The 114138-nt window shown below is 72.9% G+C and carries 105 protein-coding genes, 1 pseudogene and 1 riboswitch (2 of these 107 running past the window's edge); of the genes and pseudogenes, 74 read left to right on the forward strand and 32 right to left on the reverse strand.

The features are described 5' to 3' along the window. On the forward strand, window positions 1-5 hold the final stretch of the coding sequence (locus ACZ45Q_RS10155) for a C40 family peptidase (protein WP_468257696.1). Its footprint begins 1012 nt before the window's first position; only the last 5 of its 1017 coding nucleotides appear in the window; its start codon lies beyond the left edge, outside the window; the stop codon is at window positions 3-5. Window positions 6-111: 106 nt separating this feature from the next. After that, the gene (locus ACZ45Q_RS10160; protein WP_468257698.1) at window positions 112-1302 is read left to right on the forward strand and encodes a hypothetical protein; all 1191 of its coding nucleotides are present in this window, start codon (window positions 112-114) and stop codon (window positions 1300-1302) included. Between the two features lie 50 nt (window positions 1303-1352). On the opposite strand, the gene ACZ45Q_RS10165 is transcribed toward ACZ45Q_RS10160, so the two are convergent. Then, window positions 1353-2591, reverse strand: coding sequence for a glycosyltransferase 87 family protein (locus tag ACZ45Q_RS10165; RefSeq protein ID WP_468257701.1), 1239 nt, complete (start codon window positions 2589-2591; stop codon window positions 1353-1355). A gap of 120 nt (window positions 2592-2711) precedes the next feature. Here ACZ45Q_RS10165 and ACZ45Q_RS10170 point away from each other — a divergent pair, with 120 nt between their 5' ends. After that, the gene (locus ACZ45Q_RS10170) at window positions 2712-3854 is read left to right on the forward strand and encodes a glycosyltransferase family 4 protein (RefSeq protein WP_468257703.1); all 1143 of its coding nucleotides are present in this window, start codon (window positions 2712-2714) and stop codon (window positions 3852-3854) included. A gap of 102 nt (window positions 3855-3956) precedes the next feature. On the opposite strand, the gene ACZ45Q_RS10175 is transcribed toward ACZ45Q_RS10170, so the two are convergent. Continuing rightward, window positions 3957-5753, reverse strand: a complete 1797-nt coding sequence (locus ACZ45Q_RS10175; protein WP_468257706.1) for an AMP-dependent synthetase/ligase — start codon at window positions 5751-5753, stop codon at window positions 3957-3959. Between the two features lie 297 nt (window positions 5754-6050). Between ACZ45Q_RS10175 and ACZ45Q_RS10180 the strand changes: the two genes are divergently transcribed. The 6 genes from ACZ45Q_RS10180 to ACZ45Q_RS10205 all read left to right on the forward strand — a co-directional run bounded on the left by ACZ45Q_RS10180 (window position 6051) and on the right by ACZ45Q_RS10205 (window position 11551). Continuing rightward, on the forward strand, window positions 6051-6848 hold the full coding sequence (locus ACZ45Q_RS10180) for a metallophosphoesterase family protein (RefSeq protein ID WP_468257709.1): 798 nt from the start codon (window positions 6051-6053) through the stop codon (window positions 6846-6848). A 163-nt stretch (window positions 6849-7011) separates the two neighbouring features. Beyond that, window positions 7012-7452 carry an SRPBCC family protein gene (locus ACZ45Q_RS10185; RefSeq protein WP_468257712.1) on the forward strand — a complete coding sequence of 147 codons (441 nt, stop codon included), beginning with the start codon at window positions 7012-7014 and terminating at the stop codon, window positions 7450-7452. 292 nt (window positions 7453-7744) lie between these two features. Beyond that, entirely contained in the window at window positions 7745-8926 is a 1182-nt protein-coding gene (locus tag ACZ45Q_RS10190) for an ArsA family ATPase (protein WP_468257715.1), read from the forward strand. Window positions 8927-9041: 115 nt separating this feature from the next. Next, window positions 9042-9614, forward strand: coding sequence for a DUF5304 domain-containing protein (locus ACZ45Q_RS10195; protein WP_468257717.1), 573 nt, complete (start codon window positions 9042-9044; stop codon window positions 9612-9614). Window positions 9615-9681: 67 nt separating this feature from the next. After that, window positions 9682-10635: an ROK family glucokinase gene (locus ACZ45Q_RS10200; RefSeq protein WP_468257719.1), complete on the forward strand. Its 954-nt coding sequence runs from the start codon at window positions 9682-9684 to the stop codon at window positions 10633-10635. A gap of 148 nt (window positions 10636-10783) precedes the next feature. Further along, complete coding sequence (locus tag ACZ45Q_RS10205; protein ID WP_468257721.1) at window positions 10784-11551, forward strand: endonuclease/exonuclease/phosphatase family protein; 768 nt, start codon at window positions 10784-10786, stop codon at window positions 11549-11551. A 6-nt stretch (window positions 11552-11557) separates the two neighbouring features. On the opposite strand, the gene ACZ45Q_RS10210 is transcribed toward ACZ45Q_RS10205, so the two are convergent. Beyond that, a complete protein-coding gene (locus tag ACZ45Q_RS10210) occupies window positions 11558-12187 on the reverse strand; it encodes a hypothetical protein (RefSeq protein WP_468257723.1) in 630 nt (209 codons plus the stop codon). Continuing rightward, on the reverse strand, window positions 12180-12983 hold the full coding sequence (locus ACZ45Q_RS10215) for an alpha/beta hydrolase (protein WP_468257724.1): 804 nt from the start codon (window positions 12981-12983) through the stop codon (window positions 12180-12182). The genes ACZ45Q_RS10210 and ACZ45Q_RS10215 overlap by 8 nt, the downstream gene beginning before the upstream one ends. Before the next feature lie 164 nt (window positions 12984-13147). On the opposite strand from ACZ45Q_RS10215, the gene ACZ45Q_RS10220 reads away from it, so the two are divergent. The 4 genes from ACZ45Q_RS10220 to ACZ45Q_RS10235 all read left to right on the forward strand — a co-directional run bounded on the left by ACZ45Q_RS10220 (window position 13148) and on the right by ACZ45Q_RS10235 (window position 16975). Beyond that, entirely contained in the window at window positions 13148-13939 is a 792-nt protein-coding gene (locus tag ACZ45Q_RS10220) for a lysophospholipid acyltransferase family protein (RefSeq protein ID WP_468258574.1), read from the forward strand. Window positions 13940-13973: 34 nt separating this feature from the next. Next, window positions 13974-15209, forward strand: a complete 1236-nt coding sequence (gene macS, locus ACZ45Q_RS10225) for a MacS family sensor histidine kinase (RefSeq protein ID WP_468257726.1) — start codon at window positions 13974-13976, stop codon at window positions 15207-15209. Then, a complete protein-coding gene (locus tag ACZ45Q_RS10230; protein WP_468257729.1) occupies window positions 15202-15879 on the forward strand; it encodes a response regulator in 678 nt (225 codons plus the stop codon). Before macS ends, ACZ45Q_RS10230 begins: the two co-directional genes overlap by 8 nt. 100 nt (window positions 15880-15979) lie before the next feature. After that, entirely contained in the window at window positions 15980-16975 is a 996-nt protein-coding gene (locus tag ACZ45Q_RS10235) for a 2-hydroxyacid dehydrogenase (RefSeq protein WP_468257731.1), read from the forward strand. Here the strand turns inward: ACZ45Q_RS10235 and ACZ45Q_RS10240 are convergent. Both ACZ45Q_RS10240 and ACZ45Q_RS10245 read right to left on the reverse strand, forming a co-directional pair. Then, on the reverse strand, window positions 16927-18807 hold the full coding sequence (locus ACZ45Q_RS10240; RefSeq protein WP_468257734.1) for an anthranilate synthase family protein: 1881 nt from the start codon (window positions 18805-18807) through the stop codon (window positions 16927-16929). The two genes, ACZ45Q_RS10235 and ACZ45Q_RS10240, sit on opposite strands and share 49 nt — an antisense overlap. Window positions 18808-18902: 95 nt before the next feature. Further along, window positions 18903-18965: a trp operon leader peptide gene (locus tag ACZ45Q_RS10245; protein WP_468258577.1), complete on the reverse strand. Its 63-nt coding sequence runs from the start codon at window positions 18963-18965 to the stop codon at window positions 18903-18905. A gap of 387 nt (window positions 18966-19352) precedes the next feature. Here ACZ45Q_RS10245 and ACZ45Q_RS10250 point away from each other — a divergent pair, with 387 nt between their 5' ends. Both ACZ45Q_RS10250 and ACZ45Q_RS10255 read left to right on the forward strand, forming a co-directional pair. After that, window positions 19353-20705, forward strand: coding sequence for a class II 3-deoxy-7-phosphoheptulonate synthase (locus ACZ45Q_RS10250; protein WP_468257736.1), 1353 nt, complete (start codon window positions 19353-19355; stop codon window positions 20703-20705). 168 nt (window positions 20706-20873) lie between these two features. Further along, complete coding sequence (locus ACZ45Q_RS10255; protein WP_468257739.1) at window positions 20874-21128, forward strand: (2Fe-2S)-binding protein; 255 nt, start codon at window positions 20874-20876, stop codon at window positions 21126-21128. A gap of 49 nt (window positions 21129-21177) precedes the next feature. Here the strand turns inward: ACZ45Q_RS10255 and bfr are convergent, their stop codons facing one another. After that, window positions 21178-21681: a bacterioferritin gene (gene bfr, locus ACZ45Q_RS10260; protein ID WP_468257741.1), complete on the reverse strand. Its 504-nt coding sequence runs from the start codon at window positions 21679-21681 to the stop codon at window positions 21178-21180. A 190-nt stretch (window positions 21682-21871) separates the two neighbouring features. On the opposite strand from bfr, the gene ACZ45Q_RS10265 reads away from it, so the two are divergent. Continuing rightward, window positions 21872-22519, forward strand: a complete 648-nt coding sequence (locus ACZ45Q_RS10265) for a sulfite oxidase-like oxidoreductase (RefSeq protein ID WP_468257744.1) — start codon at window positions 21872-21874, stop codon at window positions 22517-22519. Between the two features lie 7 nt (window positions 22520-22526). Here the strand turns inward: ACZ45Q_RS10265 and ACZ45Q_RS10270 are convergent, their stop codons facing one another. From ACZ45Q_RS10270 to thiO, 5 genes are all read right to left on the reverse strand, one after another. Continuing rightward, on the reverse strand, window positions 22527-23405 hold the full coding sequence (locus tag ACZ45Q_RS10270; protein WP_468257746.1) for a deoxyribonuclease IV: 879 nt from the start codon (window positions 23403-23405) through the stop codon (window positions 22527-22529). A gap of 182 nt (window positions 23406-23587) precedes the next feature. Beyond that, complete coding sequence (gene pknB, locus ACZ45Q_RS10275) at window positions 23588-25537, reverse strand: Stk1 family PASTA domain-containing Ser/Thr kinase (protein WP_468257749.1); 1950 nt, start codon at window positions 25535-25537, stop codon at window positions 23588-23590. A 118-nt stretch (window positions 25538-25655) separates the two neighbouring features. Next, on the reverse strand, window positions 25656-26450 hold the full coding sequence (locus tag ACZ45Q_RS10280; RefSeq protein ID WP_468257751.1) for a thiazole synthase: 795 nt from the start codon (window positions 26448-26450) through the stop codon (window positions 25656-25658). 3 nt (window positions 26451-26453) lie between these two features. After that, window positions 26454-26681 (reverse strand): sulfur carrier protein ThiS, encoded by a 228-nt coding sequence (gene thiS, locus ACZ45Q_RS10285; protein WP_468257754.1) that lies wholly within the window; start codon window positions 26679-26681, stop codon window positions 26454-26456. Continuing rightward, window positions 26678-27871 (reverse strand): glycine oxidase ThiO, encoded by a 1194-nt coding sequence (thiO, locus tag ACZ45Q_RS10290; RefSeq protein ID WP_468257756.1) that lies wholly within the window; start codon window positions 27869-27871, stop codon window positions 26678-26680. Before thiO ends, thiS begins: the two co-directional genes overlap by 4 nt. Beyond that, a riboswitch (TPP riboswitch) is annotated at window positions 27869-27980 on the reverse strand. Its footprint overlaps the gene before it by 3 nt. Before the next feature lie 52 nt (window positions 27981-28032). Between thiO and ACZ45Q_RS10295 the strand changes: the two genes are divergently transcribed. The 6 genes from ACZ45Q_RS10295 to ACZ45Q_RS10320 all read left to right on the forward strand — a co-directional run bounded on the left by ACZ45Q_RS10295 (window position 28033) and on the right by ACZ45Q_RS10320 (window position 33167). Beyond that, window positions 28033-28383: an avidin-fold protein gene (locus ACZ45Q_RS10295; RefSeq protein ID WP_468257759.1), complete on the forward strand. Its 351-nt coding sequence runs from the start codon at window positions 28033-28035 to the stop codon at window positions 28381-28383. 32 nt (window positions 28384-28415) lie between these two features. After that, entirely contained in the window at window positions 28416-29666 is a 1251-nt protein-coding gene (locus ACZ45Q_RS10300) for an NAD(P)/FAD-dependent oxidoreductase (RefSeq protein WP_468257762.1), read from the forward strand. 115 nt (window positions 29667-29781) lie between these two features. Beyond that, a complete protein-coding gene (locus tag ACZ45Q_RS10305) occupies window positions 29782-30147 on the forward strand; it encodes an Rv2175c family DNA-binding protein (RefSeq protein ID WP_468257765.1) in 366 nt (121 codons plus the stop codon). Between the two features lie 286 nt (window positions 30148-30433). After that, the gene (thiE, locus tag ACZ45Q_RS10310) at window positions 30434-31090 is read left to right on the forward strand and encodes a thiamine phosphate synthase (protein WP_468257768.1); all 657 of its coding nucleotides are present in this window, start codon (window positions 30434-30436) and stop codon (window positions 31088-31090) included. A gap of 146 nt (window positions 31091-31236) precedes the next feature. Further along, window positions 31237-32160, forward strand: a complete 924-nt coding sequence (gene metF / locus ACZ45Q_RS10315) for a methylenetetrahydrofolate reductase [NAD(P)H] (RefSeq protein ID WP_468257771.1) — start codon at window positions 31237-31239, stop codon at window positions 32158-32160. Window positions 32161-32216: 56 nt separating this feature from the next. After that, window positions 32217-33167, forward strand: coding sequence for an SCO2102 family sporulation regulator (locus ACZ45Q_RS10320; protein WP_468257774.1), 951 nt, complete (start codon window positions 32217-32219; stop codon window positions 33165-33167). Between the two features lie 53 nt (window positions 33168-33220). Here ACZ45Q_RS10320 and ACZ45Q_RS10325 read toward each other — a convergent pair whose 3' ends face one another. The 4 genes from ACZ45Q_RS10325 to ACZ45Q_RS10340 all read right to left on the reverse strand — a co-directional run bounded on the left by ACZ45Q_RS10325 (window position 33221) and on the right by ACZ45Q_RS10340 (window position 38878). Continuing rightward, on the reverse strand, window positions 33221-34729 hold the full coding sequence (locus tag ACZ45Q_RS10325; protein WP_468257777.1) for a phytoene desaturase family protein: 1509 nt from the start codon (window positions 34727-34729) through the stop codon (window positions 33221-33223). 441 nt (window positions 34730-35170) lie between these two features. Next, window positions 35171-35803: a TetR/AcrR family transcriptional regulator gene (locus tag ACZ45Q_RS10330; RefSeq protein WP_468257780.1), complete on the reverse strand. Its 633-nt coding sequence runs from the start codon at window positions 35801-35803 to the stop codon at window positions 35171-35173. A 47-nt stretch (window positions 35804-35850) separates the two neighbouring features. After that, the gene (locus ACZ45Q_RS10335) at window positions 35851-37935 is read right to left on the reverse strand and encodes a YhgE/Pip family protein (RefSeq protein ID WP_468257782.1); all 2085 of its coding nucleotides are present in this window, start codon (window positions 37933-37935) and stop codon (window positions 35851-35853) included. Next, the gene (locus tag ACZ45Q_RS10340) at window positions 37907-38878 is read right to left on the reverse strand and encodes an ATP-binding cassette domain-containing protein (protein ID WP_468257785.1); all 972 of its coding nucleotides are present in this window, start codon (window positions 38876-38878) and stop codon (window positions 37907-37909) included. Before ACZ45Q_RS10340 ends, ACZ45Q_RS10335 begins: the two co-directional genes overlap by 29 nt. Before the next feature lie 403 nt (window positions 38879-39281). Between ACZ45Q_RS10340 and ACZ45Q_RS10345 the strand changes: the two genes are divergently transcribed. The 10 genes and pseudogenes from ACZ45Q_RS10345 (at window position 39282) to ACZ45Q_RS10390 (ending at window position 48280) form a co-directional block, all read left to right on the forward strand. After that, the gene (locus tag ACZ45Q_RS10345) at window positions 39282-39911 is read left to right on the forward strand and encodes an RNA polymerase sigma factor (RefSeq protein ID WP_389614124.1); all 630 of its coding nucleotides are present in this window, start codon (window positions 39282-39284) and stop codon (window positions 39909-39911) included. Between the two features lie 98 nt (window positions 39912-40009). Then, window positions 40010-40234, forward strand: a complete 225-nt coding sequence (locus ACZ45Q_RS10350; protein WP_389614122.1) for a hypothetical protein — start codon at window positions 40010-40012, stop codon at window positions 40232-40234. A 147-nt stretch (window positions 40235-40381) separates the two neighbouring features. Then, window positions 40382-40651, forward strand: coding sequence for a hypothetical protein (locus tag ACZ45Q_RS10355; RefSeq protein WP_468257789.1), 270 nt, complete (start codon window positions 40382-40384; stop codon window positions 40649-40651). A 292-nt stretch (window positions 40652-40943) separates the two neighbouring features. Next, window positions 40944-41639 (forward strand): TnsA-like heteromeric transposase endonuclease subunit, encoded by a 696-nt coding sequence (locus ACZ45Q_RS10360; protein WP_468257792.1) that lies wholly within the window; start codon window positions 40944-40946, stop codon window positions 41637-41639. A gap of 8 nt (window positions 41640-41647) precedes the next feature. Further along, window positions 41648-43681 (forward strand): transposase, encoded by a 2034-nt coding sequence (locus ACZ45Q_RS10365; protein WP_468257794.1) that lies wholly within the window; start codon window positions 41648-41650, stop codon window positions 43679-43681. Then, window positions 43678-44736 carry a TniB family NTP-binding protein gene (locus ACZ45Q_RS10370; RefSeq protein WP_468257796.1) on the forward strand — a complete coding sequence of 353 codons (1059 nt, stop codon included), beginning with the start codon at window positions 43678-43680 and terminating at the stop codon, window positions 44734-44736. The genes ACZ45Q_RS10365 and ACZ45Q_RS10370 overlap by 4 nt, the downstream gene beginning before the upstream one ends. Next, window positions 44733-45710, forward strand: a complete 978-nt coding sequence (locus ACZ45Q_RS10375) for a TniQ family protein (RefSeq protein WP_468257799.1) — start codon at window positions 44733-44735, stop codon at window positions 45708-45710. The genes ACZ45Q_RS10370 and ACZ45Q_RS10375 overlap by 4 nt, the downstream gene beginning before the upstream one ends. Window positions 45711-45866: 156 nt before the next feature. Beyond that, a pseudogene (locus tag ACZ45Q_RS10380) lies at window positions 45867-46397 on the forward strand (SAV_6107 family HEPN domain-containing protein); the annotation flags it as partial. Between the two features lie 359 nt (window positions 46398-46756). Continuing rightward, window positions 46757-47584, forward strand: a complete 828-nt coding sequence (locus ACZ45Q_RS10385; RefSeq protein ID WP_468257802.1) for a methyltransferase — start codon at window positions 46757-46759, stop codon at window positions 47582-47584. Between the two features lie 294 nt (window positions 47585-47878). Continuing rightward, window positions 47879-48280 carry a DUF3040 domain-containing protein gene (locus ACZ45Q_RS10390; RefSeq protein ID WP_468257804.1) on the forward strand — a complete coding sequence of 134 codons (402 nt, stop codon included), beginning with the start codon at window positions 47879-47881 and terminating at the stop codon, window positions 48278-48280. 467 nt (window positions 48281-48747) lie between these two features. Here the strand turns inward: ACZ45Q_RS10390 and ACZ45Q_RS10395 are convergent, their stop codons facing one another. From ACZ45Q_RS10395 to ACZ45Q_RS10410, 4 genes are all read right to left on the reverse strand, one after another. After that, window positions 48748-51138 (reverse strand): transglutaminase TgpA family protein, encoded by a 2391-nt coding sequence (locus ACZ45Q_RS10395; RefSeq protein WP_468257807.1) that lies wholly within the window; start codon window positions 51136-51138, stop codon window positions 48748-48750. Beyond that, window positions 51138-52517, reverse strand: coding sequence for a DUF58 domain-containing protein (locus ACZ45Q_RS10400; protein ID WP_468257810.1), 1380 nt, complete (start codon window positions 52515-52517; stop codon window positions 51138-51140). Before ACZ45Q_RS10400 ends, ACZ45Q_RS10395 begins: the two co-directional genes overlap by 1 nt. Then, window positions 52517-53557, reverse strand: coding sequence for an AAA family ATPase (locus ACZ45Q_RS10405; RefSeq protein WP_468257812.1), 1041 nt, complete (start codon window positions 53555-53557; stop codon window positions 52517-52519). Before ACZ45Q_RS10405 ends, ACZ45Q_RS10400 begins: the two co-directional genes overlap by 1 nt. A 280-nt stretch (window positions 53558-53837) precedes the next feature. Further along, window positions 53838-54386 carry a beta-class carbonic anhydrase gene (locus tag ACZ45Q_RS10410; protein WP_468257814.1) on the reverse strand — a complete coding sequence of 183 codons (549 nt, stop codon included), beginning with the start codon at window positions 54384-54386 and terminating at the stop codon, window positions 53838-53840. Window positions 54387-54908: 522 nt separating this feature from the next. Between ACZ45Q_RS10410 and rsmH the strand changes: the two genes are divergently transcribed. From rsmH to ACZ45Q_RS10490, 16 genes are all read left to right on the forward strand, one after another. Beyond that, complete coding sequence (gene rsmH, locus ACZ45Q_RS10415; protein ID WP_468257816.1) at window positions 54909-55865, forward strand: 16S rRNA (cytosine(1402)-N(4))-methyltransferase RsmH; 957 nt, start codon at window positions 54909-54911, stop codon at window positions 55863-55865. A 370-nt stretch (window positions 55866-56235) separates the two neighbouring features. Next, window positions 56236-56787 (forward strand): cell division protein FtsL, encoded by a 552-nt coding sequence (gene ftsL / locus ACZ45Q_RS10420; RefSeq protein WP_468257819.1) that lies wholly within the window; start codon window positions 56236-56238, stop codon window positions 56785-56787. Window positions 56788-56792: 5 nt separating this feature from the next. Next, a complete protein-coding gene (locus ACZ45Q_RS10425; protein WP_468258580.1) occupies window positions 56793-58760 on the forward strand; it encodes a peptidoglycan D,D-transpeptidase FtsI family protein in 1968 nt (655 codons plus the stop codon). A gap of 186 nt (window positions 58761-58946) precedes the next feature. Then, complete coding sequence (locus ACZ45Q_RS10430; RefSeq protein ID WP_468257821.1) at window positions 58947-60470, forward strand: UDP-N-acetylmuramoyl-L-alanyl-D-glutamate--2,6-diaminopimelate ligase; 1524 nt, start codon at window positions 58947-58949, stop codon at window positions 60468-60470. 51 nt (window positions 60471-60521) lie between these two features. Then, window positions 60522-61937: a UDP-N-acetylmuramoyl-tripeptide--D-alanyl-D-alanine ligase gene (locus ACZ45Q_RS10435; protein WP_468257824.1), complete on the forward strand. Its 1416-nt coding sequence runs from the start codon at window positions 60522-60524 to the stop codon at window positions 61935-61937. Beyond that, on the forward strand, window positions 61937-63028 hold the full coding sequence (gene mraY / locus ACZ45Q_RS10440) for a phospho-N-acetylmuramoyl-pentapeptide-transferase (RefSeq protein ID WP_468258583.1): 1092 nt from the start codon (window positions 61937-61939) through the stop codon (window positions 63026-63028). Before ACZ45Q_RS10435 ends, mraY begins: the two co-directional genes overlap by 1 nt. Further along, entirely contained in the window at window positions 63010-64464 is a 1455-nt protein-coding gene (murD, locus tag ACZ45Q_RS10445; RefSeq protein ID WP_468257827.1) for a UDP-N-acetylmuramoyl-L-alanine--D-glutamate ligase, read from the forward strand. Before mraY ends, murD begins: the two co-directional genes overlap by 19 nt. Window positions 64465-64534: 70 nt before the next feature. Then, on the forward strand, window positions 64535-65896 hold the full coding sequence (gene ftsW, locus ACZ45Q_RS10450) for a putative lipid II flippase FtsW (RefSeq protein WP_468257830.1): 1362 nt from the start codon (window positions 64535-64537) through the stop codon (window positions 65894-65896). Between the two features lie 6 nt (window positions 65897-65902). Beyond that, on the forward strand, window positions 65903-67000 hold the full coding sequence (gene murG / locus ACZ45Q_RS10455) for an undecaprenyldiphospho-muramoylpentapeptide beta-N-acetylglucosaminyltransferase (protein ID WP_468257833.1): 1098 nt from the start codon (window positions 65903-65905) through the stop codon (window positions 66998-67000). A gap of 25 nt (window positions 67001-67025) precedes the next feature. Then, window positions 67026-67823, forward strand: coding sequence for a cell division protein FtsQ (gene ftsQ, locus ACZ45Q_RS10460; RefSeq protein WP_468257836.1), 798 nt, complete (start codon window positions 67026-67028; stop codon window positions 67821-67823). 287 nt (window positions 67824-68110) lie between these two features. Next, a complete protein-coding gene (gene ftsZ / locus ACZ45Q_RS10465) occupies window positions 68111-69316 on the forward strand; it encodes a cell division protein FtsZ (RefSeq protein ID WP_468257839.1) in 1206 nt (401 codons plus the stop codon). After that, a complete protein-coding gene (gene pgeF, locus ACZ45Q_RS10470) occupies window positions 69313-70041 on the forward strand; it encodes a peptidoglycan editing factor PgeF (protein WP_468257842.1) in 729 nt (242 codons plus the stop codon). The genes ftsZ and pgeF overlap by 4 nt, the downstream gene beginning before the upstream one ends. 6 nt (window positions 70042-70047) lie before the next feature. Then, a complete protein-coding gene (locus tag ACZ45Q_RS10475; protein WP_468257844.1) occupies window positions 70048-70767 on the forward strand; it encodes a YggS family pyridoxal phosphate-dependent enzyme in 720 nt (239 codons plus the stop codon). 129 nt (window positions 70768-70896) lie between these two features. After that, the gene (locus tag ACZ45Q_RS10480; RefSeq protein ID WP_468257847.1) at window positions 70897-71547 is read left to right on the forward strand and encodes a cell division protein SepF; all 651 of its coding nucleotides are present in this window, start codon (window positions 70897-70899) and stop codon (window positions 71545-71547) included. Window positions 71548-71583: 36 nt separating this feature from the next. Beyond that, on the forward strand, window positions 71584-71868 hold the full coding sequence (locus ACZ45Q_RS10485) for a YggT family protein (RefSeq protein WP_468257850.1): 285 nt from the start codon (window positions 71584-71586) through the stop codon (window positions 71866-71868). Window positions 71869-71923: 55 nt separating this feature from the next. Then, entirely contained in the window at window positions 71924-73087 is a 1164-nt protein-coding gene (locus ACZ45Q_RS10490; protein ID WP_468257853.1) for a DivIVA domain-containing protein, read from the forward strand. Between the two features lie 216 nt (window positions 73088-73303). Here the strand turns inward: ACZ45Q_RS10490 and ileS are convergent, their stop codons facing one another. Continuing rightward, on the reverse strand, window positions 73304-76450 hold the full coding sequence (ileS, locus tag ACZ45Q_RS10495) for an isoleucine--tRNA ligase (RefSeq protein ID WP_468257856.1): 3147 nt from the start codon (window positions 76448-76450) through the stop codon (window positions 73304-73306). Window positions 76451-77022: 572 nt separating this feature from the next. Between ileS and ACZ45Q_RS10500 the strand changes: the two genes are divergently transcribed. From ACZ45Q_RS10500 to ACZ45Q_RS10520, 5 genes are all read left to right on the forward strand, one after another. Beyond that, window positions 77023-78009 carry a TraR/DksA family transcriptional regulator gene (locus ACZ45Q_RS10500; RefSeq protein WP_468257859.1) on the forward strand — a complete coding sequence of 329 codons (987 nt, stop codon included), beginning with the start codon at window positions 77023-77025 and terminating at the stop codon, window positions 78007-78009. Window positions 78010-78106: 97 nt separating this feature from the next. Further along, on the forward strand, window positions 78107-78826 hold the full coding sequence (gene lspA / locus ACZ45Q_RS10505; RefSeq protein WP_468257862.1) for a signal peptidase II: 720 nt from the start codon (window positions 78107-78109) through the stop codon (window positions 78824-78826). 48 nt (window positions 78827-78874) lie between these two features. Next, on the forward strand, window positions 78875-79819 hold the full coding sequence (locus ACZ45Q_RS10510; RefSeq protein ID WP_468257865.1) for an RluA family pseudouridine synthase: 945 nt from the start codon (window positions 78875-78877) through the stop codon (window positions 79817-79819). Beyond that, entirely contained in the window at window positions 79816-80289 is a 474-nt protein-coding gene (locus ACZ45Q_RS10515) for a GNAT family N-acetyltransferase (protein WP_468257867.1), read from the forward strand. Before ACZ45Q_RS10510 ends, ACZ45Q_RS10515 begins: the two co-directional genes overlap by 4 nt. Before the next feature lie 126 nt (window positions 80290-80415). Continuing rightward, a complete protein-coding gene (locus ACZ45Q_RS10520; protein WP_468257870.1) occupies window positions 80416-82002 on the forward strand; it encodes a Na+/H+ antiporter in 1587 nt (528 codons plus the stop codon). A 40-nt stretch (window positions 82003-82042) separates the two neighbouring features. Here the strand turns inward: ACZ45Q_RS10520 and ACZ45Q_RS10525 are convergent, their stop codons facing one another. Continuing rightward, entirely contained in the window at window positions 82043-83164 is a 1122-nt protein-coding gene (locus ACZ45Q_RS10525; RefSeq protein ID WP_468257873.1) for a mechanosensitive ion channel family protein, read from the reverse strand. Window positions 83165-83268: 104 nt separating this feature from the next. Between ACZ45Q_RS10525 and ACZ45Q_RS10530 the strand changes: the two genes are divergently transcribed. Then, on the forward strand, window positions 83269-83847 hold the full coding sequence (locus ACZ45Q_RS10530; protein ID WP_468257876.1) for a dienelactone hydrolase family protein: 579 nt from the start codon (window positions 83269-83271) through the stop codon (window positions 83845-83847). A 36-nt stretch (window positions 83848-83883) separates the two neighbouring features. On the opposite strand, the gene ACZ45Q_RS10535 is transcribed toward ACZ45Q_RS10530, so the two are convergent. From ACZ45Q_RS10535 to ACZ45Q_RS10550, 4 genes are all read right to left on the reverse strand, one after another. Further along, window positions 83884-85554: an alkaline phosphatase D family protein gene (locus tag ACZ45Q_RS10535; RefSeq protein ID WP_468257879.1), complete on the reverse strand. Its 1671-nt coding sequence runs from the start codon at window positions 85552-85554 to the stop codon at window positions 83884-83886. Window positions 85555-85669: 115 nt separating this feature from the next. Continuing rightward, on the reverse strand, window positions 85670-86470 hold the full coding sequence (locus ACZ45Q_RS10540; RefSeq protein ID WP_468257882.1) for a DsbA family protein: 801 nt from the start codon (window positions 86468-86470) through the stop codon (window positions 85670-85672). Between the two features lie 99 nt (window positions 86471-86569). Continuing rightward, window positions 86570-87274, reverse strand: a complete 705-nt coding sequence (locus ACZ45Q_RS10545; protein ID WP_468257885.1) for a hypothetical protein — start codon at window positions 87272-87274, stop codon at window positions 86570-86572. A gap of 67 nt (window positions 87275-87341) precedes the next feature. After that, window positions 87342-88667, reverse strand: coding sequence for a DUF2252 domain-containing protein (locus ACZ45Q_RS10550; protein ID WP_468257888.1), 1326 nt, complete (start codon window positions 88665-88667; stop codon window positions 87342-87344). A gap of 224 nt (window positions 88668-88891) precedes the next feature. Between ACZ45Q_RS10550 and dnaE the strand changes: the two genes are divergently transcribed. Then, the gene (gene dnaE / locus ACZ45Q_RS10555; protein WP_468257891.1) at window positions 88892-92431 is read left to right on the forward strand and encodes a DNA polymerase III subunit alpha; all 3540 of its coding nucleotides are present in this window, start codon (window positions 88892-88894) and stop codon (window positions 92429-92431) included. 100 nt (window positions 92432-92531) lie between these two features. Here dnaE and ACZ45Q_RS10560 read toward each other — a convergent pair whose 3' ends face one another. Then, complete coding sequence (locus ACZ45Q_RS10560; RefSeq protein WP_468257894.1) at window positions 92532-92693, reverse strand: hypothetical protein; 162 nt, start codon at window positions 92691-92693, stop codon at window positions 92532-92534. 235 nt (window positions 92694-92928) lie between these two features. On the opposite strand from ACZ45Q_RS10560, the gene ACZ45Q_RS10565 reads away from it, so the two are divergent. The 4 genes from ACZ45Q_RS10565 to ACZ45Q_RS10580 all read left to right on the forward strand — a co-directional run bounded on the left by ACZ45Q_RS10565 (window position 92929) and on the right by ACZ45Q_RS10580 (window position 97072). Beyond that, window positions 92929-94143: an NYN domain-containing protein gene (locus ACZ45Q_RS10565; RefSeq protein WP_468257897.1), complete on the forward strand. Its 1215-nt coding sequence runs from the start codon at window positions 92929-92931 to the stop codon at window positions 94141-94143. Between the two features lie 142 nt (window positions 94144-94285). Beyond that, a complete protein-coding gene (locus ACZ45Q_RS10570) occupies window positions 94286-95260 on the forward strand; it encodes an ABC transporter ATP-binding protein (protein ID WP_468258585.1) in 975 nt (324 codons plus the stop codon). A gap of 224 nt (window positions 95261-95484) precedes the next feature. Continuing rightward, complete coding sequence (locus ACZ45Q_RS10575; RefSeq protein ID WP_468257899.1) at window positions 95485-96306, forward strand: ABC transporter permease; 822 nt, start codon at window positions 95485-95487, stop codon at window positions 96304-96306. Window positions 96307-96340: 34 nt separating this feature from the next. Beyond that, complete coding sequence (locus ACZ45Q_RS10580) at window positions 96341-97072, forward strand: AAA family ATPase (RefSeq protein WP_468257902.1); 732 nt, start codon at window positions 96341-96343, stop codon at window positions 97070-97072. A 209-nt stretch (window positions 97073-97281) separates the two neighbouring features. On the opposite strand, the gene ybaK is transcribed toward ACZ45Q_RS10580, so the two are convergent. The 4 genes from ybaK to ACZ45Q_RS10600 all read right to left on the reverse strand — a co-directional run bounded on the left by ybaK (window position 97282) and on the right by ACZ45Q_RS10600 (window position 101743). After that, on the reverse strand, window positions 97282-97779 hold the full coding sequence (gene ybaK, locus ACZ45Q_RS10585) for a Cys-tRNA(Pro) deacylase (protein WP_468257904.1): 498 nt from the start codon (window positions 97777-97779) through the stop codon (window positions 97282-97284). Window positions 97780-97817: 38 nt separating this feature from the next. Then, window positions 97818-98558: an LON peptidase substrate-binding domain-containing protein gene (locus ACZ45Q_RS10590; RefSeq protein WP_468257907.1), complete on the reverse strand. Its 741-nt coding sequence runs from the start codon at window positions 98556-98558 to the stop codon at window positions 97818-97820. Window positions 98559-98569: 11 nt separating this feature from the next. After that, complete coding sequence (locus ACZ45Q_RS10595; RefSeq protein WP_468257910.1) at window positions 98570-99577, reverse strand: hypothetical protein; 1008 nt, start codon at window positions 99575-99577, stop codon at window positions 98570-98572. Window positions 99578-100165: 588 nt separating this feature from the next. After that, window positions 100166-101743 carry an oxidoreductase gene (locus ACZ45Q_RS10600; protein ID WP_468257913.1) on the reverse strand — a complete coding sequence of 526 codons (1578 nt, stop codon included), beginning with the start codon at window positions 101741-101743 and terminating at the stop codon, window positions 100166-100168. Window positions 101744-101922: 179 nt separating this feature from the next. Between ACZ45Q_RS10600 and hisD the strand changes: the two genes are divergently transcribed. From hisD to ACZ45Q_RS10645, 9 genes are all read left to right on the forward strand, one after another. Continuing rightward, the gene (gene hisD, locus ACZ45Q_RS10605) at window positions 101923-103248 is read left to right on the forward strand and encodes a histidinol dehydrogenase (RefSeq protein ID WP_468257916.1); all 1326 of its coding nucleotides are present in this window, start codon (window positions 101923-101925) and stop codon (window positions 103246-103248) included. Beyond that, entirely contained in the window at window positions 103245-104357 is a 1113-nt protein-coding gene (locus ACZ45Q_RS10610; protein WP_468257919.1) for a histidinol-phosphate transaminase, read from the forward strand. The genes hisD and ACZ45Q_RS10610 overlap by 4 nt, the downstream gene beginning before the upstream one ends. Continuing rightward, the gene (gene hisB / locus ACZ45Q_RS10615; RefSeq protein WP_019328035.1) at window positions 104354-104947 is read left to right on the forward strand and encodes an imidazoleglycerol-phosphate dehydratase HisB; all 594 of its coding nucleotides are present in this window, start codon (window positions 104354-104356) and stop codon (window positions 104945-104947) included. Before ACZ45Q_RS10610 ends, hisB begins: the two co-directional genes overlap by 4 nt. A 4-nt stretch (window positions 104948-104951) precedes the next feature. Further along, window positions 104952-105116 (forward strand): hypothetical protein, encoded by a 165-nt coding sequence (locus ACZ45Q_RS10620; protein ID WP_468257922.1) that lies wholly within the window; start codon window positions 104952-104954, stop codon window positions 105114-105116. Then, window positions 105107-105751, forward strand: a complete 645-nt coding sequence (hisH, locus tag ACZ45Q_RS10625; RefSeq protein ID WP_468257925.1) for an imidazole glycerol phosphate synthase subunit HisH — start codon at window positions 105107-105109, stop codon at window positions 105749-105751. The genes ACZ45Q_RS10620 and hisH overlap by 10 nt, the downstream gene beginning before the upstream one ends. Window positions 105752-105753: 2 nt before the next feature. Further along, entirely contained in the window at window positions 105754-106479 is a 726-nt protein-coding gene (gene priA / locus ACZ45Q_RS10630; RefSeq protein ID WP_468257928.1) for a bifunctional 1-(5-phosphoribosyl)-5-((5-phosphoribosylamino)methylideneamino)imidazole-4-carboxamide isomerase/phosphoribosylanthranilate isomerase PriA, read from the forward strand. Then, window positions 106476-106880, forward strand: a complete 405-nt coding sequence (locus ACZ45Q_RS10635; RefSeq protein WP_468257931.1) for a Rid family hydrolase — start codon at window positions 106476-106478, stop codon at window positions 106878-106880. The genes priA and ACZ45Q_RS10635 overlap by 4 nt, the downstream gene beginning before the upstream one ends. Window positions 106881-106884: 4 nt before the next feature. Continuing rightward, window positions 106885-107640 carry an imidazole glycerol phosphate synthase subunit HisF gene (gene hisF / locus ACZ45Q_RS10640; protein WP_468257933.1) on the forward strand — a complete coding sequence of 252 codons (756 nt, stop codon included), beginning with the start codon at window positions 106885-106887 and terminating at the stop codon, window positions 107638-107640. 350 nt (window positions 107641-107990) lie between these two features. After that, window positions 107991-109343, forward strand: coding sequence for an MFS transporter (locus ACZ45Q_RS10645; RefSeq protein WP_468257935.1), 1353 nt, complete (start codon window positions 107991-107993; stop codon window positions 109341-109343). 84 nt (window positions 109344-109427) lie between these two features. On the opposite strand, the gene ACZ45Q_RS10650 is transcribed toward ACZ45Q_RS10645, so the two are convergent. Continuing rightward, on the reverse strand, window positions 109428-110063 hold the full coding sequence (locus tag ACZ45Q_RS10650; protein ID WP_468257938.1) for a TIGR03085 family metal-binding protein: 636 nt from the start codon (window positions 110061-110063) through the stop codon (window positions 109428-109430). 82 nt (window positions 110064-110145) lie between these two features. Here ACZ45Q_RS10650 and hisI point away from each other — a divergent pair, with 82 nt between their 5' ends. From hisI to trpC, 6 genes are all read left to right on the forward strand, one after another. Beyond that, entirely contained in the window at window positions 110146-110544 is a 399-nt protein-coding gene (gene hisI, locus ACZ45Q_RS10655) for a phosphoribosyl-AMP cyclohydrolase (protein ID WP_468257940.1), read from the forward strand. 20 nt (window positions 110545-110564) lie between these two features. Continuing rightward, window positions 110565-112064 (forward strand): anthranilate synthase component I, encoded by a 1500-nt coding sequence (locus ACZ45Q_RS10660; protein WP_468258587.1) that lies wholly within the window; start codon window positions 110565-110567, stop codon window positions 112062-112064. A 61-nt stretch (window positions 112065-112125) separates the two neighbouring features. Further along, on the forward strand, window positions 112126-112767 hold the full coding sequence (locus ACZ45Q_RS10665; protein ID WP_468257943.1) for a TIGR02234 family membrane protein: 642 nt from the start codon (window positions 112126-112128) through the stop codon (window positions 112765-112767). 165 nt (window positions 112768-112932) lie between these two features. Further along, window positions 112933-113184, forward strand: a complete 252-nt coding sequence (locus ACZ45Q_RS10670; RefSeq protein ID WP_468257946.1) for an HGxxPAAW family protein — start codon at window positions 112933-112935, stop codon at window positions 113182-113184. Between the two features lie 97 nt (window positions 113185-113281). After that, window positions 113282-113764 carry a DUF2752 domain-containing protein gene (locus ACZ45Q_RS10675; RefSeq protein ID WP_468257948.1) on the forward strand — a complete coding sequence of 161 codons (483 nt, stop codon included), beginning with the start codon at window positions 113282-113284 and terminating at the stop codon, window positions 113762-113764. Window positions 113765-113882: 118 nt separating this feature from the next. Then, window positions 113883-114138: the start of an indole-3-glycerol phosphate synthase TrpC gene (gene trpC, locus ACZ45Q_RS10680; RefSeq protein WP_468257951.1), read on the forward strand. Its footprint extends 554 nt past the window's final position; only the first 256 of its 810 coding nucleotides appear in the window; its start codon is at window positions 113883-113885; its stop codon lies off the right edge, out of view.

Consider the following 114138-nt stretch of genomic DNA (forward strand, 5'->3'; position numbering starts at 1 on the left):
TCTGACCGGCCGCCCGGCGCCGCGGTGACCGCCCGCCGGCCCGCCGCTCGGCGGCAACCGGCGGGCGACGCCCTCTGACCGCCGCGGCCCGGCGCCCGTACGATCGGGGAGATGGCTGGTCGAAGGCGGGTGTCGGGGTCCTCGGTGATCGCGCTGTGCCTGCTGCTCGTCTCCCTCGTCGCCTGCGGCGGCCGGCCCCCGGCCGACACCCTCGCCGCCGAGGTGCAGCGGCTCCTCGACCGACGGGCCGCCGCCGTCCTCGACCGCGACGCCGAGGTCTACGCCGCCACCGGCACCCGCTCCGGTCTCGAACGGTTGCGCGGCGTGCCGCTGGCGGAGTGGTCGTACGACGTGCGGGACACCGACCGCGCCGGCGACTCGGCCACCGCCGACGTCGAGCTGCGCTACCGCCTCACCGGCCACGACCCGGGCCCGGTCACCGCCACCCGCACCGTGGAGCTGAGCCGGGACCGCGACGGGCGCTGGCGGGTCGACTCCGACCGCCCCGCCCGGGAGTCCGGCCAGCAGCCCTGGGACCAGGGCCGGGTCGGCGTGGTCCGGGGCGAGCACAGCCTGGTCCTCGGCGTCGGCCAGTCCACCGAGACCCTGCGCCGCTTCGCGGACCTGGCCGACCGGGCCGTCCCGGCGGTGTCGGACGCCTGGGACGAGGACTGGTCCCGGCGCGTGGTGGTGCTGGTGCCCGCGTCCCTGGAGGGAATGGCCGGACTGCTCGGCTCGCCCGCCTCCTCCTACCGCGGGATCGCCGCGGTCACCACCGGCGAGACGGGCGGCGGCCCCGACGCCCCCGCCGACCGCGTCATCGTCAACCCCGACGCCTACGGCCTGCTCGGCACCCTCGGCAAGCAGGTCGTGCTGACCCACGAGGCCACCCATGTCGCCACCCGGGCCCACACCAGCCCCGCCACACCGCTGTGGCTGTCCGAGGGCTACGCCGACTGGGTCGGCTACCGCGGCACCGGCCGCACCCCGGGGCAGGTGGCGCCCGAGCTGTCCCGGGCGGTGACCGACGGCCGGGTGCCCGACGGACTGCCGACGGACGAGGAGTTCGGCTTCACCGGCGACGCCGCCGACCTGGCGCGGGCCTACGAGGCCGGCTGGACGGCGTGCCGGCTGATCGCCGACCGCTGGGGCGAGGACCGCCTGGCCGACTTCTACCGTGCCGTCGGCGCGCACGAGAAACGGGACGGCGCGGTCGAGGACGCGATGGCCCGGGTGCTGGGCACGACCCCGGAGGAGTTCACCGCCGAGTGGCAGGACCACCTGCCGACCCTGTTCGACTGAGCCCGGCCGCCGCCGGGCTCAGGAGGAGAAGCCCCGTCCGCAGCCAGGGGTCAGGAGGACACCGGTGCGCCGCTGGGGCGGGCGGCGGGCGAGGGCACCGCGGCCGGCTCCGCCCGGCGCGAGACCGTCGCCCGCCACAGCAGGCAGGACGCGGTGACCGTGGCCGCGACCAGCAGGCCGTTGCGGACGAACATCAGGGTGAGGCCGAGGGCGTCGCTGGCGACCACGTGGCCGAACCAGACCGGGAACTCCAGCACCGTCACCAGGCTCGCCGCCAGCACCAGGGCGACCGGCACCCGCATCCGGCTCGTCCGGAAGCACAGGCAGACCGCGGCCAGACCGACCAGCCACACCATGTACTGCGGGCTGATGACCCGGCTGGTGGTCGTGAACATCAGCACCGCCACGAACGCCGCGTCCGCGGCCGTGTGCGCCTCGAACCGGGTGGCCGCCAGCCGCCACAGCAGCAGCCCGCCCATCGCCATGCCGGTGAGGGCGAGGGCGGCGGTGCTCACCACGTCCACGTACGGGCCGAGGAACTCCACCGAACCGTAGTTGAGGAGCACCTGCCCCTCCCAGCCGTACTGCCGGGCGACGTGGAAGACCAGCGCGCCCAGCGACTCCACCTCGGTGCCCCGGTCGCGCTGGAACGTCAGGAACGCGAACGCCCCCGGCATGGCCAGCGCGAACGCCCCGGCCACCACCACGCCGGTGACCGCGGCCGCGGCCCACGCGGCGCGGGCGCGAATGCCGATCAGCAGCAGCGCCGGCCACACCTTCAGCAGCGCGCCGAACGCCACCAGCGCCCCGGCCAGCCGGGGGTGCCGGGCGGCGGCGAGCAGCGCGGCCACCGCGACCGCCGTGACCATCACGTCGTACCGGGCGTACACCGTGGGCCCCAGCAGCGGCAGGCCCGCCATCCACACCCAGGCGCCGGCCGGCGTCCTGCCGGTCCGGGTGCCGGCGCGCGCCAGCAGGCCGAGGACGACCAGGTCGGCGGCGCAGGCCAGGACGAAGAAGGCGGTCGGGTAGTCCAGGAAGGGCAGCAGCCCGGGGGAGAGGATCGCGAGGGCGGCGGCGGGCGGGTACTGCCAGGTGACGTCGTCCAGCGGGAACGTTCCTGTGCGCAGGACCTCGTACCAGCCCTGGTAGATCACCGACACGTCGCTGGTGACGTCCGGGCCCGGGAAGACGTACACCTTGAGGACGAACAGCAGCAGCATCAGCCTCGTCGCGGCCCAGGCCGCCGCGAGCCATGCCAGGGACCGCCCCGCGCCCGTCGTCTTCACGTGGTCCCCTGCCCGCTCGCCTGCCGTTCGATGGCCCCATGATGTCCCGAACAGCTGTGTGTGTGCCACACGCATGGGCGAGAGCCGTGCTGAACGGGGGTTTCGGTAGGGTCGGCGGCGATGCACAAGACCCTGATCGTGACGAACGACTTCCCGCCCCGGCCCGGCGGCATCCAGGCCTTCCTGCACAACATGGCGCTGCGCCTGGACCCCGACCGGCTGGTCGTCTACGCCTCCACCTGGAAGCGGACCCGGGAGGGCGTCGCGGCCACCGCCGCCTTCGACGCCGAGCAGCCCTTCACCGTCGTACGGGACCGTACGACGATGCTGCTGCCGACGCCGGGGGCGACCCGGCGGGCGGCCGGGCTGCTGCGGGAGCACGGGTGCACGTCGGTGTGGTTCGGGGCGGCGGCGCCGCTCGGGCTGATGGCGCCCGCGCTGCGCAGGGCCGGCGCCGAGCGGCTCGTGGCCACCACCCACGGCCACGAGGCCGGCTGGGCCCAGCTGCCCGCGGCCCGGCAGCTGCTGCGCCGGATCGGACGGTCCACGGACACCCTCACCTACCTCGGCGAGTACACGCGGTCCCGGATCGCGGGCGCGCTCACCGCCGAGGCCGCGGCACGCATGGTGCAGCTGCCGCCCGGCGTCGACGAGAAGACCTTCCACCCCGGCAGCGGCGGCGACGAGGTGCGCGCCCGGCTGGGGCTGACCGAGCGGCCGGTGGTCGTGTGCGTCTCGCGGCTGGTGCCGCGCAAGGGCCAGGACACGCTGATCCGGGCCATGCCGCGCATCCTGGCCGCCGAGCCCGACACGGTACTGCTGATCGTCGGCGGCGGCCCCTACGAGAAGGACCTGCGCCGTCTCGCGGACGAGACCGGCGTCGCCGCCTCCGTCCGCTTCACCGGGTCCGTGCCCTGGTCCGAGCTGCCCGCGCACTACGGCGCCGGGGACGTGTTCGCGATGCCGTGCCGCACCCGCCGCGGCGGCCTGGACGTCGAGGGCCTCGGCATCGTCTACCTGGAGGCGTCCGCGACCGGCCTGCCCGTCGTCGCCGGCGACTCCGGCGGGGCCCCCGACGCCGTGCTCGACGGCGAGACCGGCTGGGTGGTCCGGGGCGGCTCGGCCGAGGAGAGCGCCGACCGCATCGTCACCCTCCTCGGCGACGCGGACCTGCGCCGCCGCATGGGGGAGCGGGGCCGCGCCTGGGTCGAGGAGAAATGGCGCTGGGACCTACTGGCGGAACACCTGAAAACCCTGCTGTAGAAGCGCCCGGAAAGGGGCGCGGGGGAACGGCGTGGGCAACCACGACGATCCCGCACTCGCCCACGGCGATCAGGGGGCATCCCGGAGGGCGCCCCCGTCACCCTACTTCGCGTAGATCGCCTCGATCTCGTCCGCGTAGTCCCTCGCCACCACACCCCGCTTCAACTTCAGCGACGGCGTCAGATGCCCCGACTCCTCCGTGAACTGCGCGGACAGGACACGGAACTTGCGTACGGACTCCGCCTTGGACACCGCCGCGTTGCCGTCGTCGACCGCCGACTGGATCGCGGCGAGCAGATCGGGGTCCTCCCGCAGGGACGCCGCCGTGGAGCCGGCCGGCTTGCCGTGCTCGGCGCACCAGCGGCCGAGGAACTCCTCGTCGATGGTGATCAGCGCGCCCACGAACGGCCGCCCGTCGCCGACCACCATGCACTCGGCGACCAGCGCGTGCGCCCGGATGCGGTCCTCGATCACGGCCGGTGCGACGTTCTTCCCGCCCGCGGTGACCAGGATCTCCTTCTTGCGGCCGGTGATCCGCAGATAGCCGTCCTCGTCCAGGGTGCCGATGTCGCCGGTGTGGAACCAGCCGTCGGCCAGCGCCTCGGCGGTCGCGGCCGGGTTGTTCCAGTACTCCTTGAACAGGTGCTCGCCGTGCAGCAGCACCTCGCCGTCGTCGGCGATCCGCACCACCGAGCCCGGCAGCGGCTGGCCCACCGTGCCGATCTTCTGCCGGTCCCACGGGTTGAAGGCGGTGGCCGCGCAGGACTCCGTCAGGCCGTAGCCCTCCAGGACGGTGAAGCCGATGCCGCGGAAGAAGTGGCCGAGCCGCTCGCCGAGCGGGGCACCGCCGGAGATGGCGTACTCGCCGCGCCCGCCGAGGACCGCGCGCAGCTTGCTGTAGACCAGCTTGTCGAAGACCTTGTGCTTGATCCGCAGCCCGACGGACGGCCCGGACGGCGTGTCCAGCGCCTTGCTGTAGGCGATCGCCGTGTCCGCCGCCTTGTCGAAGATCTTGCCCTTGCCGTCCGCCTGGGCCTTGGCGCGGGCGGAGTTGTACACCTTCTCGAAGACCCGGGGGACGCCGAGGATCAGCGTCGGCCGGAAGGAGGCCAGCTCGTCGGTGAGGTTCTTGATGTCCGGGACCGTGCCCAGCTTGATCGGTGCCACCATCGGCGCGATCTGCACCATGCGCCCGAAGACGTGCGCCAGGGGCAGGAACAGCAGCACGCTGCACTCGCCGGTGCGGAACAGCGGACGCAGCCGCTCCACCACGTTGCCGCACTCCGCGAAGAAGCTGCGGTGGGTGAGGACACAGCCCTTGGGCCGGCCGGTGGTGCCGGAGGTGTAGACGATGGTCGCCGGGTCGTCGGCCTTGGCGATCGAGCTGCGCTCCTCCACGGCCTCGTCCGTGACGTCCTGGCCGAGCCGGCCCAGCTCCGCCACGGCGCCGGCGTCGATCTGCCAGACGTTCTTCAGGGCGGGCAGCCGCTCGCGCACCGACTCCACCGCGGCGGCGTGCCCGGCCGACTCCACGACGCAGGCCGTGGCGCCCGAGTCGCTCAGGATCCACTGCACCTGCTCGGCGGAGCTGGTCTCGTACACCGGGACGGTGATCCCGCCCGCGCACCAGATCGCGAAGTCCAGCAGCGTCCACTCGTAGCGGGTGCGCGACATCAGGCCCACCCGGTCGCCGGGCTGCACACCCGACGCGATCAGGCCCTTGGCCGCCGCGTGCACCTCGGCGAGGAACTCCCGGGCGGTCACGTCCTGCCAGGCGCCGCCGGCCTTGCGGGCGATCACGGCGACATCCGGATGCTGCGCGGCGTTTCTGCGGACGATGTCGGTCAGATTGCCGTCCGCAGGGACCTCGTACAAAGCCGGAAGGCTGAACTCGCGCAAGACTGCTGCTCCTCATAGGGCGCCGGCGCCACGACGTTGTGTGATGCGACGGTGCGGTCCAAGGCTCGGGCAAGTGCTCGGGGGTTTCAGCTGTTGAAAACCAGAGCACGTCTGGACTGCCCGGACGTTACCCGCCGGTATGGCTTTTCCGACAGGGGGTCCCCGCGAGATGTTCGCTGCGTCACACGCTGGTGTTTCCTTCGCGCAGAGTAGTCGACGCGTCAACCGACCAGCCAGTAACCGCAGGTCGGACCGCCACTGTTCACAAGGGCCGCGCTCTTCCTACCCTTGATCGTCATGACACCCGTACCGGCCGGAAGCCCGACGACACGCGTCCACGTGGTCAGCGACGTGCACGGCAACGCCCGTGACCTCGCCCGGGCCGGCGAGGGCGCCGACGCCCTGGTCTGCCTGGGGGACCTCGTCCTCTTCCTCGACTACGCCGACCACTCCCGCGGCATCTTCCCCGACCTGTTCGGCACCGAGAACGCCCACCGCATCGTCGAACTGCGCACCGCGCGGCGCTTCGAGGAGGCCCGGGATTTCGGGGCCCGGCTGTGGGCCGGCATCGACGGGGACCGGCGCACGGTGATCGAGAAGGCGGTGCGCAGGCAGTACGCGGAGCTGTTCGCCGCGTTCCCCACACCGACGTACGCCACCTACGGCAACGTCGACATGCCGCTCCTGTGGAAGGAGTACGCCGGTCCCGGCACCACGGTGCTCGACGGCGAGCGCGTGGAGATCGGCGGCCGGGTCTTCGGCTTCGTCGGCGGCGGACTGCGCACCCCGATGCGGACGCCCTACGAGATCGGCGACGAGGAGTACGCCGCGAAGATCGAGGCCGTCGGTGAGGTGGACGTGCTGTGCACGCACATCCCGCCGGAGGTGCCCGAACTCGTCTACGACACCGTGGCGCGGCGCTTCGAGCGGGGGAGCCGGGCGCTGCTCGACGCCATCCGCCGCACCCGGCCCCGGTACGCGCTCTTCGGGCATGTGCACCAGCCGCTGGTCCGGCGGATGCGCATCGGCATGACCGAGTGCGTGAACGTCGGGCACTTCGCGTCCACCGGCAGGCCGTGGGTCATGGAGTGGTGAGCGGGCCGCCTTCTCGGAGCGGGCCGCGTCATCGGGGCGGGCCGCGGCCGAAGCCGCGCAGGTGGGGGTGACGGCGCCCGCCTCCGTGCGCGGTAGCCTTCACGCTGCACCCACGTGCGCACGCAACCTCTCATACCGGCCCGCATCTGGAGGAGCCACGGCGATGGCGGAACACACCAGCTCGAGCATCACGATCGAGGCGCCACCGGCCGACGTCATGGAGGTGATCGCCGACTTCGCCCGTTACCCGGACTGGACGGGTGAGGTGAAGGAGGCCGAGGTGCTCGCGACCGACGCCCAGGGCCGCGCCGAGCAGGTCCGGCTGGTCATGGACGCCGGGGCGATCAAGGACGACCAGACGCTCGCCTACACCTGGAACGGCGAGCACGAGGTGTCCTGGACGCTGGTGAAGTCCCAGATGCTGCGCGCCCTCGACGGCACGTACCTCCTCGAGCCGGCGGGCTCCGGCACCGAGGTCACCTACCGGCTCACCGTCGACGTCAAGATCCCGATGCTCGGCATGATCAAGCGCAAGGCCGAGAAGGTCATCATCGACCGCGCCCTCGCGGGCCTGAAGCAGCGCGTGGAGTCGGGCCCGAAGTAGCCCCGCCCGGTCGCCTACGACCGCCGCCCCCCCCACGAACCCGCCGCAGCCGCGGGCACCCGTTCCACCGGAAGCGGCCCCGCCCCGGCTGCCGGCAGCGGGTGCTGCCGGAGCCAGTCGCCCTGGCTGCGGGCAGTCGTGCCGCAGGGCGGCACGGGCGGGCGCAGGGGCACCGACAACGCGGGGCAGGGCAGCGTTACGGTCGCTCGGCCCGGGGCAACACGCACCCCACGCCCGCTGCACCGACGTACTCCACGTTTGCCCGCCGCGCGCGAAGGTACCGTTCAGCCTCATGCGCACCATCCTGATCACGGGCCCCGGCGGCAGCGGTCGTTCCACCGTCGCCGCCGCCACCGCGCTCGCCGCCGCCCGTGCGGGCACCCGCACCCTGCTCCTCGGCGCCGACCGCGACGACACCCTCGGCGCCGTCCTCGGCACCCCCACCGGACCGGCCCCGGCCCGCGTCGAGGACCACCTCACCGTCTGGCGCCCCGACCCCGCCCAGGGCTTCCGGGACGGCCTCGCCGCACTTCAGGACCGCGCCACCTGGGCCCTCGACCTGCTCGGCGCCGCCCGCCTCGACCCCGAGGAGCTGACCCCGCTGCCCGGCGCCGAGGAACTCGCCCTGCTGCGCGCCCTGCGCGAGGCCGCCCTCGCCGAGGGCCCGGAGCTGCACGAACTCCTCGTCGTCGACCTCCCGGCCACGCCGCGCGCCCTCGCCCTGCTCGCGCTGCCCGGGGAACTGCGCCGCTATCTGCGCCGCCTGCTCCCGCCGGAACGCCAGGCCGCCCGTGCCCTGCGCCCCGTCCTCGGCCGCCTCGCCGGTGTGCCCATGCCCGCCGAGTCGCTGTACGAGAACGCCGCCCGCTGGGACCTGGAACTGGCCGCCGCCGAGGCTGTCGTCGCCGACCGGGACACCGTCGTCCGGCTGGTCGCCGAGCCCGGCCCGGCCGGCGCCGACGCCGTCCGCACCGCCGCCCTCGGCCTGGCCCTGCGCGGCCTGCGGCTGGACCTGCTCGTCGCCAACCGGGTGCTGCCCGAGGACGCCCCCGCCGACAGCTGGCTGGCCGGCCCCGTCGCCCAGCAGCGCAAGATCATGGAGGAGTGGGGGGAGTCGTACGACGTCCGCCCGGTCGCACACCTCGGCCGGGACCCGCGCGGCACGGACGACCTCGCCGCCCTCGCCGCGCCCGGCGCCGGCCCGGACGCGCCCCCCGTCGAGTGGCCCGTCACCGACCGGCTCGCCGACGACGGCGTGCTGGTGTGGCACATCCCGCTGCCCGGCGCCGCACGGGACGAGCTGGACCTCGTCCGGCGCGGCGACGAACTGGTCGTCTCCGCCGGGCCGTTCCGCCGGATCGTCCCCCTGCCGTCCGCGCTGCGCCGCTGCACGGTCGACGGCGCCGCCCTGCGCGAGGGCGAGCTGCGCGTCCGCTTCGCGCCCGACCCGCGGCTGTGGCCCCGGAAGGGCTGAGTCCGCCATGCGCCCCCCGGATGTCCCCTCACCCCGGTACGCCCCTCGGAGCCGGTGAACCCGCCAGGCCCGTTCGGGTAACGTCGGAGGGACGAACCGTAGTCAGGAGTCCGTCATGAGCGAAGAGCTCCCCCCGTCCGACGCCGCCCGCGACGACGCCGCGGACCGGGCCGACGCGACCGACCCGACCGGCACCGCCGACGAGAAGCGGGCCACCGACGCCGACGCGCGGGCGGCCGACGCCGACGCGTGGGCGACCGCGTGCGCCGAGGATCTTCAGGCCGAGAAGGCCCGCCGCCGCGCGGAGCACGGCCCGCCCGCCGGATCGGCCGCCGAGGAGCTGCGCCGGCTCGTCGACACCGTCGCCGACAAGCTCTCCGGCCTCCAGTCCCCGCTGTTCGGCGCGGTCGCCGGGCCCGCGGCCCAGCAGGTGGTCCGCCAGGTCGTCCAGCAGGCCAAGGCCGCCGTCGAACCGGTCATCGAGCGCAACCCCGACGTCTTCGACCACCTCGCGGCGGCCGGGAACGAACTGCTCGCCGCCTACCGCTCCGCCGTGCAGAACCAGGAGCGGCGCTGGACCGCGGGCGCCACCGGCGACACCGGCCCCCGCGACCCGCGCGACCTGGACGCGGACCGGGACGACGGCGACGAGGGCACCGGCCCGGGACAGCGCATCGACTTGGACTGACGGCCCCTCCCGGCAGGGCCTCGGGTACGGTTGGCCGTAGCGGGGCTCGACCGAAACTGAGGGATTCATGGGACTCACCATCGGCGTCGACATCGGCGGCACGAAGATCGCGGCCGGCGTGGTCGACGAGGAAGGCAACATCCTCTCGACCCACAAGGTGCCGACCCCGGGCACGCCCGAGGGCATCGTGGATGCCATCGCCTCCGCGGTGGAGGGCGCACGCGTGGGGCACGAGATCGTCGGCGTGGGCATCGGTGCCGCCGGATACGTCAACCGCCAGCGCTCGACGGTCTACTTCGCGCCGAACATCGACTGGCGCCAGGAGCCGCTCAAGGAGAAGGTCGAGGCCCGCGTCGGCCTCCCGGTCGTCGTGGAGAACGACGCCAACGCCGCGGCCTGGGGCGAGTACAAGTTCGGCGGCGGCAAGGGCCACCGCAACGTCATCTGCATCACCCTCGGCACCGGCCTCGGCGGCGGCATCATCATCGGCAACAAGCTCCGCCGCGGCCACTTCGGCGTGGCCGCCGAATTCGGCCACATCCGGATGGTGCCGGACGGGCTGCTGTGCGGCTGCGGCTCGCAGGGCTGCTGGGAGCAGTACGCCTCCGGCCGCGCCCTCGTGCGGTACGCGAAGCAGCGCGCCAACGCCACCCCGGAGCAGGCCGAGGTCCTCCTCGGCCTCGGCGACGGCACCCCCGACGGCATCGAGGGCAAGCACATCTCCATGGCCGCCCGGCAGGGCTGCCCGGTCGCCGTCGACTCCTACCGCGAGCTGGCCCGCTGGGTCGGCGCGGGCCTGGCCGACCTGGCCTCCCTCTTCGACCCGTCCGCCTTCATCGTCGGCGGGGGCCTGTCCGACGAGGGCGAACTGGTCCTGGGTCCGATCCGCAAGTCCTACAAGCGCTGGCTCGTCGGCGGCAACTGGCGCCCGGTCGCCGAGGTCCGCGCCGCCGAACTGGGCAACAAGGCGGGCCTGGTGGGCGCGGCCGACCTGGCGAGGGAACCCGACCCGATCATGTAGCGCCCCCTTCTCGAGAAGCGGCGCCCGCACGCCGGTCAGGGGCGCGGGGAACTGCGCGACAAGCCACACGCAACGGTACGTCGCACACGCACCTCGCGCCCCGAGCCATCCGGCGCCGACGACGCCGAGCCCCGCGTAAATTGACCGCATGGCAACGTCCCCTCCGGCGCTCCCCACCTCCCGCACCGACCCCGACGGTTCCGCGGTCGTCCGCCTCCTGAGCTACAACATCCGCTCGATGCGCGACGACACCGCCGCCCTCGCCCGGGTCGTCAAGGCCTGCGCCCCCGACCTGGTCCTCGTCCAGGAAGCCCCCCGCTTCTTCCGCTGGCGCAAGAAGCTCGCGCGCCTGGCCCGCGCCGCCGACCTGGTGATCCTCTCCGGCGGTGCCACCGCCGCCGGCCCCGCGCTGCTCTGCTCGCTGCGCGCCACCGTGGAGCGCACCGAGGACGTCCTGCTCCCGCTCACCCCCGGACTGCACCGCCGCGGCTTCGCCACCGCCGTCGTCCGCTTCGGCGGGGCCCGGCTCGGCGTCCTGTCCTGCCATCTGTCGCTTCAGAAGGACGAGCGGTACGAGCAGGGCGGCATGCTCCTGGACCGGCTCGCCGCCCTGGACGTGGACCACGCCGTCGCGGGCGGCGACCTGAACGAACACCCCGAGGGGCCCACCTTCCGCCGGCTCGCCGCCGGCCTCCAGGACTGCCGGACCACCGCACCCTGGGGCGGCGAGGCCACCTCCACCCCGGCCGACCCGCGCCGGCGCATCGACGCGCTCTTCGCCACCAAGGGCATCCAGGTACTGGGCTGCGGGGTGCCGCACGGACTGCCGGGCGTCACCGAGGACGACCTGCGTGCGGCCACGGACCACCTCCCGGTGCTGGCCGCGCTCAGGGTGCCGGCCGACCAGCTGGGGTGATCCCGGTCAGACCACGGCCCCCCGGCCGGGGTCGTCCTCGTCCTCGTCGTCGTCCCGCATCCGCATCACCAGCGTGGCGAAGCCGCCGAGGAAGCCGCCGATGCTCAGCGTCGCCAGCCACCAGGTCATGTGCCAGCCCAGCAGCACGGCGAGCAGCAGCAGAACCGGCCCGCCGAGCACGCCCAGCCAGGCGAACTTGGCGGTCGCGTCCGCCTCGGGCAGCGGCGGCGGCTCCGGTGGCACGAAGTGCCCCTCGTCGTCCGCGTCGAAGTCGTCGTCGGACGGCTCGGGCGGGCTGTGGTCGCGCGGGCCCGCCCCGACACCGGGCGCGAACGCGACGGAGCTGCCCAGCGGCCGGGCCGGGGCGGCGGGGCGCTCCTCGTCGGCGTCGGGCCCGTCGTTGGTCCCCGCCTCCAGCAGGGCCAGGTCCTCCACCGACTTGAACGGCTTGGCGCCCGGCGGGTCCGGCGGCTCCTCCCCGTACCCGGCGACGATCGCCGCCCAGGCGGCGTCCTCGTCGACGGGGACGGCGGCCTGATCCTCAGGCGCCCGCCCGTCCCGGTCGGCGTGCTCCTCGCGCTCCTCCCGCCGGCCCCGCTCCTCACGGTCCTCTCGGTCGGCGTCGTGCTCAGCCACCTGCGGTCGTCCCTTCCATGCCGAGGCCGGGCTCCGGCTCCTTGACGAGACCGGGCGCGAGCCGGGCGACGAACGCCGCGCTCTCCTGGAAGATCCGGTCCGCGTCGTAGTCCAACGTCGCCACGTGGTAGCTCTGTTCCAGCAGGATCTCCGTCACGTCCGTCGAGGAGACCCGGGAGAGGATCCGCGCCGAGTCGGCGGGCGGCACCACATGGTCCTGCGGGCTGCGCAGGAGCAGCAGCGGCTGCGTGACCTGCGGCAGCTCCCTGTCGACCAGGTGGAAGAAGGCCCGCAGCGAGTGCGCCGCGTGCAGCGGGACCTTGTCGTAGCCCAGCTCCGTCGTGGACGGCCGGGCGATGTCGCTGGCGATGCCGCGCGTCGTGCGCAGCAGGTGGCGGACGACCGGCAGGGCGTGCTGGGCCACGCCGTGCATCCGGTTCGCCGGGTTGACGACCATCACCCCGCTCACCGCGTCCCCGTGCCGGGCCGCCAGCCGCAGGGCCAGGGCACCGCCCATGGACAGCCCGGCCACGAACACGCGCGTGCAGCGCTCGCGCAGGAGGCGCAGCTCGCGGTCCACCTCCGCGTACCAGTCGGGCCAGCCGGTGAGCTGCATGTCCTCCCAGCGCGTGCCGTGCCCGGGCAGCAGCGGCAGGGAGACGGTCAGACCGCGCTCGGCGAGATGCTCCGCCCAGGGGCGCAGCGACTGGGGGGAGCCGGTGAAGCCGTGGCAGAGGAGGACGCCGGCCTCCCCGCCCTCGTGGCGGAACGGCTCGGCTCCGGGCAGGACCGGCACGTCTCGGTCTCCTGTTCGTGAAAGGGACTGGCACGAAGGGATCGCAGGTACTTCACCGTACGCGACCGCACTGACACCGGCCAGGCCCGCAGGCGCCTTTGCCGGTGCACCGGGATAAGGTCTGTCCGACAGACACAGGAGGCACTCGGTTGTTGTACGGCGCGATGAAGGTCACCGTCGGGGGCTCGCTCAAGCTTGCCTTCCGGCCCTGGGTGGAGGGCCTGGAGAACGTCCCCGACCACGGCCCGGCGATCCTGGCCAGCAACCACCTGTCGTTCTCCGACTCGTTCTTCCTGCCGGCGGTCCTCGACCGCAAGGTCACCTTCATCGCCAAGGCGGAGTACTTCAACACCCCCGGCGTGAAGGGCCGGCTGACCGCGGCGTTCTTCAAGGGCGTCGGCCAGCTCCCGGTGGACCGCTCCGGCGCGCGCGGCGCGGGCGAGGCCGCCATCAAGAGCGGCATAGAAGTCCTGGAGCGCGGTGAGCTGTTCGGCATCTATCCGGAGGGCACCCGCTCGCCCGACGGGCGGCTGTACCGGGGCAAGCCGGGCGGCCTCGCGCGCGTGGCGCTCGCCACCGGGGCGCCCGTCGTTCCGGTCGCCATGATCGACACCGAGAAGATCCAGCCGCCCGGCAAGGTCGTGCCGAAGCTGATGCGGCCGGGCATCCGGATCGGCAAGCCCCTGGACTTCAGCCGCTACCAGGGCATGGAGCACGACCGCTTCGTGCTCCGCGCGGTGACCGACGAGGTCATGTACGAGATCATGAAGCTCTCCGGCCAGGAGTACGTCGACATGTACGCGACCGCCATGAAGCGGCAGCTCGCGGAGGCGGCCAAGGCCGAGAAGGAGGCCGGCAAGGCGGCGAAGGCCGCGCTCGCCCGCGCCGAGAAGGAACAGGCCGACAAGGAACAGGCCGACAAGGAGCGGGCCGACAAGGAGCGGGACGGGAAGTAGCCGCAGCGGGCCGGTACCGGCCGGGGTGGGGGAGATGGCCAAGCGCGAGCGAGTCATGAGGATGTCCGTCGAGCAGCCGCTGTGGCGCGCGCTCACGGCGTACCGCGTGCTCACCCTGCTGTACGCGGTCGGCCTGTTCGGCACCGCCCACGACGAGTTCACCCGCCCGTGGCTCGCCGTCGCCTACTTCGCCGTGCTGGCCGTGTGGACCCTGGCCACCCTCCCCAAGGTCGCCAACGCCGCCGCCTGCACCAAGCGCTTCCTCGCCGCCGACCTGACCGTCGCGCTCACCGGCATCCTGCTCACCCCCCTCGCCGACGCCCCGGAACGGATCGCGGACGGCGGCCCGACCATGCCGTCGATATGGACCGCCGGCTCCGTCCTCGCCTTCGCGATCAAGGGCGGCTGGCGCTGGGCGGCCCTCGCCTCGACGCTCGTCGCCGTCGCCAACCTGATCGAACGCGGCGGCCCCGCCCGCGACACCGTGCACAACGTGATCCTCGTCTGGGTCGCCTCCATCGCCATCGGCTACGTCGTCGAGGTCGCCCGCGCCTCCGAGCGCACCCTCGCCCGCGCCCTGGAGATCGAGGCGGCGACGCGGGAACGGGAGCGGCTCGCGCGGGACATCCACGACAGCGTCCTCCAGGTGCTGGCCATGGTGCAGCGGCGCGGCGCCGTCCTCGGCGGCGAGGCGGCCGAGCTGGGCCGGCTCGCGGGCGAGCAGGAGGTGGCCCTGCGCACCCTGGTCTCCGGCGGCATGGTGCCCGTCTCCCGGGTGTCGGAGGACCTGGCGGAGGGCGCCGTCGTACGGGCGGTGGACGAATCGGAGACGGACGCCCCGGCGGGCCCCGTCGATCTGCGCACCCTGCTCGCCCCCCACGCCGGCTCCCGGGTCACCTTCGCCGAGCCCGGCGCGCCGGTGCCGCTGGCCCCGGACACCGCCCGGGAGATCGCCGCCGCCGTCGGCGCCGCCCTGGACAACGTCCGCAGGCACGCCGGAGAGCACGCGCGCGCGTGGGTCCTGCTCGAGGACGAGCCCGACGAGGTGATCGTCACCGTCCGCGACGACGGCCCCGGCATCCCCGAGGGCCGGCTCGCCGAGGCCGAGGGCGAGGGCCGGCTCGGCGTGGCCCTGTCGATCCGGGGCCGGCTGCGCGACCTCGGCGGCACGGCCGAACTGGTCTCGGTGCCGGGGCAGGGCACCGAGGTCGAGCTGAGAGCACCGAAGGACCGCAGTACCGCACGGGGGAGGGCGACAGCCGATGAGTGAACGACAGGACCCGATCAAGGTCATGGTGGTCGACGACCACCCCATGTGGCGCGACGCCGTCGCCCGGGACCTCGCCGAGTCCGGCTTCGACGTGGTCGCCACCGCGGGCGACGGCGACCAGGCCGTGCGCCGGGCCCGGGCCACCTCGCCCGACGTCCTCGTGCTCGACCTCAACCTGCCCGGCAAGCCCGGCGTGCAGGTCTGCAAGGAGGTCGTCGGCGCCGGTTCGGCGGTGCGCGTCCTGGTGCTGTCGGCGAGCGGTGAGCACGCCGACGTCCTGGAGGCCGTGAAGTCCGGCGCCACCGGCTATCTGCTGAAGTCGGCCTCGACGGAGGAACTCCAGGACGCGGTGCGCCGCACGGCCGCGGGCGACCCGGTCTTCACGCCCGGCCTGGCCGGTCTGGTCCTCGGCGAGTACCGCCGCCTCGCCTCCGAGCCGGCCCCCTCCCAGGAGACCGGCAAGCCGGACGCGCCGCGGCTGACCGACCGGGAGACCGAGGTGCTGCGCCTGGTCGCCAAGGGCCTGAGCTACAAGCAGATCGCCGAACGCCTGGTCATCTCCCACCGCACGGTGCAGAACCACGTCCAGAACACGCTGGGCAAGCTCCAATTGCACAACCGCGTGGAGCTGGTCCGCTACGCGATAGAGCGCGGCCTCGACGACGCCTAGCCGCGCGGAGCCGGGCGTGCGCCGGACGATCGCCGTATATTCGCCCGTGCGGGACGGCAACGGACGAAACCGGTGAACCGGAACAACCCCGGAGGGCCCCTTGGAGATCCTGGCTTTCGGTGTGCAGGCCGACGAGAAGCCCCTGATCGAGCAGGCCTTCCGGGACCGGGGCCCGGTCCGCTGCCTGGACGTCTTCCTCACCGAGGACACCGCCCCCATCGCCGCCGGGCACGAGATCGTCTCCACGTCCGTCAACGCCGACCTCGGCGCGTCCGTCCTGGAGATCCTCGCGGCCGGTGGCACCCGGATGGTCGCCCAGCGCTCCACCGGTTTCAACAACATCGACCTGACCACGGCCGAGCGCCTCGGCATGACCATCGCGCGGGTGTCGTACTACTCGCCCCACTCCGTCGCCGAGTTCGCCTGGGCCCTCGCCATGGCCGTCAACCGCCGCATCGTGCGCGCCTTCACCCGCACCCGCGACTTCGACTTCCGGCTCCAGGGACTGATGGGCCGGGACATGCACGGGCGCACCGCCGGCGTCCTCGGCACCGGCAAGATCGGCGAGGCCTTCACCCGGATCGCCCACGGCTTCGGCATGCGGCTGCTCGGCTGGGACGCCGCCGAGAACCCGGCCTGCCTGGAGCTGGGCATGACGTACGTGCCCAAGGAGCGGCTGCTCGCCGAGTCCGACCTGGTCACCCTGCACGTACCGCTGATGCCGGAGACCCGGCACCTGGTGGACGCCGACGCCCTGAAGGCCATGAGGGACGACGCCATCCTGATCAACTCCAGCCGCGGAGGGCTGATCGACTCCGCGGCCCTGGTCACTGAGCTGCGCGCGGGCCGCTTCACCGGCGTGGGCCTGGACGTGTACGAGGCGGAGGCGGGCCTGTTCTTCCTCGACAAGTCCCTGGAACCCATCGCGGACGACACCCTGGCCCGCCTCGTCACCTTCCCGAACGTCCTGGTCACCTCGCACCAGGCCTACTACACCGAGGACGCCGTCCGGCAGATCGTCGGCACCACCGCGCGCAACGTCGACGACTACCGGGCCGGGCGCCGCTCGGAGAACGTGCTCGTGCCGCGCAGCTGACCGACCAGCTCCCGCACCACGGCCGCGCCGTTCAGCGTCAGCACCGACTCCGGGTGGAACTGCACGCCGGCGAAGCCGGGCCCGCGCAGCGCGTGCATCTCACCGTCGGCGGCGCGGCTCACCTCGATGCCGTGCGCGGCCAGCTCCTCGGCGGCGTCGTCGTCGCAGTGCGCGACGAAGCTGTTGTAGAAGCCGACCGTCTCCGGCCGCCCGAACAGGCCGATCTCCACCTGCGCCCCCTGGTACGGCACCTGCTTGCGGACGATGTCCAGCCCCAGTTCGGCCGCGATCAGCTCATGGCCGAGGCAGACACCGAGGACGCCGTGCCGGTGGTCCCGGACCACCTGCGTGGTCAGGGAGCGCAGGAAGCGCATCTTCGGGTCGGCGAGGTCCGCCGGATCACCGGGGCCGGGACCGAGCACCACCGGTCCCTCGTGCCCGAGCACCTCCTCGCGCAGGCCCGGCTCGTCGTAGCGCCGTACGGTCACCTCCAGGCCGCCGGCCCGCAGCACGTGCGCGAGCATCGACGTGAAGGTGTCCTCGCCGTCGACGACCAGGGCGTGCCCGGTCAGCTCCGCGGACGCCTCCTGCATCCGCAGCCAGAACGGGGCCAGCGAGGCCCGGCGCCCGTCCAGCGCGGCCCGCACCCGGGGATCGTCGGAGAGCCCGGGGCGGCCCTGTCCCGCACGCGGCGGTGCGGGCCGTACGCCGAGCGCCGCGAGGACGCCCGCCGCCTTCGCGTGGGTCTCGGCGACCTCGCCCGCCGGGTCCGAGCCGCGCACCAGCGTGGCCCCGACCGGTACCCGCAGCCGCCCGGCCGCGTCGATGTCGGCGGTCCGGATGAGGATGGGGGAGTCGAGGACCTGCGCACCGCCCGGGTCCCGGCCCAGCAGCGCCAGCGCGCCCGCGTAGTAGCCGCGCCCGCCGGCCTCGTGACGCCCGATCACCCGGCAGGCGTTCTGCACGGGCGAGCCGGTGACGGTGGCCGCGAACATGGTCTCCTTCAGCACCTCCCGCGCGTCCAGCGTGGACCTGCCCCGCAGCTCGTACTCCGTGTGCGCGAGGTGGGCCATCTCCTTCAGCCGGGGTCCGACGACCACCCCGCCCATGTCGCCGACGGTGCACATCATCTTCAGTTCCTCGTCGACGACCATCGACAGCTCCTCGATCTCCTTGCCGTCGGCGAGGAAGCCGAGCAGATGCTCGGGGGTGGGGCCACCGGCGGGGTAGCGGTAGGTCCCGCTGATCGGGTTCATCACCACCGTCCCGCCGGACATCCGCACGTGCACCTCCGGGCTGGCGCCGACCAGCGTCCGGTCCCCGGTGTGCACCACGAACGTCCAGTACGCGCCCCGCTCGCCCTCCAGCAGCCGGCGGAACAGCGCGAGCGCGTCGGCCCGGCCGAAGTCCGGGATCCGGCCCTCGTACGTCCGCCGGATCACGAAGTTGGCGCCCTCGCCCCGCCCGATCTCCTCGCGCAGCACCCGCCCGACGATCCCGGCGTACTCCTCGTCGCCGACGTCGAACCCGCCGCCCTCGACCCGCACCTCGTGCGCGGGGAGCTGTGCGAGGGCCTCGGCGAGCGGGAGGTCGTGGCGCTCCTCGGGGGTCAGCACCAGCAGCGGCGTGCCGTCGTCGCGGACGTCGAAGCCGCGCTCGCGGATCTGGCGGAAGGGAACGAGCGCGAGGCCCTCGTCGGGCAGATCGGCGAGGCGGTCGCGGTCGGCGACGGGGCCGACGAGGACCTCCACCGTGTCGTGGTCGAGGCCCGGGGTGCGGCGGTGCAGCAGGGCGAACGGACGGGGATCGTCCAGCAGGCCGAGCAGGTTCATGGTCCGTGGCTCCTTCTCGGGGGAGAGGAGCGGGCCGCCGGACACACCGAAGGCCGCCCCTCGGGCGGCCTTCGCGATGTCGTGGGTACGCGCAGTCAGTGGGCCGCCGGATGAGCGGTCCACCACCAGTCCTGGTTCCGGGTCGGGTGCGCGAACATGCCTTGACCCTAGCGCATCAGCAGCAGATCGAGGCTGCGGTCGAGGTGACGCGTCAGTTCGGCGCCCACCGGGAGGGTGGCGGGGACGGCGTGGGCGAGCTGGGTGTGGCCCAGGCAGACGCTGTAGGCGAGCAGCCCGGTCGGGGCGGCACGGCACGGTCGTCGAGGTACTGTCCGACGACGCCGAGCCGGCCGCCACCGGCTCTCTCGCCCGCCCCACCCGCCGCGGCCGGTACGTCCGGCTGCTCCAGCGCCTGCCCTGGGACCGCCCGTCCGCGGTCGACGTCCCCGCCTCGCCCTCGCGGCGTCCCGGGCGGGAGAGCGAGCCTCGTCTCACTTGGTGAGCGGCGGAATGGACGGCGCATCCGACCCCGTAATGTGGAAGCCGTGACCGTGAACGCTAAGACCAGCGCGAGTGCTGGCAACACCTGGCGAGACCTGCCCGCGGCGCAGCAGCCCGAGTACCCCGACACCGAGGCTCTGCGCGCAGTGATCGCGGACCTCGAGTCGTATCCGCCGCTCGTCTTCGCGGGCGAGTGCGACCAGCTGCGCGCCCGGATGGCGGCCGTCGCCAAGGGAGAGGCGTTCCTCCTCCAGGGCGGCGACTGCGCCGAGGCCTTCGACGCGGTGTCCGCGGACCACATCCGCAACAAGCTCAAGACGCTGCTCCAGATGGGCGCCGTGCTCACGTACGCCGCCTCCGTGCCCGTGGTGAAGGTCGGCCGCATCGCCGGCCAGTACTCCAAGCCGCGCTCCAAGCCGACCGAGACCCGCGACGGCGTGACCCTGCCGACCTACCGCGGCGACTCCGTCAACGGCTTCGACTTCACCGAAGAGGCCCGCGTCCCGGACCCCGAGCGGCTCAAGCGCATGTACCACGCCTCGGCGTCCACGCTGAACCTGGTGCGCGCCTTCACCACCGGCGGCTACGCCGACCTGCGCCAGGTGCACGCCTGGAACCAGGACTTCGTGAAGTCCTCGCCGTCCGGCCAGCGCTACGAGCAGCTGGCGCGCGAGATCGACCAGGCGCTCAACTTCATGCACGCCTGCGGGGCCGACCCGGAGGAGTTCAAGACCGTCGAGTTCTACTCCTCGCACGAGGCGCTGCTGCTCGACTACGAGTCGGCGCTGACCCGCGTGGACTCCCGCACCGGGCAGCTGTACGACGTCTCCGGGCACATGGTGTGGATCGGTGAGCGCACCCGGCAGCTCGACCACGCGCACATCGAGTTCGCCTCGCGGATCCGCAACCCGATCGGCATCAAGCTCGGCCCGACCACGACGGCCGAGGAGGCGCTCCAGTACATCGACCGCCTCGACCCCGAGCGGGAGCCGGGCCGGCTGACCTTCATCGTCCGGATGGGCGCGGACAAGATCCGCGACCGGCTGCCGGAGCTGGTGGAGAAGGTGACGGCCTCGGGCGCGACGGTGGCCTGGGTGACCGACCCGATGCACGGCAACACCTTCGAGGCCGCCTCGGGTCACAAGACCCGTCGCTTCGACGACGTGCTGGACGAGGTCAAGGGCTTCTTCGAGGTCCACAAGGCGCTCGGCACCCACCCGGGCGGCATCCACGTGGAGCTGACCGGCGACGACGTCACCGAGTGCGTCGGCGGCGGCGACGAGATCTTCGTCGACGACCTGCACCAGCGCTACGAGACGGCCTGCGACCCTCGGCTGAACCGCAGCCAGTCGCTGGACCTGGCGTTCCTGGTCGCGGAGATGTACCGGGACCAGTGACGGCGCGCCCGTGGGACGGGCGACAGCGTGCCCATGACATGGGCGGGGAATGGGGCGCGGGTCACACAGGATCCGCGCCCCCTCCACTTTTGTGGCCCCGGCGGGATGGGTAAGGTTAGGTTTGCCTCACCGATAAGTCGGGCCTCCGGTCATCGGTACGGCACGACCATGTACCCCGCTCGGGAGGTGAACCGCGTGTTCGTCTGCAGCTGCTTCGGTGTCACCGAGGAACAGGTGAAGAGCCACGCGGAAGCCGGTGCCTGCACGCCCCGGCAGATCGCCTCCGCCTGCAAGGCGGGCACCGACTGCGGCGGCTGCGTCCGGCGCATCCAGGCGCTGCTCGGCCGTGGCGCCTGCCCCCGCCGGCAGCTGATCGACAGCGGTGAGCCCGCGCTCGCGGCAGAGGTGCCCGAGGCGGCCTAGCGCGCCCCCGGAACCGCGGCCGGGCCGTGGCCGCCCGGAGAGAGGCCGCCTACACGGAGTCCGGCCCCGAGGAGTCCGGCTGGGACTGCTCGATCACCGTCGACAGGTACAGCGACTCGCCCAGCTTCTCGATCAGGTCGAGCTGGGTCTCCAGGTAGTCGATGTGGTGCTCCTCGTCGGCGAGGATCGCCTCGAAGATGTTGGCCGACGTGATGTCGTTCTTGCTCCGCATCACCGCGATGCCCCGGCGCAGCCGGTCGATCGCCTCGACCTCGATCTCCCGGTCCGCCTGGAACATCTCGGTCACCGTCTGCCCCACTCGCACATGGAACAGCCGCTGGTAGTTGGGCAGGCCGTCCAGCAGCAGGATGCGGTCCGTGAGCACCTCCGCGTGCCGCATCTCGTCGAAGGACTCCGCGCGCGTGTACTTGGCGAGCTTGGTCCAGCCCTTGTGGTCCTGCAGTTTCGAGTGCAGGAAGTACTGGTTGATCGCGGTCAGCTCGGCGGTCAGCTGCTCGTTGAGGAATTCGATGACCTCGGGGTCGCCCTGCATCGCATGGGCTCCTTCCGCACGGGAACTGGCAGGATGCGCCGCATGATTGCACCGGCAGCGAAGATCGTCCAGTAAGTCTTGACTTAGTAAGTAAGTACAGGCTTAGTCTTAAATGTCGGAGTTGCGGTTTTTGCCGGACATCGACTTGGCCAGTTCGGGAGCATCGCCACCGGTCTGTCAGGATGGAGACATGGGTCAGCCGGTGGGACGCGAGCAGGGAGAAGGCGGTACAGGAGGAGCGGTACGGCCCGGGCTCCCGCCGGGACAGCGGCTCCAGCGCGGCTGGCCCGTGACGCACTACGGGCCGGTACCCAAGTTCCGCCCGGAGCGCTGGGAGTTCCGGGTCTTCGGCGCCACCGCCGACGGTGAGAAGCACAGCTGGAACCACGAGGAGTTCACGGCCCTGCCGTACACCACCGTAGTGGCCGACCTGCACTGCGTCACCAAGTTCAGCATGCTCGGCTCGGAGTGGGGCGGCATTCCCGCCACCACCGTCCTCGGCCTCGCCCCGCCGGCTCCCGCGGTCACCCATGTGATGGTGTGGGCCGAGTACGGATTCAGCTCCAACCTCCGGCTGTCCGACTTCGCCGCCGAGCACACACTCTTCGCCACCCACAAGGACGGCGAACTGCTCACGGCCGAGCACGGCTTCCCGCTGCGCCTGATCGTGCCGCACCTGTACGCCTGGAAGGGCCCCAAGTGGGTCCGCGGCGTCGAGTACATGACCGCCGACCGCCGCGGCTTCTGGGAGGAGCGCGGCTACCACAACATCGGCGACCCGTGGCGGGAGCAGCGCTACTCCTACCAGGAGGAGCCCGGCGACGGCCCGGAGCTGTAGCCCGGTCTCAGCCGTCCCGGAGCTTCTTCAGCCGCTCCACGTCCGCCGCGTGCCCCTCCTTGCCGCCCGGTGTCTCGATGACCAGCGGCACGCCCTCGGTCGCCGGGTGCGTCATCAGCTCCCGGAACGGGTCCTCGCCGATGTGCCCGGCGCCGATGTTGGCGTGCCGGTCCTTGTGGGCCCCGGCCACGTCCTTGGAGTCGTTGGCGTGGATCAGCTTCAGCCGGCCCTCACCGACCGTCTCCACGAGCAGGTCCAGCGTCCGGTGCATGCCGTGCGGTCCGGCCAGGTCGTGCCCGGCGGCGAAGACATGGCAGGTGTCCAGGCACACGCCCAGCTTCGGATGGGCGTCCAGCGCCTCGAAGTACGGCCCGAAGTCCCAGGTGCGCGAGCACAGCGACGCGCCCTGCCCGGCGGTCGACTCCAGCAGCAGGTACGGGTCGTCGTCGTGGGTCAGTTCCTCCAGCAGCGGCAGCAGGTGCTCGCGCACCTGCTTCAGCGCCACGTCCCGCGCCCGGCCGCCGGTCGCGCTGCCGGTGTGCACCACGACGCCGAGCGCGCCGATGGCCCGGCCGCGCCGCAGCGAGTGCCGCAGCGACTGAACCGACCGCTCCACGGTCGCCTCGGTGTGCGAGCCGAAGTTGATCAGGTACGGGGCGTGGACGTACGCGGGCAGCGACCGGGCCGCGCACGCCTCGCGGAACGCCTCGTCCTGCCGTGGGTTGCCCGCCGGGGTGGCCCAGCCACGCGGGTTGGCGACGAAGACCTGCACGGCCTCCGCCTCCAGGTCACGGGCGTAGGACAGCCCCACGGAGTGCAGGCCGCCGGCCACGGGGACGTGGGCGCCGACGGGGTTGCGGACGGCGCCGGAGTGTTGCGTGTTCACCCGTTCAGGGTGCCATGCGGACGCCCTCGTCCCGTCGGCGGACCGGCACCCCGGGGACCGGCCCCGCGGGTACCGGCCCCGTCGGCGGACCGGCCCTGCGCGGCCGGGCCCGGGAAGGGCGGGCGGCGTCCGCGGGACGTCGCCCGGTGGCGTGCGGGCCGTGGCCGGGGTGGGTGGTGGCGTCAGCGGATGGTGATCGTGACGGTGGAGCCCTTCGGGGCCGTGTCGCCGCCCTCGACGGACTGCTCCTTGACGGTGTCGCCGAACAGCCCGAGCAGCCCGCGGTCCTCCTCGACCCGGAACCCGGCCTCCTGCAGCTCCCGCCGGGCGTCGTCGACGCTGTCGCCGACCACGTCCGGGACCTCGATCATCTCGGGGCCCTTGGAGAGGGTCAGCGTCACCGTGTCGCCCTCGGCGGCCCGGCTGCCGCTGCCGGGTGTCTGCCGGGCGACGCGGCCCGCGTCGTGCTCGGAGTGGACCCGCTCGGTCGCGGTCTTCACCTCGAGGCCGGCCTCCTCCAGCTCGGCCCTGGCCTCGTCCGCGTCGTCGCCGGTGACGTCCGGCACGTCGACCGGGCTGCCCTTGCTGACCGTGAGCGTGACGGCCGAGCCGGCGCGCACCTTGGTGCCCTTGGCCGGGCCGGTGGAGATCACCATGCCCCGGCGCACGTCCTCGCTGAACTCCCGCGTGACCATCCCGGGCTCCAGGCCCTGCTCCTTCAGCAGGGACCGCGCCTCCTCCAGCCGGTAGCCGTCGACGTCGGGGACCCGCACGGTCTCGGGGCCCTTGGAGATGGTCAGCGACACCGAGTCGTGGCTGCGGATGCGGGCGCCCGCCTTCGGGTCGGTGCTGATCACCGTGCCCCGCTCCACGGTGTCGCTGTAGGCCTCCCGCACCCGGCCGACGTCGAGCCCGGCCTCCTCCAGCCGGTCCCTGGCCTGCGCCTCGGTCTTCTCCAGCAGCGGCGGGACCTTGGTGAACTGCCCGGAGTTGATGTACCAGACGCCCGCGCCGACGCCGAGCACCATCAGCACGGCCACGACGACCGCCATGGGCCCTCGGCGCAGGGCGGTCCGGCGCCGGGGCGGCAGGGGCGGCGGGGACCGGAACCGGCTGGTGCGCTGAACCCCGTCGGTGCCGGCCCCACCGCCTCCGCCGTCGGGGCCGTCCCCGTCGACCGGCAGCGGCCGGGGGAGGGTCAGCGCGCGCGGGATCACACTCGTGCGGTCCTCGGCGTTGTCGTGCTCGGCGGTCAGCGCCTGCGGCGGCACCGCGTCGAGCTCCTCGTCGCCGAGCCGGGCCCGCGCCTCGCGGACCCGGGCGAGCAGCGCCACCGCGTCGTGCGGGCGGATCTCGGCGTTCCGTGCGGTCGCGGAGGCGACCAGCTCGTCCAGTTCGTACGCCATGCCGGGCACGGCGGCCGAGGGCGGCGGGACGTCCTCGTGGAGGTGCTGGTAGAGCACCTGGGCGGGGGAGTCCCCGGCGTGCGGCTTGCCGCCGGTCAGCATCTCGTACAGCACGACGCCGCACGCGTACACGTCGACCCGCGGGTCGGCGGTGCCGTGCTCGATCTGCTCCGGCGCGAGGTAGGAGACGGTGCCGAGGACCGAGCCGGTGGTGTGGGTGACGGTGTCCACGGCGCGGACCAGGCCGAAATCGGCGACCTTGACCCGGCCGTCGTCGCCGATCAGGACGTTCTCCGGTTTCATGTCCCGGTGGACGAACCCCGCGCGGTGCGCCGCGCCGAGCGCGGCGAGGACCGGTTCCAGGACGTCCAGCGCGGCCCGGGGCTGGAGCGCCCCGCGCTCGCGCAGCAGGTCGCGCAGGGTGCAGCCGGAGACGTACTCCATGGCCAGGTAGACGTACGCCCCGTCGGTGCCCTGGTCGAAGACCTGCACGACGTTGGGGTGCGCGAGCCGGGCCACCGACTTCGCCTCACGGATGAACCGCTCGACGAACGACGCGTCGGCCGCGAGCGTCGGGTGCATCACCTTCAGCGCGAGCACGCGGTCCAGGCGGGTGTCCACGGCCCGGTAGACCGTGGCCATCCCGCCGACCGCGATCCGCGCGTCGACGCGGTACCGGCCGTCGAGCACCTGCCCGACCAGAGGGTCCTGAAGGGTCGTGTCCACGCAGGTGAGTGTACGAGCCACCACGGACACCCGGCGGCCCGAAAGCCTTCACCCCCCGCTACTGAAGCGCACCTGTGACGCTTCCCACGCACGACGGGAAAACCCGGGCGACGCCGGATCAGAACGCGGGGCGCTCGGGGTCCAGCACCGCCAGCCCCTCCCCGGGAGACGACGCCGTCGCGAAGTGCCGCCGGGGGATCCGCCCCGCCAGCCGGGCCAGCCGCCCCGCCTCCACGGCACTGCGCATGGCGGCGGCCATCAGCACCGGCTCCTGAGCCCGGGTGACCGCCGAGGCCAGCATCACCCCGGCACACCCCAGCTCCATGGCCAGTGCCGCGTCCGACGCCGTCCCGGCCCCCGCGTCCAGGATCACCGGCACGCGCGCGTGCTCCACGATCAGCTGGAAGTTGTGGGGGTTGCGGATCCCGAGCCCGGACCCGATCGGCGACCCCAGCGGCATGATCGCCGCGCAGCCGACGTCCTCCAGCTTCCGCGCCAGCACAGGATCGTCATTGGTGTACGGCAGCACCGTGAAGCCGTCGTCGACCAGCGTCTCCGCGGCCTCCAGCAGTTCGATCGGGTCCGGCAACAGCGTCCGCTCGTCGGCGATGACCTCCAGCTTGACCATGTCGGTGCCGAGCGCCTCCCGCGCGAGCCGGGCGGTGAGCACCGCCTCCCCGGCGGTGTAGCAGCCCGCGGTGTTCGGCAGCACCCGGATGCCGAGCCTGTCCAGCACCGACAGCACGGACCCGTGCACGGACGGGTCCACCCGCCGCATGGCCACCGTGGTCAGCTCCGTACCGGAGGCCACCAGCGACCGCTCCAGCACGTCGAGGCTGGGGGCCCCGCCCGTGCCCATGATCAGGCGGGACGTGAAGGACGTACCGCCGAGGACGAAGGGATCGTCGGCCATGGGTCAGCCTCCTTGGACGGCGGTGAGGACTTCGACGCGGTCGCCCTCGGCCAGCGCGGTGGACGACCACCGCGCGCGCGGGACGACGGTTTCGTTCAGGGCGGCGGCCACACCGGACGGCGCCTCGGTGAGGGTCCCCACCAGGGCGTCGAGCGTGGTTCCGGGAGCCACCTGACGCGGCTGCCCGTTGAGCGAGACGGTGACCGGAGTCTGTGCGACCTGGGTGTTCATGCGGACTGCTCCGTGAGGGCGGGGGCGGCGTCGAAGCGCCGAGGCGAGAAGGGGCGGGCGTCCTGCGGGAGGTCGCCCGTGGTCAGGGCGTGCGCCATGACGTCACCGGTGACGGGCGTCAGCAGCACGCCGTTGCGGTAGTGGCCGGTGGCCAGCAGCAGGCCGTCCAGGGCGCTCGGGCCGAGGATCGGCGCGTTGTCCGGGGAGCCGGGCCGCAGCCCCGCCCGGACCTCCGTGAAGGGCAGCTCGGTGAGTCCCGGCACCAGCTCGTGGGCGTCGCGCAGCAGCTCGTACACGCCCCCCGCGGTGACCGTGGTGTCCCAGCCCATCTCCTCGCTGGTCGCGCCGATCACCAGTTCGCCGTTCTCGCGGGGCACCAGGTAGACGTGGTTGCCGCGGACCACGGCGCGCACCGTCCGGCTCAGCAGCGGCGCCGGGTGCTGCGGCATGGACAGCCGCACCACCTGCCCCTTCACGGGCCGCACCGGTGGGCGGACGTCGTCCGGGACCCCCGCCAGCCGCCCGCTGAGGCTGCCCGCGGCCAGCACGGTCCGCCCGGCCGCCAGCCGGGTGCCGTCGGCCGTGACGACACCGGTGGCCCGGTCCCCGGCGACCGTGAGCCGCTCGGCCCGCACCCGGTGGAGGACCACGCCCGCCCGCTCGCAGGCGGTCACCAGCGCGTGGGCCAGGCGCCGGGGGTCGATCTGATGGTCGCCGTCCACCCGGAGCCCGCCGCGCACGCCCGGCGCGAGCATCGGCTCCAGGCGCCGGCAGTCACGCCCCGACAGCCACTCCGACTCCAGACCGCACTGCCCCTGGAAGGCGTGCAGTTCCCGCAGGTGGGCGCGGTCGTCGGCGTCCAGCGCGACGGCCAGGGTGCCGCAGCGGCGGTAGCCGAGGGCCTGCCCGGAGGCCTCGGCCAGCTCGGCAGCGAACTGCGGATAGCGGCGGGCCGAGGCGAGGTTCAGCGCGAGCAGGGTCTGCTCGCCGTAGTGCAGCTCCGTGACGGCGGCCAGCATCCCCGCCGCGACCTGGGCGGCCCCGCCGCCCGGTTCGGGGTCCACCACGGCCGTGGTGAGCCCGCGCTGCGCGGCCCGCCACGCCGTGACCAGGCCGATGATCCCGCCCCCGACGACGAGGACGTCCGAGGTGCCCGTGCTGCTCGTGGGCGGCGTACCTGTGGGCGACATGGGCGTCCAGCCCCTCCCTTCGCCGGCATGACCCGGATCAGGTTCGTACGGTCGGAGGCCGCCAGCCTCCCTCTCAGCCCGGTGCGTCCGGGCTCCCGCGAGTGCCTTACGTTGGCCACCCTAACGGTTCGTTCACCGCCTCTGTAAGGGAGCATCCGCCCGTGGCACGCCCGCTCGACGGTCTCGTCCTCGCCCCCGTCGCCGACCAGGCACCCGGCCAGGTCGGTACCGGCACCCGCTTCACCTACCACGAGAAGGACGGCGTCGTCTGGGCCGAGTACGCCGGCGGCGACGTCGTACGCGGCCATCTGGTGGGCACGCGGGAGGGCGACCGGCTCGACTTCCGCTACGTGCAGCTCAGGACCGACGGCAGCACGGCGTCCGGGCACTGCGTGTCGACCGTCGTCGACCTGCCGGACGGGAGGGTGCGGCTGGAGGAGAGCTGGGAATGGGAGTCGGGGCCGGGGCGCGGCACCAGCGTTGTGGAGCAGGTCACGGCGCACGGCCGCTGACTGACAAACCGTCAGGTGTCTAAGGTGATCAGGTGAGCGAGCAGACGCGGGAACGGGGACGGGAACAGGGCGCGCCGCCCGGCCACGTGGTCGTGGTCGGCGCGGGCATGGCCGGTGTGCAGACGGCGGTGGCCCTGCGCGAACAGGGGTTCACCGGCACGGTGACGCTGATCGGCGCGGAACCCCACCAGCCGTACGACCGGCCGCCGCTGTCCAAGGCGGTGCTGCTCGGCACGGCCGAGGGCTCCGCCTTCGACGTCGACTTCGAGGCGCTCGGCATCGAGCTGCGGCTCGGCTGCGAGGCACGGGACCTGCGCCCCGGAGCGCACGTCCTGGACACCTCCGCGGGCCCCGTCCCGTACGACGTCCTCGTGCTGGCGACCGGTGCCGAACCGGTCCGGCTGCCCGGCATCGAGGGCGTGCCCGGCGTGCACCTGCTGCGCACCCTGGACGACGCCGAGCGGCTGCGCCCGGTGCTCGTCCGGCAGCACGACATCGTGGTCGTCGGCGCCGGCTGGATCGGCGCCGAGTTCGCCACCGCGGCGCGCGAGGCGGGCTGCGCCGTGACCGTCGTGGAGGCCGCCGACCGGCCGCTCGCCGGCGCGCTGCCCGCCGAGGTCGCCGCCCCGATGACCGCCTGGTACGCCGACGCCGGCGTCGATCTGCGCACCCACGCGCGCGTGGAGCGCGTGGAGCCCGGCGCCGTGGTCCTCGACGACGGCACGCGCGTACCGGCCGGCGCGGTCGTCGTCGGCATCGGCGCCCGGCCCGCCACCGCCTGGCTCGCCGGCAGCGCCGTCGAGCGGGGCACGCACGGCGAGGTCCTCGCCGACGACCGGCTGCGCACCTCCGTGCCCGACGTCTACGCGGTCGGCGACTGCGCCTCCTTCCCCTCCGGCCGCTACGGCGAGCGGCTGCTCGTGCACCACTGGGACAACGCCCTCCAGGGGCCGCGGACGGTGGCCGCCAACATCCTGGGCGCGGCCACCGGCCGGGCGCCCGCGCTCTACGATCCGGTGCCGTACTTCTGGTCCGAGCAGTTCGGGCGCTTCGTCCAGTACGCCGGCCACCACGCGTCGGCCGACACCACGCTGTGGCGCGGCGACCCGTCCGGCCCGGCCTGGACCGTCTGCTGGCTGCGCGAGGGCCGCCTGGTGGCCCTGCTGGCCGTGGGCCGGCCCAGGGACCTCGCGCAGGGCCGGCGGCTGATCGAGTCCGGTGCGCGGATGGACCCGCGGCTGCTCGCGGACCCGGCGAGGCCGCTGAAGTCGGCGACGGCGTAGGGGCCTGGCGCGCGCGGGTCGTCCGTGGGGCGGCCCCGGGCGGGCTCCTCACCCGTCCGCCCGACCCGGACGGGTCCGGCTTCCGACTGTCAGTGGCAGATGGCAGGCTTGAGACGTGACCGAGATTGACGCAAAGACCGATGCTCTCGTCCCCGCCTGGCTCACCCTCCCCGACATCGCCGAGATGCTCGGCGTCGAGGTGACCCGCGTGCGGCAGCTGGTCAAGGAGGGCCAGCTCATCGCCGTACGCCGGGGGGAGAACAGGGCGCTGCACGTCCCCGCGGACTTCATCGACGGAGACAAGGTCGTCAAGGGCCTGTCCGGAACGCTGACGCTGCTGCGGGACGACGGCTTCACGGTCGAGGAGATGCTCGAGTGGCTCTTCACGCCCGACCCGTCCCTGCCCGGCACCCCCGCGCAGGCACTGCGCGAGAACCGCGGCACGGAGGTGAAGCGCCGGGCGCAGGCCCTCGCCGTCTGACCCGCCGCACCGACGGCGTACGGGGCCACGGCCGACCGTGGCCACGGCGACCGCGGCCACGGCCGGGCACGGCCACGGTGAGCCGTGGCCCCGTACGCCACGGACAGAGACACCGACACCGACACCGACACCGACACCGACACCGACACCGACCGGTACCCTCCGATCCGCTGACGAGGGCGGCCGGATCTCCGGACCGCCACCGACACCGACCGGGGGCACACCGGTCCGCCACCGGCGCCGGCCGGCTCGCCCGGCCCGCCACGACAACGGGGGACACCCACGCATGGCCGACACCGCAGTCACCGCCCGCGCCCGGCTCGCCGACGCCCGGCTCTACCTGTGCACGGACGCCCGCAAGCGCCAGGGCGACCTGCCCGAGTTCCTGGACGCGGTGCTGGCCGGCGGCGTGGACGTCGTGCAGCTGCGCGACAAGGGCATGGAGGCGGCCGAGGAGCTGGCCCACCTGGAGGTCTTCGCCGAGGCGTGCGCCCGGCACGGCAAACTCCTCGCCGTCAACGACCGCGCGGACGTCGCCCACGCCACCCGCGCCGACGTGCTGCACCTGGGCCAGGGCGACCTGCCCGTCCCCGCCGCGCGCGCCATCCTCGGCGAGGACGTCCTGATCGGCCGCTCGACCCACGCCGAGCCCGAGGCCGCCGCGGCAGCCGCGCAGGACGGCGTGGACTACTTCTGCACCGGCCCGTGCTGGCCGACCCCCACCAAGCCCGGCCGCCACGCGCCCGGCCTTGACCTGGTGCGGTACACGGCCGCGCTGGGCACGGACCGGCCCTGGTTCGCCATCGGCGGCATCGACCTGGGCAACCTCGACCAGGTCCTGGACGCCGGGGCCCGCCGGGCCGTCGTGGTCCGGGCGATCACCGAGGCGGACGACCCGGGAGCGGCGGCGGCCGAGTTCGCCAAGCGGCTGCGCCAGGTCTGAGCCGCGCCGGCCGCCGGGGTCCGCCGGCAGCGTCCAGCCGCCGGGGGTCCGCCGGCCGTGTCCAAGGGATGGACAGAAAATCGACAATCCGGACGAAATACCTGCGTCCGGTTGGGGGACCGACGACCCCTGGCTAACCTGCCCGTATGGCCCTCGGAACCGCATCCACCAGGACCGATCGCGCACGCACGATTCGCGACATCCTGGCCACCGGCAAGACGACGTACTCGTTCGAGTTCTCCGCGCCGAAGACGCCCAAGGGCGAGAAGAACCTGTGGAGCGCGCTGAGGAGGGTCGAGGCGGTGGCGCCGGACTTCGTCTCCGTCACCTACGGCGCCGGCGGCTCCACCCGCGCCGGCACGGTCAAGGAGACCCAGCAGATCGTCGCCGACACGACGCTGACCCCGGTCGCCCACCTCACGGCCGTCGACCACTCCGTCGCCGAGCTGCGCAACATCATCGGCCAGTACGCCGACGCGGGAATCCGCAACATGCTCGCCGTGCGCGGCGACCCGCCCGGCGACCCGATGGGCGAGTGGGTCCCGCACCCGCAGGGCCTGACCTACGCGGCGGAGCTGGTCCGGCTCATCAAGGAGTCGGGAGACTTCTGCGTGGGCGTGGCCGCCTTCCCGGAGATGCACCCGCGCTCCAGCGACTGGGACACGGACGTGTCGCACTTCGTCGACAAGTGCCGGGCCGGCGCCGACTACGCGATCACGCAGATGTTCTTCCACCCCGAGTCCTACCTGCGCCTGCGCGACCGGGTCGCCGCGGCCGGCTGCGACACCCCGGTGATCCCGGAGGTCATGCCGGTGACCAGCGTGAAGATGCTGGAACGGTTGCCAAAGCTCAGTAACGCCTCGTTCCCGGACAGCCTCAAAGAGCGGATCCTCACAGCGAAGGACGATCCGGCGGCTGTACGCTCCCTTGGGATCGAGTTCGCCACGGAGTTCTGCGCGCGACTGCTGGCCGAGGGTGTCCCCGGCCTGCACTTCATCACGCTCAACAACTCCACGGCGACCCTGGAAATCTACGAGAACCTGGGTCTGCACCACCCCCCGCAGGCCTAGACCGGTCGCACGTACATACGACACACTGCGTAGCGGCCACTGGGAGAGGGGCGTACATGGGCTGGACGGTCCTCTACATCGCGTTCGGCATCGTCGCGTTGTGGCTGCTGGGTGAGGTGCTGCTGCAGTACAAGGCGCGCCTGCGCTGGCGGCTGCTCGCCTTCGTCGGCTTCCTCGGCGTGGTGGTCGGCGTGCTGATCCCGTCCGTCGTCGTCATCGCGCTGGGCGCCGCCGCCTTCGCCGTCGGACAGACCTACGTGACCCTGTCGTTCCGCCGCGGCTTCGCGGCCGGCTGGGCGGTCAACGCCCCGGCCGGCCTCGTCGGCAGCCGGCGCGCCCGGCCCGAACGGGGCCGCCAGGAGCCGACGTTGGAGGTCTCCGGCCTCGAGGCGTCCGACCCGGCGTACGGTTCGGAGTACGGCGACGCCTCCCCCGCACGCGACCGCGACGCCGGCTCCTACGGCTACGACGACCACGACCGCGACGACGTCTTCACCCCGGCGCGCCCCGCCGAGCCCACGGCGGCGGAGACCACCGCGGTCTACGAGCCGCAGCCCATGCCGGACGACACCGGCTCCTACGGCGTCTACAGCGACACCGGCTACGGCCAGGAGCAGCACGCCCCGGCCGCCGCCCACACCGCCGACGCCTCCTACGCCTACGACTACTCCGGCTACGGGCAGCAGGGCTACTACGACACCGGCGGCGAGCAGCAGTACGCCGCCTACTCCGACCCGTACATCGGCACCCACACCTACGGCGGCGCCGGGTACGACACCGGCTACGGCACCACCGGCCGGCAGGGCTACGAGCAGCAGGGCTACGGTCAGGACCCGTACGTCACCGGCGGTTACGGCGAGACGCCGCCCGGCGGGGTGTGGGTCCCGCAGCAGCGCAGCACCGACGAGCCCTACGGCGGGGAGCTGCCGCCGGAGCAGCCCTACCCCTACCAGGGCGACGGGCAGCAGCCGCAGGGGCAGGGCTTCGACGAGCAGTACCGCTTCTGACCCGCCGGACCGGGTGCGGGGGCCGGGTCACCGGGAGTCCCCGACGGGGCCGGTCACTGGGAGCCGCGGAACTGCGGACCCTCCACGATCAGCCCCGCCACCAGCGCCCCCGACATGCCCGCGTGCGGCAGACCGCCGCCGGGGTGCGACCAGCCGCCGACGGTGAACAGGCCCTCGACGCGCGTGCCGTTCGACGCGTGCAGCAGCCGGCCGCCGGCCGCGGCCAGCGCCGGAGCCGGCACGGCCCCGCCCTCCGCCCCGGTCGCCTCGGCGACGTCGGCCGGGGTGAGCGTCTCGTGCCACAGGAGACGGTCGCGCAGCCCGGGCACGGCGCGCCCGGCCACGGTGAGCAGCGACTCGACGTGTCGCTCGACGTCCGGCACGCCCCCCGGGGCGCCTGACGCGGGCACCGCCGCGGTGACCGTGACCGCCTCGTGGCCGTCGTCCGGGACCAGCCCCGGGTCGTCCGGCCGCAGCACCGTCACCGTCGGGCGCGCGGCCATGGCCGGTGCGGTGCCGAACAGCGTCTCCAGCTCCGCGTCCCGGTCCTGCGCGTGCACCACCGTGCGATGCGCCGTGCCCGCCGGCCGGCCGCCGCGCAGTGCCAGCAGCACCGTGAGCCTGCTCGCCGCCGTGCGCCGCGGCGGGGCCTCGTCCGGCCCGCGCACCGCCGCGCCCCCGGTGAGCCGGTCCAGCACGCCCGGCGCGACACCGGCGACCACGAACCCGGCCTCGGCCACCGCGCCGTCGGCCAGCTCCACCCCCGCCACCCGGCCGTCCTTCTCCACGATCCCGGTGACCTCGGCCCCGAAGCGGAACTCCACCCGGCGGGCCAGACAGCGCTCGTACACCGCGCGGGCCAGCTCGCGCAGCCCGCCGCGCACGTACCAGGTGCCGAAGGCGTGCTCCATGTACGGCAGCACGGCGGCACTCGCCGGAGTGCGCCGCGGGTCCAGCCCCCAGGCCAGGGCGTGGCTCTCCAGCAGCGCGGTGAGCCGGTCGTCGCGCAGCTCCCAGGCGCCGACCTCGGCCAGCGTGCCGGCCCGGCGGGTGCGCAGCAGCCGCTTGTGGGGGACCGCCGGATAGGGCTCCCGCTCGCCGAGCACCCGCCAGTCGGGCCACAGCGGCTCCTCCAGCAGCGGTCTGCGCGTCCGGTCCCAGGCCTCGCGGGCCCGCACCAGGAAGTCGCCCCAGCGCCGAGCGGCGTCGGGGCCCAGCGCCTCGCCCAGGGCGGCGACGACACCCGCGCGCGAGGCGTTCGGCAGCGCGACCTCGGTGCCGTCCGCGAACACGTGCCGCGAGGACGGGTCGACCTGGACCAACTCGGCACACCGCTCCAGCGGCTCCTTGCCCGTCTTGACGAAGAGATCCCGCCAGACCGCGGGCAGCGGCAGCAGACCGGGGCCGGCGTCGAAGCGGAAGCCGTCGCGCTCGACGCGGCGCACCGCCCCGCCGTACGTGTCCGAGCGCTCGTACACCACCACCCGGTGGCCCGCGACCGCCAGCCGCGCAGCCGCCGCCATCGCGCCCATGCCGGCGCCGATCACCGCAATCCGTGCCATGCCGGGGACTTTATCGACCGCCACCGACAACCGGACCCGAGGGGCCCGTGACCAGCGCCGTTGCGCTCACTGGGCCGGAACGCGCAGGTCTGAGTATCCGTACCTAGTCGCCGAGATGAGTACCGGCGCGGATGGGGCCGGGCCCGCGCCGACGAGAGAGTGGAGGCACGGAAAGGGGCGCGGCTCCAACACCGGCGACACGGGGCGCCGGAACGGGGCGGCCCGCGATCCGCTCCTTCCGCCGGCCGCGGTCGGCGGGAGCGAGACACGGGGGGACCCGGGGGACGACCGAGAAGAACGGGGGTCCAACGGGGGGACGTACGGGGGAGCACGAGGGAGCGCCGGTCCGGTGACGGCCCGCGGGGGACGCGGCCATCGCGGACCGGCGCTTCTTCTCGTCGCCGCCCGCCTCCCGCTCCCTCCCGTCGTGCCGGGGGGCGCTCAGGGGCGGCCGGACACGCGTCCCTGAAGGAGACGGGACAGGGCCGCGTGCACGTCGTCCAGGGAGCGCTCCGGCTGGAAGGACTTCCAGTCCAGGGCGGCCACCAGCACCATCCCGACCAGCGCGGCGGCCGTCAGCTGAATGTCGATCTCCGCGCTGAACTCCCCGGCCGCCACACCCTCGCGCAGCACCCCCTCGACCACGGCGACGGCCTCCTGCCGCACCACCAGCAGCGTCGACTGCCAGGCCCGGTTGGTGCGCCACAGCTCGGCCACGTACAGCTGGGTGAAGGCCGGGTAGCGGTCGATGAAGACCAGGCCCGCGCGGACCATCGCGTCCAGGGCGTCGACCTTGCTGCCGCCCGCGCGCGCCGTGTCCTCGGCCGCCTCCTTCAGGGACGCGGTGAGGAGCCCCACGCCGTGCCGCAGCAGTTCCTCGAAGAGCACGGACTTGCTGGCGAAGTTGTAGTAGACCGTGCCCTTGGCGACCCCGGCGCGTTCGGCGATCTCGTCCACGGTGGTGGCCGAGAAGCCCTGTTCGGCGATGAGGGTGACGGCCGCCTCGTAGAGCTTCTGCCGGGTGGCCTCGCGCCGGCCGCGGCTGCCGGGCGGGGCGGTGCTGCTGCTTTCCATGGCCCTGATTGTCACAGGAACCGACGCCGAAGATCGCACGGACCGGCTCACAGGGTCAGCTCCGGGTGCAGCCGGTCCAGCGTCCACACCTGCCGGCGGCGGGCCGACAGCGCGGTCAGCGCCAGGGCGCCCAGCGTGAACGCGGCGAGCACCACGCACGCGTGCCACACCGGTTCCAGGCCACCGCCCGTGATGAGCCGCCGCAGCGCCTCGACGACGTAGCTCATCGGCAGGAACGGGTGCAGCGCGTTGAAGAAGCCCGGGGACGTCTGCACCGGGTACGTGCCGCCCGCCGAGGTCAGCTGGAGCATCAGCAGCGCCAGGACCAGGATCCGGCCGGCCGCGCCGAAGCGGGCGTTCAGCCACTGCACCAGGGCGGTGAAGCAGGCCGTGACCAGGAACAGGAAGCCGACCGTGCCGGCCGCCCGGGCCATCTGGAGGCCGACCGCCCAGTGCAGCACCGACATCAGCGCCACCGTCTGGAGCACCCCGATCGCCACCACCGGCAGCCAGCCGGCCAGCGCGATCCGCCACGCCGAGGCGCCCGCGGCGAGCGCCCGGCGGTTCATGGGTGCGATCACCATGTAGGCGACCATCGCGCCCACCCACAGGGACAGCGGGATGAAGTACGGGGCGAAGCCGGTGCCGTAGTTCGGCGCCCGGTGCAGGTTGTCGGAGACGAGCCGCACCGGGTCCGCCATCACGCCGGTGCGCCGGTCGCGGTCCTTCTCGTCGTAGTCGGGGATCTGCTTCGCGCCGTCGTGGAGGCCGCCGGCCAGCTCGGTGGAGCCGTCGACCAGCTTGAACATGCCGCCGTTCAGGTCGTCCGCGCCCGTCTTCAGCTTGCCGACGCCCTCGTCCAGGTCCACGGCGCCGGTCTTCGCCGTGCCGAGTCCCTTGCGCAGCTTCTCGGCGCCGGCGGCGACCTTCCCGGCCCCGTCGTTCAGCTTGTTGATCTTCTTGACGGCGTCGTCGAGGTCCTCGGAGAGGTTCGGCGCGCGCTTCGCCAGGGCCGTCGCCTGCTTCTCCAGCCTGGCGAGGTTCTCGTCGAGCTTCTTCAGGTCGCCGTCGTGGTCGGCGACGATCGTGTGGAGGTCGTCGGCGATGACCGCGACGTCGGCCGCCGTGTCCCTGGCGTCCTTCAGGTCGGCGCAGGCGGCGTCCGCCGGCACCGGCTCCTCGCAGCGCCTGCTGTGGATGCCGGTCAGGGTCTTCTCGGCCTTGTGGGCGCGCTCGGCGGCGTCCGGGGCCCGCTCCACCAGGGTGTCGAGGTTGTCGCGGATGAACCCGGAGGAGTCGGCGACCAGCCGGGCGGTGTCGCCGATGGTCTTCTCGTTGTCCTTCAGGAAGGGGCCCACGTCGCCGTTCAGCCCGTTGATCCGGTCGGCGAGCCGCTGTGTGCCCCCGGCGACCTGCTGGGCGCCGTCGTCCAGGTCGCCCGCGCCCTTGTGCAGCTTCTTCAGCCCCTTGGCGAGATCGCCGCTGCCGTCCTGGGCGTCCTTCAGGCCGTCGGCGAGGTCCTTGGAGCCCTTCTTGGCCTTGCCGATGCCGCCCTTCAGCTCGTCGGCCCCCTCGGCCGCCTTCACCGTCTCGCCGTGGATGTCGGAGAACGAGATGAAGATCCGGTCGAGGAAGGACCGCGACGCCTTCGTGGACGCCGCCTGACGCACCTCGGCGAACACCGTCCGGGAGATCTGCCCGACGATGTAGTTGTTCGCGTCGTTCGTACGCACCCGCAGGGCGCCGGTCTCCGGGGAGTCACCCGAACTGGAGGCGATGCGCCGGCTGAAGTCGGCGGGCATGGTGAGCGACAGGTAGTAGGTGCCGTCCTCGACGCCCCGGCGGGCCTCGGCGGCGCTCACCTGCTTCCAGTCGAAGACCTCGCTGTCCACCAGCCGCTCGGTGATGTCGTCGCCCGCGGTCAGCTTCTCGCCGTCGGCGGTGGCCCCCTGGTCCTCGTTGACGAGCGCCACGGGGATGCGGTCCATCCGCCCGTACGGGTCCCAGAAGGACCACAGGTACAGGGCGCCGTACAGCAGGGGCAGCACCAGCAGCGCCACCAGGGCGGCGCGCGGCAGACGCCCCCGTCCGAAACGCCTCAGCTCAAGCGCGGCCAGCCTCGGCGAACGCATCGCCGGCCTCCTTCGGGTCGATGTCGGTGCGGCCGGCGTGGCCGGACCCGCCGTGCTCGGGGGACTCGGCGTGCTCGGCAGATTCGGCGGGCTCGCCGGTGCGGGGGGCGTCGTCGGCGTCGGGAGCCGCGTCGGCGCCGGACGCGTCGTCGGTGTCGGGAGCCGCGTCGGCGTCGGATGCGTCGTCGGTGTCGGAACCCGCGTCGGCGTCGGAGGCCTCGCCGGCGCCCGAAGTGCCGTCGGTGCCGGAGCCCCGGGTCGACACCCGTACCGCGCCCCGAGGAGCCTCCGCGCACACCGCCACCACGGTCGTGCCGGACCCGGCGATCGATTCCAGCAGCGACCAGACCTCGGCCCGCTCGGCGGCGGAGAGCTTCAGATCGGCGTCGTCCACGCCCAGCAGCCGCGGCCCGCCCAGCAGGGCCAGGGCGATGGACAGCCGCAGCGCCTCCACGCGCTCCAGGTCCCGTACGGCCGTACGGGACCCCTTGGGCAGCGCCTCGAGGTCGAGTCCGGCGGCCCCGAGGGCGCGGTCGATGCGCGACCGGGCCCGCGCCGCCCGCTCGGCCCGGGGCCGCAGCAGGCCGCGCAGGGCGTCGCCGAAGCGGCGTTGCAGCAGCGCCCGCTCGCGCAGGTGCTCGTCCACGGTCAGCGCCGGTTCGAGGTCGGTGACCCCCGGCACGTGCGCGAGCGCGCTGACCCGGCGCAGGGCGGCCATCTGCCGGGGCAGCCGCAGTCCGCCCACGGCGGCCGTGCCCTCGGTGGGCTTCATCCGCCCCGTGAGTGCCAGCAGCAGACAGGTGCGGCCCGACCCCGACGGCCCCTCCAGCGCGATCAGCGAGCCCGGCGCGGCGTCCACGTCCACCCCCCGGAACGCCCAGCCGCGCGGCCCGCGGAGCCCGAAGCCGCGGGCCGTGACGTCCAGCCCGTGCGGACCGTCCACAGCTCCCACCCCCTGAGAAGGGCACCGGGACCACCGGCGCCCACATATTTGAACTGACTGGTCAGTGCAAAAACTAGCCCGAACGGTCGAGCGAAGCAAAAGCCCAGGTGTCCGGTCTCTGTCGACCTGGCGAATGTCCGCTGTAGTTGGCGAGTTGCACGCCGGTCGTCTCGGTGATCTTGGCGAAGTTGGCGAACGTCATGCGCCACGGCGCAACAGTGCGGAGGTGTGCGCGGGCGGTGTGCTCGTCGCGGACCTCGTTAGCGAGGGAGTCACCCCTCAGATTCGTGTGACACACATCACGCAAACACTCGGAGGGGCCAGGCACCTGAAGTTGGTGTTAGAGCGCTCTGGTGTCCCTCTGCCCCTCGGGCAGAGGTCTCGATCGTGAAGGACAACCGCAGTGAGCAAACCCAAGCGCTGGCGAAAGGCCGACCAGGAGCCGTACACCCTGGGCGAGCCCTCGGCCTCGCTGTCCCCGCTGGCGCAGGAGCAGTGGGAGGAAGTCAGGCGCAACGAGAAGTCCCTCCGCCGGTACACCCGCGCGTGGGCGACGGCCGAACACGAGACCGAGGTCTTCGTGAAAGCCACGGAGAGCCTGCACACGAAGCTGGAGAACAGCGGTCCCGTCGAGGGCAGTGTGCTCGCCTATATGAAGACGATCTGCAAGCGCGAGGCGGGCCAGCACCGCAAGAAGATCGCGGAGCAGCACAAGCGCGCGCTCCTCGTCGGGGACGACACCTACCTCTTGGACACCGAGGACTCGGCCACCGCCGAGGACGCCGTGGTGCTGAAGGAGATCCGGGAGTCGCTGAACGAGAAGCTGCCGCTCCTCAGGAAGGTGTTCAGCGGCCAGCAGTACGTGGTCTTCCTGCTCGCCGAGGCCGAGGGCATGAACTCCGTCGAGATCAGCGAGGCGTTGGGCGGCACGGTGTCGCCGGGCGCGGTCCGCCAGTCGTTGAAGGCGGCCCGGGACAAGCTGAAGCGCCCCGCGATCCGGGCGCGTCTGGGGGTGTCGCCCCTGGCGGAGTAACCGTTCCCCCGGGTGCACGGGATGCCCCGCTGGCCAGCGTTCCGTGCACACCGAGGGTGGGTTGCTCCACCCACCGCTCGTGAAGGAGAGAACGAGAGATGGAAATGACGAAACGCCGCCCCAGGGCGAGCTTCACCCTGTGGGTCGGGTCGTACTTGGCCCTAGCCTGGGCCATGGTCGTGCACCTGGTCGATCGGGTCCTGCTGTTCTTGACGCCGACGCCGCGGAAGCGGCCGGCGCGTCACTCGGTGATGACCTTGGCCGCGCTCGCGGCGCTGTTCACCTCGCGGGGGACGCGGGAGGCGGCGCACAGGAACAACTAAGCCGCTGAATCGGGCCGGGGTTCTCCTAACACGGGAGGGCCCCGGCCCACTGATGTATGTGCCAGCACGCAACGTGCGGGACTGGGCTCGCGGTGAGCCCGGGTAGAGGGGCCGCTCGGGTAGCGGGCGCCCCGGACTGAGGGGCCAGTGCCAGTGCACGTCACGTTCGACTTCGGCACCGTCGTATGGACGGTCATGGGGATTCTCGCCGGGTTCGGCGCCTACCAGTGGTCCCAGCCGACCGCCCCCACCACGCCGACGGCTCAGCCCGCGGGTATGAGCAAGGGCGAGCGGCTGGTCCTTGCGCTCACTGCGGCCGTGGCGGTTATCACGATCGGCAGCTACCTTTCGGGCGGCGTCGAGAAGGTCGAGATCGACAAGCCCAAACCGTCGGTCAGCGTGACCACCCGGGCCTGAGGAGGCGCTGGTCCGCGAGTTGGACAGTTTCAGCCTCCCTTGCTTCCTATGGATTCAGGGCAGCCAAGTGGAGGGTAGGACGACTGGCCCAGAAGCAGTGCCGGCGCCAGCGAGCAGCCCAGAGTCCGCGACCCCCAATGTCCGTTCGAGCTGGCGAGCCATGCACCATTCGTCTCGGTGAACTTGGCGAAGTTGGCGAACGCCGTCGTCCCCGACTCGTCATGGTGGAGGTGTGGGTGCTGTTTTGCGGGCGGTGGCCGGGGGTGCGCCAGCGCCGGGGGACGGGTTCGAGGTGGCGTACGTGGACCGGGGTGGTGGCACGCATCACGTCGACCTGTATGACGCGGCGGCGGTGCAGTTCGAGGACTGCCGTCCGGTGCGGTCGTTTCCGTCGTGGAAGGGACAGCGCAACTATCCGGGGCTGTGGTGGTCGGCGACAGCTGGCCGACACATCGGTTACGAGTCCTGGCTGGAGCGGGATCACGCGATGCTGCTGGACTTCGACCGCCGGGTCACGGGGTTCGCGTCCCAGCCGATGTGGCTGTTTTGGACGTCGGGCGGCCGTCGCCGGTCGCATGCTCCGGACTGGTTCGCCCGGCGGTCGGACGGCACGGGGCTGGTGGTGGACTGCCGTCCGCTGGACCGGGTCAAGCCCCGGGACGCCGAGGCGTTCGCGGCGACCGAGCGGGCCTGCCGGGAGATCGGATGGGAGTTCCGCCTCGTCGGGGCCCCGGACGCGGTCCAGTTGGCGAACGTCCGCTGGCTGGCGGGCTACCGGCACCCACGGCACCGGGTGGCTGCTGTCGTTGACCGGCTGTTGGACGTCTTTGCCCGCGAGACGCCCCTGCGGGTCGGTGCCGAACGGGTCGGCGATCCGATTGCGGTTCTGCCGGTGCTGTTCCATCTGCTGTGGTCGGGTCGGCTGGTGACGGACCTGTCGGTGGTACTGGGCGAGTACGCGCTGATCCGGCGGGCCGAGGCGGCGTGATGACGGCGATGGCGTCCAGGCCGGGAGTGCTCCGGGTCGGTGACCGGGTGCTCTTCGAAGACAATGAGCACACCGTGGTCGGCATCGAGGGCGTCACCGTGCGCCTGCACGGCGACGACGGTCGTGACCAGGCTCTGCTGCTGCCCTACCTGCTGTCCTCGGACGGGTTCGCACTCGTCGGGACGGCCGGTGAGGAGGCGGAGTTCGCGTCAGCGGGCGTGCTGGAGTCGTTGCCGCCGGAGGCGGTGGCCGAGGCGCGGTTTTGGGAACGGCATGTTGCCGAGGTGGAGTGCGGGCTGCCCGCGGACGCTCCGCCGGGAACCCGTCCCAAGCCGGAATACGACCCAGCCTGCACGATTCTGGCCGAGCGGGAGAGGGCGAAGGCCGCCGAACTGGCCGCGCTGGGGCGGCCGGTGGGCCGACGCACCTTGCAGCGGATGCGGGCCCGCTACCGGGCCCAGGGGCTGCTGGGGCTGGTGGATCACAGGGCGATGCGGCCCACGTCCCCGACTGGACGGGCCGACCAGCGGGTGATCGGCGCGATCGTCCGCGCGATCGGCGAAGAGACCGACACCTCCACCGGCACCCGCTCGCGGCTGATGCGGCGGGTCGAACGGCTCCTGGAGACCGAGCACGGGCCCGGAGCGGTGGCGATGCCGTCCCGGGCGGCCTTCTATCGCCTGGTCGAGCAGCTTTCCACGGGGCGGCACACTTTCAGCGCGGCCACCACCCGGCGGCAGAACGCCAACCGGCCCGCCGGCCCGTTCACCCCGACCACGGCCAGCCGCCCGGGTGAGCAGGTCCAGATCGACACCACCAAACTCGATCTGCTGGCCGTCCTTGATGACGGCACGGTCCGCAGGCCGGAGTTGACGATCGCGGTCGACATCGCCACCCGGACGATCTGCGCGGCGGTGCTGCGTCCGGAGAGCACGAAGGCGGTGGACGCCGCCCTGCTGCTGGCGAAGATGCTGGTGCCCGAACCGATGCGCCCGGCCTGGCCGCAGGCGCTGGCCGCCTCCGCGTCCCGGCTTCCGCATGCCCGGCTGCTGGCGATCGACGCCCGGTTCGAGCACGCTGCGGCGAAGCCGGTGATCGTTCCGGAGACCATCGTCACCGACCACGGCACCGTCTACCTCTCGCAGACGTTCACCGCCGCCTGCCAGCGCCTGGGCATCTCCGTCCAGCTCGCACATCCCGGCACCCCGACCGACAAGGGCGTCGTCGAGCGCACGTTCTCCTCGATCAACACCCTGTTCTGCCAGCACGTCGCCAGCTACACCGGACGGGACGTGAGCCGGCGCGGTGTCGACCCGGCCCGCAAAGCGGCCTTCAGCCTGCCCGAACTGGACGACCTGCTCCAGGAATGGGTCATCCACTGGCAGATGCGCCCGCACGACGGACTGGTACACCCCTTCCTGCCCGGCCGGTCTCTGTCGCCCAACGACTCTTACGCGCTCCAGGTCGCCGCCAGCGGCTACCTGCCGATGCCGCTGGGGCCGTCGGACTACATCGAGCTGCTGCCGGTGACCTGGCGGGTGATCAACGACTACGGCATCCGCATCGCCCATCGCACCTACGACGCACCGGAGCTGGCCGCCTACCGCAGGCAGTCCTCCGGTGTCGCGGTCCAGCGCGGGAAGTGGGAGGTCCACTACGACCCGCACGACCTCAGCCACGTGTTCGTACGCAACCACCGCGATGGCGGCTGGATCACCGCCGAATGGACGCTGCTGCCGCTGGTCGCCCGCCCCTTCTCCGACGCGCTCTGGCGCCAGGCCCGTCGTCAGGTTGTCGAGCGCGGCCAGGACGGCGACGACCAGACCGCCGTCGCCAGGGCCCTGGACGCACTGCTGCGGCGGGCCGAACGCGAAGTGTCAGAACCACCTGGTGACGTTCCGCCGCCCCGGGCGGCGATTCCGCTGCGGTCTGCCGCGGAACCCGACGACGGCGAAGACCCAGAAGGGACCGCCCCGACAGAGCTGGCCAAGGTCATCCCGTTCGGTGTCTTTGACCCCTTCAGCGAGGAGGACTACCGGTGACCGACAGTAACCCGGCCGACCGTGAGTTTCCCCTGACCACGAAGGAAGGGTGGAGTCGCTTCGTCCAGCACGTCCCGGTCACCGCACCCCTGTTGGACCGCCCCGCGCTGCTGGCGCTGAGCGGCATCGAGCGCGAGCTCTACGACGAGGCCAGAGCCGAGCACCACACCCAGCTGTTCGTCGCGAAGACCCCGACCGTGATGGAAGTGATCCGCACCGGCCGGGAGCTGACCCTCCTCAACCGCCGCCAGGTCTCCGCCCGCCGCGGCCTGATCGTCTCCGGCGAGGCCGGCACCGGCAAGACCACCGCGATCACCCAGCTCGGCAAGGCCCACGAACAGCACGTCCGCCGCCGACTGCCCGCCGACAGCGGGCCACGGCTGCCCGTCGCCTACGTGACCGTCCCCCCGGCCGCCACCCCGAAGATGCTCGCGATCGAATTCGCTCGGTTCCTCGGCATCCCCCTGTTGCGCCGCATGAACCAGACCGAGATCACCAACGCGGTCTGCGAGGTCCTGGCCGAACTGCGCTGCGAACTGGTCCTGGTCGACGAGATCCACAACATTTCGCTCACCACCAGATCCGGCGCCGAGGTGTCCGACCAGCTCAAATACCTCTCCGAGCGGATCGCGGCCACGTTCGTGTACACGGGAATCGACGTCGAGTCCGCCGGACTGTTCGCCGGCACCCGCGGGAAGCAGATCGCGGGCCGGTTCGTCAGTATCCACGCCGAAGCCTTCACCATCGCCACCCCCGCCCACCGGCAGGAATGGCTCGCCCTGCTGGCCACCATGGAACAGTCCCTACGGCTCCACCGGCACACCCCTGGCATGCTGGCCGCTCACGCGGACTTCCTCTACCAGCGGACCTCCGGCATGATCGGCAGCCTCGCGCACCTGATCCGGGCCGCAGCCTTGCGGGCGATGACCTCCGGCACCGAGAAAATCACCAAGCAGCTGCTGGCGGAGATCCCCCTGGACACCGCAGCCGAGACGAGCGCACCGCTAACCGCGCGCTCGCGCCGAGCCCGCACCGCACAGCGACGCGCCGGATGAGCCGCGTTCAGCACGCTCCCGAAGCCCTGAGCGTCGCCCGGAGTCTGTGCATCCCCGTCCGCCCCTGGGGAGGGGAGTCGCTGCCCTCCTATGTCGCCCGCCTCGCCCAGGCCAACCGCATCCCGCACACCGCCCTCTGGAGATACATCGGAGTGCCCCACAGGGCCGGAGCAAGCAGCACCACTCTGCCCTGGGAAGCCACCCTCAACCAGCCTGCCGTCGCGCGACTCGCCGTCATGTCCGGGATTCCCGTCGAACGGTTGCGGAAGGCGCTGCCCGGACTGTCCTGGTCGATCCGCGAGGCATCGGCCCTGCCCACGGACGTTCCCACGTTCTGGATGCGCCAGGCACACTCACCCAACGCGGTCATCTGCCGCCAGTGCACCCTCCGCCGCGGCATCAGCACCCAGGTCCGAGCGCACCTGTCTCTGCCGGACATTGTGTGTCACCGCCACCACACCTGGCAGACACCCGAACCCAAGGACATCTCGGCGGTCCCGGAGATCGCCCGAGCGCAACGAAGACTTCGCAAGCTCCGCAAAACCCACGGCAGCCACATCATGGCCTGCTGCGTCCGCGACGCCCGCTGGATCATCAGCGGCTGGGCCAGCATCCCGAGCCGGGAACCCATGCTCGAAGAACTCTGGCAACACCGCCGGATCAAGCTGGGTCTGCCCCACTGGTTCCGCAGCTGGGACCTGACCACCCACATCATGGCCCATCCAGAAGTCGTGACCCTCGCCTGCGCACTCGTGCCGATCTACCTCGACCCCCTCTTCTTCAAGCGCCCCGGCATCCGGGAGTGGAAGTTCAAAAGGCATCTGCGGCTCCGCCTCGGTCTTGACCCTCGGCGCCAGCCCACGGGCGACCCCATCAACAAGTTCTTTCTCGCGGTTCAGACGGACCGGGCCCGCTGGCGGAACCCCAAAAGCGCCATGATCACTGAGACGGCGACACCGCGAACCTCTCAATGATCATGGCGAACCGCAGCTCAGAAGATGCCCCTCTCGCCACCCTCGCTGAGAAAGAACACCAGGTCAGATCGGATTGTCAGTGCCATACCTCACGATGGGCACATACGGCACCCCCGTATGAGGACGTGCCGTCACACAGACGACAGGAGGATCGTCATGGCCAACCCGTCCGCAGCCGCCGCCCGTCGGCGCCGCGCCGCCGGCCCTGCCCCCTCACTGACCGGTCCGGCGAGCGACGTCCACCCCGTGCTCCGCCGGTCCACCGCCCCGCCCGCCGCCCTCGACCTGCTGGCCCGGGCCCGCGCCGGACTGGACGAGGCGACCGTCCTCGAAACACCGAACGAGCGCTATGCGCGCGCCCACCTCGCCGCCCTGCGCACCGCCGCCGCCGTGCTCGCCGCCCGGGGCCGCCCCGAGACCACGCCCAGGGCCCGGGCCCGCATCAGGAGCGCCTGGGAAGTGCTCCCCGAGATCGCGCCCGAGCTCACCGAGTGGAGCGCCCTGTTCGCCTCCGGGGCCCGGCGCCGTGCCCGGGCCGAGGCGGGCATCCAGGGCGCGGCCAGCAACCGGGACGCCGACGACCTGATACGGGACGTGGCGATGTTCCTGCGCCTGGTGGAGCGGATGCTGGTCCTCCAGCCGGTCCTGCCCCAGCCGCGCCCGGACACCGACCGGCACGCCACCCCGAACACCGACCCGAACACGGACCGGCACATCGACCGGCACATCGACCGGCCGGAGGCCGGCCGCGGTGACGCCTGGAGCGGCACCAGGGGTGACGGCGGGAGCGCACCCGGGGGCGACCTCGGCGGCGACGTCAGGAGCGACCTCCGGGGGAACATGCGAGGAAACGTCCAGGGGAACGTCCGAGGGGAGGGCATGCCGGACGCCGGATGATCCCCGCGGTGCCACCGGCATGACCGCGCGGACCACGGGAGGCATAGGGTGGGGGGCGCCTGAATCCCGCCCCTCCCGGCCGTGCCGGGGGAGGCACCCCGTTCGCTCCGCCGTGCCAGAGGCGGTGCCGCGCCGAGGAGTCAACTGCCGTGTCGGACCCCATGCGCCCTCCGGTCTCCCACCACCACCCTCACGCGACGTCGCTGCGCTCCGACCCCTCCCGCCCCCGCGCCGCCGTCCGGACCGCCGTGGTCTGGGAGGTCCTCCAGGAGGCCCTCGACCGCCGTGTGAAGGCCACGGGCCGCCAGGCGCTGGACGTCCTGGACACCGGAGGCGGCAGCGGCAACTTCGCGGTGCCCCTGGCCCGCCTCGGCCACCGCGTCACGGTCGTCGACCCCAGCCCCAACGCGCTCTTCGCCCTGGAGCGCCGTGCCGCCGAGGCCGGTGTCGACGAGCGCGTGCGGGGCGTCCAGGGCGACGCCCACGGCCTCTTCGACGTGGTCGAGCGCGGCGGGTACGACGCGGTGCTGTGCCACGGCGTCCTGGAGTACGTGGACGACCCGGCCGAGGGCGTCCGCAACGCGGTGGCCGCCCTGCGCGCCGAAGGGGTTCTCAGCCTGCTCGCCGCCGGCCTCGGCGGTGCGGTGCTCGCCCGCGCCCTCGCCGGCCACTTCAGCGAGGCCAGGCAGGCCCTCGGTGATCCGGACGGACGCTGGGGGACCGGCGACCCCATGCCGCGCCGGTTCACCGCCGAACAGCTCACCGGTCTGGTCGAGGGCGCCGGCCTGCGCGTGGGCGCCGTGCACGGCGTGCGGGTCTTCGCCGACCTGGTCCCCGGGGTACTGGTGGACACCGAGCCCGGGGCGCTGGACGCGCTGCTGAAGCTGGAGGCCGCCGCGGCGGAACTGCCCGCGTTCCACTCCGTGGCCACCCAGCTCCATGTGCTGGGTGAGGCGCAAGGGGCCTCAGAGGCCTGAGGGGACCGAGGAGCCCCCGTCGCCCGGGTGGCGCGCCGCTGATCAGTGCCTCGGCCGCACATGGAGTACGCCACAGGCCCCCCGAACGGGGGTCTGTCGCCGTATGATCGAAGGAGACCGCCCGGCATGACGGGTCGGCCGCCGGGGAATGGGAATCTCAGCGAGCCGGCACGTCCATGGCGGAGACCGGTTGGCCAATTGGCGCAGAGGGGCGGGTTTCACGGGGGCGATTCCCTGCCTATCCTGAAGGGACCCCCCGGGTCGCCCCGGCGACTGCACGATGAGGAGGACTCCGTGCCGCTCTCGGAGCACGAGCAGCGCATGCTCGAGCAGATGGAGCGAGCGCTGTACGCCGAAGATCCCAAGTTCGCGACAGCGCTCGAGGGTAGCGGGCTGCGTACGTACACCCGGCGACGGGTCTACCAGGCGGTCGCGGGCTTCCTCGTGGGTATTGCGCTCCTCATGGCCGGTATGGTCGCCCAGCAGGTCTGGCTCAGTGTCGTGGGATTCCTCGTGATGCTGGGCTGCGCGGTTCTCGCCGTGACCGGCTGGCGCAAGGCCCCGAAGCCGGGCGAACAGCCCGCGGCCGGGGCAGCACCCCAAGGACGCCGCCCAGCCCGGCAGAAACGCTCCATGATGGAGCGCATCGAAGAGCGCTGGCAGCGGCGCCGCGACGAGCAGCAGGGCGGCCATTAGCCTTCCGGCCCGGCTCTGCCACAGCCGAAGACTCGCACGAGGGGGTGACCACCCTGCCGGTGGTCACCCCCTCGCGTGCGCCCGCAAGGGCGGATGGCGCGCTCGAAGGGACCAGCGGCACGCTCGCAGGCAGGGGCCGACGGCACGCTCGCAGGCAGGGGCCGGCGGGCCCTCGCAGTGACCAGCGGAGCGCCGCACGCCGCCCGCAGGGACGGGCGCGCCTCGTAGGCCGGTCCTGTCGGAGGACGCAAGGGGCCGCACCCGCCCAGCTCCCACGCTCGGAACAGCCGACCGGGGGAGCCCTGCGGGCCGCGGTCCCACCACGCGAGCCACGTCGATCCGGGGCCGGATGGGCCGAGCCCCGCCGCCCCCGCGACTTCGCCGACCGGCCGGACTCGCCGACCCCGCCGTACTCGCCAGGCGCGCCGGACTCGCCGACCGCGCCGGACTCCTCAAGCGTGCCGGTGTCAGCCCCGCTGGCTCGTCGGGCGGGTCCAGGCCGGGCGGGCCGCCGTGAGCCGGGACCGGACGCCGGTCCACCAGTCCGAGACCGCCCAGACCACCCGTACGGTCGAACGGGGCAGCAGGAGAGCGCGCAGCCGCGTACCGCGTCCCACCGCGGCCCGCAGACCGGCGGTCACCCGGTGCACGTCGTCGGTGAGGCCGGCCGCGGGCTGCGGCCGGGGCGCGTACAGGACCTGCTCCACGGCGTCCGCGACCCGGTGCACCGACGCCGTGGCCGCCGGGTCCAGCCCGCCGAGCCGGGCGATGCGGCCCGCCGCCCGGCGTGGCGTCAGCGACTCGTCCGGCGCGATGCCGTGGTCCCACGCCGTGTCCGTCAGCTCCTGCCACACCGCCAGCGTGTGCGGCGCCACGTCCGCCTCGCCCCGGCCGTGCGAGCCCAGCCGGACCGCCCGGCCCCGCATCCGCCACAGCATCGGGGCCAAGGGCACCGCGAGCAGCGCGAGCCCGCCCAGCGCCCACGCCAGCAGCACGTACCACTTCGGTCCGCCACCGCCCGCGGGCAGGACGGCCTGCGGGGACTCGCTCTCACAGGCCCCCAGCTGCCGCTGCTCACCCGGGCAGCTCTCGCTCGCGGAGGGCGCCGCCGAGGGGGCCGTCGACGCCTCCTGCGAGGGCCGCGCCACGTCCGGGGTGCTGCTGCCCGGCGCGTCCGGCACCGTGTAGGGCGGGATCGAGCCGCGGGTCGGGGTCGGCTCGAAGCGGGTCCAGCCCACGCCCTCGAAGTACAGCTCGGGCCAGGCGTGCGCGTCCCGCAGCCCCACCGACACCGTGCCGTTCGCCTGCGGGGAGCCCGGCGCGAAGCCGACCGCGACCCGGGCCGGTATGTCCAGCGACCGGGCCATCGCCGCCATGGCGAAGGAGAAGTGGATGCAAAAGCCCTGCTTGTCCCGCAGGAACCGGGCGATCGCCTGCGAGCCGCTGCCGACCTCCACCTGGGTGTCGTACTCGAACCCGCCGTTGACCGCGAAGTACTCCTGGAGCCTGACCGCCTGGTCGTAGGTGCTCGGCGCGCCCGCCGTGATGTCGCGGGCGGTGCGGGAGACGACCGCCGGCAGCGAGTCCGGCAGCTCGGTGTACTCCTCGCGCAGCGCGGCGGGCGGCGGGGGCGCCGAGGCCAGCTGCTCCGCCGTCGGCTGGACCTCCAGGCTCCGCACCTGGTACGTCAGACCCCGGGTGTTCTGGCCGTGGTCGCCGACGAGCGTCATGCCCACCGGCTCGTACCGCCAGTTGCCCGCGACCCGTACGCCGCTGGGCGGGTACGGCATCGGCAGCCAGTCCTGCGCGTACCAGTCCGCCGCCGTGATCGTCGTGGCGATCTCGTCGCGCCGGATGTCGGGGCCGAGACCCGGCGGGGTCGGGAACCCGCCGTCCGGCACCGCGGTGATCTGCCGTTTCGACGGCTTCCACGTGGTGCCGTCGAACTCGTCCAGGGACACGATGCGCAGATACAGGCCGGAGTAGTCGTCGGTCTCGGTGCGCACCGAGAGGACCTCGCGGTCGTCGTCCACGTTCAGGCTGTCGCGGAGGGAGACCAGCGGGTTCACCGCCGAGATCGTGCCCCCGCCGCCGGTGCCGGACCCCACGCCCGTGCCCGCGCCGTCCAGCAGGCCGCCGTTCATCGCCGGGAGGGCGAGCGGCACGACCAGGGCGACGCCGAGCGCCACCACGCCGATGCGGCGCCCGGTGCGCACGGGAGCGACCGCGTCGCCCCGCTCGCCGTCCTGGGCGCGGGATGCCCCGCCGAAGACGCGGCCCCACTGCGAGAGCCGGTCCCGCCCCTCGGCGAGCAACAGCATCAGATAGCCCGCCGCCGCGATCAGGAACCACAGCCAGTCGGCGGCGCCGTCGGACAGCCCCGCGGCCACCGAGTACAGGGCGAGCAGCGGCAGCCCGGCCGGGGCCGCGCTGCGGAAGGTGACCGCCAGCGCGTCCACCAGCAGCCCGATCACCAGGACACCGCCGATGAGCATCAGCCGGATGCCGTCGGACTCCAGCGGCGCCGGGATCGCGTACCGCGCGATGTCGTCGCCGCCCTCGCGCAGCAGCTCGGCGAACCGGGTGAACGCCTCCGGGCCCGGTATCAGCCCGGCGAAGGCCTGACCGCGGGCGAAGACCAGCGTCAGCAGCAGCAGCGCCACCAGGGCCTGGACCGCCACGGTCAGCGGCCGGGCCAGCGGCACCCGGCGGGTGGCCGCGCCCACCACCGACAGGACGCCGAGCAGGAAGGCGGCCTGGAAGATCCATGTGGCCGGTTCGACCAGGGGCAGCAGCGCGCACGACGCCATCAGCGTGGCCGCCCACGCGCACACCGTCAGCCGTGCCCGCCCGCTCATCACGCGCCCTCCCCACCGCTCGTCGCGGCACCGCTCGACGCGGCGATGCCCGAGCGCTCCCGGTCCGCCTGGCGCCACAGCGCTTCCAAGGAGGCGCCCCGCGGCACGCTCACGACCGTCCAGCCGGCCTCGCGCAGCAGGCGCAGCCGCCCCTCCGTCCCGTCCAACGGGCCGGACACGTCGGTCGGTTCCCGCAGCCAGGCGCCGCTGTCGAGGACGAAGGCGAGCGCACCTGCGCTGCGCTGACGCATCCTGGCGGCCACCGCGGCCTGCTCCTCGTCGAGGTCGCCGAAGAACGCCACCAGCAGCCCCTCACCGCCGCCGCGCAGCACGTCGTACGCCCGGGACAGGCCCGTATCGCCGGAGTGGTCGATCACCGCGAGGGTGTCCATCATCAGCCCGGCCGCGTCCGCCGTCTCCTGGCTGGCGCCCGCGAAGCCGTCGGCGCCCTCGCCGGGCACCACGCTGCCGGTGTCGGTGAGCAGCCGCACCGAGAAGCCCCGCTCCAGCATGTGCACCAGCACCGACGCCGCGCCCGACACCGCCCACTCGAAGGCCGAGTCGGGACCGGCGCCCGCGAAGGCGACGCCCCGGGTGTCCAGCAGCACCGTGCAGCGGGAGCGCTGCGGCTGTTCCTCGCGGCGCACCATCAGCTCGCCGTAGCGGGCCGTGGAGCGCCAGTGGACGCGGCGCAGGTCGTCGCCGTAGCGGTAGCCGCGCGGGATCACGTCGTCCTCGCCCGCCAGGGCCAGCGAGCGCTGCCGTCCGTCGCCGTACCCCTTGGCCTCGCCGCCCAGCCGCACCGGCGGCAGCGGCTCGACGCGCGGGATCACGGTCAGGGTGTCGTGGGTCGAGAAGGAGCGGGTCAGCTCGCACATGCCGAACGGGTCGGTCAGGCGCAGCTGGAGCGGCCCCAGCGGATAGCGGCCCCGCAGATCGGAGCGGACCCGGTAGGACACCTCGCGCCGGCCGCCCGCCTCGACCCGGTCGAGCACGAAGCGGGGGCGCGGACCGAGCACGTAGGGCACCCGGTCCTGGAGCATCAGCAGACCGGTGGGCAGCCGCGAGACGTTCTCGATGCGCAGATGGACCCGGGCCTCGCTGCCCGCGGGCACCCGCCCGGGGGACAGCCGGCGGCTGCCCGCGACCCGATGGCGCGTGCGGTACAGGACGAGCGCGCACACCAGCGGCAGCACCGCCAGCAGCAGCCCGACCCGGAGCAGATCGCTCTGCCCGAGCACATAGGCGCAGACCCCGGCGGCGACACCGGCGGCGAGGAAGGACCGGCCGCGGGTGGTCAGACCGGACAGGGCGGTACGGACGCCGCTTTTGTCACCTCGGTCGCCGCCGTCCGCCTGCCCCGTCCCCCCGCCGGACATCACAGCCTCCGCGGCGGCTGCTGGCCGTACGCCGGGCCGCCGCGACCGAGTCCGAAGGCACTCGCCTGCTGGGGTGCGGCGGCGGGCACCGGCGTGCGCTGGAGGATCTCCTGGACGACCTGTTCGGCCGTGCGGCGGTTGAGCTGGGCCTGTGCCGTGGGCAGCAGGCGGTGGGCCAGGACGGCGACGGCGAGGGCCTGGACGTCGTCCGGCAGGACGTACTCCCGGCCGTCGAGGGCCGCGGACGCCTTCGCCGCGCGCAGCAGATGCAGGGTGGCGCGCGGCGAGGCGCCGAGTCTGAGATCCGGGTGCGTGCGGGTGGCGGCGACCAGATCGACCGCGTACCGCCGGACCGGCTCGGCGACGTGGACGCCGCGCACCGCCTCGACCAGCTTGACGATCTCGTGCGCGTGGGCCACCGGCTGGAGGTCGTCCAGCGGGCTCACCCCGCCGTGCACGTCGAGCATCTGGAGCTCGGCCTCCGCGCTCGGATAGCCGATCGAGACCCGGGCCATGAAACGGTCGCGCTGGGCCTCCGGCAGCGGGTAGGTGCCCTCCATCTCGACCGGGTTCTGCGTCGCCACCACCAGGAAGGGGCTGGGCAGCTCGTAGGTCTTGCCGTCGATGGTGACCTGGCGCTCCTCCATCGACTCCAGCAGCGCGGACTGGGTCTTCGGCGAGGCGCGGTTGATCTCGTCGCCGATCACCACCTGCGCGAAGATCGCACCCGGCTTGAACTCGAAGTCCCGGCGCTGCTGGTCCCAGATGGACACACCCGTGATGTCCGAGGGCAGCAGGTCGGGGGTGAACTGGATCCGCCGCACGGAACAGTCGATGGACCGCGCCAGCGCCTTGGCCAGCATGGTCTTGCCGACCCCGGGGACGTCCTCGATCAGCAGATGGCCCTCGGCGAGCAGCACGGTCAGCGAGAGCCGTACGACCTCGGGCTTGCCCTCGATCACGCCTTCCACCGAACCGCGCACCCGCTCGACCACCGCGGTCAGTTCAGTGAGGCTCGCTCGATCGTCATAGGTCGTCACCCGGCCCTCCTCGGCCCTTCCCCACGCTTGCTGAGAAGCAAGGGGTTACCCCAACTTTCCGGACCGATGCCCTTGCGCTGCGGACCGGCCCACCCCGAACACGGACACCACCCGGGAAAAGTTCCGCGCGACGCCACTCCCCGCATTCTTGCTGCCGTTACCGATTCGTGTCACTCGCCTGTGGACAACTGACCGCGATTTGTCGGGTCTTACGACCTTTGCGGCGCTTGCGGGGTGCCGAACCGGTTGTCGCGGAGTGGCGCCGCGGGGTCCGGGGCGGTCAGGCGGCGTCGATCTCGCGCAGCAGGCCCGTCTTCACGTCGAACACGAAGCCGCGCACGTCGTCGGTGTGCAGCAGGAAGGGCGAGGTCCGCACCCGCCGCATCGACTGCCGCACGTCCTGGTCCACGTCCCGGAACGACTCCACCGCCCAGGAGGGCCGCTGGCCGACCTCCAGCTCCAGCTCGTGCCGGAACTCCTCGGTGAGGGACTCCAGGCCGCAGCCGGTGTGGTGGATGAGGACCACGCTGCGGGTGCCCAGTGCCCGCTGGCTGATGGTCAGGGAGCGGATGACGTCGTCGGTGACGACGCCGCCCGCGTTGCGGATGGTGTGGCAGTCGCCGAGCCGCAGCCCGAGCGCGGCGTGCAGGTCCAGGCGCGCGTCCATGCAGGCCACGACGGCGACCTGCTGGACCGGCCGGGCGTCCATCCCCGGGTCGGTGAACTCGGCGGCGTACCGTGCGTTCGCCGCCACGAGGCGGTCGGTGACAGAGCCGGCGCCGGCTATTGCGGACTCGGAGCCTGCGGGAACCGATGCAGAAGTCGTCATACCCATGACGTTACTGGTCACCGGAGCCGTGGGCCCGCCGTGAGGGGGCCCCTGCCGGGCCCGCGGCGGCCCGGCAGGGGCCCGGCGGGGGCACAAAAGAAGGGACAAAGAAGGGAACAAGGGGCAACAACGCCCGTCAACGCGCTCCGGTGTGAGTTGACCCACGGAGGGCACGTGACTCACTCCGTACGAGTGAATCCCCGGGTCCGGCGGCTTCGGCCGCGCACCGGCCCGCGACGCGCAGGCCGGTTGATTGACCGGGCGACAGGGTGGACTAAAGTGACGCGAAGCGGGAGGCGAGGCTCTCCCTGCTGGACTGAAACATCCGGAGACCAGGGCGACGTACCCCGGATCTCCCCACGTGCGCGGCGCGTACGTACGGCTCGGCCTCCTCCCGCTCACGGTCGGCTGTCGCTTCCGGCGCCGGCAGGCCCCGCTTCTCCGGGGGACCCCCGGCTCGCCGGGGGAGGGCGGGGACCCGGCGGTGCGTACCGTCGCGCCGGACCTGAGAGGCCGTCCCCGTTGAGCGAGAGTCGACACGTCCCGGTGATGCTCCAGCGGTGCCTGGACCTGCTGGCGCCCGCCCTGAAGGAGCCCGGTTCGGTCGTCGTGGACTGCACGCTCGGCCTCGGCGGCCACAGCGAGGCGCTGCTGGAGCGCTTCCCCGAGGCGCGGCTGATCGGCCTCGACCGCGACAAGGAGGCGCTGCGCCTGTCCGGCGAGCGGCTCGCCCGGTACGGGGAGCGCGCCACCCTGGTGTACGCCGTGTACGACGAGCTGCCCGGCGTCCTCGACCGGCTCGGCGTCCCGCGCGTCCAGGGGATCCTGTTCGACCTCGGCGTCTCCTCCATGCAGCTCGACGAGGCCGGCCGCGGCTTCGCCTACGCCCAGGACGCCCCGCTCGACATGCGCATGGACCAGTCGGCCGGCATCAGCGCCGCCGAGGTCCTCAACACCTACCCGCCCGGCGAGCTGGTGCGCATCCTGCGCGCGTACGGCGAGGAGAAGCAGGCCAAGCGGATCGTCTCCGCGATCGTGCGCGAGCGCGAGAAGGAGCCGTTCACCAACAGCGCCCGGCTGGTGGAGCTGATCCGCACGGCACTTCCGCAGGCCGCCAAGCGCACCGGCGGCAACCCCGCCAAGCGCACCTTCCAGGCGCTGCGTATCGAGGTCAACGGCGAGCTGTCGGTGCTGGAGCGGGCCGTCCCGGCGGCCGTGAAGGCGCTCGCCGTGGGCGGGCGGATCGCCGTGCTGTCCTACCACTCGCTGGAGGACCGGCTGGTCAAGCAGGTGTTCGCGGCCGGTGCCGCCAACACCGCGCCGCCCGGTCTCCCGGTGGTCCCCGAGCGCTACGCCCCCCGGCTCAAGCTGCTCACGCGCGGTGCCGAACTTCCCACCGAGGAAGAGATCGCCGAGAACCGGCGTGCGGCACCGGCGCGGCTGCGCGGGGCCCAGCGCATCAGGGAGGACGTCGAGTGAGGCAGCCGAGGCGGGGGTGCCGGCCGACGGCGGCCGCGGGTCCTGTCGCCGCCGCGGCGTCCGCGGTACGACGCCCGGCACGCTTCCCCACGGGGGGCGCCACCACGCGCCGGACCGCCCGGAGGCCCGGTGCCGGGCACGCCGGGCGCGTGGCCGAACACGCCGGGCACGCTGCGCGCGTGGCCGGGCACGCCGGGCACGCTGCGCGCGTGGCCGGGCACGCCGAGCACGCTGTGCGCGTGGCCGGGCACGCCGGGCCCGGGGGCAGGTGGCGGCGCGCCCACGCCGGGCGCACGCACCGGACGCCGGGCGGCCGCCCGGCGCGCGCAGACGCAGGGTTCGCGGCGGACGCCGGACGCGGGGAGGGCGAGTGAGCAGGAAACCCGAGCTGAAGGGCAGGGCGGCGCGGCTCGCCCGGCTCCTGCCCGCGGGCCGGGCGCGGGCCGCCCGTACGCCCTTCGTGCTGCTCGTCGTCCTCCTTCTCGGCGGCGGTCTCATCGTGCTGCTGGTGCTGAACTCCGCCCTGAGCGAGGGGTCGTTCCAGCTCGACGACCTGAAGGAGGAGACCAAGAGCCTCACCGACCAGGAGCAGGCCCTGCAACGCGACGTCGACGCCTACTCCGCTCCCCAGGCGCTCCAGCGCCGGGCCCGGGAACTGGGCATGGTGCCCGGCGGCGACCCCGCGTTCCTCACCCCCGACGGCAAGGTCAAGGGGTCCGCGAGCCCCGCCGCCGGCCCGGCCACCCCGCTGGTGGTCGCCCCCGAGGCGCTGGTCGCGCCGCCCGTCGCCACGACGCCGGGCACCGCCACGCCGGACACCGGCCCGGCACCGGACACGTCACCGGCCCCACCGGCGTCCTCACCGGCCACGACGCCCACACCCGCGCCCCCTCTGACCCCGTCCCCGACCTCCGGCAGGTGACCGAAGTGGATGGCGATTACGGCAGGCAGCAGCAGCGCCGCCGGGTGCCCGGACCCGCCCGGCCCGCCCGCCCCGGCGGTGGCCGGCGCCCCGGCCCCGGCGCCCGCCCGGCCCGCCGCCCCGCCCCGCCCCGTCCGGCCGCGCAGCGCCCCCTCCGGCTCGGCAGCCCGCGGCCCCGCCTGCGGCTGATCGGCCTGGCCCTGACCCTGGTCCTCATCGCGTTCACCGTGCGGCTGCTCCAGGTGCAGGCCGTCGACGCCGGCACCTACGCCGCCCGCGCCGAGCAGAACCGCTACGTCGTGCACGACCTCCCCGCCGAACGCGGCGGCATCACCGACCGCAACGGCGTCGCCCTGGCGACCACCGTGGACGCCTACGACATCACCGCCGACCCCACGATGTTCACCCGCGAGCAGCTGAAGGTCGGCGACGGTCCCGAGCAGGCCGCGGCGCTCCTCGCCCCGATCCTCGGCGCGGACCAGGAGGACCTGGCCGAAAAGCTCCGCCCGGCCGACAAGGACCTGCGCTACGTCCGCCTCGCCCGCAGCCGCACCCCGCAGGTCTGGAACCAGATCAAGGACCTGAAGACCGCCCTCGCCAGGAAGGCCGAGACGGACAGGTCCACGGTCAACGTCCTGGCCGGCGTCTTCGCAGACCCCAGCAGCAAGCGCGTGTACCCCAACGGCAGCCTCGCCGCCGGGGTCCTCGGCTGGGTCAACTCCGAGGGCGAGGGCAGCGGCGGCCTGGAGCGCAAGCTCGACAAGACGCTGGCCGGCCAGGACGGCAAGATCCGCTACGCCCAGTCCGGCGGCCTCAGGGTGCCCACCGTCGGCTCCACGGAGACCCCGGCCGTGCCCGGCAGCGACGTCGAGCTGACCATCGACCGCGACATCCAGTGGGCCGCCCAGCACGCCATCAGCGAGCAGGTGAAGAAGTCCGCCGCGGACGGCGGCTACGTCATCGTCCAGGACACCCGGACCGGCGAGATCCTCGCCATGGCCAACTCGCCCGGCTTCGACCCCGGCGACCTCGCCCACGCCGACCCCGAGGCGCTCGGCAACGCCGCCCTCCAGGACGCCTTCGAGCCGGGCTCCACCGCCAAGGTGATGTCGATGGCCGCGGTGCTGGAGGAGAACGTGGCCACACCGATGACCCACGTCACCGTGCCGAACCGGCTGCACCGCGGCGACCGGCTGTTCAAGGACGACGTCGACCATCCCACCTGGTACCTGACGCTCAACGGCGTGCTGGCCAAGTCCAGCAACATCGGGACCATCCTCGCCACCGGCCAGCTGGGCGAGAACCAGGCGGAGTCCAACAAGGTGCTCTACTCCTACCTGCGCAAGTTCGGCCTCGGCGAGTACAGCGGGCTCGGCTTCCCCGGCGAGACCAAGGGCATCCTCGCGCCCCCCGGCCAGTGGTCGACCTCGCAGCAGTACACGATTCCTTTCGGCCAGGGCGTGTCCGTCAACGCCCTCCAGGCCGCCTCCGTCTACTCGACGATCGCCAACGGCGGCGTCCGGATCGAACCCACGCTGGTGCGCGGCACCAAGGGCCCCGACGGACGCTTCACGCCCGCCCCGAAGCCCGAGAAGACCCGTGTGGTCAGCGAGAAGACGGCGAAGACGCTCGCGCGGATGCTGGAGTCCGTCGTCGACGACGAGGAGGGCACCGGCACCAAGGCCCGCATCCCCGGCTACCGGGTCGCGGGCAAGACGGGCACGGCCAACCGCGTGGATCCGGCCACCGGCAAGTACAAGGGCTACACCTCGTCGTTCGCCGGGTTCGCGCCCGCGGACCAACCCCGCGTCACCGTCTACTGCGCCATCCAGAACGCCACGAAGGGCAGCTACTTCGGCGGCCAGATCTGCGGACCCATCTACAAGCAGGTCATGGAGTTCGCCCTGAAGACCCTCCAGGTCCCGCCGACCGGGGCCGCCCCCGCCAACATCCCGGTCACCTTCAAACCCTGATCAGCACCGTTGCAGTACCGAGCCACCCAGGAACCACCCGTGACGACGATCACCCCCGACCCCGGGAACCACAGCCGCCCCGAGGCCTCCCCCCGCCCCTCGCTTCGCCCGGAAGCGGGTGCGCCCGGTACGCTCACCGCCGTGCCACAGCCTGATCAGTCCCAAACCACCCAGAAGGGCCAACCCGTGACATACCCGGGACCGCCCCGGCCGACGCGGGTCTCCGCCACACCCCTCGCGGAGCTCGCCGACCAGCTGGGTGTCACCGCGCCCGAGGGCACCGCCGAGGTCACGGGCATCACCCATGACTCCCGCGCCGTCCGCCCCGGCGACCTGTACGCCGCCCTGCCCGGCGCCCGCGCCCACGGCGCCGACTTCGTCACCCAGGCCGCCGGTCTGGGCGCCGCCGCGGTGCTGACCGACCCCTCCGGCGCCGAACGCGTCGCCGCGACCGGTCTTCCGGCGCTCGTCGTCGACGACCCGCGCGCGCGGATGGGCGAACTGGCGGCCACGATCTACGGCCACCCCGGCCGCGATCTGCTCCAGATCGGCATCACCGGCACCTCCGGCAAGACCACGACCGCCTACCTGGTCGAGGGCGGCCTGCGCACGGCGAAGTCCACCGGCCTGATCGGCACGGTGGAGATGCGCATCGGCGACGAGCGCATCAAGTCCGAGCGCACCACGCCCGAGGCCACCGACCTCCAGGCGCTGTTCGCGGTCATGCGCGAGCGCGGCACCGAAGCGGTCGCCATGGAGGTCTCCAGCCACGCCCTGGTGCTGGGCCGGGTCGACGGCTGCGTCTTCGACGTCGCCGTCTTCACCAACCTCAGCCCGGAGCACATGGAGTTCCACTCCGGCATGGAGGACTACTTCCAGGCCAAGGCGCAGCTGTTCACGCCGCTGCGCAGCAGGCTGGGCGTGGTCAACGTGGACGACGAGTACGGCCGCCGGCTCGCCAAGGAGGCCGGCGTCCCGGTGATCACCTACTCCGCCGAGGGGCACCCCGACGCGGACTGGCGCGCCGACGACGTCGAGGTCGGCCCGCTGGACTCGACGTTCACCGTCATCGGCCCCGAGGGCGACCGGTTCGCCGCCAAGTCCCCGCTGGCCGGGCCGTTCAACGTGGCGAACACCCTCGCCGCGATCGTCGCCCTGGCCGCCGCCGGCCTCGACCCGCAGGCCGCCGCCGACGGCGTCGCCGCGGTGCCGGGCGTGCCCGGCCGCCTGGAGCGGGTGGACGCCGGGCAGCCGTACCTCGCGGTGGTCGACTACGCCCACAAGACCGACGCCGTCGAGTCCGTCCTCAAGGCGCTGCGCAAGGTCACCGAGGGCAGGCTGCACGTCGTGCTCGGCTGCGGCGGCGACCGGGACACCACCAAGCGCGAGCCGATGGGCGCCGCCGCGGCCCGGCACGCCGACACCGCCGTGCTGACCTCCGACAACCCCCGTTCCGAGGACCCCCTCGCCATCCTGGCGACCATGCTCCAGGGTGCCGCGTCCGTGCCCGCGCACGAGCGCGGCGAGGTGCAGGTCTTCGAGGACCGGGCCGCCGCCATCGCCGCCGCGGTCGCCCGCGCCGAACCCGGCGACACCGTGCTGGTCGCGGGCAAGGGCCACGAACAGGGCCAGGACATCGCCGGCGTGGTCCGGCCGTTCGACGACCGCCAGGTGCTGCGCGAAGCCATCCAGAAGTCCCAGGGCCGCTGACCCTCCGAAGGACCCGGGGATGACAATCCAGAAGATGCAGGGGATGAACTTGTGATCGCCCTCTCTCTCGCCGAGATCGCAGAAGTCGTCGGCGGGCAGATGCACGACATACCGGATCCGTCCGCCGAGGTCACCGGGCCGGTCGTCCGGGACTCCCGCGAGGCGGGGCCCGGCAGCCTCTTCGTCGCCTTCGTCGGCGAGCGCGTGGACGGCCACGACTTCGCCCCGGCGGTCGTCGAGGCGGGAGCGGTGGCCGTGCTCGGCTCCCGCCCCGTCGGCGTGCCCGCGATCGTGGTGGACGACGTGCAGAACGCCCTCGGTGCCCTCGCCCGTCACGTCGTACGGCGCCTGGGGGCCACCCTCGTGGCCCTCACCGGCTCCGCAGGCAAGACCAGCACCAAGGACCTCATCGCCCAGGTGCTCCAGCGCAAGGCGCCGACGGTGTTCACGCCCGGCTCGCTCAACAACGAGATCGGGCTGCCGCTCACCGCGCTCAGCGCCACCGAGGAGACCCGGTTCCTGGTGCTGGAGATGGGCGCCCGCGGCATCGGCCACATCCGGTACCTCACCGAACTGACCCCGCCGCGCATCGGCCTGGTCCTCAACGTCGGCTCCGCGCACATCGGCGAGTTCGGCGGCCGGGAGCAGATCGCGCAGGCCAAGGGCGAACTCGTGGAGTCGCTCCCCGCGGCGGACGAGGGCGGGGTGGCGGTCCTCAACGCGGACGACCCCTACGTACGGGCCATGGCCTCCCGTACGAAGGCGAAGGTGGTCCTTTTCGGAGAGTCCGACGAAGCGGACGTCCGTGCCGAGAACGTGCGACTCACGGACACCGGACAGCCCTCCTTCAGGCTTCACACACCCTCCGGTGCAAGCGATGTGACCATGCGCCTGTACGGTGAGCACCACGTGTCGAACGCGCTCGCCGCGGCCGCCGTCGCCCACGAGTTGGGCATGTCCGCAGACGAGATCGCCCGCGCGCTCTCCGAGGCGGGCTCCCTCTCCCGCTGGCGGATGGAGGTCACCGAGCGCCCGGACGGCGTGACGGTCGTCAACGACGCCTACAACGCGAACCCCGAGTCCATGAAGGCCGCCCTGCGCGCGCTGGCGGCCATCGGCAAGGGGCGCCGTACGTGGGCGGTGCTCGGCAAGATGGCCGAGCTCGGGGACGAGGCGCTCGCCGAGCACGACGCGGTCGGACGGCTCGCCGTCCGGCTCAACGTCAGCAAGCTCGTCGCAGTGGGGGGCCAGGAGGCCGCCTGGCTGCAACTGGGCGCATATAACGAGGGTTCGTGGGGTGAGGAGTCGGTGCACGTGTCCGACGCACAGGCGGCGGTCGACCTGTTGCGCAGCGAGTTGCGCCCGGGGGACGTCGTGCTCGTGAAGGCGTCCCGTTCGGTGGGGCTGGAGGCCGTCGCGGCGGCGCTGCTCGAGCCCGGCGCCGAGGGTGAGGTTGCCGCCCGATGATGAAGCAGATCCTGTTCGCAGGAGTCATTGGCCTCTTCCTCACCCTGATCGGCACCCCGCTGCTGATCAAGCTCCTGGCCCGCAAGGGCTACGGTCAGTACATCCGCGACGACGGACCGCGCGAGCACGCCAGCAAGCGCGGTACGCCGACGATGGGTGGCATCGCCTTCATCCTGGCCACGGTCGCCGCCTACTTCCTGGCCAAGGTGATCACCAGCTCACTGGACCCCGAGGCGGACGCGGCGCCGACCTTCTCAGGTCTGCTGGTGCTCGGCCTGATGGTCGGCATGGGCCTGGTCGGCTTCCTCGACGACTACATCAAGATCGTCAAACGGCGGTCGCTGGGCCTGCGGGCCAAGGCCAAGATGGCCGGCCAGCTCATCGTCGGCATCGCCTTCGCCGTGCTCTCGCTCCAGTTCGCGGACAACCGCGGCAACACCCCGGCCTCCACCAAGCTGTCGTTCATCACCGACTTCGGCTGGTCGATCGGCCCGGTGCTGTTCGTCGTCTGGGCGCTGTTCATGATCCTCGCGATGTCGAACGGCGTGAACCTCACCGACGGCCTCGACGGCCTGGCCACCGGTGCCTCCGTCCTGGTCTTCGGCGCCTACACCTTCATCGGCGTCTGGCAGTTCCAGGAGTCCTGCGCCAACGCCCAGACCCTGACCAACCCCAACGCCTGCTACGAGGTGAGGGACCCCCTCGACCTGGCGGTGGTCGCGTCCGCGCTGATGGGCGCCTGCCTCGGCTTCCTGTGGTGGAACACCTCACCGGCCAAGATCTTCATGGGCGACACCGGTTCGCTCGCGCTCGGCGGCGTGCTCGCGGGTCTGGCGATCTGCTCCCGCACCGAGCTGCTCCTCGCCATCCTCGGTGGCCTGTTCGTCCTGATCACCATGTCCGTGGTGATCCAGGTCGGGTCCTTCCGCCTCACCGGCAAGCGGGTCTTCCGGATGGCGCCACTCCAGCACCACTTCGAACTCAAAGGCTGGTCCGAAGTCCTTGTCGTGGTCCGCTTCTGGATCATCCAGGGCATCTGTGTGATCGTCGGACTGGGCCTCTTCTACGCGGGATGGGCAGCGGACAAGTGACCTCCTCGGTGTCTTCGGAGTCCTCGGAGTCCTCGGAATTCTCCGGCAAGCACGTCACCGTCGCCGGGCTCGGCGTCTCCGGCGTCCCGGCGGCCAAGGTGCTGCACGGGCTCGGCGCGATCGTCACCGTCGTCAACGACGGCGACGACGAACGCGCCCGCGCGCAGGCGGCCGAGCTGGAGGAACTCGGCGTCACCGTGCGCCTCGGCGACGGCGACACCCTGCCCGAGGGCACCGAGCTGATCGTCACCGCGCCGGGCTGGAAACCCACCAAGCCGCTGTTCGCCGCCGCCGACGCGGCCGGCGTCCCGGTCTGGGGCGACGTCGAACTGGCCTGGCGGCTGCGCGGCCCCGACGCCGCGCCCTGGCTCTGCGTGACCGGCACCAACGGCAAGACGACCACCGTCCAGATGCTGGCGTCGATCCTGAAGGCCGCCGGACTGCGCACCGCCGCCGTCGGCAACATCGGCGTCTCGCTGCTGGACGCGGTCACCGGCGGCGAGGAGTACGACGTCCTCGCGGTGGAGCTGTCCAGCTACCAGCTGCACTGGGCGCCCTCCCTGCGCGCCCACTCCGCCGCCGTGCTGAACCTCGCGCCCGACCACCTCGACTGGCACGGCTCCATGGAGGCGTACGCCCGCGACAAGGGCCGTGTCTACGAGGGCAATCGCATCGCCTGCGTCTACAACGTCGCCGACAAGGCCACCGAGGACCTGGTCCGCGAGGCCGACGTCGAAGAGGGCTGCCGGGCCGTCGGCTTCACCCTCGGCACTCCGGCGCCCTCCCAACTCGGCGTCGTGGAGGGCATCCTGGTCGACCGCGCCTTCGTCGAGGACCGGCACAAGAACGCCCAGGAGCTGGCCGAGGTCTCCGACGTGAACCCGCCGGCGCCGCACAACGTCGCCAACGCCCTTGCCGCCGCGGCCCTCGCCCGGGCCTTCGGCGTCCCCGCCGCGGCCGTACGGGACGGGCTGCGGGCCTTCACCCCCGACGCCCACCGCATCGCGCACGTCGCCGACGTGGACGGCGTGGCCTACGTGGACGACTCCAAGGCCACCAACACCCACGCCGCCGAGGCGTCCTTGGCGGCGTACGACCCGATCGTCTGGATCGCCGGCGGGCTCGCCAAGGGCGCCACGTTCGACGAACTCGTGGCCGGTGCCGCCAAGCGGCTGCGCGGGGTCGTGCTCATCGGCGCCGACCGCGCGCTGATCCGCGAAGCCCTGGCGCGACACGCCCCGGAAGTACCCGTCGTCGACCTCGACCGGACCGACACTGGGGCGATGCTCCAGGCCGTCCAGGAGGCCCGGCGGCTGGCGAGGCCCGGCGACACGGTGCTGCTCGCCCCGGCCTGTGCCTCCATGGACATGTTCACCAACTACACCAAGCGCGGCGACGCGTTCGCCCGGGCCGTCCGCGAACTCGGCGCGCAGTAGACCCCGGCCGCCTGCGCCGGGCGACCTCGGGAGGGACGCGTGGGACGCGCGAGTGACAGCGGAGGCGCCGATGCCCGTTAGCCGCACCGGTCGGCCGCCCGTGCAGCGGGCGCCCCGCCGCCCCGCCGCCCCGCGGCCCCGGCACGAGAACGCCGTCCTACGCCTCCACACGCGCCTGCGCCGCGCCTGGGACCGGCCGCTCACCGCGTACTACCTGATCCTCGGCGGCAGCTCGCTGATCACCGTCCTCGGGCTGGTGATGGTCTACTCGGCCTCGCAGATCACCGCGCTCCAGCTGTCCCTGCCGGGCTCGTACTTCTTCCGCAAGCAGTTCCTGGCCGCCCTGATCGGCGCCGGGCTGCTGCTGCTCGCCATGCGGATGCCGGTGAAGCTGCACCGGGCGCTGGCCTATCCGATCCTGGCCGGTGCCGTGTTCCTGATGGCCCTGGTGCAGGTGCCGGGGATAGGGATGTCGGTCAACGGCAACCAGAACTGGATCTCGATCGGGGGGCCCTTCCAGCTCCAGCCCAGCGAGTTCGGCAAGCTCGCCCTGGTGCTGTGGGGTGCCGACCTGCTCGCCCGCAAGCAGGACAAGCGGCTGCTGACCCAGTGGAAGCACATGCTGGTGCCGCTGGTGCCGGTCGCCTTCCTGCTGCTCGGGCTGATCATGCTCGGCGGCGACATGGGTACGGCGATCATCCTGACGGCGATCCTGTTCGGGCTGCTGTGGCTGGCCGGCGCCCCGACCCGGCTGTTCGCCGGCGTGCTGGCCGTCGCCGCGCTGCTCGGCGCCATCCTGATCAAGACCAGCCCCAACCGCATGGCGCGGCTCGCCTGCATCGGCGCCACCGACCCCGGCCCGGACGACGCCTGCTGGCAGGCCGTGCACGGCATCTTCGCCCTGGCCTCCGGCGGACTGTTCGGTTCCGGACTCGGGGCCAGTGTGGAGAAATGGGGCCAACTCCCCGAAGCGCACACCGACTTCATCTTCGCCGTCACCGGTGAGGAACTGGGCCTGGCGGGGACGCTGTCGGTACTCGCCCTCTTCGCGGCTCTAGGCTATGCGGGTATCCGCGTGGCCGGACGCACGGAGGACCCCTTCGTGAGGTATGCCGCGGGAGGCGTGACCACCTGGATCACGGCCCAGGCCGTGATCAACATGGGTGCGGTGCTCGGTCTGCTGCCGATCGCCGGCGTCCCGCTCCCGCTGTTCTCCTACGGGGGTTCCGCCCTGCTGCCGACCATGTTCGCCATCGGGCTGCTGATCGCCTTCGCGCGCGACGAGCCCGCTGCGCGGGCGGCGCTCGCGGTGCGGCAACCTCGCTTTGGTAGAAAGCGGGGGACCGGGGGCACCGGGTCCAAGCGGAACCCCCGGAGTTGGAACACGATGCGACGGCGTGCCTCGGCGGCGCGCTCGTCCGGAGAGCGGTGAATTTCGGTGCATGTCGTACTCGCCGGCGGAGGAACCGCGGGCCACATCGAGCCCGCGCTCGCCCTCGCGGACGCCCTGCGCAGGCAGGATCCGAGCGTGGGCATCACGGCCCTGGGCACGGAGCGGGGCCTGGAGACGCGGCTGGTGCCCGAGCGCGGCTACGAGCTGGCGCTGATCCCGGCCGTCCCGTTGCCGCGCAAGCCCACTCCCGAGCTGATCACCGTCCCGGGCCGGCTGCGCGGCACGATCAAGGCGACCGAGCAGATCCTGGAGCGCACCAAGGCGGACGTCGTGGTCGGCTTCGGCGGCTATGTCGCGCTGCCCGGCTACCTCGCCGCCAAGCGGCTCGGCGTGCCGATCGTCATCCACGAGGCCAACGCCCGCCCGGGCCTGGCCAACAAGATCGGCTCGCGCTACGCCGCACAGGTCGCCGTGGCCACCCCCGACAGCAAGCTGCGCAACTCCCGCTACATCGGCATCCCGCTGCGCCACTCCATCGCGACCCTGGACCGGGCGGCCGTGCGCCCCGAGGCCCGCGCGATGTTCGGGCTCGACCCCAACCTGCCGACGCTGCTGGTCTCCGGCGGCTCGCAGGGCGCCCGCCGGCTCAACGAGGTCGTGCAGCAGGTCGCGCCCTGGCTCCAGCAGGCCGGCATCCAGATCCTGCACGCGGTCGGCCCGAAGAACGAACTGCCGCAGGTGCAGCAGATGCCGGGGATGCCCCCGTACATCCCGGTAAGTTACGTGGACCGGATGGACCTCGCGTACGCCGCGGCCGACATGATGCTCTGCCGGGCGGGCGCGATGACCGTCGCCGAACTCTCCGCCGTCGGGCTCCCGGCCGCGTACGTCCCGCTGCCCATCGGCAACGGCGAACAGCGGCTCAACGCCCAGCCGGTGGTCAAGGCCGGCGGCGGACTGCTGGTCGACGACGCGGAACTGACGCCCGAGTGGGTGCAGCACAACGTCCTGCCCGTGCTCGCCGACCCGCACCGGCTGTACGAGATGTCCCGCGCAGCCGCCGAGTTCGGCCGCCGGGACGCCGACGACCTGCTCGTCGGCATGGTGTACGAGGCGGTCAACGCCCACCGTGCACACCGCTAGGCCCCTTTGACGGAAGGCAGGAAGCGTGGCCGGACCGACGACCGCCGAGCGTGGTGAACGTCAGCAGGAGTCGTCGTCCGGCCCGCCCGCCGGGCGGCGGTTCACCCGCCCCCGCCTTCGTACGATCGTCATCCTGGCCCTCGGCCTCGTGCTCCTGGCCTCCGGCACCGTCTGGGTGCTGTACGGCTCGAACTGGCTGCGCGTGGAACGGGTCTCGGTCACCGGCACCCGCGTCCTCACCCCCGAACAGGTGCGTGAGGCCGCGGACGTCCCCGTCGGGGACCCCCTGGTGTCCGTCGACACCGGCGCGATCGAGGCCCGGCTGGCCCGGAAACTGCCCCGGATCGACACGGTCGACGCCGTTCGTTCCTGGCCCGCCGGAATCGGACTGAAAGTGACCGAGCGCACTCCGGTTCTTACGGTGAAAAAGGGCGGAAAGTATGTTGAAGTGGACGATGAAGGCGTCCGATATGCCACGGTTTCTCGCGCTCCTAAAGGCGTCCCGACGCTGGAATTGACCCTCTCGAGCAAGGGCCCCGCCGCCGCGAGCCTGCGCCGCTTCGGCGAGGACCGGCTCGTCCGCGAGGCAGTGCGGGTCGCCGCCCGCATTCCGGCCGCGGTCGCGCGCGACACGCGCACCGTCAAGGTCCGTTCCTACGACGACATCTCGCTGGAGTTGAGCCGCGGTCGCACCGTCGTCTGGGGCAGCGGCGAGCAGGGCCGCGACAAGGCCCGCGCTCTGACCGCGCTGATGAAAGCGGCACCCGATGCGCGGCACTTCGACGTAAGTGTCCCCAGCGCGCCCGCGTCATCGGGGAGTTGACGCACATCCGCGCAGGCCAGCACCCTGGTTGGGCAGCGCTACGGCTGATCACATAGGGTGAAAAGAAAAACGGGAGGTTCGGCGTGTTCGTTGAACGCGCGCCACGTGTCGACTTAGTGTCCTGTTCAGAAGACTTCAGGGAACAGACACACTGGTAACCCTAAACTTCAGCGTTAGGGTTCGGGTCGGCGCTACGGACCGTCCCATTCGGCATCAGTCGTCGGTTCGCGGGGCAGCAGTGCTTCCACGATTCGACGACACGTAACTCGAGGCGAGAGGCCTTCGACGTGGCAGCACCGCAGAACTACCTCGCAGTCATCAAAGTCATCGGTGTCGGCGGCGGTGGTGTCAATGCCATCAACCGGATGATCGAGGTCGGTCTCAAGGGTGTCGAGTTCATCGCCATCAACACGGACGCACAGGCACTGTTGATGAGCGACGCCGACGTCAAGCTGGACGTCGGCCGCGAACTCACCCGCGGACTCGGCGCCGGAGCCAACCCGGCCGTCGGCCGCAAGGCCGCCGAGGACCACCGCGAGGAGATCGAGGAGGTCCTCAAGGGGGCCGACATGGTCTTCGTGACAGCCGGTGAAGGCGGCGGCACCGGCACCGGCGGCGCGCCCGTCGTGGCCAACATCGCACGCTCGCTCGGCGCACTCACCATCGGCGTGGTGACGCGCCCGTTCACCTTCGAGGGGCGGCGCCGCGCGAACCAGGCCGAGGACGGCATCGCCGAGCTGCGCGAAGAGGTCGACACCCTCATCGTCATCCCCAACGACCGGCTGCTGTCCATCTCGGACCGCCAGGTCAGCGTGCTCGACGCGTTCAAGTCCGCCGACCAGGTGCTGCTCTCCGGTGTGCAGGGCATCACCGACCTCATCACCACGCCGGGCCTGATCAACCTCGACTTCGCCGACGTCAAGTCGGTCATGTCGGAGGCCGGTTCGGCGCTCATGGGCATCGGCTCGGCCCGCGGTGACGACCGTGCGGTGGCCGCGGCCGAGATGGCGATCTCCTCGCCGCTGCTGGAGGCGTCCATCGACGGCGCCCGCGGTGTGCTGCTCTCCATCTCCGGCGGCTCCGACCTCGGTCTGTTCGAGATCAACGAGGCCGCCCAGCTGGTCAGCGAGGCGGCCCACCCCGAGGCCAACATCATCTTCGGCGCGGTCATCGACGACGCCCTCGGCGACGAGGTCCGGGTCACCGTGATCGCGGCCGGCTTCGACGGCGGACAGCCCCCGGCCAAGCAGCGGGACAACGTCCTCGGCTCCTCCTCGGCCAAGCGCGAGGAGCCCGCCCCGGCCCGGCAGACCGAGAGCCGCCCGTCCTTCGGCTCGCTCGGCAGCGTCAAGCCGAAGGAGGAGCCCGAGCCGGCCGCGCCGGAGCCGGCGGCCGATCTGCCGCCGGTGGCCCCGCCGCCTCCGGTCCCGCCGTCGCGGACCTACTCGGACAGCGCGGCCGAGGAGCTGGATGTGCCGGACTTCCTGAAGTGATAGGACAGCGCGACACCGTGAACGGCGCGCACTTCGCCTTCACCGACAGGTGGGGCGGGGTGAGCGCCGTTCCGTACGAAGAGCTCAATCTCGGCGGAGCGGTCGGCGACGACCCCGCCGCCGTCACGGCCAACCGCGAGCTGGCGGCCAAGTCGCTCGGCGTCGACCCCTCCCGGGTGGTCTGGATGAACCAGGTGCACTCGGCGGACGTCGCCGTGGTCGACGGCCCCTGGGGGGAGGGGCCGGTGCCGTCGGTCGACGCGGTCGTCACCGCCGGGCGCGGTCTGGCCCTCGCCGTCCTCACCGCCGACTGCGTTCCCGTCCTCCTCGCCGACCCGGTCGCCGGTGTCGCCGCCGCGGCCCACGCCGGTCGGCCCGGCATGGTGGCCGGCGTCGTCCCCGCCGCCGTGCGCGCCATGACGGAACTCGGCGCCGACCCCGCCCGGATCACCGCCCGCACCGGGCCGGCCGTGTGCGGGCGGTGCTACGAGGTGCCCGAGCGGATGCGCGCCGAGGTGGCCGCCGTCGAGCCGGCGGCGTACGCCGAGACGAGCTGGGGCACTCCGGCGGTCGACGTGAGCGCCGGGGTGCACGCGCAGCTCGAGCGTCTCGGGGTGCGCGACCGGGCGCAGTCGCCGGTGTGCACCCGGGAGTCGCGGGACCACTTCTCCTACCGACGCGACCGCACCACCGGGCGGCTCGCGGGCTATGTCTGGCTGGACTGATGGGGCATGACGGACCGTAAGGACGAACTCGCCGGAAACCTGGCGAAGGTGGAGGAGCGGATCGCCGCGGCGTGTGCGGCGGCCGGGCGCCCCCGCGAGGACGTGACCCTGATCGTGGTCACCAAGACGTACCCGGCGAGCGATGTGCGCGTCCTCGCCGAACTCGGTGTGCGGCACGTCGCCGAGAACCGGGACCAGGACGCGGCCCCCAAGGCCGTCGAGTGCACGGACCTGCCGCTCAGCTGGCACTTCGTCGGTCAGTTGCAGACCAACAAGGTGCGCAGTGTGGTCGGTTATGCCGATTTCGTGCAGTCCGTGGATCGTCCCAAGCTCGTCACAGCTCTGTCGAAGGAGGCCGTGCGGGCCGGGCGCGAGATCGGGTGCCTGATCCAGGTCGCCCTGGACGCGGGGGAGAGCGGCCGGGGCGAGCGCGGAGGCGTGGCGCCCGGCGGAATCGAAGAGTTGGCCGAGCTCGTCGCCGGCTCGCCCGGGCTCCGGCTCGGCGGACTGATGACCGTGGCCCCGCTGACCGGGGAGTACGCGGGGCGCCAACGGGCGGCGTTCGAGCGCCTCATGGATTTGTCGACCGACCTGCGCCGCGCCCATCCGGCTGCGAACATGGTCTCCGCAGGGATGAGCGCGGACCTCGAGGAGGCCGTGGCCGCCGGGGCGACACATGTGCGCGTCGGCACCGCGGTACTCGGAGTCCGCCCCAGGCTCGGGTAACGTCGCCAAGAAGTCGGACCACAGCAGAAAATATGGTCATTACCGTCGAAAGGCGGACGCAACGACCTCGTGGATCGCAGGCACTTGGCAGTCGTCAGCCGATCCACCACAGAGCGGAGGACTCAGAGCATGGCCGGCGCGATGCGCAAGATGGCGGTCTACCTCGGCCTCGTGGAGGACGATGGGTACGACGGCCGGGGGTTCGACCCCGACGACGACTTCGAACCGGAACTGGACCCGGAGCCCGAGCGGGACCACCGCAGGCACGAGCCGTCGCACCAGTCCCACGGATCGCACGGCTCGCACCAGCCCCAAAGGGACGAAGAGGTACGAGTCGTACAGCCGCCCGCGCCGCGGGAGCCGGTGTCCCGGTCCGCTTCGCTGCCCGCGGAATCCGGTCGCCCGGCGCGCATCGCGCCCGTGGCATCCATCACACAAGAACGCGCAAGCCTGGAAAAGAGCGCACCGGTCATCATGCCCAAGGTCGTGTCCGAACGAGAGCCCTACCGGATCACCACACTTCACCCCCGGACCTACAACGAGGCCCGTACCATCGGGGAACACTTCCGGGAGGGCACACCGGTGATCATGAATCTCACTGAGATGGATGACACAGATGCGAAGCGACTTGTCGACTTTGCGGCCGGTTTGGTGTTTGGTCTTCACGGCAGTATCGAGCGGGTGACGCAGAAGGTGTTCCTGTTGTCGCCTGCTAACGTCGATGTCACGGCGGAGGACAAGGCCCGCATCGCAGAGGGCGGGTTCTTCAACCAGAGCTGAGACGAGAAGGATCAGGGGAGAGGGAAGCACAGGATCATGGGCGTGTTTCTGGATGTCGTGTACATCGCGCTGATGTGCTTCCTCATCGTGCTCATCTTCCGGTTGGTCATGGACTACGTCTTCCAGTTCGCCCGCTCGTGGCAACCCGGCAAGGCGATGGTGGTCGTTCTGGAGGCCACCTACACTGTCACCGATCCACCGCTGAAGCTTCTGCGGCGGTTCATCCCGCCGCTGCGTCTCGGGGGCGTGGCGCTCGACCTGTCCTTCTTCGTACTGATGATCATCGTCTACATCCTGATCTCGATCGTGAGCCGGCTGTGAGCGATGAGAGAACTACGGGCTTGCCGAATGCCGACGACAACGTTGAGGTGAAGAGATGCCGTTGACCCCCGAGGACGTGCGGAACAAGCAGTTCACGACCGTCCGCCTCCGAGAAGGCTATGACGAGGACGAGGTCGATGCCTTCCTCGACGAGGTCGAAGCCGAACTGACCCGTCTGCTCCGCGAGAACGAGGACCTGCGTGCCAAGCTGGCCGCGGCCACGCGTGCGGCCGCGCAGAACCAGCAGAACATGCGGAAGGGTCCTCCCGAGCAGCAGGACGGGCAGCAGGGCGGCCCTCAGCAGGGTGGCATGCCCCAGCAGGGCATGCGCGGTCCCGGCGCTCCCGTTCCCGCCGGCATATCGGGCCCGCCGCAGCAGCACGGCGGCCCCATGGGTGGCCCGCCCCAGCTGCCGAGCGGTGCCCCGCAGCTGCCCGCCGGTCCCGGCGGTCAGGGTGGCCCGCAGGGTCCCGGCCCGATGGGCCAGGGTCCGGGGCCGATGGGCCAGGGCCCGGGTCCGATGCAGGGCCAGATGGGTCCCGGTCCGATGGGCGGCCCCATGGGCGGCCCGCAGGGCCCCGGTGGTCCGGGCATGCCCGGCCAGGGCGGCCCCGGTGGCGACAGCGCCGCGCGTGTTCTGTCGCTGGCCCAGCAGACCGCCGACCAGGCGATCGCCGAGGCCCGTTCCGAGGCCAACAAGATCGTCGGTGAGGCCCGTTCGCGTGCCGAGGGTCTGGAGCGCGACGCCCGTGCCAAGGCGGACGCCCTGGAGCGGGACGCGCAGGAGAAGCACCGCGTCGCGATGGGCTCGCTGGAGTCCGCCCGCGCCACGCTGGAGCGCAAGGTCGAGGACCTGCGCGGCTTCGAGCGCGAGTACCGTACGCGGCTGAAGTCCTACCTGGAGTCGCAGCTGCGTCAGCTGGAGACCCAGGCCGACGACTCGCTGGCCCCGCCGCGCACGCCCGCGACGGCGTCCCTCCCGCCGTCCCCGGCGCCCTCGATGGCTCCGGCCGGCGCGAGCTCTCCGTCGTACGGCGGCAACCAGTCGATGGGCAGCGGTCCGAGCCAGTCGTCGTCCGGGCCGTCCTACGGCGGGCAGCAGCAGATGTCGCCGGCGATGACCCAGCCGATGGCGCCGGTGCGTCCGCAGGGGCCGTCGCCGATGGGGCAGGCGCCGTCGCCGATGCGCGGGTTCCTGATCGACGAGGACGACAACTGACGGCGGGTGCCGGCCGGTGACGACCGGTAGTACGGCGCTGTAGTCGGCAGCGTTCAGGGCGGGCCCCGGGTTTCTGACCCGGGGCCCGCCCTTGTGCTGTGCGGGTTGCGGGGCGGGCGGCGTTTCCGCTGGGGGGCGCGCAACGCCCCCTGGTCCGGGTCGGCAGCAAAGGGCCCGGCGCCCTCGGGGAGGGAGCCGGGCCCTGCTGGTGGTCGGTTACTGCTTGCGGAGGCGGAACGCCAGGGTCAGGGGCTCGTCCGTGAACGGGGAGCCGTAGGTGTCGTCCGCCTCGCCCTGGGCGAAGTCCGTGGCGAGGACCTCGTCGGCGATCAGGGCGGCGTGGTCGGTCAGGGCGGCGGTCACCGCCGGGTCCGTGGCCGTCCAGCGGAGCGCGATGCGGTCGGCGACGTCCAGGCCGCTGTTCTTGCGGGCCTCCTGGATCAGGCGGATCGCGTCCCGGGCGAGGCCGGCGCGGCGCAGCTCCTCGGTGATCTCCAGGTCGAGGGCGACCGTGGCGCCCGCGTCGGAGGCGACCGACCAGCCCTCGCGCGGGGTCTCCGTGATGATGACCTCGTCCGGGGCCAGCGTGATCGTCTCGCCGTCGACCTCCACCGACGCCGTGCCCTCGCGCAGGGCGAGGGACAGGGCGGCGGCGTCCGCGTGCGCGATGGCCTTGGCCACGTCCTGGACGCGCTTGCCGAACCGCTTGCCCAGCGCGCGGAAGTTCGCCTTGGCCGTGGTGTCGACCAGGCTGCCGCCGACCTCGCTCAGCGAGGCGAGCGACTCGACGTTCAGCTCCTCGGTGATCTGCGTGCGCAGCTCGGGGGAGAGGGCCTCGAAGCCCGCCGCCGCGATCAGCGCGCGCGACAGCGGCTGGCGCGTCTTGACACCCGACTCGGCGCGCGAGGCGCGGCCCAGCTCCACCAGGCGGCGGACCAGGACCATCTGCCGCGACAGCTCCGGGTCGATGGCCGACAGGTCGGCCTCCGGCCAGGAGGACAGGTGGACCGACTCGGGGGCCCCGGGGGCGACCGGCACGACCAGGTCCTGCCAGACCCGCTCGGTGATGAACGGAGTCAGCGGCGCCATCAGCTTGGTGACCGTCTCGACGACCTCGTGCAGCGTGCGCAGCGCGGCCTTGTCGCCCTGCCAGAAGCGGCGCCGGGAGCGGCGCACGTACCAGTTCGACAGGTCGTCGACGAACGCGGACAGCAGCTTGCCGGCGCGCTGGGTGTCGTAGCCGTCCAGCGCCTGGGTGACCTGGTCGGTCAGCGCGTGCAGCTCGGACAGCAGCCAGCGGTCCAGCACCGGGCGGTCGGCCGGGGCCGGGTCGGCCTCGCTCGGGGCCCAGCCCGCGGTGCGGGCGTACAGGGCCTGGAAGGCGACCGTGTTCCAGTAGGTCAGGAGGGTCTTGCGCACCACCTCCTGGATGGTGCCGTGACCGACGCGGCGGGCCGCCCACGGGGAGCCTCCGGCCGCCATGAACCAGCGGACCGCGTCGGCGCCGTGCTGGTCCATGAGCGGGATCGGCTGGAGGATGTTGCCCAGGTGCTTGGACATCTTGCGGCCGTCCTCGGCGAGGATGTGGCCGAGGCAGACCACGTTCTCGTACGAGGACTTGCCGAAGACCAGCGTGCCGACCGCCATCAGCGTGTAGAACCAGCCGCGGGTCTGGTCGATGGCCTCGCTGATGAACTGCGCCGGGTAGCGGGACTCGAACAGCTCCTTGTTCTTGTACGGGTAGCCCCACTGCGCGAACGGCATGGAACCGGAGTCGTACCAGGCGTCGATGACCTCCGGCACGCGCGTGGCCGTCTTCGCGCAGCCGTCCTCGGGGCAGGCGAAGGTCACGTCGTCGATGTACGGCCGGTGCGGGTCGAGGGCGGACTGGTCGGTGCCGGTCAGCTCGGTCAGCTCCGCGCGGGAGCCGACGCAGGTGAGGTGGCCGTCCTCGCAGCGCCAGATGGGCAGCGGGGTGCCCCAGTAGCGGTTGCGGGACAGCGCCCAGTCGATGTTGTTGTTCAGCCAGTCGCCGTAGCGGCCGTGCTTGACGGTGTCGGGGAACCAGTTGGTCCGCTCGTTCTCCGCGAGGAGCTGGTCCTTGACGGCCGTGGTGCGGATGTACCAGGACGGCTGCGCGTAGTAGAGCAGCGCGGTGTGGCAGCGCCAGCAGTGCGGGTAGCTGTGCTCGTACGGGATGTGCCGGAAGAGCAGGCCGCGCTCGTCCAGGTCGGCCGTGAGCTTCTCGTCGGCCTTCTTGAAGAAGACGCCCCCGACCAGCGGGAGGTCCTCCTCGAAGGTGCCGTCCGGGCGGACCGGGTTGACGACCGGGAGGCCGTAGGAGCGGCAGACCTTGAGGTCGTCCTCACCGAAGGCGGGGGACTGGTGGACCAGGCCCGTGCCGTCCTCGGTGGTGACGTAGTCGGCGTTGACGACGTAGTGCGCCGGCTCCGGGAACTCCACCAGCTCGAAGGGGCGCCGGTACGTCCAGCGCTCCATCTCGGCGCCGGTGAAGGTCTGGCCGGTGGCCTCCCAGCCCTCGCCGAGGGCCTTGGCGACCAGCGGCTCCGCGACGACCAGCTTCTCCCGGCCGTCGGTGGCGACGACGTAGGTCACCTCGGGGTGCGCGGCGACGGCGGTGTTGGAGACCAGGGTCCACGGGGTGGTCGTCCAGACCAGCAGGGCGGCCTCGCCGGCGAGGGGGCCGGAGGTCAGGGGGAAGCGGACGTAGACGGAGGGGTCGACGACCGTCTCGTAGCCCTGGGCCAGCTCGTGGTCGGACAGGCCGGTGCCGCAGCGGGGGCACCAGGGGGCGACGCGGTGGTCCTGGACCAGCAGGCCCTTGTTGAAGATCTCCTTCAGCGACCACCAGACGGACTCGATGTACTCCGGCTCCATGGTCACGTAGGCCTCGTCGAGGTCGACCCAGTAGCCCATGCGGGTGGTCAGCTCGGAGAAGGCGTCGGTGTGGCGGAGCACGGACTCGCGGCACTTGGCGTTGAACTCGGCGATGCCGTACGCCTCGATGTCCTTCTTGCCGGAGAAGCCCAGCTCCTTCTCCACCGCCAGCTCCACGGGCAGGCCGTGGCAGTCCCAGCCGGCCTTGCGGGCCACGTGGTAGCCGCGCATGGTGCGGAAGCGGGGGAAGACGTCCTTGAAGACGCGGGCCTCGATGTGGTGGGCGCCGGGCATGCCGTTGGCGGTGGGCGGGCCCTCGTAGAAGACCCACTCGGGGCGGCCTGCGGACTGCTCCAGGCTCTTGGCGAAGATCTTCTGCTCGCGCCAGAAGTCGAGCACCGCGTGCTCGAGCGCGGGCAGGTCGACCTGGGCGGGTACCGGGCGGTACTGCGGCGGCGTATTCAACGGGCTTCCTCCGGCGGACGTGCTGCCTTCCGTCGGAGGGACGAGAGCCGTGCTCCCGCGGTACCACCCTCCTTGGCTCCCGGTGCCTGGGGTGCGCCGGTGAGCCCCCTCATTGGGCTCGCGATGCCGGGTCTACTCGACGCGGGTTCGTGCCCCGCGGCTTTCTTCCGGCGGCTCCGGGGTGATCTTCACGTCGCGCTCGCCCCCGGGCTCCCACCGTCCCCGGGTCGCTCTGGGCTGCGTACGCCGCTACTCGTCCCCATCCACGCTTTTCGCTCCGCCCAGTGTACGGCGCCGGACGGACAGCGGCCGACCGGTTTCTCCGCCGCCGGGCCCGGAGCGCCGTACGGCGTGCCATGCCCCGAATGGCGCGGCGGGTGCGTGCGGGCCGCCGGGGGTGCGGACGGGCGGATTACCCGGCGGGGAGCTGGGCACAACGGATGCAGGTTCGCCGCGCGGCATCCGCGAGGCGGGCGAATCGGGCGGTGTGCCCCGTTGCCGCGGGACTGAAGTCGATTTATCGTCCCAGCACGATTCGCGAGCAAGATCACAATATGTGAAGGGGCCGCGGCATGGTGGCGAAGAAGACGGCCGAAAAGCTGTCGGCGTCCGGCAGGTCCACCGGTGCCGGCGCCGCCGCCTCCGGTGGTGCGGGTCCGGCCTCCGGCGGGGCTAAGGGGGTGGGCGGGAAGAAGGCGACGGGGTCCGCGGCGGCCGAGAAGGCCACCGCCAGGAAGGCCACCGCGACGAAGGCGGCGGCCAAGAAGGCGGCCACGGCGAAGGCGGCGAAGGCGGCGAAGACGGAGAACGCTGCGAAGGCCGCGGCGCAGAAGGCCCCGGAGGGGAAGACGGCGGCGAAGAAGACGGCGAAGAAGGCGTCCGCGGCCAAGAAGGCGGCCAAGAAGTCGGCGGCCAAGAAGGCGGCGAAGAAGACGGCGGCCACGAAGGTGGCGGCGGCAGTGAAGAAGCCGGCGGCCGAGGAGGCCGCCGCCGGGAAGGCCGGTGCCCGCCAGGCGGCGGCCCCCGAGAGCACGGCCAAGAAGGCGGGCGCGGCGCAGGCCGCGGAGCAGACGGGAGCCACGACGGTGGTTGCGAAGAAGACTCCTGGCACGGCCACGGCGGCCAAGACAGCCGTACCCAAGGCGCGAGGAGCCGCGGCGGAGCCCGGCGACCTCGCGGTGCGCCCCGGCGAGGACCCCTGGACCCCGGAGGAGGTCGAGGAGGCACGCGGCGAGCTCCAGTCCGAGGAGGCCCGGCTGCGCACCGAGATCGACTCGTCCGAGCGCTCCCTGGCCGGCCTCATGCGCGACTCCGGGGACGGCGCGGGCCACGACGAGGCGGACACCGGCAGCAAGAACATCACGCGCGAGCACGAACTGGCGCTCGCCGCCAACGCGCGCGAGATGCTCACGCAGACCGAGCGCGCCCTGGAACGGCTGGACGCGGGCACCTACGGACTGTGCGAGAACTGCGGCAACCCCATCGGCAAGGCCCGCATGCAGGCCTTCCCGCGGGCCACCCTGTGCGTGGAGTGCAAGCAGAAGCAGGAACGCCGGTAACCGGGCGGCCCTGCCCCGTACGCCTCCTGAGCGGGTGCGGGGTGCGGGGCGTGCCGTACCCTCGTCCTCAGTCAGGTACCTAGGTCGAGGGACTCACGTGGCAGAGGCGGAGCGCATCATCGGTACGCCGGACACTCCGGACGCGGCGGGGGACGGGCAGCAGCGGCCCGACGCCGGGCAGGCACGGACCCCGGCCGCCGCCGACGGCACCGGCGTGGACGGCCCGGCCGGTGACCGCGCCGCCGACGCGGCCGGGCCCTCCGCCGGTGACGCCGTCCCCGCGGACGGCGAGGGCGGTGCGACGGACGGCGGTGCGGCCGGCCGGCCGCGGGGCAGGCGCCGGATCGCCGTGCTGTTCGCGGTCGCCGCGTTCGCGTACGTCCTGGACCTGATCAGCAAGATGATCGTGGTCGCCGAGCTGGAGCACCACGAGCCCATCGAGGTCATCGGCGACTGGCTGCGCTTCGAGGCCGTCCGCAACGCCGGCGCGGCCTTCGGCTTCGGCGAGGCCTTCACCGTGATCTTCACGGCGATCGCGGCCGTGGTGATCGTCGTCATCGTCCGGCTCGCCCGCAAGCTCTACAGCCTGCCCTGGGCGATCGCGCTCGGTCTGCTGCTCGGCGGCGCGCTCGGCAACCTCACCGACCGGATCTTCCGCTCGCCGGGCGTCTTCCGGGGCGCGGTCGTCGACTTCATCGCGCCCAAGCACTTCGCCGTCTTCAACCTCGCCGACTCGGCGATCGTCTGCGGCGGCATCCTGATCGTGCTGCTGTCCTTCAAGGGCCTCGACCCGGACGGCACCGTCCACCGCGACTGAGCCACCGCAGGTGAGGCGCTGTCGGACCCGTCCGGCATACTCGACGGGGTGAGCACCCTTCCCGAGATCCGTACCCTGCCCGTGCCCGACGGCCTGGAGGGCGAGCGCGTCGACGCCGCCATCTCCCGCATGTTCGGCTTCTCCCGTACCAAGGCCGCGGAGCTTGCCGCGGCGGGCAAGGTGCAGGTCGACGGCGCGGTGGTCGGCAAGTCCGAGCGGGTGCGCGGCGGCGCCTGGCTGGAGGTCGAGATGCCGCAGGCGCCCGCGCCGGTGCAGGTGGTCGCCGAGCCCGTCGAGGGCATGGAGATCGTGCACGACGACGAGGACGTGGTCGTGATCGTCAAGCCGGTCGGAGTCGCCGCCCACCCGTCGCCGGGCTGGTCCGGCCCGACCGTCATCGGCGGGCTGGCCGCCGCCGGGTACCGCATCTCGACCTCCGGCGCCGCCGAGCGGCAGGGCATCGTGCACCGCCTCGACGTGGGCACGTCCGGGCTGATGGCGGTCGCCAAGTCGGAGCGGGCGTACACCTCGCTCAAGCGCCAGTTCAAGGAGCGCACGGTCGACAAGCGCTACCACACGCTGGTGCAGGGCCACCCGGACCCCACCAGCGGCACCATCGACGCGCCCATCGGCCGGCACCCCACCCACGACTACAAGTGGGCGGTCACCGCCGACGGCAAGCCCTCCGTCACGCACTACGACCTGGTCGAGGCCTTCCGCGCCGCCTCTCTGCTCGACGTGAAGCTGGAGACGGGCCGCACCCACCAGATCCGCGTCCACATGGCCGCCCACCGCCACCCCTGCGTCGGCGACCTGACCTACGGCGCCGACCCGACGCTCGCCAAGCGGCTGCGCCTGACCCGGCAGTGGCTGCACGCGGTCCGGCTCGGCTTCGAGCACCCCGGCACCGGCGACTGGGTGGAGTACGCCAGCGACTACCCGGACGACCTCCAGCAGGCCCTGGACCAGGTCCGTGAGGAGACCTACGGATGAGCGTCACCGCTGAGTACGCGGTGCGGGTCGCCGAGAGCGACGCCGACCGCGAGGCGTGCTTCGCGGTGCGCAAGGACGTCTTCGTCGCCGAGCAGGGCGTCCCCGAGGACATCGAGTACGACGCCCACGACGCCGGCGCCGTGCACGTCCTCGCGGTCCGCGCGGACGGCGTGCCGCTCGGCACCGGGCGGCTGCTGCACGGGGCGGCCGCCGCGGCCAGGACCGGCGGCGATCCGGCCGTCGGCTCCCTCGGGCGGCTCGCGGTGACTGCCGCCGCCCGCGGCCTCGGCGTCGGGGCCGCGCTGGTGCGGGCGATCGAGGACGCGGCACGCGCGCGCGGGCTCACCGCGGTCGACCTGCACGCGCAGACCCACGCGCTCGGCTTCTACGAGCGGCTGGGCTACGAGGCGTACGGGCCGGAGTTCCCCGACGCGGGGATCCCGCACCGCGCGATGCGCCGCGCGCTGTAGCCGCCGGGCCGCCGCGCGCTGCGCCGTACCGGCGCCGAAGAGACTGGTGGGACGGGTGACGTGGCAGGCTTGAGGCCTGCCTCGTGTTGCCCCGCGTCCGTCAAGAAACCCACCGGAGTGCTGACCGTGGATCAGTTGGCCCTGCTGTTCGTGCTGTTGCTCGGGGCCGTGATCAGCGTCCCGGTCGGTGACCGGCTCGGGCTGCCGGCGCCGGTGCTGATGACGGTCCTCGGTATCGTCCTGGCGCTGCTGGAGTTCGTGCCGAACGTCGACATCCCGCCGGAGCTGATCCTCCCGCTGCTGCTGCCACCGCTGCTGTACGCGGCGGTGCGGCGGACCTCCTGGCGGCAGTTCGCGGCCAACGTGCGGCCCATCCTGCTGCTCGCCGTGGCGCTGGTGTTCGTCACCATGGCCTGCGTCGCCGCCATGGCGCACGCGGTCGTGCCGGGACTGCCGCTCGCCGCCGCCTTCGCGCTCGGGGCGCTGGTCGCGCCGCCCGACCCGGTCGCCGCCACCGCCGTCGCGGGACAACTGGGACTGCCGCGCCGCCTGGTGTCCATCCTGGAGGGCGAGGGCCTGTTCAACGACGTGACGGCCATCGTGCTGTACCACGTCGCGATCGCCGCCGCCGTCAGCGGCACCTTCTCACCCTGGCGGGCCGGGCTCGACCTGGTGCTGTCCGCCGTCGTGGCACTGGCGGTGGGGCTCGCGGTGGGCTGGGCCACCAACAAGCTGCTCGGGCTGCTGGGCGAGGCCACGCTCCAGATCGGGCTGACGCTGCTGGTGCCGTACGCCTCCTACGTGCTGGCCGAGGAGCTGCACGGCTCGGGCGTGCTCGCCGTGCTGGTCACCGCCATGTTCCTGGCCGAGTACGCCTCCGACGCCGACGACGTGATGACCCGGCTCGCCGGGCACACCGTGTGGGACGTCGTGGACACCCTCGTCACCGGCGTCGCGTTCGGGCTGATCGGGCTGGAGCTGCACAACGCCGTGCGCACCGCATCCGGACGCTGGGGAGAGCTGCTGGGCTGGTCGGCGGCGGTCGTCGGCGTGGTCGTCCTCGTGCGGCTGCTGTGGCTGCTGCCGGCGACCTGGCTGACCAAGCGGCTGCACGCCCGGCGCGACCAGGACGAGGACATCCCGACGAGCTGGCAGGAGACCGTCGTGATGTGGTGGTCCGGGATGCGCGGCGTCGCCTCGGTGGCGCTGGCGCTCGCCATCCCGCTCCACAGGGAGGACGGAACCCCCTTCCCGCACCGGGACGAGATCGTCTTCATCGCGTTCGGCGTGATCCTCGCCACCCTGCTCATCCAGGGCCTGACCCTGCCGTGGCTGGTGGGGCGGCTCGGGGTGCGGGCCGACACCGAGCGGGAGAAGAGGTACGAGAAGGAACTGGCCCTGCGGGCGGCGAAGGCGGCCAAGCGGCGGCTGCGGGAGATCGAGGCGGTGGAGGACCTCCCCGAGGAGCTGTCCGAGCAGATGATGCGCCGGGCCTTCGACATCGGCGTGCGGATCAGCCCGGACATCGGCGACGAGGAGCGCCGGGAGGCCTACGAGCAGCGGGCGCACCGCGCCAGACGCCTGCGGCGCATCCAGCAGGACATGCTGAGCGCCGCCCGGCACGAGGTGCTGGCGGCGCGCAGCGAGCCGGGCGCCGACCCGGAGATCGTCGACCGCGTCCTGCGCCACCTGGACGTGCGCAGCCTGCGCTGACCGGTGACGACGGGGACCCGCCCGGCCGGCCTGCCGCCCCTCACAGGCCCTTCGCCGGGTGCGGCGGCACACGGCGCGCCGCGCCGTCGCGCGAGGGCTGCCGCGGAAGACCGTCCCGCCTCGGCGGCGAGGCGGCGTCGGCCGTGTTGACCCGGGGCAGCGCGTAGGGGTGCTCGGCCGCCAGCCAGCGCAGCATCTGCTCGCGCACCGTGACCCGGACCGTCCAGACGTCGTCGGCGTCCTTCGCCGTCACCAGCGCGCGGACCTGCATGGTGTTCGGCGTGGTGTCGGTGACCGCGATGTTGTAGTCGCGGCCGTCCCAGGCCGGGCACTCGCGCAGGATGTCGCGGAGCCGCTCGCGCATCGCGTCCAGCGGCGCCGAGTGGTCCAGGTGCCAGAACACGGTCCCCGTCATCTGCGGGCCGCCCCGCGACCAGTTCTCGAACGGCTTCGACGTGAAGTACGACACCGGCATGGTGATCCGGCGCTCGTCCCAGGTGCGCACCGTCAGGAACGTCAGCGTGATCTCCTCGACCGTGCCCCACTCGCCGTCCACGACCACCGTGTCGCCCATGCGCACCATGTCGCCGAACGCGATCTGGAACCCGGCGAACATGTTGCCGAGGGCGGACTGCGCGGCGATGCCGGCCACGATGCCGAGGACACCGGCCGAGGCCAGCAGCGAGGCGCCGGCCGCCCGCATCTCCGGGAACGTCAGCAGCCCCGAGGCCACTGCCACGACACCGACGACCGCCGAGACCGCGCGCATGATCAGCGTCACCTGGGTGCGTACCCGCCGCACCCGTGCCGGGTCGCGCTGGGCGTGGGCCTGGGCGTAGCGGGAGTACGAGGTCTCCACGACCGCCGCGGCGATCCGTATGACCAGCCACGCCGCCGACGCGATCAGCACCAGCGTCAGGGTCCGGCCGATGCCGACCCGGTGCGAGGGGAACACCTGCGCCTCGACGTAGGACGCTCTCAGCAGGGCCGCGCACAGGACGACCTGGTAGGGGACGCGGGCGCGGCGCAGCAGGCCCCACAGCGGTGTCTCGGGGTGCCGGGCGTCGGCCTTGCGCAGCAGCAGGTCGGTGGCCCAGCCCAGCAGAAAGGTCAGCACGAGCGAGCCGCCGACCACGATCGACGGGCGGAGTATGGTCTCCATCCCTCGAACGTAACCGCCGTGGACCGGACTGAACATGTGACATCGGGGACATACCGCGGCGGGAGCGGGATCACGGTGTCGTACCCGGCTGGCACCATGGCCTCATGAACATCGTGCTCTTTCACTCGACCTTCGGTCTGCGGCCCGCGGTGCGGCAGGCCGCGGACCGGCTGCGTGACGCCGGTCACCAGGTGTGGACTCCGGACCTCTTCGAGGGCCGGACGTTCGACACGGTGGAGGAGGGCATGGCGTACCACGAGGAGGTCGGCCGGGAGGAGCTGCTGAAGCGGGCCGTGCTCGCCGCCGCGCCCTACTCCGAACGCGGGCTGGTGTACGCCGGTTTCTCGCTCGGCGCCTCCATCGCGCAGACCCTCGCGCTCGGCGACCACCGGGCGCGCGGCCTGCTGCTCCTGCACGGCACCTCGGACATCGCGCACAACGCCTCGGTGGACGAGCTGCCGGTCCAGCTGCACGTGGCCGAGCCGGACCCGTTCGAGACCGACGACTGGCTCAGCGCCTGGTATCTCCAGATGGGCCGGGCGGGCGCGGACGTCGAGGTGCACCGGTACCCCGGGGCGGGCCACCTCTACACCGACCCCGGTCTGCCGGACTACGACGCCGAGGCCGCCGAGGCCACCTGGCGGGTGGCGCTCGGCTTCCTCGGCTCCCTGGACGAGTCCTGAGGGTTCCGGCTGGACGAGTCCTGAGGCCCCGGCGGATCAGACCGGGTCGTAGGTGCGCTCGACCTTCTGCGTGCCGCTGCGGGTGCGGTAGGAGCGCAGCCAGGACGAGGACGCGTCCGGGTCGGTCTTGTCGGACAGCGCGTAGTAGTCCATCTGCGCGCGTTCGGCGGTGAGGTCGAGCACGCCGTAGCCGTGGCGGTCGGTGTCGACCCAGTGGACGTGCCGGTTGGCGGCGCGGATGACCGGCGCGGCGATCGCGGAGACCGTGCCCTCGCGGACGTTGAGCAGGTCGTCGAGGTTGTCGGAGCTGACCGACGTGACGACGAACTCGGTCGCGGCCGAGCGGGACAGCGGGTAGGTGGCGGCCTTGAACGGCACGTCGTTGGCCCACGCCATGTGGATGTCGCCGGTGAGGAAGACCGTGTTGCGGACGGAGTGCGCCCGCAGGTGGTCGAGGAGTTCGCGGCGGTCGTCGGTGTAGCCGTCCCACTGGTCGGTGTTGATGGCGAGGCCCTCCCTGGGCAGCCCCAGCAGCTCCGCCAGCGGCCTCAGCAGTTCGGCGGGGAGCGAGCCGACGGCGAACGGCGAGATCATCACCGAGTTGCCGACCAGCCGCCAGGTGGTGTCCGAGGCCGCCAGCCCCGCCTTGAGCCAGTCGAGCTGGGCCCGGCCGGTGAGCGTGCGGTCCGGGTCGTCGACGCCGCCGTTGCCGAGGGCGACCTGCTGGGAGCGGTAGGAGCGCAGGTCGAGCAGCGACAGGTCGGCGAGGCGGCCGAAGCGCAGCCGGCGGTAGGTGGTGCCGGCGATCGCGGGGCGGACCGGCATCCACTCGAAGTAGGCCTGCTTGGCGGCGGCCCGGCGGGCGGCCCAGGTGCCCTCGGCGCCCTCGGTGTGGTTCTCGGCACCGCCCGACCAGGCGTCGTTGGCGATCTCGTGGTCGTCCCAGATGGCGACGACGGGGGCCGCCGCGTGCAGCGCCTGGAGGTCCGGGTCGGTCTTGTACGCGGCGTGCCGTACGCGGTAGTCGGCGAGGGTGAGGATCTCGTGGGCGGGCGCGGTCGGGCGGACGACCGTGCCGCGGGTGCCGTACTCGCCGTTGCCGTACTCGTAGATGTAGTCGCCGAGGTGGAGCCAGGCGTCCAGGTCACCGCGGGCCGCGAGATGGCGGTACGCCGCGAAGTGCCCGGCCTCCCAGTTGGAGCACGAGACCACGCCGAAGCGCAGATTGGCCACGTGCGCGTCGGCGGCGGGGGCGGTGCGGGTGCGACCGACGGGGGAGTCGGTGCCGCCGGCGGAGAAGCGGAACCAGTAGTCGGTGGCCGGTGACAGGCCGCGGATGTCCGCCTTGACGGTGTGGTCGCCGGCGGCGGTCGCGGTGGTGGAGCCCTTGGCGACGATCCGGGTGAACTGCCGGTCGGCGGCGACGGTCCAGCTCACCTCGGTGTCCGGGCCCGCCCCCGAGCCGGGTATCGCCTCCGGCGTCGGCGTCACGCGCGTCCACAGCAGGACGCCGTCGGGCAGCGGATCGCCGGAGGCGACGCCGTGCAGGAAGGCCGGGGCGGCGGTGGCGGCCCCGGCGGGCAGCGCCCCGGTGAAGGGGACGGCCAGTACGGCACCGGCCGCCGCGGTCTTGACGACCGTACGGCGGCTCGGGGCGGGGGAGTGGGCCGGGTGGGCGCTCTCGGATGATCTGTGTCGACTGGTCACGAGCGATCAGATTACTGATCGGTAGAACCACGGAGCGGGCGAACTCCCAAAAGTTCGCCCGCTCTTGTGTGGTGCTTCGGCGCGGCGTCACCCCCGGCGGGTCACGCCGACGGCGTCACTTGGTGACGCCCGCGTCCTGGAGTGCCTTCTCCCACTCGGCGACCGTGCTCGGGTTGTTGATCTTCTTGTCGTTGATCTTGATGGACGGGGTCGAGGTGACGTCCTCGGCCTTCTGGAAGGAGTCGCCCATCTTCATCGCCCAGGCGTCGTAGGTGCCGTTCTTCACGGCGTCCTGGAACTTCTTGTTGTCCTTCAGGGCGTCCACCGTGTTCGCCACCTTGATCAGGTAGTCGTCCTTGGCGAACTCGTCGGTCGACTCCGACGGGTGGTACTCCGAGGAGTAGAGCGCCGTCTTGTAGTCGATGAACGCCTCGGGGCTGACGTCCAGCGCGGCGCCGAGCGCGCTGAGCGCGTTCTTCGAGCCCTCGCCCCCGACGTTGTTGTCGATGAAGGTGCCGATGGTGAAGGAGAGCTTGTAGTCGCCGTCCTCCATGCCCTTGTTCACAGCCTCGCCGACGGTCTGCTCGAAGGAGGCGCAGGCCGGGCAGCGCAGGTCCTCGTACAGGTGGACGACGTTGTCGGACTTGGAGTCGCCGATCGTGACGGTCGTGCCGTTCTTGCCGGAGGTGTTGGCCGGGGCGACGACCTTGGCCTCGGCGGCCTTCTCCCAGCCCGAGGGCTTGTTGGCCTGGACGACGGCGTAGCCTATGCCGCCGGCCAGTGCCAGGACCGCGACGATGGAGCCGGCGACGATGACCTGTCGCCTGGCCTTCTCGCGCTTGGCCTGGCGCTCGCGCTCCTGGCGCAGGCGCTCACGGGCCGCCGTCTTCGCCGCCTGGCTGTTCCGCTTGCTCATGGTGAGGGGTCTCCTGGGGACGTGCGCACGGGGTGTGCGCAGGGTGGGTTCGGGGGACTGCTGGTGCTCGGCGTGGAGCCGCCCGGAGGCGGCCGCGGGTCACGCGAGGGCGGCCGAGCGCGGCGGTCCGCGGCGTCCCAGGGAGTGGATGAGGATCCGGTCGCGGGCGGTGACGCCTGCCCGGACCGGGTGGGCCGGCCGGCGCACCGCGACAGCCGGGCGCACGGTGACCGCCGCCACGGCCAGCAGCAGCGGCCGGAACGTGGTCGCGGCGACCGCCCGCAGCAGCTGGGCCAGGGCCCGCTCGCCCCGCCGCAGCCAGGCCGCCGCGGCGAGGCCGACGCCGATGTGGGCGGCGAGCAGCAGCCAGGCCGTGCCCGCGTCGGCCTCGGCGAGCAGCACGGCGAGCCGGTCGCTCTCGGCGCCGGTCACCCGGGCCAGCGGGGCGGCGAAGTCCGCGTGGACGCCCGTGCGGTCGCCGCACAGCACGTCGAGGCCGACCGAGCGCAGCGGGCCGGTGACCGGGCCGCCGGCCCGGCCGTAGCAGACGTGCTGGCCGGTGGTGAAGACCGTGTCGGCGGCCAGCTCCAACGGGATCAGCAGCGCGGCGATCCGGCCGAAGGAGCGCTCCCAGGCCGCCAGCGCGTACGCCAGGGCGAAGACGGCGGCCGCGACCGCGGCCACCGTGGGCAGCGGCAGCGGGACCCCGGACAGCAGCACGTGCGACGCGGTGCTGAGCGTCACGACCAGTGCCGTGAACAGCGCCGCGCGTACGGCTCTGAGCGGGGTCCGGGATATGTCCATACCGAGAGAAGAGTGTGGCACGGGGACCGGTAAAGGACTGCTAAAGCGATCCTGTGCGTGGCCGACGTTACAGACCCGGAATCCGTCCGTTGCGGAACAGGTCCACGAAGATCTGGTGGTCGGCACGCGCGCGTGCGCCGTAGGCGTGCGCGAAGTCGACCAGGAGCGGGGCGAAGCCGTCCTCGTCGGCTGCGATCGCCGCGTCGATGGCCCGCTCGGTGGAGAACGGCACCAGGGACTCGCCGGAGGTGTCGTCGGCCGCCGCGTGCATCGCGGCCGTGGCCCGGCCCAGGTCGGCGACGACCTCGGCGATCTCCTCCGGGTCGTCGATGTCGCCCCAGTCCAGGTCGACGGCGTACGGCGACACCTCGGCGACCAGCTGGCCCGCGCCGTCCAGCTCGGTCCAGCCCAGCCACGGGTCGGCGTGCGCCTGGAGGGCGCGCTGGGAGATCACCGTGCGGTGGCCCTCGTGCTGGAAGTAGTCCCGGATCGCCGGGTCCGTGACGTGCCGGGAGACGGCCGGGGTCTGGGCCTGCTTGATGTAGATCACGACGTCGTTCTCCAGGGCGTCGCTGTTGCCCTCCAGCAGGATGTTGTACGAGGGCAGCCCGGCCGAGCCGATGCCGATGCCCCGGCGGCCGACGACGTCCTTCACGCGGTAGGAGTCGGGGCGGGACAGGGAGGACTCCGGGAGCGTCTCCAGATAGCCGTCGAAGGCCGCGAGCACCTTGTACCGGGTGGCCGCGTCCAGCTCGATGGAACCGCCGCCGGGGGCGAAGCGGCGCTCGAAGTCGCGGATCTCCGTCATCGACTCCAGCAGCCCGAAGCGGGTCAGCGAGCGCGCCATGCGCAGCGCGCCGAGCAGCGGGCCCTGGGCGGTGTCCAGCGTGAACGGCGGCACCTCGTCGCTCTTGGCGCCCGTGGCCAGGGCGTGGACGCGCTCGCGGTACGCACGCGCGTAGATGCCCACCAGCTCGGTGATCTGCTCGTCGCTGAGCGCCTTCGCGTACCCGATCAGGGCGACGGAGGCGGCGAAGCGCTTCAGGTCCCAGGTGAAGGGGCCGACATACGCCTCGTCGAAGTCGTTGACGTTGAAGATCAGGCGGCCGGTGGAGTCCATGTACGTGCCGAAGTTCTCCGCGTGGAGATCGCCGTGGATCCACACGCGCGAGGTGCGGTCGTCCAGATACGGTCCGTGACGCTTCTCGGCCGCCAGGTCGTGGTAGAAGAGGCACGCCGTGCCCCGGTAGAAGGCGAAGGCCGAGGCCGCCATCTTCCGGAACTTCACGCGGAAGGCGGCCGGGTCGGCGGCCAGCAGCTCGCCGAACGCGGTGTCGAAGACGGCGAGGATCTCCTCGCCGCGGTGCTCGTCGCTGAGCTGCGGGACCGGCATCGCTGAGTGCCTCCTGGTGCGGATGGTGCGTGACGGGGTGCCTCTCGGCGGAGGCGGGGCCTCCACCCGGATCAACGTTCGACGGGGCACGGAAAGTGCCCGCGACCCTCCCGAGGAAGGTACGCGGACACGGCCCCGGAGTGTCAGTGCCGAGGCATAGACTTCGAGGCTGTCCCCCCGGGACCGACCACAGCCCGCCGCCCACGTTTCCCAGGAGGCCGAACGTGTCCAAGCCGCCGTTCACGCACCTGCACGTCCACACCCAGTACTCGCTGCTGGACGGTGCCGCGCGGCTGAAGGACATGTTCAACGCGTGCAACGAGATGGGCATGACGCACATCGCCATGTCCGACCACGGCAACCTGCACGGCGCGTACGACTTCTTCCACTCCGCGCAGAAGGCCGGGGTCACCCCGATCATCGGGATCGAGGCCTATGTCGCCCCCGAGTCCCGGCGCAACAAGCGCAAGATCCTCTGGGGCCAGCCGCACCAGAAGCGGGACGACGTCTCCGGTTCCGGCGGCTACACGCACAAGACGATGTGGGCGGTGAACAAGACCGGCCTGCACAACCTCTTCCGCCTCTCCTCCGACGCCTACGCCGAGGGCTGGCTCCAGAAGTGGCCCCGGATGGACAAGGAGACCATCGCCCAGTGGTCCGAGGGGATCGTCGCCTCCACCGGCTGCCCCTCCGGCGAGGTGCAGACCCGGCTGCGCCTCGGCCACTTCGACGAGGCGCTGAAGGCCGCCGCCGACTACCAGGACATCTTCGGCAAGGACCGCTACTTCCTGGAGCTGATGGACCACGGCATCGAGATCGAGCGCCGGGTCCGCGACGGCCTGCTGGAGATCGGGAAGAAGCTCGGCATCCCCCCGCTGGTCACCAACGACTCGCACTACACCTACGCGCACGAGGCGCAGGCGCACGACGCCCTGCTGTGCATCCAGACCGGCAAGAACCTCTCCGACCCGGACCGCTTCAAGTTCGACGGCACCGGCTACTACCTGAAGTCCACGGACGAGATGTACGCCATCGACTCCTCGGACGCCTGGCAGGAGGGCTGCGCCAACACCCGGCTGATCGCCGAGATGGTCGACACCACCGGGATGTTCGAGAAGCGCGACCTCATGCCCAAGTTCGACATCCCCGAGGGCTACACCGAGGTCACCTGGTTCCAGGAGGAGGTCCGCCGCGGCATGGAGCGCCGCTTCTCCGGCCAGGTCCCCGAGGACCGCATGAAGCAGGCCGAGTACGAGATGGACGTCATCATCTCGATGGGCTTCCCGGGCTACTTCCTCGTGGTGGCCGACTTCATCATGTGGGCCAAGAAGCAGGGCATCGCCGTCGGCCCGGGCCGAGGCTCGGCGGCCGGTTCGATCGTCGCCTACGCCCTCGGCATCACCGACCTCGACCCGATCCCGCACGGCCTGATCTTCGAGCGGTTCCTCAACCCCGAGCGCGTCTCGATGCCCGATGTCGACATCGACTTCGACGAGCGCCGGCGCGTCGAGGTGATCCGGTACGTGACGGAGAAGTACGGCGCCGACAAGGTCGCCATGATCGGCACGTACGGCACCATCAAGGCCAAGAACGCGATCAAGGACTCCGCGCGCGTGCTGGGCTACCCGTACGCGATGGGCGACCGCATCACCAAGGCGATGCCGGCCGACGTCCTCGGCAAGGGCATCCCGCTGTCCGGTATCACCGACCCCGAGCACCCGCGCTACTCGGAGGCGGGCGAGGTCCGCTCGATGTACGAGAACGAGCCGGACGTGAAGAAGGTCATCGACACCGCCCGCGGTGTGGAGGGCCTGGTGAGGCAGATGGGCGTGCACGCGGCAGGCGTGATCATGTCCAGCGAGACCATCACCGAGCACGTCCCGGTCTGGGTCAGGCACACCGACGGCGTGACCATCACGCAGTGGGACTACCCGAGCTGCGAGTCGCTCGGCCTGCTGAAGATGGACTTCCTGGGCCTGCGCAACCTCACGATCATGGACGACGCCGTCAAGATGGTGAAGGCGAACAAGGGGGTCGACATCGACCTCCTCAGCCTCCCGCTCGACGACCCCAAGACCTTCGAGCTGCTCCAGCGCGGCGACACCCTCGGCGTCTTCCAGTTCGACGGCGGCCCCATGCGCTCCCTGCTGCGCATGATGAAGCCCGACAACTTCGAGGACATCTCCGCCGTCTCGGCCCTGTACCGGCCGGGCCCGATGGGCATGAACTCGCACATCAACTACGCCCTGCGCAAGAACGGCCAGCAGGAGATCACGCCGATCCACCCGGAGCTGGAGGAGCCCCTCAAGGAGGTCCTGGACGTCACCTACGGCCTGATCGTCTATCAGGAGCAGGTGCAGAAGGCCGCCCAGATCATCGCCGGGTACTCGCTCGGCGAGGCCGACATCCTCCGTCGCGTGATGGGCAAGAAGAAGCCCGAGGAGCTGGCGAAGAACTTCGTCCTCTTCCAGGAGGGCGCCCGCAAGAAGGGCTACAGCGACGAGGCGATCCAGGCGCTGTGGGACGTGCTGGTCCCCTTCGCCGGCTACGCGTTCAACAAGGCCCACTCGGCCGCGTACGGACTGGTCTCGTACTGGACGGCGTACCTGAAGGCGAACCACCCCGCCGAGTACATGGCCGCCCTGCTCACCTCGGTCAAGGACGACAAGGACAAGTCCGCGGTCTACCTCAACGAGTGCCGCCGCATGGGCATCCGCGTCCTGCCGCCCAACGTCAACGAGTCCGAGTCCAACTTCGCCGCCCAGGGCGACGACGTGATCCTCTTCGGCCTCTCCGCCGTGCGCAACGTCGGCACCAACGTCGTCGAGGCGATCATCCGCGGCCGCAAGGCCAAGGGGAAGTACGCCTCGTTCCCCGACTACCTGGACAAGGTCGAGGCGGTCGCCTGCAACAAGCGGACCACGGAGTCGCTGATCAAGGCGGGCGCCTTCGACGAGATGGGCCACACCCGCAAGGGCCTCACCGCGCAGTACGAACCGATGATCGACAACGTGGTCGCGGTCAAGCGCAAGGAGGCCGAGGGCCAGTTCGACCTCTTCGGCGGGATGGGCGACGACAGCGGCGGCGAGCCCGGCTTCGGCATGGACGTGCAGTTCTCCGACGAGGAGTGGGACAAGACCTATCTCCTCGCCCAGGAGCGGGAGATGCTCGGCCTCTACGTCTCCGACCACCCGCTCTTCGGCCTGGAGCACGTCCTGGCCGACAAGGCCGACGCGGGCATCTCCCAGCTCACCGGCGGTGACTTCGGCGACGGCGCGGTCGTCACCATCGGCGGCATCATCTCCGGCCTCCAGCGCAAGATGACCAAGCAGGGCAACGCCTGGGCGATCGCCACCGTCGAGGACCTGGCCGGCTCCATCGAGTGCATGTTCTTCCCGGCGACGTACCAGCTGGTCTCGACGCAACTCGTCGAGGACGCCGTGGTGTTCGTCAAGGGACGGCTCGACAAGCGCGAGGACGTGCCGCGGCTGGTCGCCATGGAGCTGATGGTCCCCGACCTGTCCAACGCCGGCACCAACGCGCCCGTGGTCCTCACCATCCCGGCGACGCGGGTCACCCCGCCCATGGTCAGCCGGCTCGGCGAGATCCTCACCCACCACAAGGGCGACAGCGAGGTCCGCATCAGGCTCCAGGGCCCCACCAAGACGACGGTGCTGCGCCTGGACCGGCACCGGGTCAAGCCCGACCCGGCGCTCTTCGGCGACCTCAAGGTGCTGCTCGGCCCGTCCTGCCTGGCGGGCTGACCACCGGCAGGGGCTGACCGCGCGAAGCGCGTGAGGGGCGCACCCCGTAGCGGGTGCGCCCCTCTCATCTGCCGGGCCGAAAGGGCTTGTTGCCCGGCGGTCAGTTGTGGCCGAAGCGCTTCTGACGCTTGCGCGTGGCGACGTCGCCCGGCATCACCTGCGGGGCCTGCTGCTCGTCCTGCTCCAGCACGGACGGGCGGGCCGCCTGCGAGGCGCGCTCGGCCTGCGGCTGCTTACGCTCACGGTTCTTGTTCTTGGCCATGGTGATCTGCCTCCTGTGGGGGATCTAGGGGCCAGGGCCGGATCAGATCCGCGATCAGATTCACATAGGCCGATAAAGAACGCATGTTGGACAATTACCGTCCGTGACAGGCCTCGTCGGGTCACCCGCCCGGCAAACGCCACGCCGAAGATCGAGTTCGGGCCGTTAACCCCCGCGTGGTCGGGCAGACTCGAAGGAAGCCCGAAGCAAACCTCCCGGAAAGAGGGTGGATCGCGTGGACCGCTGCATCGTCCTGGTGGACGCCGGGTATCTGCTGGGGGCCGCCGCCAGTCTCCTCGCCGGGGAGCCCTCGCGGTCCCGCATTCACGTCGACCACGCCGCCCTGATCCAGGGGCTGCGTGAACGCGCCGAGGCCGACACGCAGCAGCCCCTGCTGCGCATCTACTGGTTCGACGGCGCCCCCGACCGCGTCCCGCAGCCCGAACACCGCCGGCTGCGCGTGATGCCCCGGGTCACCGTCCGGCTCGGCGCGCTCACCCGCAGCGACGGACGCTGGGCGCAGAAGGGCGTGGACGCCGCCATGCACGCCGAGCTGACCGAGCTGGCCCGCAACCGCGCCTGCTCCGACATCGTGCTGGTCACCGGCGACGGCGATCTGCTGCCCGGCATGATGGCCGCCAAGGAGCACGGCGTCGCCGTCCACCTGTGGGCCGTGCAGGCCGCCGACGGCGACTACAACCAGTCCGAGGACCTGGTCGCCGAGGCCGACGAGCGGCGCGTCCTGGACCGTACGTGGATCACCAAGGCCGTCCGCGCCAAGGAGCTGACCGGCGTCTGCGCGCCCCCGCCCGCGCCTCGGCCGGAGATCGCCGCGATCCTCTCCGCGCCGCTGCCCGAGTCGGCGCTCGCCTCCGCGGCCGAGCGGACCGCCGAGGAACAGCCCCACCCGCCCCCGGCCGCCGCCTCCCGCAACGGCACCGAGGAGCGCGGCCCCGCCTCCCGGGGCGTCCCCACCCCCAAGGACCTCGCCGCCCTGCGCGCCCCCGGCACCCAGCACGCCCAGCACCCCACGACCGCCACCCTGCGCTGGTCCTCCGACAAGGGCTGGGTCGACCGGCCCGTCGCCGAGTCCCCCGAGGCCGCCCTGCTGCCGACGCTGGCCCAGCTCACCACGGCCGAGCAGCGGTGGGCCGACCGCGAGGAGGACATCACCACCGTCGGCGGCGACCCCTACGAGGTGGGTCAGGTCTTCGCCCGCCGCTGGGTGGGACGGCTCGGCGACCAGAGCCACCTTCAGAAGCTGACCGCGATGTACCCGCGCGTCCCGCACCGCATCGACGGCGAACTGCTGCGCTACGCCGCCCGCTTCGGACTGCTCGCCCACAAGGACGACCAGATCGACGAGCACGACCGGTACGCGATCCGGGCCGGGTTCTGGCGGGAGATCGGCGTGACGACCGCCACCGAACAGGGTTCCGCCGGAGAGTGACACGAGAGCGGGGCCGGAGCGGGACCCCCGCCGAATCGGCGCATATGGGCCGACCCGAGGGCGGGGCCGCGCGGCGGACCCCGTAGTCTCGTCCCTTGTGAGTGAGCGCGCGGCACAGACTTCTCGGCACGGTGACGAGGTCGTGTGCGTCCTGCGCGGGCTGACCAAGACCTATCCGGCGGTGCGCGGTCGGCGCGGCACGCCGGGAACGCCCGAGGTCCGGGCCACGGACGAGGTGACGCTGACCGTCCGGCGCGGCGAGATCTTCGGGCTGCTGGGACCCAACGGGGCCGGCAAGTCCACCCTCGTGCGCCAGCTGACCGGGCTGATGCGGCCGGACGCCGGCAGCGTCGAGATCCTCGGCCACGACATCGTGCGCCACCCCGAGCGGGCCTCCCGCATCCTCGCCTACCTCGGGCAGGAGTCCACCGCGCTGGACGAGCTGACCGTGTCGCTCGCCGCCGAGACCACCGGCCGGCTGCGCGGTCTGGACGCCCGCGCCGCCCGCGCCGAGCGGGACGCCGTCCTCGACGAACTCGGGCTGACGCCGATCGCCGGCCGCCCGCTGAAGAAGCTCTCCGGCGGGCAGCGCCGGCTCGCCTGCTTCGCCGCCGCCCTGGTGGGGGAGCGCCCGCTGCTGGTCCTCGACGAGCCGACCACCGGCATGGACCCCGTCGCCCGGCGCGCGGTGTGGGCGGCCGTCGACCGCCGCCGCGCCGAACGCGGGACCACGGTGCTGCTGGTCACGCACAACGTCATCGAGGCCGAGACCGTCCTGGACCGGGTCGCCGTCCTGGACCGCGGCCGGGTGATCGCCTGCGACACCCCGGCCGGACTCAAGGAGCAGGTGGCCGGCGAGGTCCGCGTCGACCTGGTCTGGCGCGAGACGGCACCGCTGCACGTCCCCGAGGTGGCCGCGCTGCGCGACCGCACGGTGGAGTCGGGGCGCCGCTGGACGCTGCGGCTCGCCCCCGAGGAGGCCCGCGCGGTCGTCGCCACCGTCACCGGCGGGGCCGCCTTCGCCGCCCTGGACGACTTCACGCTGGCCACGCCCAGCCTGGAGGACGTGTACCTGGCCCTGGGCGGCGCCGCACGGCAGGGACTGGTGAGGACGTGAACCCGCCGACAGCGGCCGTGAACCCGCCGACAGCGGCCGTGGACCCGTCGACGGCGGCCGTGGACCCGTCGACAGTGGCCGTGAACCCGCCGACGGCGGCCGTGGACCCCTCGGCGGCGACCGGTCCTGCGGTGACCGGCCATGCCGTGAGAACACCGCCCCCCGTATCCGTACCGAACAGCGCGATCGTCTCCGAGGACCCGAACGAAGGGGAGCAGCGCGACGTGAGTGTCGTACCCGCCGATGTCCTGCCGGGCGGTGCCCTGGCCGTCGAGGAGCGCGCCCGCGGCGCCGCCGAGCTGGGTCCGCGGGCCCGGCTGTGGCCGTCGCTGGTGGCCGTCTACCGGGCGCAGCTCTCCCGGGCGCGGGTCGCACGGATCCCGTTGCTGTTCGTGGCGACGTTCCAGTCGATCGGCATCATGATCCTGATGCGCGGTGTGGTGGACGGCGGCGGCGAGGCGCAGGCCGTGGTCGCCGGCTCCTCGGTGCTGGTCGTGGCGTTCGTCGCGCTGAACCTGCTCGCCCAGTACTTCGGCCAGCTGCGGGCCAGCGGCGGCCTCGACCACTACGCCACCCTGCCGGTGCCGCCGGCCGCGGTCGTGCTGGGCGCGGCGGGAGCCTACGCCTCCTTCACCGTGCCGGGCACGGTGGTGACGGCGGTGTTCGGCTGCGTGCTGTTCGGGCTGCCGCTCGCCCACCTGTGGGTGCTGATCGCCGTGATCCCGCTGGCCGGTGCCGCGCTCGCCGGGCTGGGCGCGGCCCTGGGTCTGCTCGCGCCCCGGCCGGAGCTGGCCACGCTCCTCGGCCAGCTGGGCATGTCGGCGGCGCTGTTGCTCGGGGTGCTGCCGGCCGACCGGATGCCGGAGGCGGTGCGGTTCGCCCGCGACCTGCTGCCGTCGACGTACGGCGTGGAGGCCTTCGCGCGGACCTTCGGGGAGCGGCCGGACTGGGCCTTCGTCCTCGGCGACCTCGCGGTCTGCGGGGCGGTCGGCATGGTGTCGCTGGCCGTGGCCACCTGGGCGTACCGCCGGGCCGCCGTCCGGTGACGCGCGGCCCGGGAGGGCCTGGCACGATGGCAGGGTGACCGCACCGCTGACTCCACCCCCGCCACCGCACGAACACTCCTCGGCGCACGCGTCGCGCGGAGCCCGGCCGGTGCCGCCGGTCGGTGCCCATGCGGCGGGCACCGCGCCCGACCGGCGCGGCGAACAGGACGACCGGCACGGTGAACAGGACGGCCTCTCGATGAAGACCGAACTGCGCGAGGCCGCCGTGATCATGGTGGCGGTGGCGCTCCCCGGAGCGCTGCTGGGCGTGCTGTGGTGGTGGCTGGCGCCACGCGTGCCGCTGGTCGGCCTCGTGATGGACGACAGCTGGGTGGTCTACCCCAAGGACTCCGAGGGCGAGCAGGCGGTCGGTGTCGACGCGACGTTCACCCTGCTGGCGCTGGCCTTCGGGGTGGTCAGCGCGCTGGTCGTCTTCCTGCTGCGGCGGCGCGGTGGCGTGCCGCTGGTGGTGGCGCTGTGCCTGGGCGGGCTGCTCGGCTCGCTGCTGGCCTGGCGGGTCGGCGTCTGGCTCGGTCCCGCGCAGGACGTGATCGCCCACGCGCGGGAGGTGGGCAAGGGCGTGACCTTCCCGGCACCGCTCCGGCTCGGGGCCAAGGGCGCGCTGCTGGCGTGGTCGGTGGTGGCGCTGGTCGTGCACCTGGGACTGACGGCGCTGTTCGGGCCGCGGGACCCGGAACCGCAGTACCAGCAGTACCCGCAGCACCCCCCGTACCAGCCGGGGCCCTACGGGGGGAAGTCCGCCTAGCCTGATCCGGTACGACAGGCCCCCGGCCGGGGCCGGGCCGCCCGGTCAGGCCGGGCGGCGTCCGTGGTTGGCGCGGCCCTTCCGGGTCCGCCACCGGCGTTTGCGCGTGCGCTTCGACATGCCTCTCCTGCTTAACGGAGGAAGCGGCCCCCGTCGAGAGCCCGCGCACGCGCTGCGCCGGGTGACGGGCCGGATCCGGCCGGCCGACGTCAGGTGCGCCCGATCGGGGCGAGCACCGCGTCCGTGAGCTTCGCGAGGTCGTCCGGCGACAGCTCCACCTCCAGGCCCCGGCGCCCGGCCGAGACACAGATCGTGGCGTGCGCGGAGGCCGAGGAGTCCAGCACCGTGGGCAGCCGCTTGCGCTGGCCGAGCGGGGAGATCCCGCCGCGGACGTAGCCCGTGGTGCGCTCGGCGAGCGCCGGGTCGGCCATCGCCGCCCGCTTGCCCCCGGCCGCCGCCGCCAGCGCCTTCAGGTCCAGCTGGCCCGCGACCGGCACCACCGCGACCGTCAGCGTGCCGTCGACGTCCGCGACGAGGGTCTTGAACACCCTCTCCGGTGAGACGCCCATGGCCTCGGCCGCCTCCTCGCCGTACGAGGGGTGGGCGGGATCGTGGTCGTAGGAGTGGACGGTGAACGTGACCCCGGCCGCCGCCAGTGCCACCGTCGCGGGCGTGCCGCCCGACTGCTTCTTCGCCTTCTTCGCCATCGAGCGCCGGTCTCCAGGTCGTCCGTCGGTGTCGTCCGTCAGTTCAGACTCGTCGGGCCGCGCGTCAGCTCGAACGCCGGCAACGACGGAAGCGTACGGATCACGGCCGTCTCGGTGCGAAGGAGTTTCAGTTCGTCGCGCAGGCGTGAGGCGGTGTCCGGGGCCTGGAGCAGGCGCTGCTTGGTCGGGGTGTCCAGGACCATCGCGGCGGCCACCAGGTAGGAGACGACACCCGGCTCGTCCGGCAGGTCGGTGCCGGTCGCCAGCGACCGCTCCCGCGCCCCCGCCAGCCGCTTCTGGTACTGCCGGAACGCCCGCAGCACACCCTCGGCCAGCGCCCCCGCCTCGTCGCCGGGCTCCTCCGGCAGCGGCTCCAGCTCGGCGGTGAGGAAGGGGCCCGAGGCGTCCACCGACAGCAGCCGCATCCGGGTGGTGCCGGTCGCCAGCACCTCGAAGGTGCCGTCGGCCCGCTCCCGGATGGTCGCCGCGTCGGCGACGCAGCCCACCTTGTGGAACGCCTTGGCCGGGTCGGGGCCGAAACCGGCGGCGGGCCCGCGCTCCGGCACGGCGGTCGGATCGGGCATGCCGGGGTCGCTCGGCGCGACCTCGTGGCCGTCGCGGATCGCCACGACGGCGAACCGGCGCGGTTCGTCCTCGGGTGTTTTCAGCAACTCGCGCATCAGGGCGCGGTAGCGCTCCTCGAAGACGTTGAGCGGGAGCACCAGCCCCGGGAACAGCACCGAGTTCAGGGGGAAGAGCGGGAGCCGGACGGTGGTCACGACGCAGAAGCCTAATGGTCGCCGGCGGCGGCGCGACCACCCCGCCCGTCCACCGGACGGCCGGAACCCGCCGCCCGCACCTCCGCACGGACCAGGAGGAACCGGCCGAGCGGGTCCTCGGCGTCCCGGTCCCACGGGAAGGAGGTGACGTAGGGGCCGGTCAGCCGCAGCTGCTCCCGGGCGTCCGACCAGCGTTCCAGGCGTACGAGGACGTGGACGAGCAGGTTGCGCAGCTCCGCCGGCCACGGATCGGCCGCCGGCTGCGCCGCCGACAGCGCGATCGCCAGGTCGGCCGCCGCGTCCAGCCGGCCGCGGGGCACCGCGGGCGCGCCGCCGCCGCGCAGCGACGCGAACGCCGCCCGCAGGGGCAGCGCGCGGACCTGGGCGCCCTCGGGGGCGTCCTGCGCGGCCGTCTCGGCGAAGTCCAGGCACGCCTCGTGGGCGCCGGGAGAGGCGGCGGCGAGGTACTTCAGGGCGGCGACGTGGCACCCGTAGTGGTGCGGGGCGCGGCGCACCGCCTCGGCCCACAGCCGCGCGAACTCGGCGTGGCCCGCGCGGGTGCCCCGGGCCGCGTCCAGCGCGATCCGCCAGGGCACCGGGTCCCGTACGGCGTCCTCGGCGACCGCCATGACCGGCGGGACCGCCTGGCGCAGCAGCTCGGCGCGGGCCGGCGAGTCCCAGTGGCGGTCCACCGCGAGGCGGGCGCCGACCAGCAGGGCGTCCGGGTCGGCGGGGGCGGCGGCCCGCCAGGCCGTCAGCCACTCGGCGCGCGAGCGCGCGAAGGCCGCGAGCCGGGTCGCGTACCGGTCGCGGTGCTCCCACTCGGCGTTCTCCCGGGTGGCGGCGAGCAGCTCGGCCGCGGGCCGGTAGGCGCCGTGCGCCGCCGCGACCAGGGCCGGGGCGAGCCGGTCGTCCGGCGCGTCGAGCAGCACCTCGTCACCGGGGCACGGCGCGGCGGCCGGGCGCGGCGACCTCCCGCGCACCCGGGCCGAACGGAGGAGTACGCGGAGCCGAGCCATGGTGCTGACCATTGAAAGACCGCAGGTCGGGGGCGCGCCAGGGGGTACACGGAACCTCTGGAAAGTTGTACGCGAATCGGCAAAGCCGCGGTAAAGCGTGAAGCCCGGCCACCGTCCGGCGGGTCGATCCCGCTCGGCCGGGTGCGTTGGCGGTGCGGACGCGGCCGAGGTGGGTTCCGTCCGGGCGCACCACTCCCCGCCGCCCCTGGCGCTGCGGCCGGGGGGTGCCCTGCGGGGTCCGGGAGGCGCGGCCGGTCGTGCCCGCGTCCCGGAGCCTGCCGGCTGGTGCCCACGCGTACGCCGGCCGGCGGTCGGGCCGCTGGGTGTGGTCCGGGGGCGTCCGCCGCGGGTGGTCGGCGGATGGTCGCGTGGTCCCCGGGGCTCCGGGCTTGCGGCGGGGCGGTGTCCCGGGGGCGGGAGGCGCGGCCGGTCGTGCCCGCGTCCCGGAGCCTGTCCGGCTCACGCCGACGCGTCTCCGAGCCCGCCCGCTCCCGCCCCCCCGTACGGCCCCTCGGCGATCCGGCCCGCGGGCGCCGCCGGGAGCCGGACGCGGCCCCGCTGCCGCCCGCCCGTCCCGCCGGCCGGGCCCTACCCCCGCCGCAGCACGCGTGTCGCCCCCGCCGCCACCGTGGTGGCCAGGATCCAGCCGAGCACGATCAGGGAGACCGCCAGCCACTGCCAGCCCCCGCTGAGCCGCCAGTGCCCGACCTGGCCCAGCTCCACGACCGGCAGCAACAGGTCCAGCGCGAACAGCGCCGGGTCCCACCCCGGATGCTCCCCCCGCTTCAACGGCGCCGGCTCCGCCCGCGCGAACGCCAGCGAGCCCGCCGCCCACAGCAGCGCCATCCACACCGCGGCCCGCCCCGGCCGGTAGCCGTAGGCGACCGTCCAGTCCTGCGCGTACCCCCACAGCTTGGCGGCCGGCGGCAGGCTCTCCCGGCGCCGGCGCTGCTTGGCGAGCAGCACCTCACGGGCGTCCTCGTCCTCGCCGCCGGCCCGCAGCACGGCGGCGAGCCGCTCGTACGGCTCCGGGTTGTACTCGGCGGTCGCCGCGGCCACCCACGCCAGCCGCTCGGTCAGCGGGAACGGACCGCGGGGCACGACGTTCTCGTACGTGAAGCCGCCCATGTGCAGCCGGCCCGGGCTCGGCCAGCTGTCCGCCCGGTCCATCAGGTTCACCACCCGGGCCCCCGACAGCACCACCCGCCCCCGCTCCGGCCGCTGGCCGAGGAACCGCAGCTCGGGGGTCTGCACCCGGCGCAGCGACAGCTCCTGGTCCTCGGTCATGACGAACCGGGCCCGCTCGAGGTCGACCGCGTCGCCGAACCGGCCGTCGTCCAGCCGTATCCCGCCCCGGCACTCGAACCGCTGGATCCGGGTCCCCGCCGCCGGGGTCGTGCCCCGCAGCAGCTGGCTGCCGACACCCGCCGGCGTCAGGTACAGCGTGCGCTCCACGGTGAGCTGCGGGGCGTTCAGCGCGAGCCGGGCGCAGGGGTTGTGCAGCCGGGCGCCGCGCAGGCTCAGCGAGACACCGACCGTGGCGCTGCGCAGGCTCAGCTCGCCGTGCGTCTCCAGCATCTCCGCCTGGAGGTCCTGCCCGACCGTCAGCCCGTCCGCCGCGATGGCCCGCCCGCTGCGGTCCCGGTGCGCGACCGCCTGGTTGAGCAGCAGGTCCGTACCGATCTGCGCGTCGGTCAGCCGCACACCCCGGTGGAACCGGCAGCGCGGCAGATGCAGATCGCCCTCGGTGTGCAGCCGGGCCGCCTCCAGGCGCGGCACCGAGCAGTCCACCAGCCGGACGGTCGTGAAACGGGTCTCCGGCAGCAGCACCTCGTTCTCGAAGCGGCAGCCGCGCAGCTCGACGTAGGGCACCACGGTGCCGCCCGCCAGATCCATCGTGCCGCTGACCTGCACGCCGGCCAGCTTCAGCGACGAGACCCGGCCGGCCAGCGCGGGCGGCCCGTCGAGCAGCAGCCAGCACACGACGCGGGCCCGCACGGTCCGCTCGGGCCCCCAGGGGTGCCCGCCGTGCGGATCGTCGACGACGGTGTCCCCGCTGCTCAGGTCGTACACGGTGCCGTTGCGGAAGGCCTGCCACATGCCGGCCTCGGTCACGGTCAGGTCGTCGGGCGGTTCCCCGGCCCGGCGGCCGGCCCCCTCGGTCACGGTGCTTCACTTCCTCCCCCGCTACTCGCCGGTCCGTACCTTCGTACACCTGTTCATGCCCGCTGGGTGACCACCTGAACACTCGCAGTGAAGGGGATCTCCGAGGGTGCCGGACCGGTCTGTATCAGCCATTGATACGCGCGGACGGTGCCCGACGCGGGTCTGAGAGAATTGGTTCCGTGATCTCCCGAATCGATCTGCGCGGCGACGCCCTTCCCGAGGGCCCCGCCCTGCGCGACCTGCTGCCCCGAGCCGACTTCGACGTCGCTGCCGCCCTGGAGAAGGTGCGGCCGATCTGCGAGGCCGTGCATCATCGGGGCGACGCGGCGCTGATCGACTTCGCCGAGCAGTTCGACGGCGTCCGGCTCGACCAGGTGCGGGTGCCGGCCGCGGCCCTCACCCGCGCCCTGGAGGAACTGGACCCGGCCGTCCGCGCGGCCCTGGAGGAGTCCATCCGCCGCGCCCGTCTCGTCCACCGCGCACAGCGCCGCACGGCCCACACCACCCAGGTCGTGCCCGGCGGCACGGTCACCGAGAAGTGGGTGCCGGTGGAGCGCGTGGGCCTGTACGCGCCCGGCGGCCGGTCGGTCTACCCGTCGTCCGTGGTGATGAACGTCGTGCCCGCCCAGGAGGCCGGCGTCGGCTCCGTCGCGCTCGCCTCACCGGCCCAGGCCGAGTTCGGCGGGCTCCCGCACCCCACGATCCTCGCCGCCTGCGCCCTGCTCGGCGTGGACGAGGTGTACGCGGCCGGCGGCGCCACCGCCGTCGCCATGTTCGCGTACGGCACCGAGTCCTGCCCGCCCGCCAACATGGTCACCGGCCCCGGCAACATCTGGGTCGCCGCGGCCAAGCGCTACTTCACCGGCAGGATCGGCATCGACGCCGAGGCCGGCCCGACCGAGATCGCCATCCTGGCCGACGACACCGCCGACCCGGTGCACGTCGCCTCCGACCTGATCAGCCAGGCCGAGCACGACCCGCTGGCCGCCGCCGTCCTCGTCACCGACTCCGTGCGGCTCGCCGACGCCGTCGAGCGGGAGCTCCAGCCGCAGGTCGCCGCCACCAAGCACGTCGACGACCGGATCGTGCCCGCCCTCAAGGGCAGGCAGTCCGCGATCGTGCTGGTCGACGGCGTCGAGGAGGGCCTGCGCGTGGTCGACGCCTACGGCGCGGAGCACCTGGAGATCCAGACGGCCCGCGCCACCGAGGTGGCCGAGCGCGTCAAGAACGCCGGCGCCGTCTTCGTCGGCCCCTGGGCGCCCGTCTCCCTCGGCGACTACGCGGCCGGCTCCAACCACGTCCTGCCCACCGGCGGCTGCGCCTGCCACTCCTCGGGCCTGTCCGTCCAGTCCTTCCTGCGCGGCATCCACATCGTCGACTACACGCGCGACGCGCTCGCCGAGGTCGCGCACCACGTGGTGACGCTGGCGGAGGCGGAGGACCTGCCCGCGCACGGCGCGGCGATCAAGGCGAGGTTCGACTGGAAGGTACCGGACGGCAAGTGACAGGCATCGACGATCTCCCCGTACGGGACGAGCTGCGCGGCAAGTCCCCCTACGGCGCGCCCCAGCTCGACGTGCCCGTACGGCTGAACACCAACGAGAACCCCTACCCGCTGCCCGAGCCGCTGGTCGAGCGGATCGCCGAGCGGGTCCGCGAGGCCGCCCGGAGCCTGAACCGCTACCCGGACCGCGACGCCGTCGAGCTGCGCACCAGGCTGGCCGCGTACCTGACGGAGACCTCCGGGTACCGCGTGGGCCTGCGCAACGTCTGGGCGGCCAACGGCTCCAACGAGGTCATCCAGCAGCTGTTGCAGACCTTCGGCGGGCCCGGACGCACGGCGATCGGCTTCGAGCCGTCGTACTCGATGCACGGCCTGATCGCCCGCGGCACCGGCACCGGCTGGATCTCCGGACCGCGGCACGAGGACTTCACCATCGACGTCCCCGCCGCCGAGAAGGCGATCGCCGAGCACCGCCCGGACGTCGTCTTCGTCACCACCCCCAACAACCCCACCGGCAACGCCGTCCCGCCGGAGGCGGTCCTCGCGCTCCACGACGCCGCGCAGGCGGCGAAGCCGTCGATGGTCGTGGTGGACGAGGCCTACATCGAGTTCAGCCACGGCGACTCGCTGCTGCCGCTGCTGGACGGCCGCCCGAACCTCGTGATCTCCCGCACGATGTCGAAGGCGTTCGGCGCGGCGGGCCTGCGCCTGGGCTACCTCGCCGCGCACCCGGCGGTCGTGGACGCCGTCCAGCTGGTCCGGCTGCCGTACCACCTGTCGGCCGTCACCCAGGCGACCGCGCTGGCCGCCCTGGAGCACACGGACACACTGCTGACGTACGTCGATCAGCTCAAGGCCGAACGGGACCGCCTCGTCGCCGAGCTGCGGGAGATCGGCTACCGGGTGACCGAGTCCGACGCCAACTTCGTGCAGTTCGGACGCTTCGCCGATGCACACGAGGCCTGGCGGAAGATCCTCGACCGGGGCGTCCTGGTCCGGGACAACGGCGTGCCGGGGTGGCTGCGGGTCACCGCGGGAACGCCGGCCGAGAACGACGCGTTCCTCGATGCGGTACGCGAGTTGAAGAAGGAACAGGAGCAGAGCGGATGAGCCGCGTCGGGCGCGTGGAGCGCACCACCAAGGAGACCTCGGTCCTCGTCGAGATCGATCTCGACGGCACCGGCAAGACCGACATCGCCACGGGCGTCGGCTTCTACGACCACATGCTCGACCAGCTCGGCCGGCACGGTCTGTTCGACCTGACCGTGAAGACCGACGGCGACCTGCACATCGACTCCCACCACACCATCGAGGACACCGCCCTCGCGCTGGGCGCCGCCTTCAAGCAGGCCCTCGGCGACAAGGTGGGCATCTACCGCTTCGGCAACTGCACGGTCCCGCTGGACGAGTCCCTCGCCCAGGTCACCGTCGACCTCTCCGGCCGCCCCTACCTGGTGCACACCGAGCCCGAGAAGATGGCGCCGATGATCGGCGAGTACGACACCACGATGACCCGGCACATCCTGGAGTCCTTCGTCGCCCAGGCGCAGATCGCCCTGCACGTGCACGTGCCCTACGGGCGCAACGCGCACCACATCGTGGAGTGCCAGTTCAAGGCGCTGGCCCGGGCGCTCAGGTACGCCTCCGAGCGGGACCCGCGCGCCGCGGGCATCCTGCCGTCCACGAAGGGCGCGCTGTAGAGCCATGACCGGCCTGTCCACTCTTCTGATCGTCGTCGGTCTCTTCCTGGTCGGCGGGATCATCTCCTTCGTCAAGCAGCAGATGCCCAAGGGGCTGATCGTGCTGCTCTCCATCGGCGCCGCGATGTGTCTCGTCGCGGGCGTCCTCCGGCTGGAGGTGTGGAATTGAGCACCAAGAGCGTCGTCGTCTTCGACTACGGCTTCGGCAACGTCCGCTCCGCCGAGCGCGCCCTCGCCCGGACCGGGGCCGACGTCGAGATCACGCGTGACTTCGACAAGGCGATGAACGCCGACGGGCTGCTCGTGCCCGGCGTCGGCGCCTTCGCCGCCTGCATGAAGGGCCTGCGCGAGGCCCGCGGCGACTGGGTCGTCGACCGCCGGCTGTCCGGCGGGCGCCCCGTGATGGGCATCTGCGTCGGCATGCAGATCCTCTTCGCGCGCGGCATCGAGCACGGTGTGGAGAGCGAGGGCCTCGACGAGTGGCCCGGCACGGTCGGTCCGCTCCAGGCCGACGTCGTACCCCACATGGGCTGGAACACCGTCGAGGCACCGGAGGACTCCCAGCTCTTCGCCGGCCTGGACGCGTCCGCCCGCTTCTACTTCGTGCACTCCTACGCCGTCCACGACTGGACCCTGGAGACCCACAACCCGGCCATCGCCGCCCCCAAGGTCACCTGGTCCACCCACGGCAAGCCCTTCGTGGCCGCCGTGGAGAACGGCGCCCTGTGGGCCACGCAGTTCCACCCCGAGAAGTCCGGCGACGCCGGCGCCCAGCTCCTCACCAACTGGATCGAGACCCTGTAGAGATGAGCAAGCTCGAACTCCTCCCCGCCGTCGACGTCCGCGACGGCCAGGCCGTCCGCCTGGTGCACGGCGAGTCCGGCACCGAGACCTCCTACGGCTCCCCGCTCGAGGCCGCCCTGGCCTGGCAGCGGTCCGGCGCCGAGTGGCTGCACCTGGTCGACCTGGACGCCGCGTTCGGCACCGGGAACAACCGGGAGCTGATCGCCGAGGTCGCGGGCGCCATGGACATCAAGGTCGAGCTGTCCGGCGGCATCCGCGACGACGACACCCTCGCCGCCGCGCTCGCCACCGGCTGCACCCGGGTCAACCTCGGCACGGCCGCGCTGGAGACCCCCGAGTGGGTCGCCAAGGTCATCGCCGAGCACGGCGACAAGATCGCGGTGGGCCTGGACGTCCGCGGCACGACCCTGCGCGGCCGGGGCTGGACCCGGGACGGCGGCGACCTGTACGAGACGCTGGACCGCCTGAACCAGGAGGGCTGCGCCCGGTACGTCGTCACCGACATCGCCAAGGACGGCACCCTCCAGGGCCCCAACCTGGAACTGCTCAGGAACGTCTGCGCCGCGACCGACCGCCCGGTGGTGGCCTCCGGCGGCGTGTCGTCCCTGGACGACCTGCGCGCGATCGCCGGTCTGGTGCCGCTCGGTGTTGAAGGCGCCATCGTCGGGAAAGCCCTGTACGCGAAGGCGTTCACCCTGGAAGAGGCCTTGGAGGCTGTGTCGTCATGAGCGAAGCCGTGCGGCGCGTGCAGAGCGGAAGTCCCTGGGAAGACAGTCTCGGGTTCGCACGCGCCGTCGCGGCGGGCGACCGTGTGCTGGTGGCGGGCACCACGTCGTTCAAGGGCGACGTCCTCCACGGCGAGGGCGACCCGTACGAACAGGCGAAGGTGGCCTTCACCGGTGCGCTGGAGGCGATCGCGGAGTTCGGGCTCGGCGTGGAGTCGGTGATCCGCACCCGCGTCCACCTCGCGCACGCGCGGGACGTCGACGCGGCGGGCCGGGCCCACAAGGAGCTGTTCGACACGGTGCGGCCGGTGACCACGTTCCTGGTGGTCGACGGCTTCGTCGACTCGCGCGTGCTGGTCTCCGTGGAACTCGAAGCATTCAGAGGAATTTCTAAGGAGCAGTGACTTCATGACCCTGGCGGTCCGAGTCATCCCCTGCCTGGACGTGGACAACGGCCGGGTCGTCAAGGGCGTCAACTTCCAGAACCTGCGCGATGCGGGCGACCCCGTCGAGATGGCCAAGGTGTACGACGCCGAGGGCGCCGACGAGCTGACGTTCCTGGACATCACCGCCTCGTCCGGCAACCGCGAGACCACCTACGACGTGGTGCGGCGCACCGCCGAGCAGGTGTTCATCCCGCTGACCGTCGGCGGCGGTGTGCGCAGCGCCGAGGACGTGGACCGGCTGCTGCGGGCGGGCGCGGACAAGGTCGGCGTCAACACGGCGGCGATCGCCCGTCCCGAGCTGATCCGGGAGATCGCCGAGCGCTTCGGGCGCCAGGTGCTGGTCCTGTCGGTCGACGCCCGCCGCACGGAGTCCGGGACCTTCGAGGTCACCACCCACGGCGGCCGGCGTGGCACCGGCATCGACGCCGTCGAGTGGGCCCACCGGGCCGCCGAGCTGGGCGCCGGGGAGATCCTGCTGAACTCGATGGACGCGGACGGCACCAAGGACGGCTACGACCTGGAGATGATCGCGGCGGTCCGCAAGCACGTCACCGTCCCGGTCATCGCCTCCGGCGGCGCCGGCAGGCTCGCCGACTTCCCGCCGGCCATCGACTCAGGCGCCGACGCGGTGCTGGCCGCCTCCGTCTTCCACTTCGGCGACCTGCGCATCGGGCAGGTCAAGCAGGCGCTGCGGGAGGCGGGTCACCCGGTCAGGTGACGCCGCCGCCGTGCGCCCCGGCCCGGCGCCCGGGGCGCCCGCAGGCCCACGCCGGGCCCACGGGCGTGGGGCGCACTGCCGCCGGTGTACGGCGTTCCGCCTCCGCCGGTGTATGGCGTCCCGCCCCGGAAGGGCGTGCGGCGTGGCGCTCCGGGCGGGGAACGGCGTCCCGCCCCGGAAGGGCGTGCGGCGTGGCGCTCCGGGCGGGGAACGGCGTCCCGCCCCGGAAGGCGTACGGCGTGCCGCTCGGCGCCCGGCCGGGGCGCCGCCGCTCCCGCGCTCGCGCGGCGGGGCCGTACCGACGACACCGCCGGCAGGCGCCTTCTGCTCCGATCCCGCGAGGACCGACCGTGACAGACACCCTCACGCCCACGGCCGGCGTGCCCGACCGCCCCGCGCACCGCGACGGCAACGTGCTGCGCTGGGTGGCCGCGTACACCCTCTCGATGCTGGGCGACACGGTGTTCTTCCTGGCCCTGTCCTGGGCCGCCGTCCAGGCCGGCAGCCCCGCGCAGGCCGGGCTCGTCACCGCCGTCAGCGCCGTGCCGCGCGCCCTGCTGATGCTCGGCGGGGGAGTGGTCGCCGACCGGTTCGGGCCGCGCCGGGTGGTCATCGGCAGCGACGCCGTGCGCTGCGCCGCCGTCCTGGCCGCCGCCGCGCTGCTGTTCGTCACCAGCCCCGGCCTGTGGCCGCTGGTGCTGCTCGCGCTCGTCTTCGGCGCCGTCGACGCCGTCTTCCTGCCCGCCGTGGGGGCGCTGCCGCCCCGGCTCACCGGCAAGGCCCAGCTCGCCCGCGTACAGGGCATGCGGGGCCTGGCCATCCGGTTCGCGAGCGTGGTCGGGGCCCCGCTCGGCGGCCTCGGGGTCGCCGTCGGCGGACCGGCCACCGCCTTCGCGCTCGCCGGGTTGCTGATCGCCGCGTCGGTGCCGTTGCTGGTCTCCGTACGGATGCGGGAGCTGCCCCCGGACGACGCGGAGACCTCTGCTGCCAGGGCCGGCTCGGCCTCCGGGGCCGGCTCGGCCTCCGAGGCCGCCCCGGCCTCCGGGACCGCTTCGGGCTCCGCCTCCGGTGTCACCTCGGCCCCCGGGGCCACCACCGCCTGGCGGGATCTCGTCATCGGCCTGGGCTACATCCGCCGGCACCCGGTCCTGGCCCCCCTGCTGGTCGTCATCGCCCTCGGCGACCTGGGTTTCGTCGGCCCCCTGAACATCGGTCTGACCCTGCTCGCCGACCAGCGTGGCTGGGGGGCCTCCGGCGTGGGCTGGGTGCTGGGCGGGTTCGGCGCCGGGGCGGGGGCCGCGGCGCTGCTGCTGACGGTGCGCGGGCGGGTGCCGCGCGCCGGACTCGCCGTCGGCGGCGCCATCGTCCCCGGCGCGGCGGCGATCGGCCTGCTCGCCCAGGTGCCGGGCCTCGCCGCGGCGGTCGGCACGGCCGTGCTCGTCGGGCTGCTGACCGGGCTCAGCGGCGCCCTGTGCGGTGCCCTGCTCCAGACCCAGTCGGCCCCCGGCTACCTGGGGCGGGTCAGCGCCGTCTCCGGCCTCGTCAGCCTCGGGGTGACCCCGCTCAGCATGCCGCTGTCCGCCGCCGCCATCGGCGTGTGGGGCACCGGCCCCGTCTTCGCCGTCAGCGCCGCGGTCTGCGGCCTCGGCGGCGTGGTCGCGCTGTGCGTACCGGCACTGCGCAACGCCGAGCTGCCGCGGTAGCCCCCGCCGGCACCCGCCCCCGCAGCCCGCCGCACCCGGCCGCCGGGATCCGCGGCACCCCGCCGCGAACCGGCGGGGCGCGCGTCAGATGCCGAGCTGCTTGGTCTCCTGGAGCTTGGCGATCGCGTCCGCGTCGCCCTCCAGGTCCACCTTGGCCGCGCTCTGCCGCCCGTAGGCGAACAGCAGCAGCTCCGACGGCTCGCCCGTCGCCGTGACCACCGGCGTGCCCCGGTGGGCGACCGCCGTCTGGCCGTTCGGGCGGCGCAGCACCAGGCCCGTCGGCACGCCCCGGCCCATCAGGCGGGCCGCCCGCTCCAGCCGGGACCACAGGGCGTCCTGGAAGACGGGGTCCAGCTCCCGGGGCGACCAGTCCGGCTGCGCACGGCGCACGTCCTCGGTGTGGACGTAGAACTCGACGGTGTTCGCCGCCTCGTCGACCTGCTTGAGCTGGAACGGCGAGAACCGCGGCGGGCCGGTGCGGATCAGCTGGAGCAGTTCCTCGTACGGCTTCGCGGTGTACTCCTCCATCACCCGGTCCAGCCGCGGCGCCAGCTGCTTGATCAGGGTCCCTCCGGCGGCGTCGGGCCGGCGCTCGCGCACCACCACGTGCGCCGCCAGGTCCTTCGTCCGCCAGCCCTCGCAGAGGGTGGGGGCGTCCGGGCCCGCCGTCTCCAACAGATCGGCGAGCAGAAGCCGTTCACGCTTGGCGAATGTCGACATGGAGTCAGCCTACGGCCGGCCCCGTCGTCCGCACAGTGAACGCGGCCGGGGCGCGCCGCCCGCGCGCGGCACAATGGTCGGCATGACCAGCACCTCCCCACGGCCCAGCCGGCTCGACCCGGAGATCGCCGCGCGCCTGAAGCGCAGCCCCGACGGTCTCCTGCCCGCCATCGCCCAGCAGCACGACACCGGCGAGGTGCTCATGCTCGGCTGGATGGACGACGAGGCGCTGCACCGCACGCTGACCACCGGCCGCTGCACCTACTGGTCGCGCAGCCGCCAGGAGTACTGGGTCAAGGGCGACACCTCCGGCCACGTCCAGTGGGTGAAGTCCGTCGCCCTGGACTGCGACGCCGACACCGTCCTCGTCAAGGTCGACCAGGTCGGCGCCGCCTGCCACACCGGCGCCCGCACCTGCTTCGACACCGACGTGCTCCTGAAGGAGGGCGCGGCCCCAGCCGCCCCCTCCGCGGATCAGTAAGGTCGACCGGCATGGACGTCATGGACCTGGAGACCTTCCGCAAGCTCGCCACCGACCGCCGGGTCATCCCGGTCACCCGCAAGCTCCTCGCCGACGGCGACACCCCGGTCGGCCTCTACCGCAAGCTCGCCGGCGAGCGCCCCGGCACCTTCTTGCTGGAGTCCGCGGAGAACGGCCGCTCCTGGTCCCGCTACTCGTTCGTGGGCGTACGGTCGGCCGCCACCCTCACCGAGCGCGACGGTCAGGCATACTGGCTCGGCGCCGCGCCCGTCGGCGTCCCCACCGAGGGCGACCCGCTCGCCGCCCTGCGCGCCACCGTCCAGGCCCTGCACACCCCGCGGGACCTCGCCCACGACCTGGGCCTGCCGCCCTTCACCGGCGGCATGGTCGGCTACCTCGGCTACGACATCGTGCGCCGACTGGAGAAGATCGGCCCCGGCGAGCGTGACGACCTCCGCCTGCCCGAGCTGACCATGCTGCTCACCAGCGACCTCGCCGTCATGGACCACTGGGAGGGCTCGGTCTGGCTGATCGCCAACGCGATCAACCACAACGACCTGGCCACCGGCGTGGACGAGGCGTACGCCGACGCCGTCGCCCGCCTGGACGCCATGGAGGCCGACCTCGGCCGCGCGGTCGCCCAGCCGCCGGCCGCGCTCCCGCCCTCGGAGCTGCCCGAGTACACCGCGCGGTGGGGCGGCCCCGACTACCAGGCGGCCGTCACGGACATCAAGGAGCGCATCCGCGCGGGCGAGGCCTTCCAGGTCGTACCGTCGCAGCGGTTCGAGACGCCGTGCACGGCGAGCGCGCTGGACGTCTACCGGGTACTGCGGGCGACGAACCCCTCCCCGTACATGTACCTGTTCCGCCTCGACGGCTTCGACGTCGTCGGATCGTCCCCCGAGGCCCTGGTCAAGGTCGAGGACGGGCGGGCCATGGTGCATCCCATCGCCGGCACCCGGCACCGCGGCGCCACCCCGCAGGAGGACCAGGCCCTCGCCGACGAACTGCTCGCCGACCCCAAGGAGCGCGCCGAGCACCTGATGCTCGTCGACCTCGGCCGCAACGACCTCGGGCGGGTCTGCGAGCCCGGCTCGGTGGAGGTCGTGGACTTCATGTCCATCGAGCGGTACTCGCACGTCATGCACATCGTCTCCACGGTCACCGGGCGGGTCTCGGCCGACCGCACCGCCTTCGACGTGCTCACCGCCTGCTTCCCGGCCGGCACCCTCTCCGGCGCCCCCAAGCCGCGCGCCATGCAGATCATCGACGAGCTGGAACCCTCCCGCCGGGGCCTGTACGGCGGCTGCGTCGGCTACCTCGACTTCGCGGGCGACTCCGACACCGCCATCGCCATCCGCACCGCGCTGCTGCGCGACGGCACCGCCCACGTCCAGGCCGGCGCCGGCGTCGTCGCCGACTCCGACCCGGTCGCCGAGGACACCGAGTGCCGCAACAAGGCGGCGGCGGTGCTGCGGGCGGTGCACACCGCCAACCGGCTCGGCACGCAGGGCGCGTAGGGCGTTTCTCACGCACCCGGGGGCCACCCCGGGTGCCGGTTCACCCGGAGTCCGGGCGATAGTGGAGTACGTGACTGCTGTACCTCACCCCCGTCCCGAAGCCCCCCGCCCGGCGCGGACCGGCCGCCGGAGCCTCGCCCTCGCACTGCTGTCCGGTGCGCTGGGCGCGGCCGTCACCCTGCTGGCCACCCGCCAGCAGTGGGCGGAGGGCACCGCGACGGTGGCCGGCGGCGACTTCCCCCTGACCGCCAAGGGCAGCGACGTCACGGGCGTCCCCGCGGCGCTCGCCATAGTGGGCCTCGCCGCGCTCGTCGCCGTCTTCGCCGTCCGCCGGGCCGGGCGGCTCGCCGTGTCCGGGCTGCTCGCGCTGTGCGGCGCCGGCACGGTCGTCGCGGCCCTCGCCGGCGCCTCCGACAGCTCCGCGCTCGACGAGAAGGCCGCGCGGGCCGCCGGCGACACCTCGGCCACCGTGGCCGCCCTCAGCCACACGGCGTGGCCCTACGTCGCCGCCGCGGGCGGCGCCCTGATCCTGCTGGCCGGGCTGCTCGCCCTGCGCTACGGCCGGCTGTGGCCCGCCATGTCCGGCCGCTACGAGCGCGCCGGGTCCGCCCGCCCGCGGCGCACCGCTCCCGCCGTCGACCCCGACCGTCCCGAGGACCTGTGGAAGGCCCTGGACCGGGGCGAGGACCCGACCGGCGCCTGACCCCGGTCCGGCCGGGCCGCGCACCCCCGTCCGGCCGGGTGCGCAGCCCGGTTCGGCCAGGTGGCAGCGGCCACCCGCACCCCCGCTCACACCGCACGCGCGCGTGCGGGACAATGACCATGAGCGTCCCCGCTCACACAGGCACACAGCAACGAGGAGCAAGCAATGGCGGGCAGCAGCCACGGTCACACCCCGGCCGCCTGGACCGGTGTCATCATCGCCTTCATCGGTTTCTGCGCCGCGGGCGCGTTCATGGTGATGGACCAGCCGGTCGGCTTCTGGGCCGGCCTGGGCGTCGTCCTCCTCGGCGGTGTCGTCGGCGGCGTCATGCGCATGATGGGCATGGGCCAGCCGAAGGACACCCACCCGGTCCACCAGACCGCGGACCAGCACCGTCCGGCGGGCGCCGAGGGCTGAACCACCCCGCGCGAGGCCTCTTCGAGGGGCGGCCGGCCCGGTGCCGGCCGCCCCTCGCGCATGTGCGGCGGCGGTCCACGGCGGGCACAATGCACGCGTGGACGCCGATCTTCGGAACATCGCACCGCCGAGCCCCTCCCCGACCCCCGCACCGGCCGCCGCCACCGCCCCGCGGGCCGGCCGGAGGGCCGCGTCCCGGCTGGCCGTCCCGGCCGGGGTGCTGACCGCCGTCGCCGGCGCCTTCGCGTACGTCGGGACCGTGGACCCCAACGAACCCGGCCACTACCCCGCCTGCCCCCTGCTCCAGTACACCGGCATCTACTGCCCCGGCTGCGGCGGACTGCGCAGCGCCCACGCCTTCGTGCACGGAGACCTGGCCGCCGCGCTCCAGGCCAACGCCCCGGCCGTCCTCGGCTATCTGGCCTTCGCCGTGCTGTGGACCGTCTGGGTGGTCCGTGCGGCGCGCGGCCGGCCGTCGCCCTTCGCGCCGCCACCGGCGCTCGTGTGGGTGCTGGGCGCGTTGCTGCTGGTCTTCACCGTTGTCCGGAACCTGCCGTTCGGTGGCTGGCTCCATCCTTGATCATCTGCCGAATGTCCAGGTAGTGGGACCGGCGTCAACCGGATGCGAGGCCTTCGCCCTGCTGCGGATACCATCGCAGTGACCACCGGTTTTCACCGTCAGGAAGGGGGCCGCTCGCGTGAGTGTGCTCGACGAGATCATCGACGGAGTCCGTGCCGACCTCGCGGAGCGGCAGGCGCGCGTCAGCCTCGACGAGCTCAAGGAGCGCGCGGCCAAGGCGCCCGCCGCCAGGGACGGCGCGGCCGCCCTGCGGGGTGACGGCGTCAAGGTCATCTGCGAGGTGAAGCGCTCCAGCCCGTCCAAGGGGGCGCTGGCCGCCATCGCCGACCCCGCCGGACTCGCCGCGGACTACGAGGCGGGCGGCGCGGCCGTCA

The organism is Streptomyces sp. NPDC031049, from assembly GCF_055571015.1.

Excerpts from the sequence above, each read along its gene's own strand:
- ACZ45Q_RS10325 (WP_468257777.1), bottom strand. The coding sequence starts at position 34,729 with ATGGCACGGATTGCGGTGATCGGCGCCGGCATGGGCGCGATGGCGGCG.
- ACZ45Q_RS10560 (WP_468257894.1), bottom strand. The coding sequence starts at position 92,693 with ATGGCCAAGAACAAGAACCGTGAGCGTAAGCAGCCGCAGGCCGAGCGC.
- ybaK (WP_468257904.1), bottom strand. The coding sequence starts at position 97,779 with ATGGCGAAGAAGGCGAAGAAGCAGTCGGGCGGCACGCCCGCGACGGTG.
- macS (WP_468257726.1), top strand. The coding sequence starts at position 13,974 with ATGGCCAAGCGCGAGCGAGTCATGAGGATGTCCGTCGAGCAGCCGCTG.
- hisI (WP_468257940.1), top strand. The coding sequence starts at position 110,146 with ATGACCAGCACCTCCCCACGGCCCAGCCGGCTCGACCCGGAGATCGCC.
- ACZ45Q_RS10490 (WP_468257853.1), top strand. The coding sequence starts at position 71,924 with ATGCCGTTGACCCCCGAGGACGTGCGGAACAAGCAGTTCACGACCGTC.
- ACZ45Q_RS10330 (WP_468257780.1), bottom strand. The coding sequence starts at position 35,803 with ATGGAAAGCAGCAGCACCGCCCCGCCCGGCAGCCGCGGCCGGCGCGAG.
- ACZ45Q_RS10365 (WP_468257794.1), top strand. The coding sequence starts at position 41,648 with ATGGCGTCCAGGCCGGGAGTGCTCCGGGTCGGTGACCGGGTGCTCTTC.
- ACZ45Q_RS10190 (WP_468257715.1), top strand. The coding sequence starts at position 7,745 with ATGCGCACCATCCTGATCACGGGCCCCGGCGGCAGCGGTCGTTCCACC.
- ACZ45Q_RS10240 (WP_468257734.1), bottom strand. The coding sequence starts at position 18,807 with ATGAACCTGCTCGGCCTGCTGGACGATCCCCGTCCGTTCGCCCTGCTG.
- ACZ45Q_RS10180 (WP_468257709.1), top strand. The coding sequence starts at position 6,051 with ATGACACCCGTACCGGCCGGAAGCCCGACGACACGCGTCCACGTGGTC.
- ACZ45Q_RS10220 (WP_468258574.1), top strand. The coding sequence starts at position 13,148 with ATGAAGGTCACCGTCGGGGGCTCGCTCAAGCTTGCCTTCCGGCCCTGG.
- ACZ45Q_RS10485 (WP_468257850.1), top strand. The coding sequence starts at position 71,584 with ATGGGCGTGTTTCTGGATGTCGTGTACATCGCGCTGATGTGCTTCCTC.
- ACZ45Q_RS10475 (WP_468257844.1), top strand. The coding sequence starts at position 70,048 with ATGACGGACCGTAAGGACGAACTCGCCGGAAACCTGGCGAAGGTGGAG.
- ACZ45Q_RS10635 (WP_468257931.1), top strand. The coding sequence starts at position 106,476 with ATGAGCGAAGCCGTGCGGCGCGTGCAGAGCGGAAGTCCCTGGGAAGAC.
- ACZ45Q_RS10410 (WP_468257814.1), bottom strand. The coding sequence starts at position 54,386 with ATGACGACTTCTGCATCGGTTCCCGCAGGCTCCGAGTCCGCAATAGCC.
- ACZ45Q_RS10320 (WP_468257774.1), top strand. The coding sequence starts at position 32,217 with ATGGGCTGGACGGTCCTCTACATCGCGTTCGGCATCGTCGCGTTGTGG.
- ACZ45Q_RS10620 (WP_468257922.1), top strand. The coding sequence starts at position 104,952 with ATGACCGGCCTGTCCACTCTTCTGATCGTCGTCGGTCTCTTCCTGGTC.
- ftsW (WP_468257830.1), top strand. The coding sequence starts at position 64,535 with ATGCCCGTTAGCCGCACCGGTCGGCCGCCCGTGCAGCGGGCGCCCCGC.
- ACZ45Q_RS10170 (WP_468257703.1), top strand. The coding sequence starts at position 2,712 with ATGCACAAGACCCTGATCGTGACGAACGACTTCCCGCCCCGGCCCGGC.
- ACZ45Q_RS10280 (WP_468257751.1), bottom strand. The coding sequence starts at position 26,450 with ATGGCCGACGATCCCTTCGTCCTCGGCGGTACGTCCTTCACGTCCCGC.
- ACZ45Q_RS10545 (WP_468257885.1), bottom strand. The coding sequence starts at position 87,274 with ATGGACATATCCCGGACCCCGCTCAGAGCCGTACGCGCGGCGCTGTTC.
- priA (WP_468257928.1), top strand. The coding sequence starts at position 105,754 with ATGAGCAAGCTCGAACTCCTCCCCGCCGTCGACGTCCGCGACGGCCAG.
- ACZ45Q_RS10230 (WP_468257729.1), top strand. The coding sequence starts at position 15,202 with ATGAGTGAACGACAGGACCCGATCAAGGTCATGGTGGTCGACGACCAC.
- ACZ45Q_RS10350 (WP_389614122.1), top strand. The coding sequence starts at position 40,010 with ATGGAAATGACGAAACGCCGCCCCAGGGCGAGCTTCACCCTGTGGGTC.
- ACZ45Q_RS10160 (WP_468257698.1), top strand. The coding sequence starts at position 112 with ATGGCTGGTCGAAGGCGGGTGTCGGGGTCCTCGGTGATCGCGCTGTGC.
- ACZ45Q_RS10255 (WP_468257739.1), top strand. The coding sequence starts at position 20,874 with ATGTACCCCGCTCGGGAGGTGAACCGCGTGTTCGTCTGCAGCTGCTTC.
- ACZ45Q_RS10525 (WP_468257873.1), bottom strand. The coding sequence starts at position 83,164 with ATGGAGACCATACTCCGCCCGTCGATCGTGGTCGGCGGCTCGCTCGTG.
- thiO (WP_468257756.1), bottom strand. The coding sequence starts at position 27,871 with ATGTCGCCCACAGGTACGCCGCCCACGAGCAGCACGGGCACCTCGGAC.
- ACZ45Q_RS10515 (WP_468257867.1), top strand. The coding sequence starts at position 79,816 with ATGAGCGTCACCGCTGAGTACGCGGTGCGGGTCGCCGAGAGCGACGCC.
- thiS (WP_468257754.1), bottom strand. The coding sequence starts at position 26,681 with ATGAACACCCAGGTCGCACAGACTCCGGTCACCGTCTCGCTCAACGGG.
- ACZ45Q_RS10480 (WP_468257847.1), top strand. The coding sequence starts at position 70,897 with ATGGCCGGCGCGATGCGCAAGATGGCGGTCTACCTCGGCCTCGTGGAG.
- ACZ45Q_RS10195 (WP_468257717.1), top strand. The coding sequence starts at position 9,042 with ATGAGCGAAGAGCTCCCCCCGTCCGACGCCGCCCGCGACGACGCCGCG.
- hisF (WP_468257933.1), top strand. The coding sequence starts at position 106,885 with ATGACCCTGGCGGTCCGAGTCATCCCCTGCCTGGACGTGGACAACGGC.
- ACZ45Q_RS10185 (WP_468257712.1), top strand. The coding sequence starts at position 7,012 with ATGGCGGAACACACCAGCTCGAGCATCACGATCGAGGCGCCACCGGCC.
- ACZ45Q_RS10400 (WP_468257810.1), bottom strand. The coding sequence starts at position 52,517 with ATGTCCGGCGGGGGGACGGGGCAGGCGGACGGCGGCGACCGAGGTGAC.
- ACZ45Q_RS10200 (WP_468257719.1), top strand. The coding sequence starts at position 9,682 with ATGGGACTCACCATCGGCGTCGACATCGGCGGCACGAAGATCGCGGCC.
- ACZ45Q_RS10650 (WP_468257938.1), bottom strand. The coding sequence starts at position 110,063 with ATGTCGACATTCGCCAAGCGTGAACGGCTTCTGCTCGCCGATCTGTTG.
- ACZ45Q_RS10670 (WP_468257946.1), top strand. The coding sequence starts at position 112,933 with ATGGCGGGCAGCAGCCACGGTCACACCCCGGCCGCCTGGACCGGTGTC.
- ACZ45Q_RS10660 (WP_468258587.1), top strand. The coding sequence starts at position 110,565 with ATGGACCTGGAGACCTTCCGCAAGCTCGCCACCGACCGCCGGGTCATC.
- ACZ45Q_RS10265 (WP_468257744.1), top strand. The coding sequence starts at position 21,872 with ATGGGTCAGCCGGTGGGACGCGAGCAGGGAGAAGGCGGTACAGGAGGA.
- ACZ45Q_RS10500 (WP_468257859.1), top strand. The coding sequence starts at position 77,023 with ATGGTGGCGAAGAAGACGGCCGAAAAGCTGTCGGCGTCCGGCAGGTCC.
- ACZ45Q_RS10550 (WP_468257888.1), bottom strand. The coding sequence starts at position 88,667 with ATGCCGGTCCCGCAGCTCAGCGACGAGCACCGCGGCGAGGAGATCCTC.
- bfr (WP_468257741.1), bottom strand. The coding sequence starts at position 21,681 with ATGCAGGGCGACCCCGAGGTCATCGAATTCCTCAACGAGCAGCTGACC.
- ACZ45Q_RS10595 (WP_468257910.1), bottom strand. The coding sequence starts at position 99,577 with ATGGCTCGGCTCCGCGTACTCCTCCGTTCGGCCCGGGTGCGCGGGAGG.
- ACZ45Q_RS10335 (WP_468257782.1), bottom strand. The coding sequence starts at position 37,935 with ATGCGTTCGCCGAGGCTGGCCGCGCTTGAGCTGAGGCGTTTCGGACGG.
- metF (WP_468257771.1), top strand. The coding sequence starts at position 31,237 with ATGGCCCTCGGAACCGCATCCACCAGGACCGATCGCGCACGCACGATT.
- ACZ45Q_RS10205 (WP_468257721.1), top strand. The coding sequence starts at position 10,784 with ATGGCAACGTCCCCTCCGGCGCTCCCCACCTCCCGCACCGACCCCGAC.
- ACZ45Q_RS10395 (WP_468257807.1), bottom strand. The coding sequence starts at position 51,138 with ATGAGCGGGCGGGCACGGCTGACGGTGTGCGCGTGGGCGGCCACGCTG.
- hisB (WP_019328035.1), top strand. The coding sequence starts at position 104,354 with ATGAGCCGCGTCGGGCGCGTGGAGCGCACCACCAAGGAGACCTCGGTC.
- mraY (WP_468258583.1), top strand. The coding sequence starts at position 61,937 with ATGAAGCAGATCCTGTTCGCAGGAGTCATTGGCCTCTTCCTCACCCTG.
- murD (WP_468257827.1), top strand. The coding sequence starts at position 63,010 with ATGGGCAGCGGACAAGTGACCTCCTCGGTGTCTTCGGAGTCCTCGGAG.
- ACZ45Q_RS10375 (WP_468257799.1), top strand. The coding sequence starts at position 44,733 with ATGAGCCGCGTTCAGCACGCTCCCGAAGCCCTGAGCGTCGCCCGGAGT.
- ACZ45Q_RS10540 (WP_468257882.1), bottom strand. The coding sequence starts at position 86,470 with ATGAGCAAGCGGAACAGCCAGGCGGCGAAGACGGCGGCCCGTGAGCGC.
- ACZ45Q_RS10530 (WP_468257876.1), top strand. The coding sequence starts at position 83,269 with ATGAACATCGTGCTCTTTCACTCGACCTTCGGTCTGCGGCCCGCGGTG.
- thiE (WP_468257768.1), top strand. The coding sequence starts at position 30,434 with ATGGCCGACACCGCAGTCACCGCCCGCGCCCGGCTCGCCGACGCCCGG.